The organism is Microbacterium sp. SS28 (genome assembly GCF_022761035.1).
GTDB lineage: Bacteria > Actinomycetota > Actinomycetes > Actinomycetales > Microbacteriaceae > Microbacterium.
The window spans coordinates 1-113,345 of sequence record NZ_JAKWJP010000002.1; the positions used below are offsets into that span (position 1 = coordinate 1).

General features: G+C 70.9%; 103 protein-coding genes, 2 tRNA genes and 1 riboswitch (1 of these 106 running past the window's edge). Of the genes, 59 read left to right on the forward strand and 46 right to left on the reverse strand.

Translation table 11 applies throughout. From position 1 onward, the window contains the following. Positions 1–217 precede the first annotated feature (217 nt). The 3 genes from MJ607_RS05300 (at position 218) to MJ607_RS05310 (ending at position 5,047) form a co-directional block, all read left to right on the forward strand. The gene (locus MJ607_RS05300; protein ID WP_243074537.1) at positions 218–1,225 is read left to right on the forward strand and encodes a zinc-binding dehydrogenase; all 1,008 of its coding nucleotides are present in this window, start codon (positions 218–220) and stop codon (positions 1,223–1,225) included. 100 nt (positions 1,226–1,325) lie between these two features. After that, positions 1,326–2,885: a carboxyl transferase domain-containing protein gene (locus tag MJ607_RS05305; RefSeq protein ID WP_243074538.1), complete on the forward strand. Its 1,560-nt coding sequence runs from the start codon at positions 1,326–1,328 to the stop codon at positions 2,883–2,885. Positions 2,886–3,037: 152 nt separating this feature from the next. After that, the gene (locus MJ607_RS05310; RefSeq protein ID WP_243074539.1) at positions 3,038–5,047 is read left to right on the forward strand and encodes an acetyl-CoA carboxylase biotin carboxylase subunit; all 2,010 of its coding nucleotides are present in this window, start codon (positions 3,038–3,040) and stop codon (positions 5,045–5,047) included. A gap of 7 nt (positions 5,048–5,054) precedes the next feature. Here the strand turns inward: MJ607_RS05310 and MJ607_RS05315 are convergent, their stop codons facing one another. Further along, on the reverse strand, positions 5,055–5,225 hold the full coding sequence (locus MJ607_RS05315; RefSeq protein ID WP_243074540.1) for a hypothetical protein: 171 nt from the start codon (positions 5,223–5,225) through the stop codon (positions 5,055–5,057). 233 nt (positions 5,226–5,458) lie between these two features. Between MJ607_RS05315 and MJ607_RS05320 the strand changes: the two genes are divergently transcribed. Continuing rightward, on the forward strand, positions 5,459–6,292 hold the full coding sequence (locus MJ607_RS05320; protein ID WP_243074541.1) for a DNA-formamidopyrimidine glycosylase family protein: 834 nt from the start codon (positions 5,459–5,461) through the stop codon (positions 6,290–6,292). 309 nt (positions 6,293–6,601) lie between these two features. On the opposite strand, the gene MJ607_RS05325 is transcribed toward MJ607_RS05320, so the two are convergent. The 3 genes from MJ607_RS05325 to MJ607_RS05335 form a co-directional block, all read right to left on the reverse strand. Beyond that, entirely contained in the window at positions 6,602–7,183 is a 582-nt protein-coding gene (locus MJ607_RS05325) for a carboxymuconolactone decarboxylase family protein (RefSeq protein WP_243074542.1), read from the reverse strand. A 115-nt stretch (positions 7,184–7,298) separates the two neighbouring features. Continuing rightward, positions 7,299–8,816, reverse strand: coding sequence for an MDR family MFS transporter (locus MJ607_RS05330; RefSeq protein WP_243074543.1), 1,518 nt, complete (start codon positions 8,814–8,816; stop codon positions 7,299–7,301). Between the two features lie 165 nt (positions 8,817–8,981). After that, entirely contained in the window at positions 8,982–9,188 is a 207-nt protein-coding gene (locus tag MJ607_RS05335; RefSeq protein WP_243074544.1) for a hypothetical protein, read from the reverse strand. A 54-nt stretch (positions 9,189–9,242) separates the two neighbouring features. On the opposite strand from MJ607_RS05335, the gene MJ607_RS05340 reads away from it, so the two are divergent. Then, positions 9,243–11,204: an ABC transporter ATP-binding protein gene (locus MJ607_RS05340; protein ID WP_243075262.1), complete on the forward strand. Its 1,962-nt coding sequence runs from the start codon at positions 9,243–9,245 to the stop codon at positions 11,202–11,204. A gap of 161 nt (positions 11,205–11,365) precedes the next feature. Here the strand turns inward: MJ607_RS05340 and MJ607_RS05345 are convergent, their stop codons facing one another. The 6 genes from MJ607_RS05345 to MJ607_RS05370 are packed head-to-tail and all read right to left on the reverse strand — an operon-like array spanning position 11,366 to position 18,081. Further along, positions 11,366–12,337 (reverse strand): glycosyltransferase family 2 protein, encoded by a 972-nt coding sequence (locus MJ607_RS05345; RefSeq protein ID WP_243074545.1) that lies wholly within the window; start codon positions 12,335–12,337, stop codon positions 11,366–11,368. Continuing rightward, entirely contained in the window at positions 12,334–13,479 is a 1,146-nt protein-coding gene (locus MJ607_RS05350; protein WP_243074546.1) for a cysteine desulfurase family protein, read from the reverse strand. Before MJ607_RS05350 ends, MJ607_RS05345 begins: the two co-directional genes overlap by 4 nt. A gap of 8 nt (positions 13,480–13,487) precedes the next feature. Further along, positions 13,488–14,351: a carboxylating nicotinate-nucleotide diphosphorylase gene (gene nadC / locus MJ607_RS05355; RefSeq protein ID WP_243074547.1), complete on the reverse strand. Its 864-nt coding sequence runs from the start codon at positions 14,349–14,351 to the stop codon at positions 13,488–13,490. Continuing rightward, positions 14,351–15,985, reverse strand: coding sequence for an L-aspartate oxidase (nadB, locus tag MJ607_RS05360; protein WP_243074548.1), 1,635 nt, complete (start codon positions 15,983–15,985; stop codon positions 14,351–14,353). Before nadB ends, nadC begins: the two co-directional genes overlap by 1 nt. Next, positions 15,982–17,328: a quinolinate synthase NadA gene (gene nadA / locus MJ607_RS05365; RefSeq protein ID WP_243074549.1), complete on the reverse strand. Its 1,347-nt coding sequence runs from the start codon at positions 17,326–17,328 to the stop codon at positions 15,982–15,984. Before nadA ends, nadB begins: the two co-directional genes overlap by 4 nt. A gap of 12 nt (positions 17,329–17,340) precedes the next feature. Continuing rightward, positions 17,341–18,081 (reverse strand): NUDIX domain-containing protein, encoded by a 741-nt coding sequence (locus MJ607_RS05370; protein ID WP_243074550.1) that lies wholly within the window; start codon positions 18,079–18,081, stop codon positions 17,341–17,343. 124 nt (positions 18,082–18,205) lie between these two features. On the opposite strand from MJ607_RS05370, the gene MJ607_RS05375 reads away from it, so the two are divergent. From MJ607_RS05375 to gcvP, 4 genes are all read left to right on the forward strand, one after another. After that, positions 18,206–19,378: a MarP family serine protease gene (locus MJ607_RS05375; protein WP_243074551.1), complete on the forward strand. Its 1,173-nt coding sequence runs from the start codon at positions 18,206–18,208 to the stop codon at positions 19,376–19,378. Between the two features lie 136 nt (positions 19,379–19,514). Further along, positions 19,515–19,605: riboswitch (glycine riboswitch) on the forward strand. A 145-nt stretch (positions 19,606–19,750) separates the two neighbouring features. After that, a complete protein-coding gene (gene gcvT, locus MJ607_RS05380) occupies positions 19,751–20,869 on the forward strand; it encodes a glycine cleavage system aminomethyltransferase GcvT (RefSeq protein ID WP_243074552.1) in 1,119 nt (372 codons plus the stop codon). Beyond that, entirely contained in the window at positions 20,866–21,246 is a 381-nt protein-coding gene (gene gcvH / locus MJ607_RS05385) for a glycine cleavage system protein GcvH (protein WP_243074553.1), read from the forward strand. The genes gcvT and gcvH overlap by 4 nt, the downstream gene beginning before the upstream one ends. Beyond that, a complete protein-coding gene (gene gcvP, locus MJ607_RS05390; protein WP_243074554.1) occupies positions 21,246–24,140 on the forward strand; it encodes an aminomethyl-transferring glycine dehydrogenase in 2,895 nt (964 codons plus the stop codon). Before gcvH ends, gcvP begins: the two co-directional genes overlap by 1 nt. A 79-nt stretch (positions 24,141–24,219) precedes the next feature. On the opposite strand, the gene MJ607_RS05395 is transcribed toward gcvP, so the two are convergent. Continuing rightward, positions 24,220–25,044: a CPBP family intramembrane glutamic endopeptidase gene (locus MJ607_RS05395; RefSeq protein WP_243074555.1), complete on the reverse strand. Its 825-nt coding sequence runs from the start codon at positions 25,042–25,044 to the stop codon at positions 24,220–24,222. Positions 25,045–25,205: 161 nt separating this feature from the next. On the opposite strand from MJ607_RS05395, the gene MJ607_RS05400 reads away from it, so the two are divergent. The 12 genes from MJ607_RS05400 (at position 25,206) to MJ607_RS05455 (ending at position 37,753) form a co-directional block, all read left to right on the forward strand. Continuing rightward, positions 25,206–26,834, forward strand: coding sequence for an ABC transporter substrate-binding protein (locus MJ607_RS05400; protein ID WP_243074556.1), 1,629 nt, complete (start codon positions 25,206–25,208; stop codon positions 26,832–26,834). Between the two features lie 164 nt (positions 26,835–26,998). Continuing rightward, positions 26,999–27,925, forward strand: a complete 927-nt coding sequence (locus MJ607_RS05405) for an ABC transporter permease (protein ID WP_243074557.1) — start codon at positions 26,999–27,001, stop codon at positions 27,923–27,925. Continuing rightward, positions 27,918–28,868, forward strand: coding sequence for an ABC transporter permease (locus MJ607_RS05410; protein WP_243074558.1), 951 nt, complete (start codon positions 27,918–27,920; stop codon positions 28,866–28,868). The genes MJ607_RS05405 and MJ607_RS05410 overlap by 8 nt, the downstream gene beginning before the upstream one ends. Continuing rightward, positions 28,865–30,532: an ABC transporter ATP-binding protein gene (locus MJ607_RS05415; RefSeq protein ID WP_243074559.1), complete on the forward strand. Its 1,668-nt coding sequence runs from the start codon at positions 28,865–28,867 to the stop codon at positions 30,530–30,532. The genes MJ607_RS05410 and MJ607_RS05415 overlap by 4 nt, the downstream gene beginning before the upstream one ends. Further along, positions 30,529–31,110, forward strand: a complete 582-nt coding sequence (locus MJ607_RS05420) for a PH domain-containing protein (RefSeq protein WP_243074560.1) — start codon at positions 30,529–30,531, stop codon at positions 31,108–31,110. Before MJ607_RS05415 ends, MJ607_RS05420 begins: the two co-directional genes overlap by 4 nt. Before the next feature lie 127 nt (positions 31,111–31,237). Beyond that, positions 31,238–33,148: a translational GTPase TypA gene (typA, locus tag MJ607_RS05425; RefSeq protein ID WP_243074561.1), complete on the forward strand. Its 1,911-nt coding sequence runs from the start codon at positions 31,238–31,240 to the stop codon at positions 33,146–33,148. Positions 33,149–33,285: 137 nt separating this feature from the next. Then, the gene (locus MJ607_RS05430) at positions 33,286–34,071 is read left to right on the forward strand and encodes an AzlC family ABC transporter permease (protein ID WP_374238033.1); all 786 of its coding nucleotides are present in this window, start codon (positions 33,286–33,288) and stop codon (positions 34,069–34,071) included. After that, on the forward strand, positions 34,068–34,382 hold the full coding sequence (locus MJ607_RS05435; RefSeq protein ID WP_243074563.1) for an AzlD domain-containing protein: 315 nt from the start codon (positions 34,068–34,070) through the stop codon (positions 34,380–34,382). The genes MJ607_RS05430 and MJ607_RS05435 overlap by 4 nt, the downstream gene beginning before the upstream one ends. Before the next feature lie 26 nt (positions 34,383–34,408). Then, positions 34,409–34,816, forward strand: coding sequence for a DUF6113 family protein (locus tag MJ607_RS05440; protein WP_243074564.1), 408 nt, complete (start codon positions 34,409–34,411; stop codon positions 34,814–34,816). A 9-nt stretch (positions 34,817–34,825) separates the two neighbouring features. Beyond that, a complete protein-coding gene (fdxA, locus tag MJ607_RS05445; protein ID WP_243074565.1) occupies positions 34,826–35,146 on the forward strand; it encodes a ferredoxin in 321 nt (106 codons plus the stop codon). Between the two features lie 2 nt (positions 35,147–35,148). Beyond that, positions 35,149–36,255, forward strand: a complete 1,107-nt coding sequence (gene dapC, locus MJ607_RS05450; RefSeq protein ID WP_308193804.1) for a succinyldiaminopimelate transaminase — start codon at positions 35,149–35,151, stop codon at positions 36,253–36,255. Positions 36,256–36,457: 202 nt separating this feature from the next. After that, on the forward strand, positions 36,458–37,753 hold the full coding sequence (locus MJ607_RS05455; protein WP_243074566.1) for a citrate synthase: 1,296 nt from the start codon (positions 36,458–36,460) through the stop codon (positions 37,751–37,753). A gap of 28 nt (positions 37,754–37,781) precedes the next feature. Here MJ607_RS05455 and ppk2 read toward each other — a convergent pair whose 3' ends face one another. Beyond that, on the reverse strand, positions 37,782–38,591 hold the full coding sequence (gene ppk2 / locus MJ607_RS05460; protein WP_243074567.1) for a polyphosphate kinase 2: 810 nt from the start codon (positions 38,589–38,591) through the stop codon (positions 37,782–37,784). Positions 38,592–38,704: 113 nt separating this feature from the next. Between ppk2 and MJ607_RS05465 the strand changes: the two genes are divergently transcribed. After that, positions 38,705–40,315, forward strand: a complete 1,611-nt coding sequence (locus tag MJ607_RS05465) for an L-lactate permease (RefSeq protein ID WP_243074568.1) — start codon at positions 38,705–38,707, stop codon at positions 40,313–40,315. A gap of 30 nt (positions 40,316–40,345) precedes the next feature. Here the strand turns inward: MJ607_RS05465 and MJ607_RS05470 are convergent, their stop codons facing one another. After that, positions 40,346–41,023 carry a hypothetical protein gene (locus MJ607_RS05470; RefSeq protein WP_243074569.1) on the reverse strand — a complete coding sequence of 226 codons (678 nt, stop codon included), beginning with the start codon at positions 41,021–41,023 and terminating at the stop codon, positions 40,346–40,348. Positions 41,024–41,106: 83 nt separating this feature from the next. Then, entirely contained in the window at positions 41,107–42,063 is a 957-nt protein-coding gene (gene dapD, locus MJ607_RS05475) for a 2,3,4,5-tetrahydropyridine-2,6-dicarboxylate N-succinyltransferase (protein ID WP_243074570.1), read from the reverse strand. Between the two features lie 64 nt (positions 42,064–42,127). Between dapD and dapE the strand changes: the two genes are divergently transcribed. The 3 genes from dapE to MJ607_RS05490 all read left to right on the forward strand — a co-directional run bounded on the left by dapE (position 42,128) and on the right by MJ607_RS05490 (position 44,676). Continuing rightward, positions 42,128–43,204 (forward strand): succinyl-diaminopimelate desuccinylase, encoded by a 1,077-nt coding sequence (dapE, locus tag MJ607_RS05480; RefSeq protein WP_243074571.1) that lies wholly within the window; start codon positions 42,128–42,130, stop codon positions 43,202–43,204. Beyond that, on the forward strand, positions 43,186–44,424 hold the full coding sequence (locus tag MJ607_RS05485; protein WP_243074572.1) for a hypothetical protein: 1,239 nt from the start codon (positions 43,186–43,188) through the stop codon (positions 44,422–44,424). Before dapE ends, MJ607_RS05485 begins: the two co-directional genes overlap by 19 nt. Positions 44,425–44,502: 78 nt before the next feature. Further along, complete coding sequence (locus MJ607_RS05490) at positions 44,503–44,676, forward strand: DUF3117 domain-containing protein (protein ID WP_108594776.1); 174 nt, start codon at positions 44,503–44,505, stop codon at positions 44,674–44,676. Between the two features lie 87 nt (positions 44,677–44,763). Here the strand turns inward: MJ607_RS05490 and MJ607_RS05495 are convergent, their stop codons facing one another. Beyond that, positions 44,764–45,399: an O-methyltransferase gene (locus MJ607_RS05495; protein WP_243074573.1), complete on the reverse strand. Its 636-nt coding sequence runs from the start codon at positions 45,397–45,399 to the stop codon at positions 44,764–44,766. A 74-nt stretch (positions 45,400–45,473) separates the two neighbouring features. Between MJ607_RS05495 and MJ607_RS05500 the strand changes: the two genes are divergently transcribed. Next, positions 45,474–45,854 carry a Sec-independent protein translocase TatB gene (locus tag MJ607_RS05500; RefSeq protein WP_243074574.1) on the forward strand — a complete coding sequence of 127 codons (381 nt, stop codon included), beginning with the start codon at positions 45,474–45,476 and terminating at the stop codon, positions 45,852–45,854. A gap of 18 nt (positions 45,855–45,872) precedes the next feature. Here the strand turns inward: MJ607_RS05500 and MJ607_RS05505 are convergent, their stop codons facing one another. The 3 genes from MJ607_RS05505 to MJ607_RS05515 are packed head-to-tail and all read right to left on the reverse strand — an operon-like array spanning position 45,873 to position 48,840. Next, positions 45,873–47,015, reverse strand: a complete 1,143-nt coding sequence (locus MJ607_RS05505; RefSeq protein ID WP_243074575.1) for an Mrp/NBP35 family ATP-binding protein — start codon at positions 47,013–47,015, stop codon at positions 45,873–45,875. Continuing rightward, positions 47,012–47,548: a DUF1003 domain-containing protein gene (locus MJ607_RS05510; RefSeq protein ID WP_243074576.1), complete on the reverse strand. Its 537-nt coding sequence runs from the start codon at positions 47,546–47,548 to the stop codon at positions 47,012–47,014. Before MJ607_RS05510 ends, MJ607_RS05505 begins: the two co-directional genes overlap by 4 nt. Further along, on the reverse strand, positions 47,548–48,840 hold the full coding sequence (locus MJ607_RS05515; RefSeq protein WP_243074577.1) for a magnesium transporter MgtE N-terminal domain-containing protein: 1,293 nt from the start codon (positions 48,838–48,840) through the stop codon (positions 47,548–47,550). The genes MJ607_RS05510 and MJ607_RS05515 overlap by 1 nt, the downstream gene beginning before the upstream one ends. A 39-nt stretch (positions 48,841–48,879) precedes the next feature. Here MJ607_RS05515 and MJ607_RS05520 point away from each other — a divergent pair, with 39 nt between their 5' ends. Together MJ607_RS05520 and MJ607_RS05525 are read left to right on the forward strand one after the other, a co-directional pair. Next, entirely contained in the window at positions 48,880–49,539 is a 660-nt protein-coding gene (locus tag MJ607_RS05520; RefSeq protein ID WP_243074578.1) for a general stress protein, read from the forward strand. Then, positions 49,536–50,207 (forward strand): alpha/beta family hydrolase, encoded by a 672-nt coding sequence (locus MJ607_RS05525; protein WP_243074579.1) that lies wholly within the window; start codon positions 49,536–49,538, stop codon positions 50,205–50,207. Before MJ607_RS05520 ends, MJ607_RS05525 begins: the two co-directional genes overlap by 4 nt. A gap of 9 nt (positions 50,208–50,216) precedes the next feature. Here the strand turns inward: MJ607_RS05525 and MJ607_RS05530 are convergent, their stop codons facing one another. Next, positions 50,217–51,653 (reverse strand): aminopeptidase P family protein, encoded by a 1,437-nt coding sequence (locus MJ607_RS05530; RefSeq protein WP_243074580.1) that lies wholly within the window; start codon positions 51,651–51,653, stop codon positions 50,217–50,219. A 52-nt stretch (positions 51,654–51,705) separates the two neighbouring features. Next, positions 51,706–52,725: an endonuclease/exonuclease/phosphatase family protein gene (locus MJ607_RS05535; RefSeq protein ID WP_243074581.1), complete on the reverse strand. Its 1,020-nt coding sequence runs from the start codon at positions 52,723–52,725 to the stop codon at positions 51,706–51,708. A gap of 73 nt (positions 52,726–52,798) precedes the next feature. On the opposite strand from MJ607_RS05535, the gene MJ607_RS05540 reads away from it, so the two are divergent. After that, the gene (locus MJ607_RS05540) at positions 52,799–53,668 is read left to right on the forward strand and encodes a PHP domain-containing protein (RefSeq protein ID WP_243074582.1); all 870 of its coding nucleotides are present in this window, start codon (positions 52,799–52,801) and stop codon (positions 53,666–53,668) included. A gap of 7 nt (positions 53,669–53,675) precedes the next feature. Here the strand turns inward: MJ607_RS05540 and MJ607_RS05545 are convergent, their stop codons facing one another. Both MJ607_RS05545 and MJ607_RS05550 read right to left on the reverse strand, forming a co-directional pair. Continuing rightward, positions 53,676–54,095 carry a PLDc N-terminal domain-containing protein gene (locus MJ607_RS05545; protein WP_243074583.1) on the reverse strand — a complete coding sequence of 140 codons (420 nt, stop codon included), beginning with the start codon at positions 54,093–54,095 and terminating at the stop codon, positions 53,676–53,678. 101 nt (positions 54,096–54,196) lie between these two features. After that, a complete protein-coding gene (locus MJ607_RS05550) occupies positions 54,197–55,696 on the reverse strand; it encodes a DEAD/DEAH box helicase (RefSeq protein ID WP_243074584.1) in 1,500 nt (499 codons plus the stop codon). A 238-nt stretch (positions 55,697–55,934) separates the two neighbouring features. On the opposite strand from MJ607_RS05550, the gene MJ607_RS05555 reads away from it, so the two are divergent. After that, positions 55,935–56,651: a ferritin-like fold-containing protein gene (locus MJ607_RS05555; protein ID WP_243074585.1), complete on the forward strand. Its 717-nt coding sequence runs from the start codon at positions 55,935–55,937 to the stop codon at positions 56,649–56,651. An 84-nt stretch (positions 56,652–56,735) separates the two neighbouring features. Here MJ607_RS05555 and MJ607_RS05560 read toward each other — a convergent pair whose 3' ends face one another. Together MJ607_RS05560 and MJ607_RS05565 are read right to left on the reverse strand one after the other, a co-directional pair. Further along, positions 56,736–57,023, reverse strand: coding sequence for a hypothetical protein (locus MJ607_RS05560; RefSeq protein WP_243074586.1), 288 nt, complete (start codon positions 57,021–57,023; stop codon positions 56,736–56,738). Positions 57,024–57,029: 6 nt separating this feature from the next. Next, positions 57,030–57,254 (reverse strand): DUF3107 domain-containing protein, encoded by a 225-nt coding sequence (locus tag MJ607_RS05565; RefSeq protein WP_243074587.1) that lies wholly within the window; start codon positions 57,252–57,254, stop codon positions 57,030–57,032. 167 nt (positions 57,255–57,421) lie between these two features. Between MJ607_RS05565 and MJ607_RS05570 the strand changes: the two genes are divergently transcribed. Both MJ607_RS05570 and MJ607_RS05575 read left to right on the forward strand, forming a co-directional pair. Continuing rightward, positions 57,422–60,700 carry a UrvD/REP family ATP-dependent DNA helicase gene (locus MJ607_RS05570; protein ID WP_243074588.1) on the forward strand — a complete coding sequence of 1,093 codons (3,279 nt, stop codon included), beginning with the start codon at positions 57,422–57,424 and terminating at the stop codon, positions 60,698–60,700. A 92-nt stretch (positions 60,701–60,792) separates the two neighbouring features. After that, positions 60,793–64,191 (forward strand): ATP-dependent DNA helicase, encoded by a 3,399-nt coding sequence (locus tag MJ607_RS05575; protein ID WP_243075264.1) that lies wholly within the window; start codon positions 60,793–60,795, stop codon positions 64,189–64,191. Here MJ607_RS05575 and MJ607_RS05580 read toward each other — a convergent pair. Then, the gene (locus MJ607_RS05580) at positions 64,095–65,393 is read right to left on the reverse strand and encodes a phosphotransferase (RefSeq protein ID WP_243074589.1); all 1,299 of its coding nucleotides are present in this window, start codon (positions 65,391–65,393) and stop codon (positions 64,095–64,097) included. The genes MJ607_RS05575 and MJ607_RS05580 overlap by 97 nt on opposite strands. 110 nt (positions 65,394–65,503) lie before the next feature. Here MJ607_RS05580 and nudC point away from each other — a divergent pair, with 110 nt between their 5' ends. Beyond that, complete coding sequence (gene nudC, locus MJ607_RS05585) at positions 65,504–66,421, forward strand: NAD(+) diphosphatase (RefSeq protein WP_243074590.1); 918 nt, start codon at positions 65,504–65,506, stop codon at positions 66,419–66,421. Then, the gene (locus MJ607_RS05590; RefSeq protein WP_243074591.1) at positions 66,418–68,196 is read left to right on the forward strand and encodes an ATP-dependent helicase; all 1,779 of its coding nucleotides are present in this window, start codon (positions 66,418–66,420) and stop codon (positions 68,194–68,196) included. The genes nudC and MJ607_RS05590 overlap by 4 nt, the downstream gene beginning before the upstream one ends. A 762-nt stretch (positions 68,197–68,958) precedes the next feature. Here the strand turns inward: MJ607_RS05590 and MJ607_RS05595 are convergent. Then, positions 68,959–70,359: a zinc-dependent metalloprotease gene (locus tag MJ607_RS05595; RefSeq protein ID WP_243074592.1), complete on the reverse strand. Its 1,401-nt coding sequence runs from the start codon at positions 70,357–70,359 to the stop codon at positions 68,959–68,961. 135 nt (positions 70,360–70,494) lie between these two features. On the opposite strand from MJ607_RS05595, the gene MJ607_RS05600 reads away from it, so the two are divergent. Both MJ607_RS05600 and MJ607_RS05605 read left to right on the forward strand, forming a co-directional pair. Then, a complete protein-coding gene (locus MJ607_RS05600; protein WP_243074593.1) occupies positions 70,495–71,616 on the forward strand; it encodes a S16 family serine protease in 1,122 nt (373 codons plus the stop codon). 143 nt (positions 71,617–71,759) lie between these two features. After that, positions 71,760–74,666: a UPF0182 family protein gene (locus tag MJ607_RS05605; RefSeq protein ID WP_243074594.1), complete on the forward strand. Its 2,907-nt coding sequence runs from the start codon at positions 71,760–71,762 to the stop codon at positions 74,664–74,666. A gap of 64 nt (positions 74,667–74,730) precedes the next feature. On the opposite strand, the gene MJ607_RS05610 is transcribed toward MJ607_RS05605, so the two are convergent. Genes MJ607_RS05610 through idi form a run of 7 tightly spaced genes read right to left on the reverse strand, consistent with a single transcriptional unit; the run spans position 74,731 to position 80,321 of the window. Further along, complete coding sequence (locus tag MJ607_RS05610) at positions 74,731–75,624, reverse strand: prenyltransferase (protein WP_243074595.1); 894 nt, start codon at positions 75,622–75,624, stop codon at positions 74,731–74,733. Then, complete coding sequence (locus MJ607_RS05615; protein ID WP_243074596.1) at positions 75,621–75,926, reverse strand: lycopene cyclase domain-containing protein; 306 nt, start codon at positions 75,924–75,926, stop codon at positions 75,621–75,623. The genes MJ607_RS05610 and MJ607_RS05615 overlap by 4 nt, the downstream gene beginning before the upstream one ends. Then, a complete protein-coding gene (locus MJ607_RS05620; protein WP_243074597.1) occupies positions 75,923–76,264 on the reverse strand; it encodes a lycopene cyclase domain-containing protein in 342 nt (113 codons plus the stop codon). Before MJ607_RS05620 ends, MJ607_RS05615 begins: the two co-directional genes overlap by 4 nt. Before the next feature lies 1 nt (position 76,265). Next, positions 76,266–77,840, reverse strand: a complete 1,575-nt coding sequence (gene crtI / locus MJ607_RS05625) for a phytoene desaturase family protein (RefSeq protein WP_243074598.1) — start codon at positions 77,838–77,840, stop codon at positions 76,266–76,268. Then, the gene (locus MJ607_RS05630; protein WP_243074599.1) at positions 77,837–78,709 is read right to left on the reverse strand and encodes a squalene/phytoene synthase family protein; all 873 of its coding nucleotides are present in this window, start codon (positions 78,707–78,709) and stop codon (positions 77,837–77,839) included. Before MJ607_RS05630 ends, crtI begins: the two co-directional genes overlap by 4 nt. Beyond that, positions 78,706–79,767 (reverse strand): polyprenyl synthetase family protein, encoded by a 1,062-nt coding sequence (locus MJ607_RS05635; protein WP_243074600.1) that lies wholly within the window; start codon positions 79,765–79,767, stop codon positions 78,706–78,708. The genes MJ607_RS05630 and MJ607_RS05635 overlap by 4 nt, the downstream gene beginning before the upstream one ends. Then, the gene (gene idi / locus MJ607_RS05640; RefSeq protein WP_243074601.1) at positions 79,764–80,321 is read right to left on the reverse strand and encodes an isopentenyl-diphosphate Delta-isomerase; all 558 of its coding nucleotides are present in this window, start codon (positions 80,319–80,321) and stop codon (positions 79,764–79,766) included. Before idi ends, MJ607_RS05635 begins: the two co-directional genes overlap by 4 nt. Positions 80,322–80,400: 79 nt before the next feature. Between idi and MJ607_RS05645 the strand changes: the two genes are divergently transcribed. Further along, positions 80,401–80,871, forward strand: a complete 471-nt coding sequence (locus tag MJ607_RS05645; RefSeq protein WP_243074602.1) for a MarR family winged helix-turn-helix transcriptional regulator — start codon at positions 80,401–80,403, stop codon at positions 80,869–80,871. Between the two features lie 90 nt (positions 80,872–80,961). Here the strand turns inward: MJ607_RS05645 and MJ607_RS05650 are convergent. Beyond that, a tRNA-Met gene (locus MJ607_RS05650) sits at positions 80,962–81,035 on the reverse strand. A gap of 93 nt (positions 81,036–81,128) precedes the next feature. Between MJ607_RS05650 and MJ607_RS05655 the strand changes: the two genes are divergently transcribed. Together MJ607_RS05655 and MJ607_RS05660 are read left to right on the forward strand one after the other, a co-directional pair. After that, on the forward strand, positions 81,129–81,662 hold the full coding sequence (locus MJ607_RS05655; protein WP_243074603.1) for a DUF6328 family protein: 534 nt from the start codon (positions 81,129–81,131) through the stop codon (positions 81,660–81,662). After that, positions 81,659–82,462 (forward strand): carbon-nitrogen hydrolase family protein, encoded by an 804-nt coding sequence (locus tag MJ607_RS05660; protein WP_243074604.1) that lies wholly within the window; start codon positions 81,659–81,661, stop codon positions 82,460–82,462. Before MJ607_RS05655 ends, MJ607_RS05660 begins: the two co-directional genes overlap by 4 nt. A gap of 3 nt (positions 82,463–82,465) precedes the next feature. Here MJ607_RS05660 and MJ607_RS05665 read toward each other — a convergent pair whose 3' ends face one another. Then, positions 82,466–83,668 carry an aminotransferase class I/II-fold pyridoxal phosphate-dependent enzyme gene (locus MJ607_RS05665; protein WP_243074605.1) on the reverse strand — a complete coding sequence of 401 codons (1,203 nt, stop codon included), beginning with the start codon at positions 83,666–83,668 and terminating at the stop codon, positions 82,466–82,468. Between the two features lie 98 nt (positions 83,669–83,766). Between MJ607_RS05665 and MJ607_RS05670 the strand changes: the two genes are divergently transcribed. From MJ607_RS05670 to MJ607_RS05680, 3 genes are read left to right on the forward strand one after another with little or no spacing between them, the layout of a single operon-like run. Continuing rightward, positions 83,767–85,509, forward strand: a complete 1,743-nt coding sequence (locus MJ607_RS05670) for a S1C family serine protease (protein ID WP_243074606.1) — start codon at positions 83,767–83,769, stop codon at positions 85,507–85,509. Between the two features lie 44 nt (positions 85,510–85,553). Beyond that, positions 85,554–86,819, forward strand: a complete 1,266-nt coding sequence (locus MJ607_RS05675) for a CDP-glycerol glycerophosphotransferase family protein (protein ID WP_243074607.1) — start codon at positions 85,554–85,556, stop codon at positions 86,817–86,819. Continuing rightward, positions 86,816–88,270 (forward strand): CDP-glycerol glycerophosphotransferase family protein, encoded by a 1,455-nt coding sequence (locus MJ607_RS05680; protein WP_243074608.1) that lies wholly within the window; start codon positions 86,816–86,818, stop codon positions 88,268–88,270. The genes MJ607_RS05675 and MJ607_RS05680 overlap by 4 nt, the downstream gene beginning before the upstream one ends. 36 nt (positions 88,271–88,306) lie before the next feature. Here MJ607_RS05680 and MJ607_RS05685 read toward each other — a convergent pair whose 3' ends face one another. Beyond that, on the reverse strand, positions 88,307–89,332 hold the full coding sequence (locus tag MJ607_RS05685) for a glycosyltransferase family 2 protein (protein WP_243075265.1): 1,026 nt from the start codon (positions 89,330–89,332) through the stop codon (positions 88,307–88,309). Positions 89,333–89,442: 110 nt separating this feature from the next. On the opposite strand from MJ607_RS05685, the gene MJ607_RS05690 reads away from it, so the two are divergent. Beyond that, complete coding sequence (locus tag MJ607_RS05690) at positions 89,443–90,717, forward strand: CDP-glycerol glycerophosphotransferase family protein (protein ID WP_243074609.1); 1,275 nt, start codon at positions 89,443–89,445, stop codon at positions 90,715–90,717. A 9-nt stretch (positions 90,718–90,726) separates the two neighbouring features. Here the strand turns inward: MJ607_RS05690 and MJ607_RS05695 are convergent, their stop codons facing one another. The 4 genes from MJ607_RS05695 to MJ607_RS05710 form a co-directional block, all read right to left on the reverse strand. After that, positions 90,727–92,097 carry a phosphotransferase gene (locus tag MJ607_RS05695; protein ID WP_243074610.1) on the reverse strand — a complete coding sequence of 457 codons (1,371 nt, stop codon included), beginning with the start codon at positions 92,095–92,097 and terminating at the stop codon, positions 90,727–90,729. A 109-nt stretch (positions 92,098–92,206) separates the two neighbouring features. Beyond that, positions 92,207–92,443 (reverse strand): hypothetical protein, encoded by a 237-nt coding sequence (locus MJ607_RS05700; protein WP_243074611.1) that lies wholly within the window; start codon positions 92,441–92,443, stop codon positions 92,207–92,209. After that, positions 92,443–93,390: a hypothetical protein gene (locus MJ607_RS05705; protein ID WP_243074612.1), complete on the reverse strand. Its 948-nt coding sequence runs from the start codon at positions 93,388–93,390 to the stop codon at positions 92,443–92,445. Before MJ607_RS05705 ends, MJ607_RS05700 begins: the two co-directional genes overlap by 1 nt. A gap of 52 nt (positions 93,391–93,442) precedes the next feature. Further along, complete coding sequence (locus MJ607_RS05710; RefSeq protein WP_243074613.1) at positions 93,443–94,135, reverse strand: NTP transferase domain-containing protein; 693 nt, start codon at positions 94,133–94,135, stop codon at positions 93,443–93,445. 224 nt (positions 94,136–94,359) lie between these two features. On the opposite strand from MJ607_RS05710, the gene MJ607_RS05715 reads away from it, so the two are divergent. The 3 genes from MJ607_RS05715 (at position 94,360) to MJ607_RS05725 (ending at position 97,705) form a co-directional block, all read left to right on the forward strand. Beyond that, positions 94,360–95,820, forward strand: coding sequence for an ABC transporter ATP-binding protein (locus MJ607_RS05715; protein ID WP_243074614.1), 1,461 nt, complete (start codon positions 94,360–94,362; stop codon positions 95,818–95,820). Further along, complete coding sequence (locus tag MJ607_RS05720; protein WP_243074615.1) at positions 95,796–97,364, forward strand: hypothetical protein; 1,569 nt, start codon at positions 95,796–95,798, stop codon at positions 97,362–97,364. Before MJ607_RS05715 ends, MJ607_RS05720 begins: the two co-directional genes overlap by 25 nt. A gap of 74 nt (positions 97,365–97,438) precedes the next feature. Beyond that, positions 97,439–97,705 (forward strand): DUF3039 domain-containing protein, encoded by a 267-nt coding sequence (locus MJ607_RS05725; protein WP_243074616.1) that lies wholly within the window; start codon positions 97,439–97,441, stop codon positions 97,703–97,705. Between the two features lie 17 nt (positions 97,706–97,722). Here MJ607_RS05725 and MJ607_RS05730 read toward each other — a convergent pair whose 3' ends face one another. Beyond that, complete coding sequence (locus MJ607_RS05730; protein ID WP_243074617.1) at positions 97,723–99,051, reverse strand: nicotinate phosphoribosyltransferase; 1,329 nt, start codon at positions 99,049–99,051, stop codon at positions 97,723–97,725. 70 nt (positions 99,052–99,121) lie between these two features. Between MJ607_RS05730 and murI the strand changes: the two genes are divergently transcribed. From murI to MJ607_RS05750, 4 genes are all read left to right on the forward strand, one after another. After that, positions 99,122–99,949 (forward strand): glutamate racemase, encoded by an 828-nt coding sequence (gene murI, locus MJ607_RS05735; RefSeq protein WP_243074618.1) that lies wholly within the window; start codon positions 99,122–99,124, stop codon positions 99,947–99,949. Positions 99,950–100,048: 99 nt separating this feature from the next. Continuing rightward, complete coding sequence (rph, locus tag MJ607_RS05740; protein ID WP_243074619.1) at positions 100,049–100,795, forward strand: ribonuclease PH; 747 nt, start codon at positions 100,049–100,051, stop codon at positions 100,793–100,795. After that, entirely contained in the window at positions 100,792–101,415 is a 624-nt protein-coding gene (gene rdgB, locus MJ607_RS05745) for an RdgB/HAM1 family non-canonical purine NTP pyrophosphatase (protein ID WP_243074620.1), read from the forward strand. The genes rph and rdgB overlap by 4 nt, the downstream gene beginning before the upstream one ends. Before the next feature lie 183 nt (positions 101,416–101,598). Beyond that, positions 101,599–102,513 carry a cation diffusion facilitator family transporter gene (locus tag MJ607_RS05750; RefSeq protein ID WP_243074621.1) on the forward strand — a complete coding sequence of 305 codons (915 nt, stop codon included), beginning with the start codon at positions 101,599–101,601 and terminating at the stop codon, positions 102,511–102,513. A 4-nt stretch (positions 102,514–102,517) separates the two neighbouring features. Here MJ607_RS05750 and MJ607_RS05755 read toward each other — a convergent pair whose 3' ends face one another. Further along, complete coding sequence (locus MJ607_RS05755) at positions 102,518–105,073, reverse strand: ATP-dependent DNA ligase (protein ID WP_243074622.1); 2,556 nt, start codon at positions 105,071–105,073, stop codon at positions 102,518–102,520. Between the two features lie 149 nt (positions 105,074–105,222). Here MJ607_RS05755 and MJ607_RS05760 point away from each other — a divergent pair, with 149 nt between their 5' ends. Further along, entirely contained in the window at positions 105,223–105,954 is a 732-nt protein-coding gene (locus MJ607_RS05760; RefSeq protein ID WP_243074623.1) for a Gmad2 immunoglobulin-like domain-containing protein, read from the forward strand. 69 nt (positions 105,955–106,023) lie between these two features. Further along, positions 106,024–106,926 carry a Ku protein gene (locus MJ607_RS05765; RefSeq protein ID WP_243074624.1) on the forward strand — a complete coding sequence of 301 codons (903 nt, stop codon included), beginning with the start codon at positions 106,024–106,026 and terminating at the stop codon, positions 106,924–106,926. 1 nt (position 106,927) lies between these two features. Here MJ607_RS05765 and MJ607_RS05770 read toward each other — a convergent pair whose 3' ends face one another. From MJ607_RS05770 to MJ607_RS05780, 3 genes are all read right to left on the reverse strand, one after another. After that, entirely contained in the window at positions 106,928–107,707 is a 780-nt protein-coding gene (locus MJ607_RS05770; RefSeq protein WP_243074625.1) for a DedA family protein, read from the reverse strand. A 68-nt stretch (positions 107,708–107,775) separates the two neighbouring features. After that, positions 107,776–107,857, reverse strand: a tRNA-Leu gene (locus MJ607_RS05775). Between the two features lie 67 nt (positions 107,858–107,924). Then, positions 107,925–108,146 carry a PLDc N-terminal domain-containing protein gene (locus MJ607_RS05780; protein WP_243074626.1) on the reverse strand — a complete coding sequence of 74 codons (222 nt, stop codon included), beginning with the start codon at positions 108,144–108,146 and terminating at the stop codon, positions 107,925–107,927. 127 nt (positions 108,147–108,273) lie between these two features. Here MJ607_RS05780 and MJ607_RS05785 point away from each other — a divergent pair, with 127 nt between their 5' ends. Genes MJ607_RS05785 through MJ607_RS05815 form a run of 7 tightly spaced genes read left to right on the forward strand, consistent with a single transcriptional unit; the run spans position 108,274 to position 112,751 of the window. Continuing rightward, positions 108,274–109,425 (forward strand): CpaF family protein, encoded by a 1,152-nt coding sequence (locus MJ607_RS05785; protein WP_243074627.1) that lies wholly within the window; start codon positions 108,274–108,276, stop codon positions 109,423–109,425. After that, on the forward strand, positions 109,422–110,279 hold the full coding sequence (locus MJ607_RS05790) for a type II secretion system F family protein (protein ID WP_243074628.1): 858 nt from the start codon (positions 109,422–109,424) through the stop codon (positions 110,277–110,279). Before MJ607_RS05785 ends, MJ607_RS05790 begins: the two co-directional genes overlap by 4 nt. Further along, the gene (locus MJ607_RS05795; RefSeq protein ID WP_243074629.1) at positions 110,276–111,208 is read left to right on the forward strand and encodes a type II secretion system F family protein; all 933 of its coding nucleotides are present in this window, start codon (positions 110,276–110,278) and stop codon (positions 111,206–111,208) included. Before MJ607_RS05790 ends, MJ607_RS05795 begins: the two co-directional genes overlap by 4 nt. A gap of 23 nt (positions 111,209–111,231) precedes the next feature. Further along, positions 111,232–111,423 carry a hypothetical protein gene (locus MJ607_RS05800; protein ID WP_243074630.1) on the forward strand — a complete coding sequence of 64 codons (192 nt, stop codon included), beginning with the start codon at positions 111,232–111,234 and terminating at the stop codon, positions 111,421–111,423. A 5-nt stretch (positions 111,424–111,428) separates the two neighbouring features. After that, positions 111,429–111,848: a TadE/TadG family type IV pilus assembly protein gene (locus MJ607_RS05805; RefSeq protein ID WP_243074631.1), complete on the forward strand. Its 420-nt coding sequence runs from the start codon at positions 111,429–111,431 to the stop codon at positions 111,846–111,848. Beyond that, positions 111,823–112,323: a TadE family protein gene (locus tag MJ607_RS05810; RefSeq protein ID WP_243074632.1), complete on the forward strand. Its 501-nt coding sequence runs from the start codon at positions 111,823–111,825 to the stop codon at positions 112,321–112,323. The genes MJ607_RS05805 and MJ607_RS05810 overlap by 26 nt, the downstream gene beginning before the upstream one ends. After that, a complete protein-coding gene (locus MJ607_RS05815) occupies positions 112,320–112,751 on the forward strand; it encodes a pilus assembly protein TadG-related protein (protein WP_243074633.1) in 432 nt (143 codons plus the stop codon). The genes MJ607_RS05810 and MJ607_RS05815 overlap by 4 nt, the downstream gene beginning before the upstream one ends. A 7-nt stretch (positions 112,752–112,758) precedes the next feature. Here MJ607_RS05815 and MJ607_RS05820 read toward each other — a convergent pair whose 3' ends face one another. Further along, positions 112,759–113,345 carry the 3' end of an MFS transporter gene (locus MJ607_RS05820; protein ID WP_243074634.1) on the reverse strand. It continues 685 nt past the right edge of the window, so 587 of the gene's 1,272 nt are visible here — the last part of the coding sequence; its start codon lies off the right edge, out of view; its stop codon occupies positions 112,759–112,761.

Consider the following 113,345-nt stretch of genomic DNA (forward strand, 5'->3'; position numbering starts at 1 on the left):
GGCGACCGTCGACGGGTACGCGAACCCGCGCCGCGGATGGGAGCGCCTGTACGTCGACCACGTCCTGCAGGCCGACCAGGGCGCCGACCTCGACTTCCTCGTCGGATCGACCGGATCGAAGGTCTCCCGTGAGTCGCACTGAGTACGGCGTCGCGCGCCGCGCGACGCCGGCGACGGGTCTGCCTGCGCATCTGTCGGCGCGGTCGGGTGTCGGCGGATGAGGGCGCTCGTCATCACGGCGCCCGGTCGAGCCGAGGTGCAGGAGGTTGCGGCACCCACCGCGAGCGCGGGTGAGGTCGTGGTCGACGTGCAGCGCGCCGGGATCTGCGGGACCGACATCGAGTTCTTCACGGGCGAGATGCAGTACCTGCACTCGGGGCACGCGGCCTTCCCGATGCGCATCGGACACGAGTGGATGGGCACCGTTTCCGCCGTCGGCGAGGGCGTCGACGGAGGGTGGCTCGGCACACGCGTCACGGGCGACACCATGCTCGGCTGCGGGCAGTGCCGCCGATGCCTCGCCGGCCGGCAGCACGTGTGCGCGTTCCGCACCGAGCTCGGCATCCGCGGCGGCCGCCCGGGCGCCCTGGCGGAGCAGGTCGCCGTCCCCGCGACGTCGCTGCACCGGCTCCCCGACGCGGTCGATGACGCGGCCGGGGCGATGGTCGAGCCCGGAGGCAATGCGCGCAGAGCTGTCGATGCCGCGGAGCTGTCGCCGGGCGACCGCGTGCTGGTGCTCGGACCCGGCACGATCGGGCTACTGTGCGCGCTGTTCGCGCGCGCCGTGGGCGCCGAGGTGCACCTCGTCGGACGCAGCGCCCGCTCGCTCGCGTTCGGTCGAGAACTCGGATTCTCAGACGGCTGGACCGAGGACGAGCTGCCCGAGCTGCCCTGGGACGCCGTCATCGAGGCCTCGCACGCCCCGCACCTGCCGGCCAAGGCGGCGCATCTCGTCGAGCCGGGCGGACGCGTCGTGTACATCGGGCTCTCGGGCACGCCGAGCCTGCTCGACACGCGAGACCTCGTCCTCGCCGACGTCACGGCGGTCGGCATCCTCTCCGCCTCGCCGGGTCTTGCGGGAGCGATCGATGCGTACGCGAGCGGGTCGGTCGATCCGCGGCCGCTCGTCGCGGCGACCGTCGATCTCGCTCAGCTGCCGGCGATCCTGGCGGGCGAGCGCCCTCCGGGAGCAGGCCCGGGGCCGAAGTTCCACGTCGCGATCTGAGCGCCCTCGACTTTCGGCCGCGATCGGGCTAGTCTCAATCTCGGTTAATAGTCAATAACCGAGATTGCGGCCGCGGCGTGGCGGCGCAGAAGGAGCGGCGATGCCCACGGCGACCTACCGCGACCTCGTGCACGAACTGCGCGCGCGTCGCGCGCAGGCGGCGCTCGGCGGTCCCGAGAAGGCGCGGACGCGGCACACCGAGCGGGGAAAGCTGCTCGCGCGTGATCGCATCGACGCGCTGCTCGACCGTGGGAGCCCGTTCCTCGAGCTCGCTCCGCTCGCAGGCTGGGAGCTGTACGGCGGCGATTGCCCGGCGGGCGGCGTCGTCGCGGGCATCGGGCTCATCCACGGGCGGCACGTCATGGTCGTCGCGAACGACGCGACGGTCAAGGGCGGAACGTACTACCCGATCACGGTCAAGAAGCATCTGCGGGCGCAGGAGGTCGCGGCGGAGAACCGCCTCCCGTGCATCTACCTCGTCGACTCGGGTGGCGCGTTCTTGCCCATGCAGGACGAGGTCTTCCCCGACCGCGACCACTTCGGCCGCATCTTCTACAACCAGGCGCGGATGTCGCGCGACGGCATCCCTCAGATCGCCGCCGTCCTCGGCTCGTCGACGGCGGGTGGCGCGTATGTGCCGGCGATGAGCGATGAGACGGTCATCGTGCGCAACCAGGGCACGATCTTCCTCGGCGGCCCCCCGCTTGTGAAGGCAGCGACGGGAGAGGTCGTGACGGCCGAGGACCTCGGCGGCGGCGTCGTGCACACGCGGGTGTCGGGTGTGACCGACCACCTCGCCGAGAACGACGAGCACGCGCTGCAGATCGTCCGCGACATCGTCGCGACGCTCGCCCCATCGCCCGCGCTCCCGCACCCCGCCGAGGCCGTGGTCGCGCCGGCTCGGGCTCCCGAAGACCTCGTCGACGTCGTCCCGGTCGAGCTCACGACGCCCTACGACGCGCGGGTCATCATCGAGAGCGTCATCGACGACGGCTCGTTCCACGAGTTCAAGCGCGAGTGGGGCGAGACGCTCGTGACGGGGTTCGCGCGACTGCACGGTCACCGCGTGGGCATCCTCGCGAACAACGGCGTTCTCTTCGCCGAGTCGGCGCTCAAGGGAGCGCACTTCATCGAACTGTGCGATCAGCGCGGCATCCCGCTGATCTTCCTGCAGAACATCACGGGCTTCATGGTCGGTCGCGAATACGAGTCGGGCGGCATCGCGAAGCACGGCGCCAAGATGGTCAATGCCGTCGCGTGCGCGTCCGTGCCCAAGCTCACGGTCGTCGTGGGCGGCTCGTTCGGCGCGGGCACGTACTCGATGTGCGGTCGCGCGTACTCGCCGCGGTTCCTGTGGCTGTGGCCCGGCGCACGGGTCTCGGTGATGGGCGGCCCGCAGGCGGCATCCGTCCTCTCGACGGTCCGGCGCGACCAGCTCGAGGCCGCGGGCGGCTCGCTGAGCGCCGACGAGCAGGCGGAGTTCGAGGCCCCCATCCGCGCGCAGTACGACGCGCAGGGCAGCCCGTATTACTCGACGGCCCGCCTGTGGGACGACGGCATCATCGAACCGGGTCAGACCCGCGACGTTCTCGGACTCGCCCTCGACGTGTGCCTGCGGGCACCCTCCGATGCGCCGGGCTACGGCGTCTTCCGCATGTGACGCGATGCACTCTTCTGGATTCTTTCGTCGCGTTCCCTCGGCCGAGCGGTCCCGGAGCGGGAGCGGTGTTGCAAGCGGCGAGGTGCTGATTTGAGGATTCATCGGACGCCGCCCCTCGGCCCGGCCTCCTCGGAAAGAACGGAGATCCCCGCGTGTTCGACAAAGTCCTGATCGCCAATCGCGGCGAGATCGCCTGCCGCATCATCGCGACGCTCCGTCGACTCGGCATCCGCTCGGTCGCCGTCTACAGCGACGCGGATGCCGCGGCCCGTCATGTGCACCTCGCCGACGAGGCCGTGCGCATCGGTCCCGCCCCCGCTGCGCAGAGCTACCTCGACATCGCCGCGATCATCGATGCCGCGCGCCGGACCGGCGCACAGGCCATCCATCCCGGGTACGGGTTTCTCGCCGAGAACGCGGCGTTCGCACGCGCGTGCGCCGATGCGGGGATCGTCTTCATCGGCCCCTCGCCCGACGCGATGGCGACGATGGGCGACAAGATCACGGCCAAGATCGCCGTCGCCGAGCGCGGCGTGCCGACGGTGCCGGGGGTCGCGCGGCCAGGCCTGACCGACGACGACCTCGTCGCGGCATCCGCCGACGTCGGCTACCCCCTGCTCATCAAGCCGTCAGCGGGCGGCGGCGGCAAGGGCATGCACGTCGTCACGGCACCCGATGAGCTCGTGCCGGCCCTCGCTGCGGCGCGTCGAGAGGCCGCCGCGAGCTTCGGGGACGACACGCTGTTCCTCGAGCGGTACGTCCAGAGCCCGCGCCACATCGAGGTGCAGGTGCTCGCGGACGCGCACGGGAACGTCGTGCACCTCGGTGAGCGGGAATGCTCGCTGCAGCGCCGTCACCAGAAGGTCATCGAGGAGGCGCCGTCGCCGCTCCTCGACGCCGCGGCGCGCGAGCGCATCGGCGCCGCCGCATGCGAGACGGCGCGCAGCGTCGCGTACCGCGGCGCGGGCACCGTCGAATTCATCGTTTCGGCCGACCGGCCCGACGAGTTCTTCTTCATGGAGATGAACACGCGCCTGCAGGTCGAGCATCCCGTCACGGAGCAGGTCACCGGCATCGACCTCGTCGAGGCGCAGCTGCGGATCGCGGCGGGGGAGCCGCTCGCGTTCGCGCAGTCCGACGTCCGGCTCGACGGTCACAGCATCGAGGCGCGCGTCTACGCCGAGGATCCGCGCGCCGGCTTCCTCCCGACCGGCGGGCACCTCTCCGAAGTGCGGCATCCGTCGGGCGAAGGCATCCGCGTCGACACGGCGCTCGAGGACGGCCTCGACGTCGTGCTCGACTACGACCCCATGCTCGCGAAGATCATCGCGTGGGGACCCGATCGTGATGAGGCGCGGCGCCGGCTCGTGCGGGCGCTCGACGACACGGCGGTGTTCGGCGTCACGACGAACGTCGAGTTCCTCCGGCTGCTGCTCGAGCTGCCCGCCGTCGCGCGCGGCGACCTCGACACGGGCCTCATCGAGCGCGAGCTCGCGGGCCTTCACTTCACGGATCCGGATGCCGCGGCCTGGGCCGAAGCCGCCCTGCTGCTCGACACCGCCGCGCTCGACGGCGCGGGGCTCCCGGACGATGCCGCGCTCGGCGGGGCCGCGGGCGGGGCTGCAGGACCGTGGAGCCGCCGCGACGGGTGGCGGCTCGGACCCGCGGCGGCGCGGGTCTACCGACTGGAGGACGACGCCGGCGGCGGCGCGACCGCGCGGGTATGGGGTTCACGCGAGGATCTCGAGGTCGCGGTCGATGCGGGGGAGCGGCATCCCGCCCGCGTGCGCCTCGACGACCTCGCCCATGTTTCCGTCGCAGGCTCGTCGCGGTCCTTCGCGGCGCGCGTGACGGCACGCTCCGTCGAGCTCACGCGCGGCGGAGCGACGTTCGCGATGCGGATCGCGGATGCCGCCCACGGCGCGCAGGACGGAGGCGACGAGACCCCGCACCTCGACTCGCCCATGCCGGGCACCGTCGTCATGCTGAGGGTTGCGGATGGCGCTCGCGTCGAGGCGGGTGATCCCGTCGTCGTCGTCGAGGCGATGAAGATGGAGCACGTCGTGCGCTCGACGATCGCCGGGGTCGTCGAACTGCACGTCGGCGTCGGCGATCAGGTATCGCGGGGTCGGACCCTCGCGACCGTCACGCCGGACGCCTGAGAGAGTCTCAGTCCTCGATGACGCTCTGGCGCACGGCGTGACCGTGCGCGCGCAGGAGCTCGATGTGAGCTTCCTCGAGCGCTCGCTTGGCGTCGAGGAACGCCGCGCGAGCGGCATCGAGCCGCTCGTCGAGGTCAGACGTCGTGGCCGTCGTGGAATAGCTGTGAGTCCAGGACATGGTTCATCCTCCGATGCGGATCCGCTCCCCCCGGAGCTCCGACCGCGACGTCGCACGTGACGCCGACGGACGGTGTCGAATTCCGACGATAGGCGACCGTACCCCCTGCGGCCAATCGACCCGTCATGAAAGGCCGATTTGGGCCGGGGGGTTGACTTCACCCCGTTCGATCTGTTTTTCGCGCGGGTTCTCTCTCCGGATGAGTGTCGCAGGTCAGTGGCAGGATGACGGGTATGCCCGAGTCGCCCGAAGTGCAGGCGCTCGCCGAGAACCTCGCGGACCGTCTCGCGGGGCGCGTTCTGGGCGAGGTCGACGTTGTCGAGTTCCGCACCGTCAAGACGCGCACGCGCCCGCCGTCGTCGCTGGCAGACGCCGCCGTGACAGACGTGCGCCGGCTCGGCAAGCACGTCGACGTCGTCTTCGGCGACGACCACCTGCTCGTGTCCCTGGGGCGTCACGGGTGGATGCGATGGGCCGGTGAGCCGCTCGCGGCGACTGCCGACGGCGACTCCGCACCGCCGACTCTCGCGGTGTTCGACTTCGGCGATGGTACGACCCTCGAGGCGACGGATGCCGGCGATTGGGTGAGTCTCGGCCTCTCGGTCGTCGACGACCCCGCCGAGGTGGCCGCGGTCGCCAAGCTCGGCCCCGACCCCGCCGACGCCGACTTCACGCGAGACGAGTTCGATCGCGCCGTGCGCGGTCGGCGCAAGCAGATCAAGGCGATCCTGCAGGAGCAGGAGTCGCTTTCGGGGATCGGCAACGCCTATTCCGACGAGATCCTCCACGCCGCGAAGGTCTCGCCCGTCGCGCATGCCGCGGCGCTCGACACCGACGCCCTCGACCGCGTCTTCGCCTCGACGACCGCGACGGTGCGCGACGCGATCGCGGCCCGTCGCGGCATCCCGCTGCACGAGCTCAAGGCCGCGAAGGTCGCCGCGATGCGCGTGCACGGCAGGGCCGGCCTTTCGTGCCCCGTGTGCGGCGACACGATCCGGGATTTCCGCTTCGGGAGCACGACGGCCGAGTACTGCCCGACCTGCCAGACCGGCGGCGCCGAGCTCTGACGGGGTCGAGCCCTCGTCGCCGCGGCGTGCGGAAGCGTGCGCTCGGCCGCGTCCCTGTCAGGGCCGGTTAGGATCGGGGGATGACGACCTCGAACCTCCCCGCTCCCGCGCTGCAGACGCTCCCGGTCGGCGAGAACCTCCTCCCGGTGCTCGACTCCGACGCCTCGTGCTGCGGTGGCAGCGCCTGCGGCATCGGCTGACGGGCCTATCCAGCCCCGCCTGAAGCGGGTGGGTCGTGTGCTCAGCCGCCTACGGCGTGCTGGCTCGCCGGTGCTGAGCCGCACCCGCGTGCGCGGTGCGCGCGGCTCGTCAGAGGTCGCCGACGGGTGACAGCAGCGCCGCGGCGAGCCGAGGGCTGAGGCCCGGAACGTCTTCGACCGGCACCGCGAGCGCGCGGAGCGCCCTGCTGAAGTGGTTGCGCGCCGCGGCGGCGAGCGTGATGTCGACGATCTGACGGTCGCTGAAGCCGAGGTCGCGCAGCTCCTGCGTGTCTGCGTCGGTCATCGACCCGGGGTCTGTCGAGAGGCGCTCGGCGTAGCGCATGACGGCGACGTCGGCATCGCTGAGGTCGGCATCGGTGTAGTCGCGCGCGGCGCGTTCGAGCTGCGCCTCGTCCATCGCGCCGGCTCTGAGGGCCTTGCGCCCGTGGGCGAGCAGGCAGTGCGGAGACGGGATGGCGCGGGCCGCGCCGAGGGTCGCGAGCTCATAGGTGCGCACACCGATCGAGGGGACGACGGCGCGGATGAGCGCCTCGAACGCCTCGTGGGCCTCGGGGTTGATGGCCATCGCCTGCGTGTGGCTGAAGACGAATCCATCAGTGGACAGGTCGCGTTCGTACATCTCGGCGACGTGACCCTCAGCGCCCTCGAGGGGCGGCGGCACGACGATCATGGTCGGCTCCTTCGGAACGGGCGGGCACCCGCGTCTGCGAGCCAGCATGGCACCGGGATGCGCCGAGGGGCAGGGCCCGCGCTGTGCGGATGCCCTGCCCCTCGGGTGAGCGTGCTCAGTGGCCGATCGGGGCTCCGTGCGGCTGGTCGGCCGGCTTGCGGATGAAGAAGGCGCCGACGAGCAGCGGCAGCGAGACGATCGCGCCGATGAGGAATGCGGCCTGCGCCCCTGCTGCGCCGGCCGCAGCCTCGGAAGCGCCGGCCTGCGCCGACGACGCCTCGACGAGCGACATGACCGCGATCATGAGCGCGATGCCCGCGGCGCCGGCGACCTGCTGAACCGTGCCGACCACCGCCGAGCCGTAGGCGTAGAACTTCGGCTCGAGCGATCCGAGCGAGGCCGTGAAGAGCGGCGTGAACGACATCGCGAGCCCGAGCGACAGGATCGTCTGGACGATCGCGATGGTCCAGATCGTCGTCGTCTCGTCGACCGTCGTGAGGTACCAGAGAGCGCCGCTCGCGATGAAGCTTCCCGGGACGAGCAGGACACGCGTGCCCCAGCGGTCGTAGATGCGGCCGATGAGGGGACCCGTGAAGCCCATGATGAGCGCGCCCGGAAGCGCCACGAGGCCCGTCTGCAGCGCCGTCACGCCCAGGACGCCCTGCAGGTACAGCGGGACGACGGTGAGCACGCCGAAGAAGGCGACGGACAGGAGGCCCATCTGGCCGATCGACAGCGAGAAGTTCGCCGAGCGGAAGACGCGCAGGTCGAGCAGCGCGTCGTCGACCTTCTGCAGCTTCAACTGGCGCCACACGAACAGGCCGAGCGCGATGACGCCTACCGCGAGCGAGGCGTAGAGGGACACCGTCGAGACGGTGTCGGCAGCGGCATCCGTGCCGGAGGATCCGTGCGCAGCGCCGCCGATCTGGCTGAGTCCGAAGACGAGGCCACCGAAGCCGAGCGCCGACAGGATGACCGAGAGGACGTCGATGGGCGCGCGGGTCGTCTCACCGAGGTTGTGGATCCAGCGCGCTCCGATGGCGAGGGCGACGAGGGCGATCGGCAGGACGATGCCGAAGATCCAGCGCCAGCTGAGGGTGTCGAGCAGGAAGCCGGACAGCGTCGGCCCGATCGCGGGGGCGAGCGAGATGACGACGCTGACGCGCCCCATCATGCGGCCGCGGGACTGTGCCGGAACGAGCGTCATGAGCGTCGTCATGAGCAGGGGCATCATGATCGCGGTGCCCGAGGCCTGCACGACGCGCGCGACCACGAGCATGGGGAACCCGGGCGCGAGCAGCGCGATCAGCGTGCCCAGCGAGAACAGACTCATCGCCGCGATGTAGACCTGCCGCGTCGTGAACCGTCGCAGGAGGAAGCCCGTGATCGGGATGACGACGGCCATCGTCAGCATGAAGGCGGTCGTGAGCCACTGCGCCTGAAGCGCCGTGATGCCGAGATCGTCGATGAGGTGCGGGATCGCGACACCCATCGTGGTCTCGTTGAGGATCGCGACGAAGGCGGCTGCCAGAAGCAGCCAGATGACGCGGCTCTCTTCGGGTCGCAAGCCCGTCGACGAGGTGGCGGCGACGCGCACCGAACCCGTGCCGGGAGTCGTCTCGATGGCGGCCATGGTCGTCTCCTCGAGTACAGGGCGGGGTAGGCGACCACCGATGGTGGCGCACTTCCCAAGATAACGGCTGCCTCCGACACGGCATTCCCCGAGGAGCCGATTCGGGATGCCGCGGCCGCCGCGGCATCCCGTGACAGGTGCGGCGCCGTGCGCCGCGGGTCGGGCTCAGACCTCGGTGGACTCCGCGTCGGCCTGCTCGTCCCAGTTCTCGTACCCGATCGAATCCGTGCGCTCGGGCTCGGGCTCGTTCTCCGCGAGGACCGCGGGAGCCGGCTCGATCAGGTCCTCCGTCGGGGTCTGCTGGAGCTCGTCGATGTCCTTGCGCAGCGCGTCCAGATCGGGGCCTGCGGGCTGATCGGGGAGTGAGGTCATGGCGTCACTCTAGCCCCGGTGTCGCCGGCGCGAATTAGGCTGGCGCGCATGGCGATGGGACACGGAGGCGGCGGCGGGGGAATGGGCGGCCCGCCGGCGTTCCGGGGGGTCGACATCGCGGCGCAGAAGCGCATCAACGCGCAGGCGCCCCAGATCTCGGGCCTCGGGGGCCGCGTCGTCGCGCTGTTCCGGCCCTATGTCGGGCGTCTCGCGCTCACAGGGTTCCTCGTCGTCGCGGGCGCCGCGCTGGCGGTCGTGCCGCCGCTGCTCGTGCAGCGCATCTTCGACGACGCGCTCTTCCCCGTCGACGGCGGTCCCCCCGACATCCCGCTGCTCTTCCAGCTCGTCGTGCTCATGATCGCGCTGTTCCTTCTCTCGGCGGCGGTCGGCGTCGTCCAGACGTACCTCACGTCGACGGTCGGCAACCGCGTGACGGGCGACCTGCGCGCGAAGCTGTTCGACCACCTGCAGGCGATGGAGCTCGCATTCTTCACGCGCACCAAGACCGGCGTCATCCAATCCCGCCTGCAGAACGACGTCGGCGCCGTCTCGGGCGTCCTCACCAACACGGTCACGAGCATCCTCGGCAATCTCGTGACCGTCGTCGCCTCGCTCATCGCGATGATCATCATCGACTGGCGCCTCACGATCATCGCCGTCGTCCTCATGCCGTTCCTCGTGATCGTGCAGCGGCGCGTCGGCCAGCTGCGCGCGCGAATCGCGGGCGAGACGCAGGAGTCGCTGTCCGAGCTCTCGGCGATCACGCAGGAGACGCTGAGCGTCTCGGGGATCCTGCTCTCCAAGTCGTTCAACCGGCAGCGCACCGAGTCGGCGCGGTACCAGGGCGAGAACCGCAACCAGGTGCGCCTGCAGGTGCAGCGCGCCATGAGCGGGCAGGGCTTCTTCGCGGTCGTCCAGGTGCTCATGTCGTCGGTTCCCGCGATCATCTACCTCGTCGCCGGCTACCTCATCACGGGCAGCATCGACGACACGATCACCGCGGGCACGATCGTCGCGTTCACGACGGTGCAGGCCCGCCTGCTCATGCCGCTCATGGGTCTCATGCGCGTGACGCTCGACCTGCAGACCTCCGGCGCGGTCTTCGCGCGCATCTTCGAGTACATCGATCTGCAGCCCGCGATCGTCGAGGCGCCCGACGCGATCACCGTCGCGCAGGCGCCCGGCCCGATCGGGCGGGTCGAGTTCCGCGACGTCGTGTTCCGGTATCCGGATGCCGCGCCCGGCGCCCGCCCGACGCTCGACGGCGTCTCGTTCACTGCCGAGCCCGGAGCCCACGTCGCGTTCGTCGGGCCGTCGGGCGCGGGCAAGACGACGGTCCTCTACCTGACGCCGCGCCTCTACGAGGCGTCCGGCGGCTCCGTCCTGTTCGCGGGCGCCGATGTGCGGACCCTGACGCAGGAGTCGATCATCGACAACGTCGGGATCGTGTCGCAGGAGACGTACCTCTTCCACGCGACGATCGCCGAGAACCTGCGCTACGCCAAGCCGGAGGCGACGGATGCCGAGCTCGAGGCCGCGTGCCGCGCGGCCAACATCCACCACGTGATCTCAGGGTTCGAGGACGGCTACGACACCGTCGTCGGCGAGCGCGGCTATCGCCTGTCCGGTGGCGAGAAGCAGCGCATCGCGATCGCTCGCGTGCTGCTCAAGGACCCGCCCGTCCTGCTGCTCGACGAGGCGACGTCGGCTCTCGACACCGTCTCGGAGCGGGTCGTCCAAGAGGCGCTGGATGCAGCGGCCCGCGGCCGCACGACCCTCTCGATCGCCCACAGGCTCTCGACCGTGATCGGCGCCGACGTCATCCACGTCGTCGACGGCGGCCGCATCGTCGAGTCGGGCACTCACGCGTCGCTCCTTGCGGCGGACGGGCTCTACGCCGAACTCGCGGAACAGCAGCTCGCGGCATCCCGAATCCTCGAGACCGAGGCCGCCGATCAGGCCGGCCTCCCGCCCGCGGCGATGCCGGACCGCCGCGCCGACCGCGCACCGCGGTAGCCGCGGTCGGCCCCTCTGCTGCGCGCCCCGTGGAGCCGGACCGGGCGGACCTCAGCGGCACACGGCTTGCCAGAAGAACCGGCATCTCGACGTGGGCTTGAGCGATCCTGTGGCACGTCGCGTCGCGCGAGGAGGCACGACTGCCGGCATCAGGCCGGCAGCTACCAGAGGCGCGCGGTAGCGGCGAGCGAGGCGGGCTCGTCGTCGAGAGTCACCCCCGCGCCGCCGAGCGCCCACACGTCGCGTGTGAAGGCTCCGAGCATGCCGCGGTAGGCGTCATCGGGGTGCTCCTGCCCGATGCGCACGAGAGACGGGAGGTCCATCGCGAGGATGAGCCGCACGCGCTCCTGGACGGCGGCGTGGTGTCCCGCCGACTCGAGCTCGCGGATGCCGCCGGTCATTCCCTCGAGGTAGTCCCGCAGCACGGCGGGCGCCGCCTTGCGCTGCGTGATCGAGGATCCGTCGGCGCGCTCGCGCCAGTGCACGACGACGTCCGGCACGACGTCGAACGACCGCGCCGAGGCGTACATGCGCTGCGCGACGACCTGGTCCTCGTAGAGCTTGTCGACGGGGAACCGCAGGCCCGTGCGCCGCCAGAACTCGAGGCGGCTGACCTTCGACCACGCGACGATGTTGCCCGACGCGGCAGGATGCTCGTCGATCGTCGTCGCGCGACGCTCGGGGTCGGTCGCCGCCGCGACCCACGGCTGCACGACGCCGGGCGTGTAGACGCCGTCCGCGTCGGGTCGCAGCCGCACGTACGCGCCGAGCGCGAAGTCGCTGCCGGTCTCGTCGAGGATTCCCACGAGGCGCTCGAGCGCCCCCGGTGTGAAGACATCGTCGGCATCGAGGAAGCCCAGCAGTGGCGTCTCGACGAGGTCGAGTCCCGTGTTGCGGGCTGCGCCGAGGCCGAGCCGCTGCTCATGGCGCACGACGCGGAAGCGCGGGTCGGCGGCCGCGGCATCCGAGAAGATCCGGCCCGTGGCATCCGTCGAGGCGTCGTCGACGAGGATCGCAGACCAGTCCTGCCGCGTCTGCGCACGCAGCGAGTCGAGCGCGTCGGCCGCGTACTCCTCGACGTCGTAGCCGGGCACGATGACGGTGACCGCGGCGCGGCCTGGAGGAAAGGTCACCCGCCCGAGTGTACGGCGGTGACGGATGCGGCGACCGCGTCCGCGACGCCGCCGAGGCTTTCGCGCAGCTCGTGCGGGAACGTGAAGCGCACGGCGGTCTGCGCGACTTCGGCGGGGACGCCCATCGCGACGAGCACGTGCGAGGGCTCGTCGCTTCCCGCGGCGCACGCCGAGCCGCTCGAGGAGACGACGCCGCGTCGCTCGAGCTCGAGCAGGACCGCTTCGCCGCTCGTCCCCGCGAACGTGAAGCTCGCCGTGCCGGGCAGGCGGTGGACGGGATCTCCCGTGAGCGCCGCGCCGGGGACGAGCGCCAGCACGCGCCTGATGAATGCATCGCAGAGGGCGCCGACCCGCGCAGCGGTCTCGACCCGTTCCGCTTCGGCGAGGTCGAGAGCCGTCGCGAGGGCGACGGCTCCCGCGACATCCTCGGTGCCGCTGCGCCGGCCGCGCTCCTGCCCGCCGCCGTGCAGGAGCGGCTCGACGGGGATCCGGCCGCGGACGCCGAGGGCTCCCGTCCCCTTGGGCGCGCCGAGCTTGTGCCCCGCGATCGATACGGCGTCGAACCCGAGATCGGCCGCCGAGAGCGGCAACCAGCCGGCGGCCTGCACGGCGTCGATATGCAGCGGGATGCCGCGCGCCCGTGTCTCGGCGGCGAGGGCCGCGACATCCTGAACCGTGCCGACCTCGTTGTTGGCGTAGCCGATGCTCACGAGGGCCGTGTCGTCCCGCAGTGCCGCGGCGACGGCAGCGGGTGAGACGCGGCCCTCGGCGTCGACGGGAAGGTGCGTCACCTCGAATCCGTGCACGCGCGTGAGGTAGCCGCCGGACTCGAGGATCGACTCGTGCTCGATGGGTGTCGTGATGAAGTGGCCCGCATCGCGGTGCTGCTGCGCCGCTATCGCGATGCCCTTCACCGCGAGGTTGTTGGCCTCGGTCCCGCCGGACGTGAAGACGACGTCGCCGGCCCGCAGGCCGAGCACGCGCGCGACCCGCCGGCGGGCGTCCGCGAGCGCCTCCGCCGCCGCCTCGCCGACCGTGTGGTGGCTCGAAGGGTTGCCGAACCAGCGCGTGAGGTAGGGGAGCATCGCGTCGAGCACCTCGCGCCGGACCGGGGTCGTCGCCGCATTGTCGAAGTAGCGCATCGACACTCTCAGGCCTCCGCGACCTCGATGCGGACGTCGAGTCCGAGGTCGAGTGCGCGCGCCGAATGCGTGAGCGCGCCGACCGAGATCACGTCCACGCCCGTCTCCGCGATCGCGCGGACGGTCTCGAGGTTCACTCCGCCCGACGCCTCCACCGTCGCGCGCCCTGCGACGGCGGCGACACCGCGACGGAGGTCGTCGAGCGAGAAGTTGTCGAGCATGATCGTGCCGATGCGGGCCGCCAGCACGGGCTCGATCTGCTCGAGGCGGTCGACCTCCACCTCGACATGCGTCGTGTGCGGCAGGCGCGAGATCGCGGCCGTGAGGGCCTCGGTGACGTTCGCGTGCTTCTGGGCGAGCACCGCGAGGTGGTTGTCCTTGGCCATGACGGCGTCCGAAAGCGAGTAGCGGTGGTTGTGCCCGCCGCCGTTCACCACGGCATGCCGCTCGAACGCCCGCAGGCCCGGCGTCGTCTTGCGGGTGTCGGCGATGCGCGCCTTCGTGTGGGCGATCTCGGCGACGTAGCGGCCCGTCAGCGTCGCGATGCCCGACATCCGCTGCGTGAAGTTCAGCCCGATGCGCTCGGCGGTCAGCACCGATCGGGCGGGTCCCGACACCACTGCCAGCACCGCGCCGGGCTCGAACCACTCGCCGTCCTCGACGACGAGCTGCACGTCCACCCGCGGGTCGGTCAGCCGGAACGCGGCGGCGAAGACCTCGCCCCCGCTGAAGACTCCGCCTTCGCGCGCGACGAGGTCGGCCCGGGCGACGGCGTTCTCGGGGATCAGGTACTCGCTCGTGAGGTCGCCCCAGGGTGCGTCCTCGTCGAGGGCGGCGGCGACGACGCGGTCGATCGTGGCACGGGTGAGCATCAGGCGACCTCCGCCGTGAGGGTCGCGACGGGGGTCTCGTGGCGCACGGCGTCGTCGCGGCGGAAATGCGCTCCGACCGACTCGCGGCGCACGAGCGCGGCGCCCACGAGCGCCTCCGCGACGACGAGCAGGTTCTCGTCCTCGAACTCGGCCTCGGTCCGCGGGGAGCGTGCGACAGCCGCCCATGCCGCGAGGACGGATGCCGCGTGCCCCAGGCCCGCGCCGTCGCGGACGAGTCCCGCGTCCTCCCACAGCAGCTGCTGCAGCGCGTCGCGCGAGAACGGCGGGGCGTCGGCCGCCGGAAGGGTGTCGCCCGCCGGCCGGCTCGCGCTTGCGAGCCCGCTCGAGCCGGCGAGCGCGTCGGCGGCGGGCCAGACACCGGATGCGGCATCCGGAACGATCGCATCGCCCGCGCGCGCCCCGAAGACGGCGCCCTCGAGGAGCGAGTTCGACGCCAGCCGGTTGGCGCCGTGCACGCCCGTGCGGGCGACCTCGCCGACGGCGTAGAGGCTCGGCAGCGACGTGCGGCCGAAGAGATCCGTCGTGACGCCGCCCATCAGGTAGTGCGCGGCGGGGGTCACGGGGATCGGCTCGCGCGCCCAGTCGAGACCGCGTTCGCGCACCGCGCGGTCGATCGTCGGGAACCGCCGCGCCAGGAAGGCGGCGGTCTCGTCCGGGGTCGCGCGCAGGTGCGTCGCGTCGAGGAAGACGGGCCGCCCATCCTGCTGCTCCATCTGCCGCGCGATCGCGCGGGCCACGACGTCGCGCGGGGCGAGCTCGCCGTCGGGGTGGGCGTCGAACGCGAAGCGCCGGCCGTGCTCGTCGATGAGGGTCGCGCCCTCGCCGCGCACGGCCTCCGACACCAGGAATGAGTCCGCGCCGCTGCCGGCGGCGTCGGCCTTGCCTTCGAGCACAGTCGGGTGGAACTGGAAGAACTCGAGGTCGGCCACCGCCCCGCCTGCGCGGATCGCGGCGGCGATGCCGTCGCCCGTCGCGACCGGCGGGTTGGTCGTGTGGGCGTAGAGCTCGCCCGCACCGCCCGTCGCGAGCACGACCGCGTCGCTCTCGAGGGTCTCCCGACGGCCGAGCTCGGCGGGGCGGTCGTCGACGAGCAGCTCGACGCCGGTGACGCGTGCGTCGCGCACGACGAGGTCGACGAGGAACGCGTGCTCGATGACGCGCACGTCGCTCACGCGGAGCCGTGCGACGAGCGCCTTCTCGATCGCGGTCCCCGTGGCATCGCCTCCGGAGTGCAGGATGCGCGGATACGAGTGCGCCGCCTCGAGACCCTTGACGAAGGCCCCCTCGGCGTCGCGGTCGAAGGCGACCCCCAGCTCGACGAGCTCTCGGATGCGCGCGGGACCCTCTTCGGCGAGCACGCGCACGGCGACGGGGTCACTGAGGCCCGCGCCAGCCGTGAGGGTGTCGCGGACGTGGTCCTCGATGTGATCGTCGTCGAACATGACGCCCGCGATCCCGCCCTGCGCGTAGCGCGTGTTGGCGTGCTCGAGCACGTCCTTCGTCACGAGCGTGACGCGGCAGCCGTGCTCGACGGCGTGGAGGGCAGTGATGAGCCCCGCGATGCCGCTCCCGACGACGATGACGTCGAGGGCGGGGGTCTGAGCCGTTGTCACGATGCACCGCCGGTGAGGGAGGGGGCGGCCGGCGGCTTCGCGGCGAGCATGCGCTCGAGGGCGATCCGGGCGGGGTCGGCGACATCCGCCGGCACCGTGATGCGGTTGAGGACTTCGCCGTTGACGAGACCCTCGAGCACCCACGCGAGGTAACCGGGGTGGATGCGGTACATCGTCGAGCACGGGCACACGACGGGGTCGAGGCAGAAGATCGTGTGCTGCGGGTTGTCGGCCGCGAGCCGCTGCACGAGGTTGACCTCGGTGCCGATCGCGAAGGTGGTCGGCTCGGTCGCCGACTCGATCGCGCGGCGGATGTAGTCCGTCGAGCCGGACTCGTCGGCCGCGTCGACGACCGCCATGGGGCACTCGGGGTGCACGATGACGCGCACGCCGGGGTGCTCGGCGCGCGCCTTGTCGATCTGGTCGACCGAGAAGCGGCGGTGCACCGAGCAGAAGCCGTGCCACAGGATGACGCGGGCGTCTGCGAGCTCCGACGCGGAGGAGCCGCCGAGGGGCTTGTTCGGGTTCCACATCGGCATCTGCTCGAGCGGGACGCCCATCGCCTTCGCCGTGTTGCGCCCGAGGTGCTGGTCGGGGAAGAACAGGACGCGGCGGCCGCGCTCGAACGCCCACTCGAGCACCGTGCGCGCGTTCGACGAGGTGCAGACGATGCCGCCGTGGCGCCCCACGAAGCCCTTGATGGCTGCGGAGGAGTTCATGTAGGTCACGGGGATGACGGGGACGAGGCCGTCCTCGTCCGCGGCATCCATGTCTCCGTAAACCTCTTCGAGCTGCTCCCAGCACTCCTCGACCTGGTCGATGTCGGCCATGTCGGCCATGGAGCAGCCGGCGGCGAGGTTCGGGAGGATGACGGCCTGCTCGGGCTGCGACAGCAGATCGGCCGTCTCGGCCATGAAGTGCACGCCGCAGAAGACGATCGCCTGGGCCTCGGGGTGCGCCTTCGCGGCGTTCGCGAGCTGGAACGAGTCGCCCACGTAGTCGGCGTGCTCCACGACCTCTTCGCGCTGGTAGAAGTGGCCGAGCACGACGACGCGGTCGCCGAGCGTCGCCTTCGCGGCGCGGATGCGCCCGTCGAGCTCTTCGTCGGACGCGTCGCGGTACTCCTGGGGCAGCTGGCCCTGTCGCGGCGATCCGGTGGGGATGACATCGCCCATCGAGGCACCGGGTCCGTAGCCGGGACGGATGTCGAAGTCCCACGGTCCCGCCGCGAGATCGGTGTTGCAGGTCTCGCCGGTCGAGGCTCCGGCGACGATCGCCTGGATCTCGTGGTCGACCGACGGGTCCAGCGGCCGGGGCTGAAGCGTGAGGTTGACAGCGGGCATGTCCTTCTCGATTCAGTGACGGATCTCGAGCGGACCGCGATCGGTCAGCTCGACATCCTGGTTGTAGCGGTAGAGACGGGCGGGCCGATGGCTGCCCGTCCGGAAGCGGTCGGTGGGAAGCAGGGTGCCGGAGTTCTCGACCTGCCTGCGGAAGTTCGCGGGGTCGAGGCGGCGGCCGAGGATCGACTCGTACACCTCGCGCAGCTCGGCGAGGGTGAACTCGTCGGCGAGCAGGCCGTGTGCGATGCGGCTGTAGCCGACCTTGTTGCGCAGGCGCCACAGCGCGTAGTCGACGATCTCGTTGTGGTCGAATGCAAGACGGGGCAGGGATGCCGCATCGAACCACGCGACGTTCTCGGGAGCGTCCTTCGTGCGGTCGATGAGCTGCGTCGATGCGGCGTCCGGTCGCAGGAGCGCCCAGTAGACGATCGACACGACGCGCGTGGGGGAGCGGTCCGTGGCTCCGAAGGCGTACAGCTGCTCGAGATAGCTCGGCGCGAGTCCGGTCGTCTCTGCGAGGGTGCGGGATGCCGCGGCATCCAGGCTCTCGGCGATGTCGAGCCAGCCGCCGGGGAGCGCCCACAGGCCTTCGTAGGGATCGCGCGTCCGCCGCACGAGCGGCAGCACGAGCGTCGGGGCGTCGCGGTCGGGATCGTGGCGCAGGCTGAAGATGACGGTCGACACGGCGACACGCGTGACGTCGTCCGCGGTGTTCTCCGCGGTCTCAGCTGGGGCGATGGTTGTTCTTGTCATAGTGACTCTAACTTCATCCACCATCTTATAGTCATCTAGACCAGAACAGCAAACGGGAGGTCGACAGGGGCGGCTCAGGGTCGCGACGTAGCCTGACACTTCCGACGCGACGGAAGGAGCGCAGGTGATCGTCGTCGACATCGTCATGGTCGTCGTGCTGATCCTCGCCCTGGTGGCGGGGGTTCAGCGCGGGCTTCTTGCGAGCGCCGGAACGCTCCTCGGCCTCATCGCCGGCGGCATCGCGTCGTACTGGATCGCGCCGATCGTCAACGACGCCTGGCCATGGCAGGAGTGGCGCCCCCTCGTCGTGCTCCTGCTCGTGCTCGTCCTGCTCGGCATCGGCGGAGCCATCGGCGGCGCGATCGGCGCCGCACTCCGCCGGGGGGTCGATCGCACCCCGCTGCGCGCCGTGGACCGGGTGCTCGGAGGCGGCGCGAGCGTGATCGTGGCGGCGCTCGCCCTGTCACTCGCCGGCTCGGCGATCGTCGCAACCGGCGGGCCCGCGCTGGCGCCGGCTGTCGCGTCATCACAGGTGCTGCGCGCGATAGGGCGCATGACGCCGCCGCCCGTCGCCGAAGCGCTCGCGCAGGTGCGTGCGATCGTGCTGGATGACGCCCTCCCGCGGTTCGGCGACCTGCTGGGCGGCGTCGTCGAGCCGGCGCAGCCGCCCGTCGACCTCGCCGATCCCGATCTGGCGCGGGCCGCGGCATCCGTCGTCCGCATCTCAGGCACGGCGTACGCGTGCGGAGTCAGCTCGACGGGAACGGGGTTCGTCATCGCGCCCGACCGCGTCGTGACGAACGCGCACGTCGTGGCGGGCGTGGATGTGCCGGTCGTCGAGGTGCCGGGCGGTGAGGCGCGCGACGGCCGCGTCGTGTACTTCGATCCCGTCGACGACATCGCGGTCATCGCCGTGGACGACCTCGCGGCGGCGCCGCTCGATCTCGGCCCGACCCTCGCCGCGGGGGCCACCGCGGTCGTGCAGGGCTACCCCTACGGCGGGCCGTTCACGCAGACGAACGCCGACGTGCTCTCGACAGGGGCGGTCGGAATGCCGGACATCTACGGGCAGGGCACGGACCCTCGCGAGATCTACTCGCTGCGGGCCGCCGTCCGCCCGGGAAACTCCGGCGGCCCGCTCCTCACCGCGGATGGCGCCGTGGCGGGCATCGTCTTCGCCCGCGGCGAGGACGATGACAACCGCGGCTATGCCATGACGATGGCGGAGCTCTCCCCGGTCGTGGCCGAGGCCCCGTCGCGTGCGAGCGTCGTGTCGACCGGCTCCTGCACGGGCTGAGGGTCGCCGCGCCGAGCTCTCTCGTGCCGACCAGCCATTCCCGTGCCGGGATCGGCCATCGCGAGTCAGGTGCACGGGGAGACGACCGGAACGGCCGCCTCCGGATATGCTTGATGCGCAATTGAAGACAGGCCGCATGACGTGTGCGGGAGAGCTCGGCTTCGCCCGGGCACCGAAGGAGCAAGCCTCCCCGCCAATCTCTCAGGTCCGTGTACCGCAGACGTCCGGCCGCTCTGAAAAACGATCGTCGCGATCGTGCCGAAGGTGAAAGCCGCCCCCTCGAAGGGCGGTGAAGCTCTCAGGCCAATGACAGAGGGGGAGTTCCACGGATGCCGGGTCCCGGCATCCGCCCGTCGACGACCGGGAGAACTCATGCCAGACCCCCGACTCACTCCGCTGCACGACCGCCACGAGGGGCTCGGTGCGTCGTTCACCGACTTCGGCGGCTGGTCGATGCCCGTCCGATACACGTCGGACCTCGCCGAGCACCACGCCGTCCGCACGACGGCCGGCCTCTTCGACATCTCACACATGGCCGAGTTCTTCGTGCGGGGGGAGAGGGCCGACGAGTTCCTCGACTACGCGCTCGCAGGGCGCCTGTCCACGCTCGTCCCCGATCAGGCGAAGTACACGCTTCTCCTCGACGTCGCGGGCGGGATCATCGACGACCTCATCGTGTACAGGGGCGATGGCCAGTTCCTCATCGTCGCGAACGCCGGCAATCGGGATGCCGTTGCGGAGGCGCTCCGGGAGCGCTCGGCCGGTTTCGACATCGAGATCGACGACGCGACCGATCGGATTGCGCTCATCGCGGTGCAGGGCCCCGCGGCGCAGGCGATCGTCGAGGCCACGGAGGGCATCACAGGACTCGATGCACCGCTGGATCAGCTCAGGTACTACCGCATGACGCACGGCGAGTTCGCTCCGGGGGGACGCGACGGCGTGCTGCTGGGGGTCGGCCGAACCGGCTACACGGGCGAGGACGGGTTCGAGCTCTTCCTCGAGGACGTGTCGGCGGCGGGCGCGCTCTGGGACGCCCTGCTCTCGGCAGGCGAGCCGTACGGCCTCGTTCCCGCGGGACTCGCGGCGCGCGACACGCTCCGGCTCGAGGCGGGCATGCCCCTCTACGGCCACGAGCTCTCCCTCGACATGCGTCCCGCTCAGGCGGGGCTCGGCCGCGTCGTCGCCGCCGACAAGGCGGACTTCGTCGGCAAGGACGGTGTCGAGCCGCCCGCGGACGCCCCCGTGCTCGTGGGTCTCGTCGCCGACGGCAAGCGGGCCGGACGCGCGGGCTACCCCGTGCTCTCGGGCGACGACGTCGTGGGCGAGATCACGAGCGGCGCCCTCAGCCCGACCCTGGGACATCCCATCGCCATGGCCTTCGTCTCGCCCTCGGCAAGCGCCCCCGGAACACAACTCACCATCGACGTGCGGGGCACGCGCATTCCTGCGACCGTGACCGCCCTTCCCTTCTACAGGAGGACCAAATGACCGATCTCGACAGCCTCAAGTACACCGCCGAGCACGAGTGGGTCTCGCTCGACGGCGACGTGGCGACCGTCGGCATCACCGACTTCGCCGCAGACAAGCTCGGTGACGTCGTCTTCGTCGAGCTGCCGGCCGCAGGCTCGTCCGTGACCGCGAACGCGGTCGTGGGCGAGATCGAGTCGACGAAGTCGGTCGGCGAGCTCTACGCGCCGCTCACGGGCGAGGTCGTCGAGATCAACGACGCCGTCGTCGACGACCCCTCGCTCGTCAACTCGGACGCCTTCGGTGCCGGCTGGCTCGTCAAGCTCCGCGTCGAGGCGGGCGACGTCGACGGCCTGCTCGACCGCGCGGCCTACGTCGCACTGACCGAAGGCGCGTGATGACAGGCTCCTTCCAGGACCGCCACATCGGAACGGATGCCGCAGCCCAGCGCGTCATGCTCGACGCCCTCGGGTTCGACACCGTCGACGCGCTCGTGAAGACGGCGGTGCCGGCATCCATCCATGTCACTCCGCGCGGCACGACCGACATCCCGCCCGCGGCGACCGAGGCCGAGGCGCTCGCGGAGCTGCGCACGCTCGCCTCGCAGAATCGTCAGGCGCGCCCCATGATCGGGCTCGGCTACTACGACACCTTCACGCCATCGGTCATCGCGCGGAACGTGCTCGAGAACCCCTCCTGGTACACGGCCTACACGCCGTACCAGCCCGAGATCTCGCAGGGGCGCCTCGAGGCGCTCATCAACTTCCAGACGATGGTCACCGACCTCACGGGCCTCACGACGGCGAACGCGTCGATGCTCGACGAGTCGACGGCGGTCGTCGAGGGGATGCTCGTGGCGCGCCGCGCCTCGAAGTCGTCCTCGAACGTGTTCATCGTCGACGCAGACGTCTTCCCGCAGACGCGCGCCCTGCTGCACGCCCGCGCGGAGGCCGTCGGCATCGAGCTCGTCGAGCGCGACCTCGCACGCGGCGAGTCCTTCGTCGACGCGGCGGGCGAGCCCGTCGAGCCGTTCGGCGTGCTCGTGCAGTACCCGGGCGCCTCCGGTCGCGTGTGGGACCCGAGCGGCGTCGTCGACGCGGCGCACGTCGCGGGCGGCCTCGTCGTCGTCGCAGCCGACCTGCTCTCGCTCACCCTTCTGCGCTCGCCCGGCTCGCTCGGTGCGGACGTCGCCGTCGGCACGACGCAGCGCTTCGGGGTGCCCCTCGGGTTCGGCGGCCCGCACGCGGGCTACATGGCGGTGCGCACGGGCCTCGAGCGCCAGCTGCCGGGTCGCCTCGTCGGCGTGTCGGTGGATGCCGCGGGCAAGCCCGCCTACCGCCTCTCGCTGCAGACGCGCGAGCAGCACATCCGCCGCGAGAAGGCGACCTCCAACATCTGCACGGCGCAGGTGCTCCTGGCAGTCATGGCGTCGATGTACGCCGTCTACCACGGGCCCGCGGGGCTCACGGGGATCGCGACCTCTGTCGCCAAGAAGGCCGAGGCCCTCGCCCAGCGCCTGCGCGACCACGACCTGCACCTCATCTCGGACTCGTTCTTCGACACGATCCGAGTCGCGACGCCCGGGCCCTCGGCCCGCATCGTCGAGCGCGCGCGCTCCAAGGGCTATCAGCTGCACCGCGTCGACGACGCGACCGTGGGCGTCTCGGTAGACGAGACGACGACGCAGGGCGATCTCGCCGCCGTCGCGTGGGCGTTCGGCCTGCCCGTCGCCGACGAGCACGACGTGCGCGACCTCCCCTTCGAGGACGCCACGCCGCTCGCGGGCGTCCCCGCCGGGCTGCGGCGCGTCGAGGAGTTCCTCACGCACCCGGTCTTCAACACGCATCGGTCCGAGACGGCGATGATGCGCTACCTCAAGCAGCTCGCCGACCGCGACTACGCGCTCGACCGCGGCATGATCCCGCTCGGCTCGTGCACGATGAAGCTCAACGCCGCGACCGAGATGGCGGCCGTCTCGTGGCCCGAATTCTCACGCGTGCACCCCTTCGCGCCCGAGGCCGACGTGCGCGGCTACCTCGCGATGATCGAGCAGCTCGAGGTCTGGCTCGCCGAGGTCACGGGGTACGACGCGGTGTCGCTCCAGCCGAACGCCGGCTCGCAGGGCGAGCTCGCGGGCCTCCTCGCTATCCGCGGCTACCACCTCGCGAACGGCGACGACGCGCGCACGGTGTGCCTCATCCCGTCCTCCGCGCACGGCACGAACGCGGCATCCGCGGTCCTCGCCGGCATGAAGGTCGTCGTCGTCGCGTGCGACGAGGCCGGCAACGTCGATCTCGACGACCTCCGGGCCAAGATCGCGACGCACGCCGAAGCGCTCTCGGCGCTCATGATCACCTACCCCTCGACGCACGGCGTGTACGAGCACGAGGTGCTCGCCATCACGCAGGCCGTGCACGACGCGGGCGGCCAGGTGTACGTCGACGGGGCGAACCTCAATGCGCTGCTCGGCTTCGCGCGGTTCGGAGACCTCGGCGGAGACGTCTCGCACCTCAACCTCCACAAGACCTTCGCGATCCCGCACGGCGGCGGCGGACCGGGCGTCGGCCCCGTCGCGGCCAAGGCGCACCTCGCTCCGTACCTGCCGGGGCACCCGTTCGCGCAGCGCGCCGACCACGCGGGCGGAGTCTTCGAGGGCGGACCGGTCTCGGCTGCGCCGCACGGCAGCGCCGGCATCCTTCCGATCTCGTGGGCGTATCTGCGCATGATGGGTGCGGAGGGGCTTCGGGATGCCACGGCCGCCGCCGTCCTCGCGGCCAACTACATCGCCGTGAGGCTCAAGGACCACTACCCCGTCCTGTACGCGGGGGAGCGCGGCCTCGTCGCGCACGAGTGCATCCTCGACCTGCGGCCCCTGCGGGACGAGACGGGCATCACCGTCGACGATGTCGCCAAGCGGCTCGTCGACTACGGCTTCCACGCGCCCACGATGTCGTTCCCGGTCGCGGGGACGCTCATGGTCGAGCCGACGGAGTCCGAGGACCTCGTCGAGATCGAGCGCTTCATCGACGCGATGATCGCGATCGCCGAAGAGGCTCGCGCCGTCGCGGCGGGCGAGTGGCCCGCCGACGACAACCCGCTCGTGAACGCCCCGCACACGGCCGAGTCGGTCGTCGCAGGGGAGTGGACCCACCCGTACTCGCGCGAGAAGGCCGTGTACCCCGTGCACGAGCTCGTCCGCACGAAGTACTGGCCGCCGGTCCGCCGCATCGACCAGGCCTACGGCGACCGCAACCTGGTGTGCGCCTGCCCGCCCATCGAGGCCTTCGCGTAGCCGCGCCGGACGAGCAGCGCTGACCGGGGAGGAGCGGATGCCGCCGATGCGGCATCCGCTCCTCCTCTGCGTCAGGGCGTCAAGGCGTCGACGTAGGGGTGGGGGTCGGCGTGGGCGACGGCGGCGCGCCGAACACCCCGGGCCACAGCGCGACGGCGAGGGGATAGCCCACGAACGCGACGACGTCGAGGATTGTGTGCGCGATGACGAGGGGCATGATGCGCCCCCAGCGCTTGTAGCACCAGCCGAATACGACGCCCATGACGAAGTTGCCGACGATCGCTCCGATGCCCTGATAGGCGTGGTACGCGCCGCGCAGCGCCGCCGTCGAGAGGATGATCGCCCACCAGTTCCAGCCGAGCCGGCGCAGCCGGTCGAACAGGTATGCGATGAAGATGACCTCTTCCGTCAGCCCCGCCCTGATCGCGGACAGCACGAGCAGCGGAACCGACCACCACGCGGCATCCAGCGGCGAAGCGACCACTGCGACGGTGATCCCGAGTGCGCGGCCGACGACGTAGAGCGCGAGTCCCGGGATCCCGATCGCGGCGGCGAGAAGGAGGCCGTGGCCGAGGTCGCCGCCGAAGCGCGTGAAGTCCAGTCCGATGCGGCGCAGCGCATTGCTCCCCGGCTCCCACAGCAGGTAGACGACGAGTCCGACCAGCGCCAGGGCGAAGAAGACCGAGAGCAGCTGGTAGACGACATCCCAGAACGCGGCGATGTCGCGCGACGGATTGACCTGGGCCTGCTGATCGCCGAGCGGCACGGGTGCAAGAAGGCGTCGGATGAGAGAGAGCACCGAATACACGGCCGACTGCCCCACCGTGACCGCCAGGACCAGGGCGATCTCCCAGCGGATTCGGGGCCGAACACCAGCGGGCGAGGGGTCGGGAAACAGCGTCATGCCGTCACGTTGCCACACTCAGCGTCATTTGAGTAAAGGGTATGTAACGGTTTTGCCAGCGGTTTGGAGCACTTGGATCAATGTGCCTAGGGTCGATTATCCGCTCCGACGACGCCGCGGCGGCGTGCGAGCGACATCTGAAACTCTTCAACGGAGGAACTGTGAAGCGCAACAAGATCGCCCTTACGGGCCTGGTGCTGCTGGGTGCCAGCGGGCTCGTGCTCGCCGGCTGCTCGAACAGCGGAGGCACGGAAGCGACGGAAGAGCCCTCGGGCGCAAGCACCGCGATCATCACGGCGGACGGCACGGAGCCGGAGAACCCGCTCCTCCCCGCCGGCACCAATGAGGTCGGCGGCGGCAAGATCCTCGACTCGATCTTCGCCGGGCTCGTTTACTACGACGGCGAAGGCAAGGCCGTCAACGACATGGCAGAAGAGATCACGGTCGACGACGAGGACACCCTCACTGTCAAGCTGAAGGAGGGTCAGACCTTCAGCGACGGCGAAGAGGTCACGGCCGACAACTTCACCGAGGCCTGGAACTTCGGCGCGCAGCTCTCCAACGCGCAGCAGAACCAGTCGTGGTTCTCTGACATCGTGGGCTTCAGCGCCGACGCCGATTCCGAGCTCACGGGTCTCGAGGTCGTGGACGACTACACGTTCACCATCAACCTCAGCTCGCCCGTCGCGGCCGACTTCGCGCTGCGTCTCGGCTACTCGGCGTACTACCCGCTCCCCGACGTCGCGTTCGACGACATCGAGGCCTTCGGCGAATCGCCCATCGGCAACGGCCCCTACAAGCTCGCGTCCGAGGACGCGTGGCAGCACGACGTCCAGATCGACCTCGTCAAGAACGAGGACTACGCGGGTGGACGCCAGGCGCAGAACGGCGGCGTGACGTTCGTCTTCTACGCGACGCAGGATGCCGCGTACGCCGACCTGCTCGGCGGCAACCTCGACGTCCTCGAGGGTGTCCCGCCGGTGGCGCTGCCCACATTCGAGTCCGACCTCGGTGACCGCGCGGTCAACCAGGCCGCCGCGATCTTCCAGTCGTTCACGATCGCGCAGAACCTCCCGCACTTCTCGGGCGAAGAGGGCAAGCTGCGTCGTCAGGCGATCTCGCACGCGATCAACCGCCCGGAGATCACCGAGACGATCTTCAGCGGCACGCGCACGCCGGCCTCCGACTTCACGTCGCCGGTCATCGACGGCTGGTCGGACTCGGTCGAGGGCGCGGACGTCCTCGAGTTCGACGCCGACAAGGCGAAGGAACTGTGGGCCGAGGCCGACGCCATCTCGCCGTGGAGCGGTTCCTTCCAGATCGCGTACAACTCGGACGGCGGCCACCAGCCGTGGGTCGACGCTGTGTCGAACTCGATCAAGAACACGCTCGGAATCGACGCGTCGGGTGCTCCCTACGTCGACTTCGCGTCGCTGCGTCAGCAGGTCAACGACCGCACGATCCAGACCGCGTTCCGCACCGGTTGGCAGGCCGACTACCCGGGTCTGTACAACTTCCTCGCGCCGATCTACGCGACGGGCGCAGGCTCGAACGACGGCGACTACTCGAACCCCGACTTCGACGCGCTGCTGGCAGAAGGCGCTTCGGCCGACAGCCTCGAGGCCGCGAACGAGAAGTACGTGGCCGCGCAGGAGATCCTGTTCCAGGACCTCCCCGCGATCCCGCTGTGGTACTCGAACGTCACGGGCGGCTACGGCGAGTCCGTCGACAACGTCGTGTTCGGCTGGAACTCGGTTCCGCTGTACTACCAGATCACCAAGAGCGAATAAGCTCGGCTTGATCGCACCCGCGAGGCGGTGACGATTCGTCACCGCCTCGCGGTATGCCACCAGGGCGTCGCGATGCGTGACCCACGCATCAGGCGCCCATAACTGATGTCGCAGCCTCCTGTAACCACCGGGGGAGCGGCATCCCTCAGCCGGAGGGAGAACGGATGTACGCCTACATCCTCAAACGCCTGCTGCAGGTGATCCCCGTGTTCTTCGGGGCCACTCTGCTCATCTACTTCATGGTCTTCTCAATGCCGGGAGACCCGATCGCCGCCCTCTTCGGCGACAAGCCGCCGAGCCCTCAGCTTCTCGCCGAGCTCCGCGCGCAGTACCACCTCGACGACCCGTTCATCGTCCAGTACTTCTACTACATGGTGGGCATCTTCCAGGGCAACATGGGGGTGACCTACTCCGGTCAGCAGGTGACCGACGTCCTGGCCCGCACGCTTCCCGTCACGGCCCGCCTCGCGATCATGGCGATCGCGATCGAGTTCACCCTCGCGATCGTGATCGGCACCATCTCGGCACTCCGCAAGGGCAAGCTCTTCGACAACGTGTCACTCGTGATCTCGCTCATCTTCGTGGCGATCCCGATCTTCGTCATGTGCTTCGTGGCGCAGTACTTCCTGGCGATCCAGTGGGGTCTGTTCAAACCCACCGTCGGGGCCCAGAACGACTGGAACGATCTCTGGCTTCCCGCGCTCGTCCTCGGCGTGAGCCTCTACGCGACGAGCATGCGCCTCATGCGCGGCTCGGTCATCGACACGCTCAACCAGGACTGGGTGCGCACGGCGTACAGCAAGGGCCTCTCGCGCACGCGCGTCGTGCCCGTGCACACGCTGCGCAACTCCCTCATCCCGGTCATCACGAACAGCGCGACGAACTTCGGCGTGCTGCTCGTCGGTGCGACCGTCACCGAGGCCATCTTCAACGTGCCCGGCGTCGGCAACACGCTCTTCCGCGCGACGCAGGCGCACGAAGGCCCGACGATCGTCTCGTTCGTGACCGTCTTCGTCATCATCTACGTCCTGGTCAACCTCGCGGTCGACCTCTTGTACGGACTGCTCGACCCGAGGATCCGCTATGTCTGATCAGCCGCGCTCCGCCGACCACTTCGTCGCACCCATCAAGGAAGCCACGCTCACGGTCGATGCCGTCAAGGTCTCGGGCGCCAAGCCCCGCAGCCTCTGGTCCGAGGCCTGGCACGACCTCCGCAAGCGCCCGACCTTCTGGATCGCGCTGCTCATGGTCTTCATCGTCCTGCTCATGGCGGTCTGGCCGACGCTGTTCACGCAGACGCCGCCCAACGACGAGTGCTTCCTCGCCAACAGCAACGGCGGACCTGCGCCAGGGCATCCGCTCGGCTTCACATTCCAGGGCTGCGACATCTGGGCGCGCATCGTGTGGGGCGCCCGCACGTCGCTGACCGTCGGCATCCTCGCGACGATCATCGGCTCGACGCTCGGCCTCATCATGGGCGCCTTCGCAGGGTTCTACGGCGGCTGGCTCGACGGCCTGCTCTCGCGCGTCGGCGACATCTTCTTCGCGATCCCCTACATCCTCGCGGCGGTCGTCGTGATGACGGTCTTCTCGCAGTACCGCACCCCGCTGACCCTCGCGTTCGCGATCGGCGGGTTCGCATGGGCCTCGACGGCGCGCGTCGTGCGCGCCGAGGTGCTCCGCGTGCGGCAGTCCGACTTCGTGACGGCGTCACGGGCGCTCGGTCTGACGCGCTTCCAGACGCTGCTGTCGCACGTCGTCCCCAACTCGATCGCTCCGCTCATCGTCATTTCGACGCTGGCCCTCGCGGGTGCGATCGTCGCAGAGGCGACGCTCACCTTCCTCGGTGTCGGACTCGGCAGCAGCGTCATGTCGTGGGGCAACGACATCAGCCAGGCGCAGGCCTCGCTGCGTGTCGCCCCCATGGCCCTCATCTATCCGTCGATCGCGCTCACTCTCACGGTTCTCGCGTTCATCGTGCTGGGCGAGCTCATCCGAGATGCCCTCGACCCGAGAGCGAGGGCCCGCCGATGAGCGCCACCGTCTCCACGCCCCTCGTCAGCGTCCGCGATCTGAAGATCGCGTTCGAGTCGCAGTCCGGTTCGCGAGAAATCATCCATGGGATCGACTTCGACATCTACCCCGGCGAGACGATCGCGATCGTCGGCGAGTCCGGTTCCGGCAAGTCGACGACCGCCTCCGCGATCATCGGCCTCCTGCCCGGAACCGGCCACGTCACGAACGGGACGATCACGCTCGACGGCCGCGACCTCACGGCGCTGACGTCGCGTCAGATGGAGTCGGTCCGCGGTCGCGAGATCGGCTACGTCCCGCAGGACCCGATGTCGAACCTCAACCCGGTGTGGAGCATCGGCTTCCAGGTCAAGGAGACCGTTCGCGCGAACGGCATGGCCACGAGCAAGAAGGACGTCGAGGCTCGCGCCATCGAGGTGCTCAAGCAGGCCGGCCTCGCCGATGCCGAGAAGCGGATGAACCAGTATCCGCACCAATTCTCGGGCGGCATGCGTCAGCGCGCGCTCATCAGCATCGGCCTCGCCGCCGACCCTCAGCTGCTCATCGCCGACGAGCCGACGTCGGCTCTCGACGTCACGGTGCAGCGCGTCATCCTCGACCACATGGCGAAGCTCACGAAGGAGAAGGGCACCTCGGTGCTCCTCATCACGCACGACCTCGGCCTGGCTGCCGAGCGTGCGGAGCGCATCATCGTCATGAAGGACGGCGAGATCGTCGAGGCGGGCCCGAGCCGGCTCATCCTCGAGAACCCGATCCACCCGTACACGCGCCGTCTCGTCGCGGCCGCCCCGAGCATCGCGTCCCAGCGCATCCAGGCCGTCGTCGAGGATCGCGGGATCGTGACATCCGACGACCTCGCCGATGTGCCCCCGACGCTCCGCGTCCGCGATCTCACCAAGGACTACACCATCCGTCTCGGTGGATTCCGCAGCGAGCCCTTCCGCGCCGTCGACAACGTGTCGTTCGACGTGCACAAGGGCAAGACGCTCGCGATCGTCGGCGAGTCCGGATCGGGCAAGTCGACCATCGCGAAGATGGTGCTCAAGCTCGAGGACCAGACCTCCGGCACGATCGAGATCGACGGCCGCGACACGGCGAAGCTCTCCAAGCGCGAGACGTTCCAGATGCGCAGCCGCATGCAGCCGGTCTTCCAGGATCCGTACGGCTCCCTCGACCCGCTCCGCAACATCGCGAACACGATCGCCGAGCCGCTCGCCATCCACAAGGTGGGCGACCGGGCGTCGCGGCGCGAGCGTGTGAGCGAGCTGCTCGACCAGGTCGCGCTGCCGCAGGAGATCGCGACCCGCTATGCGAACGAGCTCTCGGGTGGCCAGCGTCAGCGCGTCGCGATCGCGCGTGCCCTCGCGCTCAAGCCCGACATCGTCGTGCTCGACGAGGCGGTGTCGGCGCTCGACGTGCTCGTCCAGGACCAGATCCTGAAGCTCCTCGCGGATCTCCAGGGCGAACTCGACCTCACGTACCTCTTCATCACGCACGACCTCGCCGTCGTGCGCGTCGTGGCGGACGAGGTCGTGGTCATGGAGCGCGGCAAGCTCGTCGAGAAGGGCACGGTCGACGAGATCTTCAGCAACCCGACCGAGACCTACACGCAGCGACTCCTCGACGCGATCCCCGGAGCCTCGATTCCGCTCGGCGGCCGATGAGTCAGACGCCCCACGGCGGCGGCGCGCGGATCCATCGCGCCGTCTCGGCGACGATCGGCATGATCGTGTCCGCCGCCGTGGCGGTGTTCCTCCTCGTCGACGCCTTCTGGCGCGGCGGATTCGTCCAGGGCATGCTGCTTACGCCGTGGGTGCTCCTGGCGGTGTGGGCCGTGTACGTGTTCGCCTACGCGCCGCACGTGCGGACGGATGCCACAGGCCTCCGCCTGCACAACGTGCTGCGGATCGCCGACATCCCGTGGGGCCGGGTCGCGGCGATCGCGCTGCGCTGGCAGGTCGAGGTGACCCTCACCGACGGGCGCGTTCTCAAGGCGTTCGGAGGCCCGACGCAGGGACGGCCGCGCAAGCCACGACGGGAGACGCCGGAGTCTGATGCTCCCGCTGTGCCGTCCGCGGTCCGCGACATCGCCTTCATCCAGGAGGAGTGGGAGCGGGCGCAGGAGCGCGGAACGGGCGATGCCCCCGTGCGGATCCGTCCCGATGTGCCCGCGCTGGTCGCCCTCTTCGCGATCCTCACGTGGACGCTCACGAGCCTCCTGATCGTCTCGCCCTGGGCCTGATCCGGGCGGCGGCTCTCCGCCGGGCGAGCGCCTGGCGGACAATGCCCAGGCAGTCCCGGTAAAGTGGGAGGGCCGGACCCTGCACAGGGGCCGATGCCCCACAACTCCCACCGCAAGGATTACCCTCATGGCGCGCGCCCTCCGTCCGGACCTCCGAAACGTCGCGATCGTCGCGCACGTCGACCACGGCAAGACGACGCTCGTCGACGCCATGCTCCGCCAGACCGGCTCGTTCGGTTCGCACGAGCACATGGAAGAGCGCGCGATGGACTCGAACGACCTCGAGCGTGAGAAGGGCATCACGATCCTCGCCAAGAACACGGCGATCACGTACAACGGCGTCCACAGCGATGTCCCGGTGACGATCAATGTCATCGACACCCCCGGTCACGCCGACTTCGGCGGCGAGGTCGAGCGTGGCCTGTCGATGGTCGACGGCGTCGTGCTGCTCGTCGACGCGAGCGAGGGCCCCCTCCCGCAGACGCGCTTCGTCCTGCGGAAGGCGCTCGAGGCGAAGCTTCCCGTCATCCTCCTGGTCAACAAGACCGACCGCCCCGACGCGCGCATCGCCGAGGTCGAGGAGGAGGCGCACGACCTCCTTCTGGGTCTCGCTTCCGACCTCGTCGACGACGTCCCCGACCTCGACGTCGACGCTCTGCTCGACGTGCCCGTCGTGTATGCGAGCGGACGCGCAGGCGCGGCATCCCAGAACCGTCCCGCCAACGGCGAGCTCCCCGACAACGAGGATCTCGAGCCCCTGTTCGAGGCGATCCTCAAGCACGTCCCCGCGCCGGAGTACGACGACGAGGCGCCGCTGCAGGCCTGGGTCACGAACCTCGACTCCTCGCCCTTCCTCGGCCGCCTCGCGCTGCTGCGCGTCTTCAACGGCACGCTCAAGAAGGGGCAGACGGTCGCCTGGGTGCGTCACGACGGCACCACGAGCAACGCGCGCATCACCGAGCTTCTCAAGACCCGCGCGCTCGAGCGCTACCCCGCCGAGAGCGCAGGGCCCGGCGACATCGTCGCCATCGCGGGCTTCGACGACATCACGATCGGCGAGACGATCGCCGACCCCGAGGACGTGCGACCGCTGCCGCAGATCCACGTCGACGACCCCGCGATCTCGATGACCATCGGCACCAACACCTCGCCGCTCGTCGGCAAGGTCAAGGGCCACAAGCTCACGGCGCGCATGGTCAAGGACCGCCTCGACCGCGAGCTCGTCGGCAACGTCTCGCTCAAGGTCGTCGACATCGGCCGCCCCGACGCGTGGGAAGTGCAGGGCCGCGGCGAACTCGCTCTCGCGATCCTCGTCGAGAACATGCGACGCGAGGGCTTCGAGCTCACGGTCGGCAAGCCGCAGGTCGTCACGAAGCGGGTCGACGGCAAGGTGCACGAGCCGTTCGAGCACCTCACGATCGACGCGCCGGAGGAGTACCTCGGTGCGATCACGCAGCTCATGGCGACCCGCAAGGGGCGCATGGACAACATGACCAACCACGGCACCGGCTGGGTGCGCATGGAGTTCGTCGTCCCCTCGCGCGGCCTCATCGGCTTCCGCACCGAGTTCCTGACCACGACGCGCGGCACGGGCATCGCCAACGCGATCTCGCACGGCTACGAGCCGTGGGCGGGGCACATCGTGACGCGCCAGAACGGCTCGATCGTCGCCGACCGCTCGGGCGTCGTCACCCCCTTCGCAATCATCGCGCTGCAAGAGCGCATGTCGTTCTTCGTGCAGCCGACGCAGGAGGTCTACGAGGGCATGGTGATCGGCGAGAACTCGCGCGCCGACGACATGGACGTGAACATCACGAAGGAGAAGAAGCTCACCAACATGCGCTCTTCGACCTCCGACACGTTCGAGTCGATGACGCCTCCGCGCCAGCTCTCGCTCGAGGAGAGCCTCGAGTTCGCGCGCGACGACGAATGCGTCGAGGTCACGCCCGAGATGGTCCGCATCCGCAAGGTCAACCTCGACGCCACCGAGCGCGCCCGCGCCACGTCGCGGCTCAAGCGCCAGGACGCCGGTGCCTGACGCGCTGATCCAGCGCCACAGCGCATGAATGACGGCGGGATGCTGCATCCCGCCGTCATTCGCGCTTTCCGGGCCGGCTCCGCCGATCATGGCGGACAGACGGCCACGGATGGCAGGGCGGCCCGCATGCCCGCGCGATGCCGGTCGGTAGGCTCGAGCGGGTGAGCCTGACGCCCCACTTCGACGACGCCCACGCGTCCGGCGAGGGGCGCAGGGCGGGACGCCAGGGCCTCGGGGTGGCGCTCGCGACGAGCGCGTACGGCATCTCGTTCGGGGCTCTCGCGGTGGCCGCCGGTCTCGACGTCTGGCAGACGTGCGTCCTGAGCCTCCTGATGTTCACGGGCGGCTCGCAGTTCGCCTTCGTCGGCGTCATCGGCGCGGGCGGCCTCGCGGCGGCACCCGCCGCCATCGCCTCGGCGGCGCTCCTCGGCGTACGCAACGCCGCCTACGGCATGCGCATGTCGCCCGTCATCGGCGGCGGCTTCTGGAAGCGCGCCGCCGCGTCGCAGTTCACGATCGACGAGTCGACCGCCGTCTCGCTCGCGCAGAGCACGCTTCACGCGCGCCTCGTCGGCTTCTGGGTCACCGGCCTCGCGATCTACGTCGGCTGGAACATCTCGACGCTCGCGGGAGCGCTGCTCGGCGACGTCCTGGGCGATCCGAAAGCGTGGGGATTGGATGCCGCCGCCGCCGCCGCCTTCCTCGCACTGCTCTGGCCGCGCCTGCGCCGCCGGCAGGCCATCGTCGTCGGCATCGCGTCGGCCGTCGTCGCGACGGTCCTCACGCCCGCCCTCATCCCGGGCGTGCCCGTGCTCATCGCGGCCGTCGTCGCGATCGTCGTCGGGTGGTTCAACTGGCTGGGCAGCGACGCGGTCGCTCCCGCCGAGCCCGCCGACGTCGCCGAGCGGGAGGGGCTGCCGTGACGCTGTGGACGGCGATCCTGGTCGCGTCGATCATCTGCGTCGCGTGGAAGACGCTCGGCTACCTCATCCCTCCGAAGGTGCTCGAGGCGCCCCGACCCGCGCGCATCGCGGATCTGCTGACGGTGTCGCTTCTCGCGGCGCTGGTCGCGGTGCAGACGCTCGGGGTGGGCCAGGCGATCGTCGTCGATGCCCGAGTTCCCGCCGTGATCGTCGCGGCAGGCCTCCTGATGCTGCGGGCGCCGTTCCTCGTCGTCGTGGCTGCGGCAGCCCTCGTCGCGGCGCTGCTGAGGCTGTGGGGCTGGGCAGCCTGACCGGCGGCCGCCGGTAGAGTCGACGGGTGCGCTCCTCGGTACTGACTCGGATCACGACGTGGATCGTCGCCTTCCTGGTGGGCGCCGTCTACGGCCTCGCCGGCACGATCGCGCACACCTTCGCGCTCGGCTGGTTCCCGCTCGGGCTCATCCTCGCGATCATCGGCAGCGCCGCGATGCTCGTCGCCGTGCGCATGCTCACAGCGGATCGCTGGGCGGCTCTTGCGACAGGGCTGGGCATGATGGCCTCGACGCTCGTCTTCTCCGGCCGCGGGCCCGGCGGCTCCGTCATCGTCGCGCAGGCACCCGAGGGGCAGTTCGACGCCGGCGTCGTCTGGACGATCGCCGTACCCCTGCTGGTGGCCCTCGTCGTCGCCTGGCCGGACCTCTCGAAGCTCCGTCCGCCGAACTCGACCCCCGCACGAGAGAACTAGACTGGCACCGTGACGTATGTGATCGCCCTCCCGTGCGTGGATGTCAAAGACCGCGCCTGCATTGACGAGTGCCCGGTCGACTGCATCTACGAGGGCGACCGGTCGCTCTACATCCACCCCGACGAGTGCGTCGACTGCGGCGCCTGCGAGCCGGTGTGCCCCGTCGAGGCGATCTACTACGAGGACGACCTGCCCGAAGAGTGGCAGGACTACTACAAGGCCAACGTCGAGTTCTTCGACGACATCGGCTCGCCCGGCGGCGCGGCCAAGGTCGGCGTGATCCACAAGGACCACCCCGTCATCGCCGAACTCCCCCCGCAGGAACACTGATCGTGGGGGTCGCCGACCTCGCCGACTACCCCTGGGACGCCGTCGCACCCTACGCGGCGCGCGCGAAGGCCCACCCCGGCGGACTCGTCGATCTCTCGATCGGCTCACCCGTCGACGCGACGCCCGCTGTCATCGCCGAGGCGATCTCGCGCGCGACCGACGCGCACGCGTATCCGCAGACCGTGGGCACCCCCGCGCTGCGCGAGGCCGTCGCGGACTGGTATGCGCGCCGTCGCGGAGTGCCGGGGCTGACGCCCGATCACGTGCTTCCGACGATCGGCTCGAAGGAGCTCGTCGCGCTGCTGCCGCTCCTGCTGGGTCTCGGTCCCGGCGACGTCGTCGTGCACCCGCGAGCCGCGTACCCGACGTACGAGGTCGGTGCGCGACTCGTCGGCGCCACGCCGCTCGCCTCGGACGATCCGGGGGAGTGGCCCGCCGATACCCGTCTCGTCTGGATCAACTCGCCGGGCAACCCCGACGGACGCGTTCAGGATGCCGCCGACCTGCGCATCGCCGTCGCGCGTGCGCGCGAGCTGGGCGCCGTCCTCGCGTCCGACGAGTGCTACGCCGAGCTCGGCTGGGAGTCGCCGTGGGATGCGCAGCCGATCCCGTCCGCGCTCGATCCGCGCGTCGTGGGCGACGATCTCTCGGGCGTGCTGTCGGTGTACTCGCTCAGCAAGCAGTCCAACCTCGCGGGTTACCGGGCCGCCTTCATGGCCGGCGATCCCGCGCTCATCGCACGGCTGCTGACTCCCCGCAAGCATCTCGGGCTCATGCTGCCCGCCCCTGTGCAGGCCGCCATGGTCGCTGCCCTCACCGACGACGCCCACGTCGCTGAGCAGAAGGAGCGGTATCGCGCGCGACGCGACATCCTCAAGCCGGCCGTCGAGGCCGCGGGGCTCCGCATCGACCGCAGCGAAGCCGGTCTGTATCTGTGGGCGACCGAGGACCGCGACGCGTGGGAGAGCATGGGCCGCCTCGCCGACCTCGGCATCCTCGCGGGACCCGGGCACTTCTACGGGGAGCATTTCACGCGGCACATCCGGCTCTCGCTCACGGCGAGTGACGAGCGGGTCACCGCCGCGGCCGAACGACTCAGCGCACGCTGACGCATCAGCACGCCGCATCCGTCGTATTCCTCCATTGGATGCCGCGATCCTTTGGCGGTGTCAGAGCTAGGACTCGGCGGCTACTAGGCTGTAACGCGCGTGGCGACGGCATCTGTCCCCGCACTTGAAGGCTCTCGAGGGCATCATCAGCCCGACTGGAGCCGAGAATCCCGGGATCGAACCGCTATCGCGAGGAGGCGCCGTGACGGACGCGAACACGCAGCAGAAGGCCACACTGACCATCGGGGATCGCACCGCCGAGTTCCCCCTGCTGCGCGGGACCGACGGCACTCCGACCGTCGACATCTCGACGTTCACGCGCCAGACGGGCCACACGACCCTCGACTACGGATTCGTCAACACGTCGGCGACGAAGTCCGCCATCACTTACATCGACGGCGACCAGGGCATCCTGCGCTACCGCGGCTACCCGATCGAGCAGCTCGCGAAGAACAGCACCTACCTCGAGGTCGCCTGGCTGCTCATCTACGGCGAGCTGCCCACGGCCGACGAGCTGGCCGCCTTCGACGACCGCATCCGTCACCACACGCTCCTGCACGAGGATCTCAAGCGGTTCTTCTCGGGCCTCCCGTCATCGGCACACCCCATGTCGGTGCTCTCGTCCGCCACGGCGGCGCTCTCGACCTACTACGAGCACTCGTCCGATCCGTCGAACCCCGAGCACGTCGAGCTCACGACGATCCGCATGCTCGCGAAGCTCCCGGTCATCGCGGCGTACGCGCACAAGAAGAGCATCGGCCAGGCGTTCCTGTACCCCGACAACTCGCTGAGCTTCGTCGACAACTTCCTCAAGCTCAACTTCGGCGTGCTGAGCGAGGTCTACGAGATCAACCCCGTGATGTCGCGCGCACTCGAGCGGCTCCTCATCCTTCACGAGGACCACGAGCAGAACGCGTCGACCTCGACCGTGCGGCTCGTCGGCTCGACCGGCGCGAACCAGTTCTCGTCGATCTCGGCCGGGATCAACGCCCTCTACGGCCCGCTGCACGGTGGAGCGAACGAGGCGGTCCTCGAGATGCTCGGCCGCATCCACGAGTCGGGCGAGTCCGTCCAGCGCTTCGTCGAGCGGGTCAAGAACAAGGAGGACGGGGTCAAGCTCATGGGCTTCGGCCACCGGGTCTACAAGAACTACGACCCGCGTGCGCGCCTCGTCAAGGAATCCGCCGACGAGGTGCTGCGCGAGCTCGGCGTCCACGACCCGCTGCTCGACCTCGCTCAGGAGCTCGAGCAGGTCGCCCTCGAGGACGACTACTTCCGCGAGCGCCGTCTGTACCCGAACGTCGACTTCTACACGGGCGTCATCTACAAGGCGATGGGCTTCCCCACGCGCATGTTCACGGTGCTGTTCGCGATCGGCCGGCTGCCCGGCTGGCTCGCGCAGTGGCGCGAGGCAGTGAGCGACCCGCAGACCAAGATCGGCCGTCCGCAGCAGCTCTACATCGGCGCTCCCCAGCGCGACTACCCCGGCGCCGTCTGACCGGAACCACGAGCCCGCCTCCCGCGCGTCAGGGGGCGACCTCGCGCAGGCGCTCCGCGGCGTAGTCGGGCACGTAGTTCTCGAGGTTGCGCGGCGGACGCTCGTAGCCCTTCGAGGGGGGCCGTGACGGGATCTCGACCTCGGGACGCTTGACGATCTCGTACGGGATGCGCGAGAGCAGGTGCGCGATCATGTTGATCCGGCTGCGTCGCTTGTCGATCGACGGCACTTCGAACCAGGGCGCCTCGGGGATGTCGGTGTGGACGAACATCGTGTCCTTCGCGCGGGAGTAGTCCTCCCACCGCGTGATCGACAGCACATCGTTGGGGCTGAGCTTCCAGCGCCGCATGGGGTCCTCGCTGCGTGAGCGGAACCGGGCCTCCTGCTCCTGCGGAGAGACGCTGAACCAGTACTTGAGGAGCACGACCCCGTCCTCGACCAGCATCCGCTCGAAGATCGGCGCCTGGTGCAGGAAGCGGTGGTACTCGACGTTCGTGCAATAGCCCATGACGTGCTCGACGCCCGCCCGGTTGTACCAGGAGCGGTCCATGAGCACGATCTCGCCCGCGGCCGGCAGGTGCGGGACATAGCGCTGGAAGTACCACTGCGTCCGCTCCCGCTCGGTGGGAGCGGGGAGGGCGACGACCCGCGTGACGCGGGGATTGAGGAATTCCGAGACGCGCTTGATCGTCGAGCCCTTGCCCGCGGCATCCCGGCCCTCGAAGATCACGACCACTCGCGCACCCGCGCTCTGCACCCACGCCTGCATGTCGACGAGCTGGGCCTGGAGGCGCCGCAGCTCCTTCTCGTAGAACTTCTTGGGCAGCTCTGGACTCATGTGACCTCCCTGGTCACCCCGAGCATAGGGTCCCTCTCGCGCCACGGCGAAGGCACTCGCTAGGGTGTGCCGTGTCGACTCGCCTCGGGCGGTCGCGGATCGGAGATGCGACGATGTGGACTCAGCCGGCCGATCCGATGGGGGTGCTGTGGCTGTCGGCGCTCGTCGCCGTCATCCCGATCGCCCTGTTCCTCGTGCTGCTGGTCGTCTTCAAGCTGTCCGGCATCGTCGCGGCGCTCATCTCGGTCGCCGCGGAGATCGTCGTGGCCCTCTGGGCGTTCGGGATGCCGGCGACGGCGATCGCCGGGGCGGGGTTCTATGGCTTCCTCAATGCGCTGTGGCCCATCTCGTACATCATCGTGATGGCGGTCTGGCTGTACCGCCTCGCCGTCGCGAGCGGGCATTTCGCCGTCATCCAGGATTCGATCGGCTCCGTCACGGCCGACCAGCGCATCCAGGTGCTGCTCATCGCGTTCGGATTCGGCGCCTTCCTCGAGGGGGCGGCGGGATTCGGGGTGCCGATCGCGATCTGTGCCGCGCTCCTCGTGCAGCTCGGCTTCCGTCCCGTCAAGGCGGCGATGATCTGCCTCGTCGCGAACGTCGCTGCCGGCGCGTACGGCGCGATCGGCATCCCGGTCATCGTCGGCGCGCAGGTCGGCGGAGTCGACGTCCAGGACCTCTCGCGCACGCTCGTGCTGCTCCTGCAGCCGCTCACGTTCCTCGTGCCGTTCCTGCTCGTCATGATCCTGGACGGCTGGCGGGGCCTGCGTGAGACGTGGCTCGCGGCGCTCACGGTGAGCGTCGCCTTCAGCGCCGTGCAGGGCGGCGCGCTGTGGTTCCTCGGCCCCGAGCTCGCCGATCTCGGCGCGGGCATCGCCGCGATGGGCGCCGTCGTGCTGCTCGGCCTCGTCTGGAAGCCGAAGCGGATCTTCCGCGAGGGCGGCGGCGAGCCGCCCGTCCTTCCGCGCCACACCGTGCGCGAGATCGCGACGGCATGGAGCCCGTTCTACATCCTGACGGGGTTCATCCTCATCTGGTCGCTCCCGTGGTTCAAGGACCTCTTCGCGCCGGAGGGGCCGCTCGCGTGGGCGGTGTTCACCTTCTCGATCCCAGGGCTCACCGACGCCGTCGAGACCGCGGAGGGCGTCGCCGTGACGCAGACGTGGGCGTTCACGCCCCTCAACGCGACCGGCACAGCGATCCTCCTCGCCGCGATCGTGGCCTCGCTCTCGATGCCCAAGCTCACGACGCGGCAGGTGTGGTCGGAGCTGCGCGAGACCGTGCGCGACCTGTGGCGTGCGATCGCGCTCATCGCGCTGATCCTGATCCTCGCGAACATCGCGAACTACTCGGGCGGGTCGGCCGTCATCGGCTCGGCCCTCGCCGCGGTGGGGCCGATCTTCCCGCTCGTCGCGCCCATCATCGGCTGGTTCGGCGTCTTCATCACGGGATCGGTCGTCAACAACAACACCCTGTTCGCGCAGCTGCAGGTGACGACGGCGAAGCACATCGGCGTCCCGCCGACACTGCTCATCGCCGCCAACACGGCGGGCGGCGCGACGGGCAAGGTCATCTCCCCGCAGTCCATCGCGATCGCGGCGGGCGCCGTCGGGCTCTCGGGACGGGAGTCCGAGATCCTGCGGGCGGCGATCTGGTACAGCCTCGGGATGCTGGCCTTCATCTGCGTCTGGACCTACGGACTCTCGACGCTGCTTCCCGCGTGAGGCGCCCGTCCCGCAGGGCCGGAGAAGGGGTCAGTCCGCGTCCTCACGCTGCGCGGCATCCGCGTACGTCTTCCACACCTCGCCGAAGAACAGCGTGCCGAAGCGCGCCATCGCCGCGGCGCCGCCCGGCCCCGTCGTGCGGAAGGTCGTGAGCTGCTTCGCGAAGTCGAGGGGGAGGATGCGCAGGATGCCGGCACCCCGCACGCGCGGATCGTCGACGGCGAGATGCCCGGACTCGGCGCCCGCGTCTCCCGGCGGGACGTGACCGTCCAGGAGCTGCACGAACAGCGTCGTGGTGTCCTCCCAGATGTCGAAGCCCGGATCGTCATGGACCTCCTTGACACCCATGACCGTGACCGGCTCCGCGCTGTCGGGGCTCAGCCAGAGCCGGTACAGCATCCGGCGGTCCTTGGACCCGTCGCCCGTTCCCGTGAAGAGGTTCACCCAGCCCTGGTCCACCGGCACGCGACCGCCGAGCGCGTCAGCCTCGACGTAGCCGGACGCAGTCCCGGCGTGGGTCGGGTCGGCCGCGAAGACGTCGATGTCGGCGGCTTCGACCGTCAGCTCGAACATGAACTTCTCGTCGCCGTCGCGGGCCTCGTCGTATGCCAGGCGCGGGTCCGCGGCATCCAGAGTCACGAAGCCCTTCATCTGCTCCGTGAAGCGCACCGAGGTCGGCTCGGTGCGGGTCGGTTCATCGGCGGGCATGGCGTCTCCTTCGATCGCGGCACCGCGTGCGCGGCCGGCGAGGCTCATCATGGCACGCGCCGACCCGCGAGGGAACGCGCGACTCAGGCGTGCAGCGCCTCGTTGAGCGTCACGCCGACGCCCGCGCGGCGCACCGCCTCGATCGCCCCCGTGAGGGAGTTGCGGCGGAAGAGGATGCCGTTCCGTCCGGAGAGCTCGCCGCCCTTGACCGTGGGCCGCGAGCCGTCGCCGCGCGGAGGCTCGTCGACGAGGACGATCTTCGAACCCGCCGTGACGTAGAGACCCGCCTCGACGACGCAGTCGTCGCCGAGCGAGATGCCGACGCCCGCGTTGGCGCCCAGGAGCGTGCGCGCGCCGATCGACACGCGGTGCGCTCCACCGCCCGAGAGCGTGCCCATGATGGAGGCGCCGCCGCCGATGTCGCTGCCGTCGCCCACGACGACGCCCTGGGAGATGCGGCCCTCGACCATCGAGGTGCCGAGGGTGCCCGCGTTGAAGTTGACGAAGCCCTCGTGCATGACCGTCGTGCCGGGGGAGAGGTAGGCGCCCAGTCGGACGCGCGAGGCGTCGGCGATGCGCACACCCGGGGGCGTGACGTAGTCGAGCAGACGCGGGAACTTGTCGAGCCCCTGCACCTGGATGCCGTCGCGCTGGAGGAAGGGCCGCAGGCGCGTCAGGTCGTCGGGGTGGATGGGGCCTGCGCTCGTCCAGGCGACGTTCGGCAGGTGCGCGAAGATGCCCGTGAGGTCGACCTCGTTGGGCGCGACGATCCGGTGCGAGAGCGCGTGGAGGCGCAGGTAGGCGTCCGACGTCGAGGCCGGTGCGGCGTCGAGGTCGATCTCGAGAGCGACGACGTCGACCGTCACGGCGCGGCGCGGGTCGGGCACGGCGAGGTGCTCGAGCTGCGCGGGCGGGATCGCGGGATCGAAGCCGAGGGGGATGCGTCCTGCTGCGGGTTCGGGGAACCATGTGTCCAGGACCGTCCCGTCGGCCGCCGCCGTCGCGAGTCCGACACCCCACACCCACCGCTCATCGCTCATCCTCCAACGGTAGCGCGCCCGTCGGCCGGGCTCGTGCGAGAGAGCCCGTCGGTAGACTCGGGGGATGCCTGCGCTCGATCTGTCCGCGTCGTCCGTCGACCTCACCCGGACCATCTGCGACATCCCGAGCGTGTCGGGCGACGAGACGACCCTCGCCGACGCGATCGAGGACGCCCTGCGGGACCTTCCGCACCTCGAGCTGTACCGGGACGGCGACACGATCGTCGCCCGCACGAACCTCGGCCACGACCAGCGCGTCGTGATCGCCGGCCACATCGACACGGTGCCGATCAACGACAACGTGCCGACGCGTGACGTCGACGTCGACGGACGGGCCCACATCTGGGGCCGCGGAACCGTCGACATGAAGGCGGGGGTCGCAGTGCAGCTCAAGCTCGCCGCCGAGCTCGCCGACCCTCGCGTCGACATCACGTGGATGTGGTACGACCATGAAGAGGTCGACGCCGATCTGAACGGCCTCACGCGTCTCTCCGGGACGCGGCCCGACCTCTTCGCGGGCGACTTCGCGATCCTCGGGGAGCCGTCCGACGGCGCGGTCGAAGGCGGCTGCAACGGCAACCTGCGGGCGATCGTGCGCACCCACGGCGTGCGCTCCCACAGCGCGCGTGCCTGGATCGGCGAGAACGCGATCCACAAGGCCGCGCCGATCCTCACCCGCCTCGCGGAGTACCGGCCACGAGAAGTGCCCGTCGAGGGTCTCGTCTATCGCGAAGGCCTCAACGCCGTCCGCATCGGCGGGGGAGTCGCGGGCAACGTCATCCCGGACCTGTGCGAAGTCGAGGTGAACTACCGCTTCGCGCCGAGCCGCTCGCCCGAGGAGGCGACGCGGCACGTGCGCGATGTGTTCGCCGGGTTCGACGTCGAGGTCGTCGACATCGCCGCGGGTGCGCGTCCCGGCCTCGACGCCCCGCTCGCGCAGGAATTCGTCGCGGCCGTCGGTGCGGCGCCGCGCCCCAAATACGGGTGGACGGATGTCGCGCGCTTCTCCGCGCTGGGCGTGCCCGCGGTCAACTACGGCCCTGGCGACCCGCATCTGGCCCACCACGACGAGGAGCGCGTCCCGGTCGATCAGATCCTGGATGTCGAGCGCGGTCTGCGGGCGTGGCTGACGGCCTCCTGACGCCCGACGCCCGGCTGACGCTCTGGAAGCGGGCCGCGGGTCTTCCGGTCGCGGTGCGGATCGGCATCCTCTATGTCCTCGCGCGGCTCGTCACGACGGCCTTCTTCGCGATGGCCGCCGAGCTCGCGCCGTTCGGCTCGCGCTTCGGCGCGGATGCGACGCCCTCCGCCTTCGCGGCGGGCTGGGATGCCTGGTGGTACTGGTTCGTCGCCGGCTACGGGTATCCGACGGTCCTGCCGCTCACCGACGGAGGCGAGGTCGCCGAGAACGCGTGGGCCTTCATGCCCCTTTACGCATATGTCGCAGCCGGCGTCGGCACGGTGGTCGGCTCGTGGATCGCCGGCGCCGTGCTGGTGTCGCTCGTCGCGGGGTACCTGTCGTGCCTCGTGCTCTACCGGATGATGCGGATGCGCGGGGATGTCGCGATGGCGACCTGGGCCGTCGTCTTCTTCGCCGCGGCGCCGCTCGCGCCGCTCTTCCAGATCGGCTACGCCGAAGCGCTGTTCCTGCTGTGGCTCTTCCTCGCCATCTGGAGCGTCATGCGGCGCCAGTACGCGTGGCTGTACCTGCTCATCCCGCTCATGGGCTTCACGAGGCCCGGCGTCCTGGCCTTCGCGCTGTTCCTGGGGCTCCACGGCATCCTGCGCTGGTCGACCCGACGTCGCGACCCGCTGCCCGGGCGCGACGTCGTGAATATCGTTCTCCTCGGGGCGCTCGCCGCCGTCGTCGGCTTCGCCTGGCAGGTGATCGCGACGGTCGCGACGGGGGATGCCGGCGCCTACCTGTCCACCGAGCTCGCGTGGCGGCGCAACTGGATCGCCGACCCGCCCGAGGGCTTCGTCCCCTTCGAGGGCTTCCTGCTGGGCGCGCGGTTCTGGGCCGGTCAGTGGGGGATCCCGGAGGCTGCGGCGTACGTGGGGCTCGGCATCCTCGTGATCGGAGTCGCCGCGCTGCTGCTCTTCGAGCCGCACGTGAAGCGCCTCGGCGCCGACATAAGACTGTGGTCGGCGAGCTACCTCCTCTATCTGCTCGCGGTCTTCTTCCCCCAGTCCAGCATCTTCCGGCTGCTCGTCCCGATCTCGCCGCTGTGGGGGGCCGCTGCGGCGCCGCGCTCGACGCCGTGGCGCGTCGGCGTGCTCGTGGCGTGCCTGCTCGGGCAATGGTGGTGGATCTACACGATGTATGCCCTTGCGGGTACGGCATTGTGGACCATCCCCTGAGATGGGCGAGGTCGGCGGATTCGCGTCGGAGGTGCGGGATAGACTTGGACGCCAGACCTACGACGAAAGGGAGCCGCAATGGCAGCCATGAAGCCGAGAACCGGAGACGGGCCGATGGAGGCCGTAAAGGAGGGTCGTCTCATCATCGTTCGTGTTCCGCTCGAGGGTGGAGGACGCCTCGTCGTCTCGGTGAACGACGCTGAGGCCAAGGAGCTCTATGACGTGCTCAGCGGGGTCGTCAACCCCGCCTGACGCGTCTCGAACGTGCAACGGCCGGTCCTCGGACCGGCCGTTTGCGTTTCCCTGGGGCCCACTCGCACAGGGAGGACGATGGCGGACTCAGTCGCTCGCGACCGTCGTGAGCTGCAGCAGTCCCTCGCCGACGATCGACAGTGCGCCGATGACGGCGGGCGAGGCCTGCGTCTCCTGGATGAGCGAGCGGTACGCCGCCGTGACGGGATCGCGTCGCACGGGGTCGGCGACGGCACCGCCGCCGAGCACGCGAGGGACGAGGACCGTCCCGCCGGCGCGGACGAGCCGCAGCCCGTGCTCGACGTACTCGATGACCCCGTCCGGGTCTGCGTCGACGAGCACGATGTCGTACGAGGCCTCGTTCATGCGCGGCAGGACATCCGATGCGCGACCCGTGATGAATCGCGCACGCGCGGCCGGCACGCGGGCCTCGGTGAAGGACTGACGCGCTGCCGCGAGGTGCTCGGGCTCGCTGTCGATCGTCGTCAGCGTCGCGCGCGGCGCACCGCGCAGCAGCCAGAGGCCGGAGACGCCGGCACCCGTGCCGATCTCGACGATGTTGAGCGACTGCGACGCGGCGGCGAGAACGGCGCACTGGGCGCCCACTGCCGCGCTCACGGGAGCCGCGCCGAGCTCGAGCGCGTGGGCCCGGGCGCGCGCGATGTGCTCGGGTTCCACGATCGCCTCGTTCGCGAAGCGGTGGTTCGCGTCCTGCTCGCTCATTCGCATTCCTCCGCGGTCAGCCTACGCGGCGCCGGTGGAACGGCAGCGTCGGCACGCGGCGGTAGCCTGGGAGGGTGTTCTTCGGGGTGACGATGGAAAAGATCCTGGTGATCGCCGTCATCGCGGCACTCATCGTGGGTCCCGAGCGTCTGCCCCGCTACGCCGAGTCTCTCGCGCACTGGACGACTCGTGCCAGGGACTACCTGCGCACGGCCCGGTCGCGCGTCAAAGAGGAGATGGGCGACGACTTCTCGGACGTCGACTGGCGCACGCTCGACCCGCGCCAGTACGACCCGCGACGCATCATCCGCGAGGCGCTCCTCGATGACGCGCCAGTCCCCACCGTCCGTGCCGCCGCGGCGGGAGCGGCTATCGCGTCGACCGCCTCCGAGCCCCTCCGGCCCGCCGTCTTCCGCCCCGGCGAGACGCCCCCGTTCGACTCCGAGTCGACCTGACGGCTTCCCCGGTCGAGCTCAGCGCAGACTGAGCGGCAGTGAGCGTCCCGCGAGCCCGCGCGGCTGCACCGCGAGGTTCGCGGCCAGATCGGCGATCGCGGCGGCCGCTGAGTCCTCCGGGTGTGCGACGACGACCGGGATGCCGGCATCCGCGTCCGCCCGCAGCGCGGGACTCAGGGGAATCGACGCGAGGAGCGGCACGGGGGTGCCGGAGTCCGAGAGCGCGTCTGCGACGGCCATCCCCCCGCCCGAGCCGAAGATGTCGACCGTCGTGCCGTCGGGGAGCGTGAACGCGGCCATGTTCTCCACGACGCCGGCGACCCGCTGTCCCGTCTGGCGCGCGACGATCCCGCTGCGGATCGCGACGTCGGATGCCGCAGCCTGCGGCGTCGTGACGACGAGGACCTCGGCGTGGGGGAGCAGCTGTCCCACCGAGATCGCGACGTCGCCGGTGCCGGGCGGCATGTCCAGCAGCAGGATGTCGAGGTCGCCGAAGAACACGTCGGTGAGGAACTGCTGCACCGTGCGGTGCAGCATGGGCCCGCGCCACGCGACAGCCGATCCTTCTTCGCCCTCGCGCAGGAACATGCCGATCGACACGACCTTCACGTCGTACGCGATGGGCGGCACGATGAGCGCGTCGATGCGAGTCGGCCGCTGCGTGCGACCCTCGGCGTCGACGAGGCCGAGCAGGCCCGGGATCGAGAACCCGTGCACGTCGGCGTCGATGAGTCCGACGCTCAGCCCCCGCGCCGCGAGCGCGACCGCGAGGTTCGCCGTCAGGGTCGACTTGCCGACGCCGCCCTTGCCGCTCGTCACGGCGATGACGCGCGTGAGCGACTCCGGTCCGAACGGCATGGCGCGCGCGGCACGTCCGTCGCGCAGCAGCTCGGTCAGCTCACGGCGCTCGTCGGGGGTCATGACGCCGAGGGCGAGTTCGACGTGGGCGATGCCGTCGACGGAGGCCGCGGCATCCGTCACGTCCCTCGCGATGCGGTCGGCGGCAGGGCATCCGACGATCGTGAGCGCGATGCCGACCGACGCGACGTCGCCGTCGACCGTGATGTCGCGGAGCATGCCGAGCTCGGACAGCGGCCGGCGCAGTTCGGGATCGACGACGGCTCCGACGGCGGAGCGGACGGCCGCTGCGGCGTCGCTCATCGGCGCTCGGGCTCGACGGGCTGTTCGGCGTGGCCGCGCAGGTCGAGCTGCTCGAGCAGCGTCTTGAGCTCGGCCCGCAGGACGTCGCGGGTCACGACGTCGTCCGAGAAGTCGGTGACGGCCATCCGGAGCGCGACGACCTCGCGGGCGAGGTACTCGGTGTCGGCGAGGTTGCGCTCGGCACGCTGCCGGTCCTGCTCGATCTGCACGCGGTCGCGGTCGTCCTGGCGGTTCTGCGCGAGAAGGATGAGCGGTGCGGCATACGACGCCTGCAGCGAGAGGATGAGCGTCAGCAGCGTGAAGTTCGAGGCGCGCGGGTCGAACTGCCACTGCACGGGCGCGAACGTGTTCCACGCGAGCCACACGACGACGAAGATCGTCATGCCGATGAGGAAGCCCGACGTGCCCATGCCGCGCGCGAATGCCTCGCTGAAGCGGCCGAAGCGGTCGCTCGACTGCTGCGGGGGGCGCTGGAGCATGCCCGAGCGACCGCGAGGAGCGTCGAGCGACGGCGTGCGGGTCGTGCGTGCCATCAGCGCCTCCTAGGGATGCTCGCGGTCGTGGTGGGAACGGGTTCGACAGGTGCCTCGTCGGCGTCGTGAGATCGCCAGTCCTCGGGCAGGAGGTAGTCGAGCACGTCGTCGACGCTGACCGCGCCGACGAGGCGGTGCGCCTGGTCGACGACTGGCAGCGAGACGAGGTTGTAGCTCGCGAGGAGGCGCGCGACCTCAGCTGCGGAGGCGCCGGCGGGGACGGGGTCGAGCGTGTCGTCGATGATCGCGCCGAGCCGCTCGTGCGGCGGATAGCGCAGCATCCGCTGGAAGTGCACGGTGCCCAGGAGCCGTCCGGTGGGCGTCTCGTAGGGCGGGAGCGTCACGAAGACGGCGGCGGCGAGTGCCGGATGCAGTTCGTGACGGCGGATGAGCGCGAGCGCCTCGGCGACCGTCGCATCGGCCGACAGGACGATCGGCTCGGGCGTCATGAGCCCGCCCGCCGTGTCGGGGCCGTACTTGAGGAGCGCGCGGACGTCCTCGGCCTCTTCGGGCTCCATGAGGTCGAGAAGCTCTTCGAGACGTGCCTCGGGAAGCTGGGCGAGGACGTCGGCCGCGTCGTCGGGCTCCATCGCGTCGAGGATGTCGGCGGCGCGCTCGTCGCCGAGCGCCTCGAGGATGTGCACCTGGTCCTCTTCGGGCATCTCTTCGAGTGCGTCAGCGAGGCGGTCGTCGGGGAGTTCCTCGGCGACCTCGATGAGGCGGTCGTCGGGAAGATCGAGGAGCGTGTTGGCCAGGTCGGCGGGCTTGAGCTCGGAGTACGTCGCGACGAGCTGCTCGGCGGACTGCGACTCGCCGGGAACCTGGTTCTCGCGCACCTCGTTCCACTCCGCGAACGTCGTGGGCCCCTTCGCGAACGGCGAGCCGCTCGTCTTGGGCCGCCGCAGGAACAGCTGCCCGACATCCCACTCGCCGAGGCGGTTGCGCTCGATCGCGACGTCCTCGATGACGGCGACCCCTGACCCGTCCTTGAGGTAGACCTTGCGGCCGAGCATCTCGACCATGACCCGCACCTCGCCGCCTCGCTGCTGGAAGCGGCGCACGTTGATGAGGCCCGTCGTGATGACCTGGCCGGTCGCGATCGAGGTCACGCGTCCGATCGACACGAACACGTGGCGACGACCCGGGATCTCGACGATGAGGCCGATGACGCGCGGCGGATCGTCCTTGCGATAGATCACGACGACGTCCCGGACCTTGCCGAGACGGTCGCCGGCGGGGTCGAAGACCGAGCACCCGGAGAGGCGCGCGACGAATACCCTCTGCTGGCTCACCCGTCCAGCGTAGACCCGCATGCATGGGAGGATGAGGAGGTGAGCATGATGGGTGGGCGGTCCGCGCAGGCAGCCGGCGAGGTCGGTCAGACCGTCGCATCCTTCCCCACGTATGAAGCCGCGCAGAAGGCGGTATCGACGCTCATCGCGAGCGAGGTCCCGGCGCGCGACATCGCGATCGTGGGCTACGGCCTGCGATCGATCGAACGCGTCACGGGACGCCTCGGCTATGCCGGCGCCGCCCGCACGGGTGCCATCAACGGCGTGCTGCTGGGTCTGCTGTTCTCGGCGATCCTCGTGCTCGGCACGCCGTCCGTGCCGATCCAGGCGTTCGTCGGCGTCGTGTTCGTCGGCGTCGCGATCGGCATGCTCATGAGCATCGTGGCGTACTCGCTCGTGCGGCGCCGCCGCGACTTCGCCTCCGTCATGCAGGTCGCCGCCGACCACTACGACGTCACGGTGACGGCGTCGAGCATCCACCGCGCGCGGGAGCTCATCGGCTCGGGGACGGTGGCGCCTCCTGCCGCGAGCCCCGCTCCGGGACCTGCTCCCTCTCCTGCTCCCGCGCCTCAGCCGGCTCCTCAGCCGGACGAGCCGCCTCGATACGGCGAACGCGTCGTCCCGCCCGCGGAGGCGCCGTCGTCCGACGAGCCGGCGGGCGAACCTGCGGCCGACGCGGGGGACTCCACGCGATCGTGAGCGACTCCGACGCGCGCATCCCGGTCAGGCTTCCCGCAGGCGAGACAACGGTGTCGGGCGTCTGGGAGCAGCCCGACGACGCGTGGGCCGTCCTCGCGCTCGCCCACGGCGCAGGCACCGCGCACGCGCACCCGTTCCTGGTCGGATTCGCGGACGCCCTGCGGACGCACGGGATCGCGACGCTGCGGTTCAACTTCCCCTACTCCGAGGCAGGACGACGGATGCCGGGTCCTGCCGCGCACGCCGTCACGGCGTGGTCGGCGGTGCAGGCGTGGGTCGCCGAGCGCTCCGCCCTGCCGCTGTGGGCGGCAGGCAAGTCGTACGGCGGTCGTATGGCCTCGATGGCCGCTGCGGAAGGCGCCATCACGCCCGCGGGGCTCGTCTACCTCGGCTATCCGCTGCATCCGCCGGGGGAGCCCGCGAAGGCGCGCGTCGCGCACCTGCCCGACATCCCGCAGCCCCAGCTGTTCGTCGAGGGCACGAACGACCCGTTCGTCGATCCGCACGCGCAGCTGGAGGAGGCTGTGGCCTCGTGCCGGGATGCGACGCTCACGTGGATCGACGGCGGCGGGCACTCGTTCGAGGTCAAGGGCCGCAAGCGCCCCGCCGACGAGATCGGCGCGGAGCTCGCGCCGATCGTCGTCGAATGGATGCGCTCGCAGCGCTGACACCCGCCGTCAGCTGATGCCGACCCGCAGCATCCACTCCTCGATCTCGTCCGCCGTGCGGGGGATGCCGCCGGAGAGGTTCTCGACGCCGTCCTCGGTCACGACGACGTCGTCTTCGATGCGCACGCCGATGCCGCGGTACTCCTCGGGGACGGTGAGGTCGTCGATCTGGAAGTACAGCCCCGGCTCGATCGTGAAGACCATCCCGGGCTCGAGGACGCCGTCGTAGTACATCTCGCGCCGCGCCTGCGCGCAGTCGTGCACGTCGATGCCGAGGTGGTGGCTCGTGCCGTGCACCATGTAACGGCGGTGGTGCCCGCCGTGCTCTGCGTCGAGCGCCTCTTCGGCCGTGACAGGCAGCAGCCCCCATTCCGCGACGCGCGCCGCAATGACCTTCATCGCGGCCTCGTGCACGGAGCGGAAGGTCACGCCGGGCCGCGCGACGGCGAAGCCCGCGTCGGCGGCTTCGCGCACGGTCTCGTAGACCTTGCGCTGCACGTCCGTGAAGCGCCCGCTCACAGGCAGGGTGCGCGTGATGTCGGCCGTGTAGAGGCTGTCGACCTCGACGCCCGCGTCGATGAGGATGAGGTCTCCGGGCACGACGGCGCCGTCGTTGCGCGTCCAGTGCAGGTAGCACGCGTGCGGACCGGAGGCGGCGATCGTGTCGTAGCCGACGGTGTTGCCGTCGCTGCGGGCCCGCTGGTGGAAGACGCCCTCGACGATTCGCTCACCACGCGAATGCGCGATGACGCGGGGCAGCTCGCGGATGACGTCGTCGAAGCCCCGGGCGGTCACGTCGACCGCGAGCCGCAGCTGCGCGAGCTCGAACGAGTCCTTGACCAGACGCAGCTCCGACACGAAGCGCGTGAGGTCCTCGTCCTCACCCACGACGAGGTCGTCGTCGCCCGCCGCGAAGTCGTCGATGTGCGCCGTGTCGAGGCCGAGCTCGCCGGCGACGCCGCCGAGCGCGGGGCGCGGGCCGATCCAGAACTCGCCGATCGAGGCGTCGGCGTAGAACTCGCTCGTCGTGCGGTCCGCCCGCTCGCGGAAGTAGAGAGTCGCATCGTGCCCGCCGTCGGCGAGCGGCTCGAAGACGAGCACCGAGTCCGGCTCCGAGTCGGCCTCCCAGCCTGTCAGGTGCGCGAACGCCGAGTGCGCGCGGAACGGGTAGTCGGTGTCGTTGCTGCGCTGCTTGAGCGACCCCGCGGGCACGACGAGGCGCTTGCCCGGGAACGCCGCCGAGACCTTCTCACGGCGTGCCGCGGCGAACGGCGCCTGAGCGCGCAGGGGAGGGGCGAGCTCGGGCCGCTCCGCCCAGCCCGTCGAGATCGTCTCGAGGAAGCCGCCGCCGTACGGCTGACGACGGTTGGTGGATGTCGACGGACGCGCGGGCGCGTCGGCGGCGGTGTCGGTCGCGATCGTGTCGCTGTCGCCTGAAGTGCTCATCCGTCAAGTCTCCCACGCACTCGCGGGGCCGCAACCGGACTCGCAGCGGCTCTCAGCCGACGGGCTCGAGCTGCACGATGAGGGGTCGATGATCGCTGCCGGACCCGTCGAGCGAGCGCAGCACGATCGACCCCGTCGGGCGCCAGTTCTCGGACGCCAGGACATGGTCGATCGGCGCGCCGAGCAGACCCGGCATGTCGGTCGACCACGTGCCGACCGAGCCGTTGCCCGTCTCCGAGGCGGCATCGTGGCAGTGCCCGAGCGTGCCGCCGTCCAGGCCGAGCCGGCCCATGTGGTCGATCGTCGCGTTGAAGTCGCCGGCCATGATGACGTTCTCGTCGCCGCACTGGTCCGCGAGCCACTGCAGATCCTCGCGCCAGTGCTGCATGTAGCTGCGCCGCGGCGCGACGGCGTGCGCCGCGACGACGATGGGTCCGTCGCCGTCGACGGGCATCGCGACGGCGCTCGGCACCGTCGAGGTGTTCGTTGTGCCCTCGACCGACGACTCGATGACGGCGTAGTCGCCGAGCTCGGGGGCGATGAGGAGCGTCGTGGAACGCGCGTCCCAGCCGTCCTCGCCGAACTCGGCGTGGTGCGCCCACATGGGGTGACCGAGCTCGCGCATCGCGATCGCGACCTGCTCGCCCGTCTCGATCGTGGTCTCGGGGAGCGTCACGATGTCGGCGTCCATCGCGACCGCGATCTGCGCGACGGACTGAGCGGATGTCGCATCCCCCGCGGTGTTCCACGTCATGACGCGCACGGAGTCCGCGCCCTTCTCGGGGAGCGTGTCGGTGCCGAGGCCCCGCGAGACGACGATGACGCCGTTCGCCACAGTCGCGATGACCGCGATGCCGGCGAGCGAGAGCGCGAGCGCGCGGAGCGGCCGGATGAGCGCGAGCAGGAGGAGGACGGCGGCGGCGGCCGCGAAACCACCGAGGACCAGTATCCGGAACGCGATGATCTGGGCGATCGGATAGATGTCCGCGACACGGAAGAAGGAGGGCCAGGTCAGCACCGCAGCGACGATTGCGGAGAGCACGGTGACCAGGATCCCGAGCAGTCGCAGCACGTCGGCGACTCTATGTCAGCACCCTGGGAGGAGCCTGCCCGCAGCCCCGGCGCGGCGGCGCTACGCTCGAAGGATGTCAGGGGATCGGCGCTTCGAGGGGCCGAGCGACCTGCACCTTCACTCCGTCCATTCCGACGGCACGGAATCGGCCGCCGACGTCATGGCGGCGGCGCATGTCCGAGGCCTGAGGACCGTCGCGCTGACCGACCACGACACGACCTCCGGGTGGACCGAGGCGGCCGAAGCCGCGACATCCCTCGGCATGACTCTGCTGCCGGGGATGGAGTTCTCGGCCCACGGCGAGGGACGCTCCGTGCACCTGCTCGCCTACCTCTTCGATCCCGACGACCGGGGCCTGCGCACCGAGATGGAGCGCATCCGCGAGGACCGCGTGGGACGCGCCGAGCGCATCGTGCGCCGCATCGGCCGCGACTACGCGCTGGAGTGGGAGGACGTCGTCGAGCAGACGGGCGACGGCGCCACGGTGGGGCGTCCGCACATCGCCGACGCGCTCGTGGCCCGCGGCATCGTCGCGACGCGCGGCGCCGCCTTCGACACGATCCTGCATCCGCGGGCCGGGTACTACGAGGGCCACTACGCCCCCGACATCGCGAAGGCCGTCTCGCTCGTGGCCGCCGCCGGCGGCGTGCCGATCGTCGCGCACCCCACGACGGCCGGGCGCGCGCGCATGATGCCGGTCCCACTCCTCGAGCGGCTCATCTCACTCGGTCTCGCAGGCTTCGAGCTCGAGCACCGCGAGAACACGGCCGAGGGCAAGCGCGTGCTCTATCGTCTCGCCGAGCGCCACGACCTCATCGTGACGGGCTCGAGCGACTATCACGGCCTCGGCAAGCCCAACATCCCGGGCGAGAACACGACGAGCGACGACATGGTCGCGCGCATCATCGCCCTCGGGACCGGAAGCAGCCCCGTCTACGCGTGACGCGCGATCAGCTGATCGCCTTCGCCTTGATCGCCTTGTACTCGGCCTCGGAGATCGAGCCGGCGTCGAGCAGCGCCTTGGCGCGGACGATCTCCTCCGAGGGGCTCGTGCCCGAACCCGCGACGGACTTGATGTACGCGTCCTGCGCCGCGCGGACCTTCGCCGCCTCGGTTGCGGACCGCTTGCTCATGCTCGCACCGCGGGCGATGAGGTAGATCAGCGCCGTCAAGAACGGGACGAAGACCAGGAAGATGATCCACAGCGCCTTGAGCCAGCCGTTGAGGCCGCTGTCCTGGAAGATGTCGCGGATGATCGCGAAGAGGACCAGGAGGTACGCCACGAACACGAACAGCGCGAAGAACCACCAGACGAAGTCCCATACCGAGAGCGCCGCACTGGTGTTCTCGACAGTTTCCAGGATTCGCATGCGTGCCTCTTTCGCCGGGAGCGGCGCGGATGCCGCTGGGCACACACTAGCGCCCCCGACGACGTCAGCTCAGGCGACCGCCCGAATGGGGTGAACCGCGCTCAGGCGCCCACGGTGGGTGCGCTGGGACGGCGACGCCGGCGTCGGCGCGCCGCTGCCGGCTTGCCGTCGTGGTGCTCCTTGCCCTGCCCGTCGTGCGTGCCAGCCCCTTCCGCCCCGCGATCCGCCGAGCCGTCGAGATCCGTCGTCGCGGCATCCCGCGGCGCATCCGCCTCGAACGTCGAGCCGACCCGGTCGCCGCCCGATCCGCGCGAGCGACGGCGGCGACGGCGCGTCGTGCCCTCGTCGGTGCCTTCGGCCGCGACCTCCGCGGCGCGGGCAGGCTGCTGCGTGCGGATCGTCTGCGTCTTGGGGGCCGTCGCGATGCGCCCCTTCGTCCCCGCGGGGATGCCGAGGTCCGCGAACAGGTGGGGGCTCGAGGAGTAGGTCTCGACGGGGTCGGGCTGGCCGAACTCGAGGGCGCGGTTGATGAGCGCCCACTTGTGCAGGTCGTCCCAGTCGACGAACGTCACGGCGATCCCGGTCTTGCCCGCGCGGCCCGTGCGGCCCGCACGGTGCAGGTAGGTCTTCTCGTCGTCGGGGATCGTGTGGTTGATGACGTGCGTCACGTCGTCGACGTCGATGCCGCGCGCCGCGACGTCGGTCGCGATGAGGACGTCCTTCTTGCCGGCCTTGAATCCGGCCATCGAGCGCTCGCGCGACTCCTGGCTCATGTCCCCGTGCACGGCGCCCGCGTTGAACCCGCGGTCGTTGAGCTCGTCGACGAGCTTCTGCGCGGCGCGCTTCGTGCGTGTGAACACGACGGTCTTGCCGCGGCCCTCGGCCTGCAGGATGCGCGCGATGACCTCGTCCTTGTCGAGCGCGTGCGCGCGGTAGACGAGGTGCTGGATGTTCGCCTGCGTCAGACCCTCGTCGGGATCGGTCGCGCGGATGTGGATGGGGTTCGACATGAAGCGACGCGCGAGGGCCACGATGGGTCCGGGCATCGTCGCGGAGAAGAGCTGCGTGTGGCGGATCGCCGGCACCTTCTGGAAGATCTTCTCGATGTCGGGCAGGAAGCCGAGATCGAGCATCTTGTCGGCCTCGTCGAGGACGACCTCGGTCGCGTTCGAAAGGTCGAGAAGGCGCTGGTTGTTCAGGTCGATCAGGCGGCCCGGGGTGCCGACGACGATCTGCGCGCCGGCCTTCAGCTGCTCGATCTGGCCCTCGTACGCTTTGCCGCCGTAGATCGCCACGACGCTCGTGGAGCGTCCGGAGGTCAGCATGTCGATGTCTTCGTATACCTGGACGCACAGCTCACGGGTCGGGACCACGATGAGCGCCTTGACGCCGTGCTCCGGGTTCAGTCCGAGACGCTGCACGACGGGGATGCCGAACCCGAAGGTCTTGCCCGTTCCCGTCTTGGCCTGCCCGATGATGTCCTGCCCCGGGAGCCCGAGGGGGATCGTCTGCTCCTGGATGGGGAACGCGTCCACGATGCCGCGTCCAGCGAGGACATCGACGATGTCCTGGTCTACGCCGAGATCGGCGAAGGTCGTCACGATGAGAGCCTGTCCGGCGGCGAGATGACCGCCTGAGAGAGAAAAAGGATCCACGCCCTTCACTCAGCCGCAGGCGCGGGGCCCCCGATCCGTCGCCGGGGACCCGACAAGACTAGCGGAGGCACGTCGGGGCGCTCGTAACGACGACGTCCGAGGGATGCTCCGCGCGCCGCTCCAGTCGTCGAGGCGCACAACGCGCAACCGCGCCCACGCGGGCCCGGGGCCTAGGCTGTACTCCGTGTTCGACTGGTTGCTGCGCGGTCCGCGTCGGGAGTCCCGCTCGCTGCGACTGCGCTCGCGAGACGAGCCGAGCACGACGACCCGCGTCGACTTCGAAGAGCTCGCGCCCGAGATCGACACGTTCCTCGGGCAGGCGGCCTACCTGCAGCTCGGCTTCTTCGAGACGCTGAGCGAGCTCATCGCGATGACGCCCGAGCTCGAGAAGAAGGCCGCGCTCTCGCGTGCGGCCGGAGCGGCGCTGACCAAGCACGAAGAGCTCGTCGGACTCATCAGCGACCGCGGCGACGATCCGACGACGCTCATGCTGCCCTTCCGCGAGCCGCTCGACGCCTTCCGGCGCGCGACGCACGGCGTGCGCCCGCAGGAGACGATGCTCTCGGTGCACATCACAGCCGGCATGCTCGACGACTTCTACCTCGCCCTCTCGACGAGCTACGGCGAGACGGGCCGCCGCGTCGCGCGCACCCTGCGCGCCGACGACGACCGTCAGGCGATCGTCGAGATCCTCGCCGAGACGATCGCGAGCGACGAGGAGTGGAAGTCGCTGCTCGCGATGTGGGGTCGCCGTCTCGTCGGCGACACGCTTCTCATCGCGCGTGCGGCGCTGCGACCGACGACGCTGCGCATCGCGGACGAGGAGAAGGTCGAGCCCGTTTTCACCGAGCTGATGGCCGCGCACTCGCGCCGCATGGACGCCATGGGGCTCGCGGCTTAAAGACCGTCGCAGGCCGCCGAGCGGGCAACCATGCGCCGCGGAATCCCGCCGCGCGGCATCCTGCTCTCGTGTCCGGGTGTCGAGTCAGACGAGGCGCAGACGCGCGCGCTCGCGGGCGTCGCTCGCGATGCGCCGGCGAGCGAGGAGCGCCACGACGGGCCACGCGATCCACGACACGACGAACGGCGAGGCCCACAGCCAGAAGCTGTCAAGCCCCACGCCCGCCCAGGTCAGGATGAGCCAGCAGAGTCCTGCGACGAACGCGCCGATGATCGGCGCGAGCGCCGCGCCGCGCGTCTCGCGCCCGCGGGCGAGCACGTGCACGGCGAGTCCGATCGACGCGCCGACGATCAGGGCGATCAGGATCTGCACGGCGCGTCAGGCGACGAAGCCGACGCGGCGCGACTCTTCGCTGCCGAGCTCGATGTAGGCCAGTCCCGCAGTCGGGACGATGTAGGAGTTGCCCTTGGCGTCCGCGAGCGTCAGGTGCGTCGCGCCGCCGTCGAGCGCTGTCGCGACGGCCTTCTTCACGGCGTCCGCCGGCTCGTTGGTCTCGAAGCTGAGCTCGCGGCCGGTGTTCGCGATGCCGATGCGGATCTCCACGTGACTGCCTTTCTGCCGCCGTGCGACCCGGATCCCCGGGCGCATGGCAACTCTATGACACTCCTCCGCACCGCCGGCGCCGCATGGCGCACGCTCTGGGCGAACGACGGTGCGACACCGCGGAAGGGCGTCAGGGAGGTGTCGGCGGGTCGCGCTACGGTGCTGGAGTGAGCCCCGACACCGTCCTCGACCCCGCTCAGCTCCGCGTCGTCGGACTGCCGGTCGAGGCATCGGGCACCGTCGTCGGAGCGCCCGGAACGGGCAAGACGGCGACGCTCGCCGCGCGCGTGGCGGCCCTGCTCGCGAGTGGTGCGCTGAGCCCCGACGAGATCCTCGTGCTGACGCCGACGCGGCAGACGGCGACGGCGCTGCGCGATCGGCTCGCGGCGGATCTCGACGTCGCGACTCCTGGACCGCTCGCGCGGTCGGTCGCCTCCTTCGCCTTCGGACTCGTACGCGCCGCGGCGGTCGCCGAGAGCGCCGCGCCGCCCCAGCTGCTCACGGCGGGCGATCAGGACCGCATCGTGGCCGAGATGCTCGCGGGCGACGCGGACGACGCCGCCGTCGGTCGCGACCGCTGGCCCGCTGCGCTCGGCCCCGCGCTGCGCGCCTCGCGGCAGTTCCGCGCCGAGCTCCGCGCGCTGTCGGCCGAGTGCAGCGAGAGGGCGATCGCCCCGGAGGCCCTCGCGGGGGCGGGCGAGGCCTACGACCGTCCCGCATGGACGGCGGCGGCATCCTTCCTCCGCGAGTACCGGGACGTGCTCGGCTCGATGCGCTCGGCGCACCGCGACCCCGCCGAGCTCGTCCACGAGGCCGCGGGGCTGCTCGCGGGCGCCGCACGCGGCGACAAGGGCGAACAGCGTCTGGGCGCCGCCGCCGACCTGCGCGTCGTACTGCTGGACGACGCGCAGGAGCTCACGCCCGGGGGAGTGGGACTCGTGCGCGCCTTCCGTGCGCGCGGAGTCGCCGTGATGGCCTTCGGCGACCCCGACATCGGCTCGGGGGCCTTCCGCGGAGCGAGCGCGTCGCTCTTCCGCGAGCTCGGCGACCTGCTCGGCGAGACGTGGGTGCTCGACACGCCGCATCGCGCGACGGCGTCCCTCACGCGGCTCGCCCGCACCGTCACGGAGTCGATCGGGGCCGGCGGCACCATCGTGCACCGACGTCCTCCCGGGCCTCCCGTCGAGGACGACGGCTCGGTCGTGTGCCACGTGACGCCTTCGCCGTTCGAGGAGATCGACCGCATCGCGCGCATCGTCCGGGAATGGCACGTCCTGCACGGCATGCCGTGGGGCCGCATCGCGGTGATCGCGCACGACACGCGACAGGTCGCCGACCTGGAGGTCGAGCTCGCCGCGCGCGAGGTCCCGACGCGCGCGGGCGCGCTCTCGCGACCCCTCGGCGGCGAGAGCGTCGTGCGCGAGATCTCCGAGTTCGTGGCGCTCGGCATGGCGCCGGCCGCCGAGAGGTCGTACGAAGAGCTCACGGCCGCCCTCCTGTCGCCGTTCGGGGGGCTGGATGCCGTGAGCCTCCGCCGCCTGAGGGCTCGGCTGCGCCACGCGGCCCTCCGCGAGGCGCAGGAACCCGGAGCGGGCCCGGCACGCGTCGCTCGCGAGCTCGTGTGCGAGGCCATGGCGCACCCCGCGGGGCTCGCGCTGCTCGACACTCCCGAGGCCCGCGCCGCAGAGCGCGTCGCCGCGACACTCGCCCGCGTGCACGACGCGGCCGCGCGCGGCGACAACGCCCACGAGCTGCTGTGGACCGTGTGGGATCGCTCGCGCGACATCTCGGGTCGCCGGCTGTCGGCCGCCTGGAGCGACGTGGCGTCCGCGCCCGGCGTCTTCGCTGCGGAAGCCAACCGGGCGCTCGACGCGCTCGTCGCGCTCTTCGACGCCGCCAAGCGGTTCACCGAGCGCTCACCCCGCGAGAACCCCGCCGTCTTCCTCCGCCGCATCCTCGACAGCGCCGTCCCGGAAGACATCCTCACGGCGCCCGACCGCGCCGAGGCCGTGTCGATCCTGACGCCCGCCTCGGCCCTCGGCGCCGAGTTCGACGGCGTCGTGATCGCAGGACTGCAGGACGGCGTCTGGCCGAATCTGCGGCCGCGCGGCGGCACGCTCGACGCGTGGCGGCTCGCGGACGACGTCGCGGCGTGGCGGGCGGGACTGCCCGCCCCCGCCGCCCCGGCAGCACTCGATCGCCGCCGGGACGCCCTCCACGACGAGCTGCGCCTGTTCGTGCGCGCCGTCTCCCGCGCGCGGCTGCGGCTCGCCGTCACGGCGGTCGACGACGACTCGCTCGGACCGAGCCCGCTGCTGACCTTCCTCCCCGCGCCCGATGAGGCCGCCGCCGAACGGGCCGAGGCGCAGCATCCGCTCACGCTCCGCGGACTCGTCGCGCAGCACCGCCGGACGCTCACGACGTCGCCCTCCGCGGTCGCGCGACGACACTCCGCCGAACAGATCGCCGTCCTCGCGCGGGAGGGCGTCGCGGGGGCGGCTCCGCGCGACTGGTTCGGGGTCGCGGCAGCGTCCTCGACCGGCCCCCTGCGCGATCCGCTGCGGGCGCCGGTGCCGGTGTCGCCGTCGAAGCTCAAGACGTTCTCGGACTGCGGGCTCGATTGGGCCATCCGCGCGCTCGGCGGTGACACGCGGTCCTGGTCGGCAGGGGCCGGCACGATCCTGCATGCCGCGATGGAGGAGGTGCCCTCGGGCGACCTCGACCAGATCGTCGCGATCGTCGACGACCGCTGGGGCGAGCTCGACTTCGAGGCGGACTGGATCTCGCGCAAGGAGAGGGCCTGGGCAGACGTCCTCGCGGGGCGGCTGCACCGCTACCTGCACATGTTCCACGCCGAGTCGGGCCGGACGATCGGCGCCGAGGCCCGCTTCCGCCTCGCCGTCGGGATGGATGCCGCGCCCGGCGAGACGCCGCCCGTGCGCGTCGCCGGCGATTCGCCGGAGCGCGAAGGGCGCTGGGCCATGCTCAGCGGTTCGATCGACCGCGTCGAGGCCTACCCGCCGGGGCGCGGCGAGGGGCTCGCCACCGACGATGCTCCGCCCGACCGCGAGCGCGTCCTCATCGTGGACCTCAAGACGGGTCGCTCCGAGGCGCGCGTGAGCGACGACAAGGTGGCCGACGACCCGCAGCTCGCGGCATATCAGCTCGCCTTCCTCGAGGGCCTCGTCCCGGGCGCCGAGGGCGCCGCCAATGCGGGAGCACGCCTGATCGTGCTCTCACGCACGACCCAGAAGGAGCCCGACTACCGCCTCGCGCGGCAGCTGCCCATGGACGACACTTCACGCTCCGCCTTCCTCGAGCAGATCGCGACAGCTGCGCGGGCGATGGCCTCCGACCGGTTCGCGGCGCCCATCGACGCCCACTGCGCGACGGCCCGCTTCGGCGTCTGCGCCCTGCACACGGTCAAGGCGGTGTCCGCTTCGTGAGCATCCTCGCCCCCGAAGACGTCACGACCGACGTCTGGTCCGGGCCCCTCGCGATCCCCGCGGCGTCGATCGCGATCGCGCTCGGCCTCCCGATGCCCACGCCCGAGCAGACGGCGGTCATCGAAGCGCCGCCCGCGCCCGCCATCGTCATCGCCGGCGCGGGAAGCGGCAAGACCGAGACGATGGCCGGACGCGTCGTGTGGCTCGTCGCGAACGGGCATGTGCGGGCAGAAGAGGTGCTCGGCCTCACCTTCACGCGCAAAGCGGCCGGTGAGCTCGCCGAGCGCATCCAGCGCCGGCTCACGACGATCGGCGAGTACGAGCAGCGCGGGCTGCTGCCGCACGTGCAAGCTCTCGTGACGCGCGGCGATCTCGCGGCGTTCTGGGAGGCGCACGCGCACTCCTCTCCGCGTGACCGTCAGACCGCGCTGGGCGCGCTCCTGGACGGGCTCGCCGTCGAGTTCGGCGCCGCGCCGGCCGGTGGATCCACCGCGGCCGACGCACTCCTGCGCCGCGCCCGCGTCGCGACGTACAACTCGTTCGCGGACGGGATCGTCCGCGATCACGGAGCCCGCATCGGCCGCGATCCCGACTCCGCACTGCTGAGCCAGTCCGGCTCGTGGCTCCTCGCGCGCCGCGTCGTCATCGGCTCGCCTGACGAGCGGCTCGCGCAGCGCGAGGAGGCGTTCTCGACCGTCGTCGATGCCGTGCACCGCCTCGCGGGCGAAGTGCTCGACAACCGTGTCGACCTCCCCGAACTCGTCGCCTATGGCGACCGGTGGGCCGCGCGACTCGCCGACGTCAGCTGCCGTCTCAAGAAGGACCAGACCCTCGTCGACTCGGCGCGGCGGAGCCTGAGCGGGCTCTCCGTGCTCGCGGGACTCATCGCCGACTATGCGGAGCGCAAGCGCGCGGACGACACGCTCGACTTCGCTGACCAGGTCGCCGGGGCGCTCCAGATCGTCGAGGCTGCACCGGATGTCGCGGCCGAGATCCGCGACCAGTTTCGCGTCGTCCTGCTGGACGAGTACCAGGACACGTCCGTCATCCAGACCGATCTCCTCGCCGCGATCTTCCACGACACGCCCGTCATGGCTGTCGGCGACCCGCACCAGTCGATCTACGGCTGGCGCGGAGCATCCGCCGACAACCTCTCGGCCTTCCCTGCGGCGTTCGCGCGCACCACGGACGCGCGGCACCACAGCCTCATGATCAGCTGGCGCAACGACCTCGGCGTCCTCACGGCGGCCAACGCGGTCCTCGCGGGCAGCGATCGGCAGACGGTCGCCGTCGACCCGCTCGCACCGCGCCCCGGCGCCGCAGCAGGGCGCGTCGGGCATCGCTTCGACCCGAGCGTCGACGACGAGGCGCACGAGGTCGGGCGGTGGTTCGCCGCGGTCCGCGCCGAGCACGAGGCGGAGCAGGACCGGATGGCGCTCGAACGCGCCGCCGCGGGGCTCGCGGTCGAGCGGCGCGCGCACTCCGGCGCGATCCTGTTCCGCACGAAGCGGCACATGCAGCTCTTCTCCGACGCGCTGAACGCGGCGGGCGTGCCCAATCGCATCCTCGGCCTCGGCGGTCTCCTGTCGGCTCCCGAGGTGGTCGACGTCGTCTCGGCGCTGCGGGTCGTCCACGATCCGTCGCAGGGATCGGCACTGCTGCGGATCCTCTCCGGTCCGCGCTTCGCGATCGGCGTGCAGGATCTCGCGGCGCTCCAAGGCCTCGCCGAGACCCTCGCCCGCCGCGACGCGACGCTCACGAAGTTCGACGACGAGCTCGCGCAGCGCATCAGGGGCTCCGCGGGTGCCGACGAGCAGTCGTCGATCGTCGACGCTCTCGAATTCGTCCGCCGCGCGTCGGCCGACCACGGACTGCTCTCGGACATCACCGCCGACGGGCGCGCCCGCCTGCGCGACGCGGGTGAGCTGTTCCATCGGCTGCGCGGCTCGGTCGGGCAGCCGATCCCCGACCTCATCCGCATGATCGAGCTCGAGCTGCGCCTCGACATCGAGCTCGCGGCGAACGAGACGCGCGGGCCCGCGCGCATCGCGTCCTCGCGGCTGCGATCGTTCCTCGACGAAGTGCGCGCGTTCCTGCTCGCCGACGACCGGGGGTCGATCGCGAGCCTGCTCGCGTGGCTCGATCACGCTGAGGAGACCGACGAGCTCATGCCGCGACCCGAGCCGCCCGAGCCCGGCGTCGTGCAGCTGCTGACGATCCATGGCTCGAAGGGCCTGGAATGGGATGCCGTCGCCGTCGTCCGTCTCGTCGAGGGCGAGCTGCCGAAGGCGCCGCGCACCGTCGCGGGATGGCTCGGCTTCGGCGTGCTGCCGTACGCACTGCGCGGCGATCGTGCCGCGCTGCCCCGCCTCGAGTGGGATCCCGCCGACGACGACGTCGACCTGCCTGCCGCGATCGAGGCCTTCCGCGAGGCCGACCGCGAGCACCAGGAGCGCGAGGAGCGCCGTCTCGCCTACGTCGCCGTGACGCGGGCCCGCGCGGACCTGCTGCTGACGGGCTCGCACTGGGCCGGTCAGCAGGCGCCGCGGCGCCCGAGCCGCTATCTGCAGGAGATGCTCTCGGCGCTCGGTCGTGACGAGATCGACGCGTCGGATCCCGGCGACAATCCCTATCTCGAGAAGGGCGGCCGGGTGCTCAGCTGGCCCCTCGATCCGCTCGGCGAGCGTCGGCCCGCCGTCGAGCGCGCCGCTCAGGAGGTCGCATCGGCCGCGTCGGGCGAGCCCGAACCCGACGACGTGCTCGGCCCGCTGCTCGCCGAGGCGGAGCGTCGCCGGCGGGGCGAGGTGCCGCAGGCGCCGGCCCGCATCGGCGCATCGCGCTTCAAGGACTTCGTCGGCGACTTCGGTGCGACGGTCCGCTCGATCGCGCGGCCGCTTCCCGAGCGGCCGTACGGTCAGACGCTGCGCGGAACGCTCTTCCACGCGTGGGTCGAGCAGCGCTCGGGGCTCGCGGGACGCGGCGCATCGCTCGACGACGCGCTGTGGGAGATCGACGACGAGACGAGCGAGACCGAGGTGTCGATCGAGGAGGAGCAGGCGCTCGCGCGGCTCCGTGCCACGTTCGAGGCGTCCGAGTGGGGGCCGTTGCAGCCGATCGAGGTCGAGACCGAGATCGACATCTCGCTTCCGGGCGCGGAGCAGCTGGGGCGGGTCGTGTGCAAGCTCGACGCCGTGTACCGCCGCGGCGACCGGATCGAGATCGTGGACTGGAAGACGGGCCGCCCGCCGGCGTCAGCCGCCGAGCGGGAGGAGCGGATGTTCCAGCTCGCCCTGTACCGCCTCGCGTATCACAAGCGGCACGGGGTGCCCCTCGACGAGATCGACGTCGCGCTCTACTACGTCGGCGACGATCTCGTGATCCGCTCGGACCGCGTCTACTCCGAGGACGAGCTCGTCCAGCGTTGGAACGCGGCCCGCGAAGCGCGATCCGCCTCCCGCTCCTCGTCGACGTCCGCCGTGCGCGGCGCCTGATCCTCGAGCTCCGCGAGATCGAGCGGCGCCGTCGAGGTGTCGTCGAAGAGGGCGGCGCCGGGTGCGTCGACCTCGGCGGACTCCTCGGTCCCCTCGTGATCGGCTGCGGCCTCGTCGGCGGGTGCGCCTGCGGCATCCTGCGTCGTGATCCACAGCGAGAGCTCTTCGGGGTCGTACGCGTCGGTCTGCATCGACGTGTCGACGCTCGTCGGCGACGGCTCCGGCACGCGTCCCAGCAATGCGATCGCATCCTCGACGTCGAGGTCGCCGGGCGGCACGAGCTCGTCGCCGCGCACGCTCTCGACGAGCGCGTCCAGCAGCCCGACGGCGTCCGAGACGATGTCGTCGCGACCCACCTCGACGCCGTGGACGAGCCACTTCGCGAACTCGAGCTCGGCGTACAGTCGGGCGCGCTCGCGCACGAGGGCGTCCGGCGCGCGACTCACGTGTCCGGAGTAGGCGCGGTACACGTCGGCGGCGGCCGTGGGAGCCGAGGCGAGCCACTGCAGGTCGGTCGCGGGGTCGCCCACCTGCAGCCCGTGCCACTCGAGCAGTCCCGTGACGTGCGGTGCCGACTCGATGTCTTCGAAGAGGAAGGATGCCGCGCCGGCGCCGCCCAGCACGACGGCCGACTCGAAGCGCCACAGCACGTCGGCCTCGACGGCCCGCGTCCAGCGGTCGAGGAGGGCCTCGGGTGCCTGGTGCGTCGCACGGACGCGGTCGATGAGCCGGCGCACGTCGTCGCGGATCTGGCTCGGCGTGCGCACGGGCAGGCCCTCGGTCCGCACGATCGACAGCGGAAGCGTGTGCAGCGCCGCGAGCGCCTCGCCGACGGAGGTCGCGGCCCCGCGTCCGGGCGGCAGGTGCGCGGCGTCGACGCGATATCCGGGCAGGAAGTCGACGACGACGACGCGGGCGTCGCCGAGCCCCGCTTCGCCGAGCAGTTCGGGGGCGCGGAACGGCAGAAGGCCCCGCACACCCGGGGTCAGGGCGCGCAGCGCCCGCACTTCGGCGGCGAGCTCGGTCGCGGCATCCGGGTCCGCCGGCGCGCGCACGACGACGCGGCGTCCGTCGTCCAATTCGGCGACGGCGGAGTCGAAGCGCCCCGCGGCGCCCTCGGTCAGGGCGCCGGCCCCGACGACGCCGACCCGGGGCAGAGCCGACGTCACGGACGCGGCTAGAGTGAGGGGAGAGCGTGCCATGTGCCCAGGGTAGGTCGGCCGTCGCCGCCCATCCTGACGCCACGCCCGGGTGCGCTGAGCCCGCCGGCCCGCCGGTGTCCTACCGCCGCCGACCACCAGAGAGGTGCTGGATGACCACGCCCGGACGCACTCGCCCCGCTCTGTCCGCACCGGGCCTCGACCGTGCCGCGGAGGAGCGCTCCGCCGACGGCCTGATCGAGCGTCTGCGAGCGGATGCCGCGACCCGCGTGCTCGTCCTGCACGGGGATGCCGCGCCGCTCGCAGCCACCGACCGTCCTGCGTTGCATTTCGCTGCACCCGGCGATGTGCCGGCATCGGCAGAGTGGGCCTTCCTCGGACGCGATGCCGATGGCGTCGCCGTCCTCTCCGCGACCTTCGGGGCCGACGCATCCGCCCCGTTCTCGGCGCCCGGCCGCTGGGCGGGCCTCCGCGCCGTGGGCGGCGATCTGTCCAGGGACGAGGCGGGCCTCTTCGTCGAGGCGCTGAGCCTCGGCCGGTGGCTCCTGGAAGCGCCGTTCTGCCCCGCATGCGGCGCACGGACAGAACTGCGCGGCGCGGGCTGGTCACGTCACTGCCCGGACTGCGGTCGAGAGCACTTCCCGCGCACGGATCCCGCCGTCATCGTCGCCGTGACGAGCGCGCAGGACCCCGATCTGCTGCTGCTCGGGTCGAACGCGGCGTGGGGCGCGGACAGGTACTCATGCTTCGCCGGCTTCGCCGAGGCGGGGGAGTCGCTCGAGGCCGCGGTCGTGCGGGAAGTGCGCGAGGAGTCGGGCGTCGAGGTCGCCTCGCTGCAGTACCGCGGCTCGCAGGCGTGGCCCTACCCCCGTTCGCTCATGCTCGGATTCTTCGCGACGGCGCTCGAAGACGCCGCGGCGCGCCCCGACCTCGACGAGATCGCGGCGGTCCGGTGGTTCACGCGCGACGAGATCGGCGCCGGCCTCGCGGGCGAGGGCGACGTACTTCTGCCCGGGCCGGCCTCCATCGCGCACCGCCTCATCTCGGACTGGCACGCGGGGGCGGAATGACGGACCGGGCGCTCGAGGGGCTCGACGAGCAGCAGCGTGAGGCGGCGACGACGCTGCGCGGACCTGTCGTGGTGCTCGCTGGCGCGGGCACCGGGAAGACGCGCGTCATCACGCGTCGCATCGCGCACGGCATCGACACCGGCGCATACTCGCCCGGGCGCGTCATGGCCGTCACCTTCACGGCGAAGGCCGCGGGCGAGATGCGCTCGCGCCTGCGCGGACTCGGCATCGAGGGCGTCTCGGCGCGCACGTTCCACGCGGCGGCCCTCGCCCAGCTCAACTACTTCTGGCCCACCCTCGCGGGCGACACGATGCCCGGCATCATCGACAACAAGGTGCGCATGCTCGCGCACGCGGCCGACGGAATCGGCATCGATCCGGATGTCGCGACGCTCCGCGACGTCGCGAGCGGCATCGAGTGGCGCAAGGTGACGCTGCGCAGCATCGACGCCTACACCGCGTCACGCCCAGAGGGCGTCGGACGCCTCGAGGCGAGCCGCGTCGCCGAGCTGCACCGCGCGTACGAGAAGCTCAAGGACGAGCGTCGCCAGCTCGACTTCGAGGACGTCCTGCTCGCGTGCGCGGGCATGCTCGAGGCCGAGCCCCAGGTCTCGCGCGCCGTCCGGGAGCAGTACCGCCACTTCACGGTCGATGAGTTCCAGGATGTCTCGCCGCTGCAGCACCGGCTGCTCGGTCTGTGGCTCGGCGATCGGCGCGACCTCTGCGTCGTCGGCGATGCGAGTCAGACGGTGTACTCCTTCGCGGGCGCCGACGCGCGCTACCTCCTCGAGTTCGCGCAGCACCACGAGGGCGCCAAAGTCGTCAGACTCGAGAAGAACCATCGATCGGATGCCCCGATCCTGGGTGTCGCTAACGCCCTCATGCGCGACCGCCCCGGCGCGCTCGTACTGTCGGCAGCGCGCGCGCCGCGCCCGGATGCACCCGCCCGTGAGGGTCTCCCGACGGTCACGGGGTACAACGACGACGAGGCCGAGGCACGCGGCGTCGCGGCCAGGATCCGCGTGCAGCTCGATGCGGGAACCGATCCTCGGCGCGTCGCGATCCTCTACCGCGCGCATGCGCAGTCGGCCGAGTTCGTCCGGGCGCTCGCAGATGCCGGCATCGCTTCGTCGGTGCTCGGCGGCAAGCGGTTCTTCGACATCCCGGAGGTCCGTCAGGCGCTCATGGCGCTGCGTGGAGCCTCGGTCGCGCCGCTCGAGAGCGGGTTCCTCGGCGCGGTGCGCGACGTGCTGCGCTCGCTCGGGCTCACGGAGGAGCCGCCTCAGGCCGGCGGCGCGCTGCGGGATGCGTGGGAGGCCCGCGCGGCGATCCTGCGCCTCGCCGAGGAGGCGCCGCAGGGCACGAGCCTGCGCGCGTTCACCGACGACCTGCTGGCGCGGGCCAAGTCGCACGACGAGCCGTCGCTGCGCACCGTGACGCTCGCAACGCTGCATGCGGCCAAGGGACTCGAATGGGACCACGTCCACCTCGTCGGGCTCGCCGAAGGGCTGCTTCCGATCGGCTATGCGACGACATTCGAGCAGGTCGACGAGGAGCGCCGGCTCGCGTACGTCGGCATCACGCGGGCCGCGCGTACGCTGTCGCTCTCGTGGTCACCGGGATCTCGTGGACGCGCGCCGTCGCGATTCCTCCGAGAGATCGGCAGCGACATGCTACGTGCGGGCGATGCGTCCGCGTCGTCCGCGCCCCGGTCTCGGCGCGCACCGTCAGCGAATGCGCAATCCGGCGCCCGGGGTGGCGCGCCGCGTCCGTGAGCATGTGGGCGGCCGCCAGCCCGCCCTCCCACGCCGCAGCCGCCGACACGTGGGGCGCGCGGCGGCCCAGCAGCTGCGAGGCGAGCTGAGGCCACGCGTCGTCGGCGTCGCGCCGATGGGCTGCGACGCACGCGAGACACGGCGTGAGCCCGGGACGCACGAAGGGCCCGATCTCGACGCTCGTGCCGCTGAAGACGACCGGCAGGTGCGGGATGTCGCGCCCGAGCAGCAGCGCCGCGCTGCGGGGATCGACGACATGGTGCGCCACGAGGATGACGGGGGTGTCCCCCGTGGCTTCGGTCCTGCTCCACGGCTCACGGGCGGAGGCGAACCCCGCCGCCTCGAGGGCATCGCGGAGGTGCCCGACGAGCGCCGAATCGTCGCGCTCGGCCGTGAGCATCAGGACGCAGGAGGGCGGCGCGGGGCGTTCGGTCGCGAGCGCACGCGAGAGGCGTCGGACGAAGACACCCACGGCGCCGTCCGGCGCGCCCACCGCGCTGCCGACCGCTTCGAGGCCCGCGGGCGGGATCCCGCGCTCGAGTTCGCGCACGAGCCGCTCCTGCCACGGCTCCGAGACGTCGACGATCGCGACGGGCTCCAGACCGAACTGCAGGGTCGTGGCATCCCGCCACAGCGGAGGGTGAGCGGGGTCGAGGCGCAGCATCCCCCGATCATCTCGGCGTGTGCGCGACCGGAACGCTCCTCCACAGGATGTGCACCGGCGTACGTGCCGGCCCGCACCCTGGGGAGGAGAGGACAGGATCAGACGGGGCGCTCGTCCTCGGGGTCGGTGGGACCGTCCTCGGCGGGACCGTCCTCGGAACCGCCCTCGGGGGCGTCGCCGGTCTTCCCGGACAGGAGCGCCTCGAGGGCGTCGTCGAACGCGTCGCGCGCGGGCTCTTCGCCGCGGGCACGGGCCTGCAGCCGCGCGACGAGCGCGGCGGGGTCGTCGATGTCCTCGGACGTCGGCATGAGGTCGGGGTAGTCCCACAGGGCGTCGCGCGCGGCGGGGCCGACGGCATCCGTCACGGCACGCCACATCGCGGCGGCCTCGCGCATGCGGCGCGGCCGCAGCTCGAGACCCACGAGCGAGCCGAGCGCCTGCTCGGCGGGGCCGCCGACGGCGCGGCGCCGGCGCACGGCCTCACCGATGCGCTCGGCCGAAGGCAGCCGGCTCGTGGCATCCGTCGTCACGACGTCGACCCAGCCCTCGATCGTCGCGAGCAGGTTCTCGAGCTTCGTGAGCGCCTGCGTCTGCGCCTCGGAGCGCGCCGGCAGCAGCGCGCCGCTCTCGAGCGCGCGGCGGAGCTCCTCGGGCTCGGACGGGTTGAAGCGCGACGCGAGGTCCTCGAGGGCCTCGGTGTCGACGTGCGTGCCGCGCGCGAATTCGGTCACCTGCGTGATGACGTGCAGCCGCAGCCACCGCGCGTGGCGGAAGAGCCGGGCGTGCGCGAGCTCGCGCGTCGCGATGTAGAGGCCGAGCTGGTCGTCCGGGATCTCGAGATCGCGACCGAAGTCCGCGAAGTTCTGGGGGAGGATCGCGGCCTCGCCGTCCGGCATGACGGGGATTCCCACGTCGCCGCCACTGACGACCTCGAGTGAGAGCCGGCCGACGACGTGTCCGAGCTGTGTCGCGAACAGCGAGCCGCCGACCGTGCGCATGAGACGGCCCGCGCCCTGGATGAGCCCCTGCATGTCGTCGGGCGCCTGATCGCTCAGCGCCGATGTGAGGGCGTCGGCGATGCTCGTCGCGACGGGCTCGGCGAGCTCCTGCCATACCGGGAGGGTCGCCTCGACCCATGCGCCGCGGGTGAGCACCTGCGGAGGCTGGGCGAGCTCCGAGATCGTCGTCGCCTCGCTCAGCCACAGCGCCGCGAGGGCGAACGCCTGATCGAAGTCGGTGCGCTGGCCCGCGGTCACCCCCAGGCCGTCCTGGTTGGCGAGGTGCAGGGCCTGCCGCTGGGCGAGGTCCCACTGGATCTCACCGCCGCCGGCGAACGCGCCCTGGAGCTGCTGCATGAGCGTCTGCATCGTGGCGGGATCGATGCCCATGCCCGTCAGCCGCGAGAGCTGCTCGGGATCGATGCCCTCGGCACCGGCTCCGAACAGCTGCCTGATGAGTTCCTGGAACTCCTCTTCCGGGCTGCGATCGTCCTCTGGCACTTCAGCCGCCTTTCAGCCGGTTCATGACCTCGCGTTCTACGCTAGTGGCACGCATCCTCGCACTCCCCGCCCGGAACACCTCTCGCTGTACGCCGGTCGCGAACGACTGACGAGTTCCCCCGAGAAAGGCCTGCCGTGGCGCTGTTCGACGAGAACGTGACGATCGCGCCCGCCCCGCGGCGGCGCATGACCAGGTCCGCCCTGATCGGCGTGTGGGCGCTCGCGATCGCCATGGTGATCCTGCTCGTGCTGACCTTCCTGCCGACGGCCTACGTCATCCAGCGTCCCGGTCCCGTCTACAACACGCTCGGCACCGCGACCTCGGCCGATGGAGAGGAAGTGCCGCTCATCGCGGTTGAGGGTGCCGAGACGTACCCCACCGACGGCGCGCTCGACCTGCTGACCGTGCAGGTCGTCGGCAACCGCGAGCGCACGCCGTCGTGGCCCGAGCTCGCGACCGCGTGGTTCGACCCGACGCGCGCCGTCCTCCCGATCGACGCGATCTTCCCCCAGGGGCAGACCACCGAAGATCGCGAGAAGGAGAGCAGCGCGCTCATGGTCGATTCCCAGAAAGAGGCGACGGCGGCCGCGCTCACCGAGCTCGGCTACGACGTCGTCTCGCAGATCTCGGTGCACTCGCTCATGGACGGCTCCGCAGCGACCGGCGTCCTTCAGGAGGGCGATGTGCTCCTCGAGGCCGACGGCGAGGTGCTCACGAGCGCCGATCAGCTGCGCGAGATCGTCAACGCCGGCGGCGGCGCGGCCGTCGAACTGAAGATCGAGCGCGACGGTGCGGAGCAGACTGTCGAGGTCACGCCTGCCGAGTCGACCGTCGACGGCGAGACCGTGTGGCTGCTCGGCATCCGTCTCCTGAGCGATTTCGAGTTCCCCATCGACGTCACGATCCAGATCGACAATGTCGGCGGGCCTTCCGCCGGCATGATGTTCGCGCTGGGGATCATCGACACCCTGACGCCCGGCAACCTCAACGGCGGCGAGAACGTCGCGGGCACCGGGACCATCGCGTCGGACGGCACGGTCGGCCCCATCGGCGGCATCCGCCAGAAGATGTGGGGCGCGGTCGGCGCAGGCGCGGACTGGTTCCTGGCTCCCGCGTCGAACTGCGACGAGGTCGTCGGTCACGTCCCGGACGGCCTCCGGGTCTTCTCGGTCGAGGATCTGGACGACTCGCTCGCGGCCCTCGAGGCGATCCGCGAGGACGGCGACCTCGACGCGCTCCCGACCTGTGGTTCCTGAGTAGGCGGCGCAGCCGCCGTATCGAAGGGTACGTCCTGACACCGCCGACCAGCTCACCGACGCCGCCTGGGCCCAGACAACTCTGAGGGTTCGCCCAGCGCGGACGCGGCGTCACCCCTGAGCGGCGCACCTAGGATGAGACGGTGACCACGACGTCTGCGCCGAGCCCGGCCACACCCTCCCGCACCCGCCGCGTTCTGGCAATATCGTTCGCGATCATCGCCGCCCTCGTGGTGGCCTTCTTCATCTTCGCGAACCTGTTCGCCGATTGGCTCTGGTTCGAGCAGCTGGGATTCCAGTCCGTACTCGTGACCCAGTGGGTCGCGAGGATCGTCATGTTCGCGGTCGGATTCTTCGGCATGGCGGTTCCCGTCTGGCTCTCGATCCAGCTGGCGTACCGCCTGCGCCCCGTGTACGCGCGGCTGAGCTCGCAGCTGGACCGCTACCAGGAGGTCGTCGAGCCGCTCCGTCGCCTCGCGATGTGGGGCATCCCGATCTTCTTCGGCTTCTTCGCCGGCTTCGCCGCATCGGCCCAGTGGGAGACCACGTGGCTGTGGCTGAACGGCGTCGCGACCTCCACGAAAGACCCGCAGTTCGGCCTCGACACGGGCTTCTACCTGTTCGCGATGCCCTTCTACAGCACGCTCCTCGGATTCGTGTCGGCTGTCCTGCTGGTCTGCCTGCTCGTGACGGCGCTCGTGTCGTATCTGTACGGCTCGGTCCGTGTGGGCCAGCGCGAGCTGCGCATCTCGAAGTCCGCGCGCATCCAGGTTGCCGTGCTGGCGGGCGTCTATCTGCTCGTGCAGGCGGCGAGCCTGTGGCTCGACCGCTACAAGACGCTCATCGAGCCGGGTGACCGCATCGTCGGTCCGGGTTACGTCGGCACGCACGCCGTGATCCCCGGGCTCACGATCCTCTCGATCGTCGCGATCCTCGTGGGCGTGCTGTTCTTCGTCACCGCGATCATCGGCCGCTGGCGCTACCCCCTCATCGCGACGGGCCTGCTCCTGGTCTCGTCGATCGTGCTCGGCATCGCCTACCCGTGGGTGCTCAACACGTTCCAGGTGCGCCCCAACCAGTTCGCCCTGGAAGAGCCGTACTACCAGCGCGGGATCGACATGACCCAGGATGCGTACGGCATCGACGGCCTCGACAAGAGCGACTACACCGCGACGACGGACGCCGAGCCCGGCCAGCTGCGCGCCGATGCCGCCACGACGGCGCAGATCCGCATCATGGATCCCGCGATCATCAGCCCGACCGTCAAGCAGCTCGAGCAGTTCCGCTCGTACTACCAGTTCGCCGACCCGCTCGATGTCGACCGCTACGACATCGACGGCGTCTCGCAGGACACTGTCGTCTCGGTGCGCGAGCTCGACGTGAGTCAGCTCGGCAACGCGGCATCCTGGCAGAACACGACCCTCGTCTACACGCACGGCTACGGCCTCGTCGCCGCCAAGGGCAACGACCGCACGACCGACGGCAACCCCGTCTTCATCGAGCGCGGCATCCCCGCCACCGGCGTCCTGACGACGCAGGAGAAGTTCGAGCCGCGCGTCTACTTCGGCGAGGACTCGCCGATCTACTCGATCGTCGGCGCGCCCAAGACGACGGCGCCGATCGAGCTGGACTACCCCGAGGGCGAGGACGGCGCGACCGAGACCAAGACGACCTTCGAGGGCGACGGCGGACCGAGTGTCGGCAATGTCTTCAACCGGCTCATCTACGCGCTCAAGTTCCAGTCCGAGCAGATCCTGTTCTCGGACTACGTCAACGAGGATTCGCAGATCCTCTACGACCGCAATCCGCTCGAGCGCGTGCAGAAGGTCGCGCCCTACCTCGAGCTCGACAAGGACCCGTACCCGAGCATCGTGGACGGCCGCATCGTCTGGATCGTGGACGGCTACACGACGAGCGACAGCTACCCGTACTCGACGATCGTGAGCCTCTCGCAGGCGATCGCCGACGCGAACAACGAGGCGCCCCGCGTCGCGCTGGACAACATCAACTACATCCGCAACTCGGTCAAGGCCACGGTCGACGCGTACGACGGCTCGGTGAAGCTGTACGCGTGGGACGAAGAGGACCCGATCCTGCAGGCATGGCAGAAGGTCTACCCCACGACGCTCAAGCCGATCTCCGAGATGTCGGGCGACCTCATGAGCCACGTCCGCTACCCGACCGACCTCTTCAAGGCGCAGCGCGCGATGCTCGGCGTCTACCACGTCAACGACGCGCAGTCCTTCTACCAGCGCGACAACGCATGGAAGACGCCGGACGACCCGCAGAACCCCAACTTCCTGCAGCCGCCGTACTACCTGACGATGCAGATGCCGGGGCAGGAGGTGCCGTCGTACTCGATGTTCACGAGCTTCATCCCGGCGGGTGAGAACACCCGGAACGTGCTCATGGGCTATCTCGCGGTCGACTCCAACGCGGGCGGCACAGACGGCGTGAAGGCCGACGACTACGGCAAGCTCCGGATGCTGGTGATCAACGCCGACACGAGTGTCCCCGGTCCCGGCCAGGTGCAGAACACGTTCGACGCGGATCCGCAGGTGTCGGCGTTCATCAACATCCTGAGACAGGGCCAGTCGGACGTCCTCAACGGCAACCTCCTGACGCTCCCCGTCGGCGGCGGACTGCTCTACGTGCAGCCGGTCTTCGTCCAGTCGTCGGGTGCCACGAAGCTCCCGACGCTGCAGAAGGTGCTCGTCTCGTTCGGCAACAAGGTCGCCTTCGAGGACACGCTCAACGAGGCCCTCGATGCCCTCTTCGGCGGAGACTCGGGAGCGGACGCCGGAGACGGTGACGTGACGCCGACTCCGGGGCCGACCGAGCCGACGCCCGCACCGACCGAGCCGACGCCTTCGCCGTCGACCGAGCCGACGCCTCCCGCCGACGAGTACGAGGCCGCGCTCCAGGACGCGCAGAAGGCCATGCTCGATCGCGAGGCGGCCCTCCAGGCCGGAGACTGGGCGGCCTACGGCGAGGCCGACGCGCGTCTCACGGCGGCGGTCGAGAAGCTCATCGAGCTCGGCGGCTCCTGAGCGGTCCGCGCTGATCTCCTGAGGGATCCACGAAGCTGAGGCCGGGCGCGCGATGCGCCCGGCCTCAGCTCGTGAGGAGCCAGTACCAGATCAGCAGGAGCGTGACGCCGAAACCCGTGATCTGGTTGAGCCACAGGAAGCGATCCCACCCGCGCGTCGCGGCATCCGCCGTCCCGTCCGTGATGCTGCGGAACGGCCAGACCGTCGCGAGGTACGGCAGGGCGAGGGCGGCCGCGAGAGGTCCGGGCCATGCCGTCGCGAGCATGACGAGTCCCGCGGCGGCGTAGCACGCCAGTGCGAACCGGACGGTCCATCGTGCGCCGCGCGCCGTCGCGATCGACGCGATGCCGGCCTCGCGGTCGGCCACGACATCCTGCACCGCTCCGAACGCGTGCGAGGCGACGCCCCACAGCGCGAAGGCGAGGATGACAGCGCCGAGCTGCCACGTCCACGTCGCGCCTGCGAGCACGAGGCCGTACACGGCGGGGGAGAAGAAGTGGATGCTGCTCGTGATCGAGTCGGCGAACGGGCGCTCCTTCAGCCGCAGCGGGGGTGCGCTGTAGAAGACGACGAAGAAGAGGCTCGCGGCCAGGACGATCCACGACGAGGGCGAGCCTGCGAGCAAGAGGAACACGACGAAGGGAGCGCACGACAGTCCCGCCGCCCAGAGAGTGATGCGATGCAGACGCCGGTCCAGGACCGCGCCGTGCGCGCCGCCCTTGCGCGGATTGCGCAGGTCGGACTCGTAGTCGAAGACGTCGTTGATGCCGTACATCGCGAGGTTGTACGGGATGAGGAAGAACAGCGTGCCGATCACGAGCACGAGATCGATCTGCCGCGTCGTCAGGAGGTAGGCCGCGGCGAACGGGTAGGCGGTGTTGATCCAGCTCACGGGGCGCGACGACACGAACAGGGTGCGTGCGACGGCGCCCGCGCGCAGCGGCTCGGCGGCGGTCATGCGGTTCTCCGGGGGCTCAGCAGGGTGAAGACGGCCGGCACGAGGAACGCGGCGCACACGGGGTACGAGAAGTCCTCGAGCGGGGCGAGGCCGATCCGCAGGCCGCTGATGTGCTCGTCCGGATACGTGAACAGGCCCGCCGCGATCATGAGGTTGTCGAAGACCGCCGTGAGGACCACGAGCACGAGCGCCGCGACCGCGGAGGCCGCCATCCTGCGGCCGAACCGCGGCCGCCCGAGCGTCGCGAGGGTCACGGCGAGGGTCGCGACGGCGAACGGGATGATGAGCAGCGCGTACGTCATGGCGCCTGCTCCTTCGCCGCTTCCGCGCGCCGTTCAGCGATCCGGAGCGCCCCTGCCCACGTGACGAGGCCGAGGTAGCAGAGGAACGCGAGGAACACGGGCTCCTCGAGGGGCAGGTGCGGCGCGAGGTCGATGCCGAGCAGCAGGGGGCTCGTGCCTTTGACGAAGACGCCTGCAGCGATGCCGACGGCATCCCACACGAGGAAGAAGGCCGTGCCGAGCGCGACAGCCCCCGCCGTGCGACCCGGGGCGACGGGGAACGCGAGCCTGAGGCGCACGTCGAGCACGGCGATGCCGGCGAACGAGATGAGGATCGCGAGCAGATACAGTCCCGGCACGTCAGACCCGCGCCACGACCGGCTCGGCGAGCGGTCCCGGGGAGCGGTCGCCGCGCAGGCGCTTGACGACGAGCTCGGCCGAGATGAGACACATCGGCAGGCCGATCCCCGGCAGCGCAGAGCCGCCCGCGTACATGAGGCTGTCGACGCGCGACGAGACGTTCCGAGGTCGGAAGACGGCGCTCTGGGTCAGCGTGTGCGCGAGACCGAGCGCGTTGCCGCGCCACGAGTTCAGATCCGCCGCGAAGTCGCCGGGGGCGATCGTGCGGCGCAGGACGATGCGTTCCGCGAGATCCGGGATGCCGCACCACTGCGAGATCTGCGCGATGACTGCGTCCGCCGCCTTCTCGATGCGCGCGTCGCCGTCTCCGTCCTCGCCGCCGCGGCCGAGCAGCGGGTCGGCCGGGACGGGGACGAGGACGAAGATGTTCTCGTGCCCCGCGGGCGCGACCGTGTCATCCGTCGCACTGGGCTTGCAGATGTAGAGCGATGCGGGATCGGGGATGCCGCTGTCCCGCCCGAAGATGCGCTCGAAGTTCTCGCGCCAGTCGCGCGTGAACAGGAGCGTGTGGTGCGAGAGCTCGGGCAGCTCTCCCTCGACGCCCAGCAGCAGGAGGAGCGCCCCGGGGCTCGGGGTGCGCTTATCCCACCACTGCTCCGGATAGGTCTGCAGCTCGGGCGGCAGGAGGCGCGTCTCGGTGTGGTGCAGATCCGCGGTGGAGACGACGAGGTCCGCCTCGATCGTGCGACCGTCCGCCAGGCGGATGCCGGTGGCGACAGCATCCTCTGTCTGGATCTGGGCGACCGCCGTGCCGGTCTCGATGACGACGCCCTGTGCACGGGCGAGACGCTCGACCGCGCGGATGATCTCGACGAAACCGCCCCGCGGGTAGAGGACACCCTCGTCGAGGTCGAGGTGGCTCATGAGGTGGTACAGGCTCGGCACGCCATACGGCGAACCGCCCAGGAAGACCGCGGGGTAGCCGAGGATCTGACGCAGTCGCAGATCCTCGAACCGCCGCTCCACGTGCGACGCGAGGGTGCGGGTCAGCAGCGGTGCGAGACGCGGCAGGCGGCGCAGCAGCTCGGGATCGCGCAAGCCTGCGGTCGACTCGTACGAGTCGTACAGGAAGCGCGAGATCGACAGCTCGTACGCGTCAGCCGCCGAGTCCAGGTAGGCGTCGAGTCGCTTCCCCGCGCCGGGCTCGACGGACTCGAAGAGGCTCGTCGCGGCATCCCGACCCGATACGACGTCGAGGGGGGATGCCTCTCCCTCGGTGTAGATGCGGTAGGCGGGCGTGAGCGGGACGAGGTCGAGCTCGTCGGCCGCCGTCGTGCCCAGCAGCCGGAAGAAGTGGTCGAAGACCTCGGGCATGAGGTACCAGCTCGGACCCGTGTCGAAGCGGAATCCTTCCGACTCCCACGAGCCTGCGCGGCCACCGACCTCGTCTCGAGCCTCGACGAGGGTGACGTCCCACCCCTCGGAACCGAGGAGCGCGGCTGATGCGAGGCCCGCGATGCCGCCGCCGACGACGACGGCGCGACCGGGTTCGCGAGGACTGCGCGTGCGACTCATGCGCGCACGCCCCGGGGAGCGAAGCCGAGCCACGCGCGTGCGGCAAGAGCCGCCTTGACCGGGTTCGGCACGCGCACCCGTGTGCGCGACGGCGTCGCGCGGCGGAGCCGGCGGGCGAGGGCCTCGAAGAGGTCGTGCGCCGCGGTGACAGCACGCCGGCAGTCGGCGGGGAGGAGGGGGATGACCGCCGCCGCGCACGCGAGGTCGGCGTCGATGCGCGCGAGGACCTCGGCACGCGAAGAGGCGCCCAGGTAGTCGCGGCCGAGCGCGCTCGCGTCGTGGTCGAGGTCTCGCAGGAAGTTGACGTCCTGGAAGGCCGCGCCGAGCCGCCGCGCACCCTCGACGAGCACCGGTTCGGGCTGCCGCGGAGTCGACGCACCGGCGTTGACGAACGCCTGCAGGCACATGAGCCCGATGACCTCGGCGGATCCGTACACGTATGCGTCGTGCGACGCGAGATCGTGGCTCGAGGTTTCGATGTCGGTCCGCATCGAGGCGAAGAAGGGCCCGATCAAGTCGGCTCCGATGCCGCACTCTCGCGCCGTGCGGGCGAAGGCGTGCACGACGAGGTTCGCGCTGAAGCCGCGTCGGATCGCCGTGAGCGTCTCGACCTCGAGTTCGTCGAGCACGTCACGCTCGGCGCTGTGGTCGAGGCCCGCCGCCTCCGCAGGGCCGTCGACGATCTCGTCCGCGATCCGGGCGAGCGCATACACGTTGCGCACGTGCGGGCGGACTCGGGGTCCGAGCATCCGCGACGCGAGACCGAACGAAGTGGAGTAGGCGGCTATGACGGAGGCCGCGACATCCTGGGCCGTCCGGTCGTAGAGCTCGAGACCTGTCGCGCCGCCTGCAGACCGCGTGTCGTTCACGGCACACGCTCCGAGACGGCCTGTGCGAGCTCGTCGACGAGCGACCGGGCAGCGGTGGGAAGAGCGGGGTCGGCGGCCGCGCTGCGGGCCTCCTCGAGCGCCTCGTCGATGAGCGTCAGGAGCCGCGCGCGGGCGCCGCTCTCGTCGAGGGCGCGCTGGGCGGCGCGGACCGCGATGGGCCCCGTGTGCGCGACGGCGAGGGCGTCGCTCACGTGCGTCCACGAGTCGGAATCCCGCGCGAGACCGATGAGCGGCGTGCGCTTGGCCTCGCGGAGATCGCCGCCGGGCTCGCGGCCGGCCTGCGCCGTCGAGCCGAATGCGCCGATCAGGTCGTCGACGAGCTGGAACGCGAGGCCGAGACGGCCGCCCGCCCGCCGCAACGCGGTGAGGACCGACTCGGGAGCGTCGGCGAGCACCGCGCCTGCGCACAGCGGTGCCGTGAAGGAGTAGACCGCCGTCTTGTCGTGCGCCGCCGCGAGCAGCGCATCGGGGTCGGCGAGGTCGTTCGCGACGGCATGCTCGACGTCGGCGAGCTCACCCGCGGCCGAGACGAAGACGGCGTCGTCGATGAGTGCGAGGAGAGCTTCGCGCTGCGCGGGCCGGACGTCGGCGAGGGCGACGAGCCGGCACGCCTCGTGCAGGAGCAGATCCCCCGCGAGGATCGCGGCGGCATCGCCGAGGAGCGCCTCGCCCGCGGCATCCGCCCCCTGCTCCCGGGCGCGCAGACGGAACTCGCCCGCGACGTTCGGGATGCCGCGGCGCATCGTGTCGTGGTCGATGACGTCGTCGTGCACGACGAAGGCGGTGTGGAGCAGCTCGAATGCCGCGGCCACGGGATAGAGACCCGGCTGCGCCGTGGGCGTGCCGCCGCACGCCTCGAAGGTCGCCGCCACGAGGAGCGGACGGAGCCGCTTGCCACCGGATGCCGCGCGCGCGATCGCGTCGCCGAGCGTCGTGAAGGAGCCGCCCAGCTGGAGCGCCCGCGCGCGGATGCGCTCGACGGCCTGATCGATCGCGCCGTCGATCGCCGCGGAGGGGGCCGGCGCGAGCTCGATCACGATGCTTGTCGACGTTCGGCCGCCGACGTCCGGTCGAAGAGGTGGAGCTGCTGAGCCTGGAGCACGAGCCACGGGCTGAACGCCCACGGCGTCGCCTCGAGCGAGGCAGCGAGGTCATCCGGGTCGACCCACTTCGCGTCGACGACCTCACGCGGGTTGAGGACGGGCTCATCGTGCGTGAGCGCCGTGTAGACGGGGCACAGCTCGTGCTCGACGATGCCGTTGACGTCGACGGCGCGGTAGCGGAAGAGGGGGAGCGCGAGCTCGATGTCGGTGAGCGTGATGCCGAGCTCGTAGTCGGCGCGGCGGCGGACCGCCGAGAGGACGGGCTCAGCGGGGCGAGGGTGGCCGCAGAACGAGTTGCTCCACACTCCGGGCCACGTGGTCTTGCCGAGTGCGCGGCGTGTCACGAGCACGTGACCGTCCGCATTGACGACGTGGCACGAGAATGCCAGATGGAGCGCCGTCTCGGTTCCGTGCACGCTGCTCTTGAGCGCCGTGCCGATCTCTCGGCCGTCGTCGTCCAGGAGGACGACATGATCGGTATCGGTCAACGTGAATCCTCCCTTTTTCGCTAGCCTATCTAGCGAACTGGTGTGCCCGATGATACAACGGGTGGAGAGGAGTGTCCACATGTCGCAACGCTGGGAACCTCAGACCCCGCGGGATTTCGCCGTCATGGACGTCCTGCGCGCCATCCGGGCTCTCGGGGACGCCATGGACCGCATGCACAGCGGCATGAAGGGCGACATGGACATGAACGCCACGGACATAGCCGCTCTCCGCATGCTGATCATGCGGGAGCAGCGCGGCCAGGCCGTCAGTCCACACGACCTCGCGGATCATCTGCGCATCTCGACCGCCTCCACGACGAAGCTCCTCGATCGACTGACGCTGTCGGGGCATCTCGAGCGCCGCCCGCATCCGCACGACCGGCGTGCGCGGATCGTCGTGCTGACCGACGCGTCGCGCTCGGAGTTCTATCAGCACTTCGGCGAGCGGCTGCGGGCGATGCGCGGCGTCACCGAGCAGTTCGGCGACGACGAACTCACGGTAATCACGCGATTCATGCTCGAGCTGAGCGCGGCGCTCGACCCCGAGTGAACACCCGCGGGTTCGAGAGAAACGCAAGGAAAGTCCCGGTCAAAGTGGAAAAGAGGAAGGCCCCGCTTTCGCGGGGCCTTCCTCTTTTTGTTGCGGGGACAGGATTTGAACCTGCGACCTCTGGGTTATGAGCCCAGCGAGCTACCGAACTGCTCCACCCCGCGGCACAAGAAGTAAAACTAGCACGGATTTCGGGCGGTGTCGAAACGAGGCGGGTCCGCTTGCCCGGTCTGCGCGGCCCGGGCGATCATGAACCCATGACATCCGCGCGCGACCCCGACTCCCGCGACGTCTCACACCCGCACGATCCGAACGGCGACGGGAGGGACGAGAGCCCTGCCGAGCGGGCCGACCGCAACTGGATCGAGGTCCTTCAAGAGCTGCGCGTGCTGCAGACCGGCAGCCAGATCCTCACGGGCTTCCTCCTGGCTCTCGCCTTCCAGCCGGCGTTCGCGGATCTGAACGACGGTCAGCGCACGTTCTACCTCGTCCTCATCGTGCTCTCGGCGCTGAGCGCGATCTGCGCACTGGCGCCGGTCGCCCTCCACCGTGTGGTCTTCCGGCAGCGGATGAAGCCCGATGTCGTCGCCTACGGGCACGCCGCGCTCATCACAGCTCTCGTGACCGTCGCGGTGCTCGTGGTCGGCGTCGTGGCGTTCGTCTTCGATATCGTCGTGAGCGACGGCGCCGCCGTCGTCGTCGCGATCACGCTGGGGCTCGTCATCGTCGTCCTGTGGGTTGTGACACCCGTCGCGATGCGATTGAAGCGCAGAGAGGACGACCCGCAGTGAGCGCCCTTCCCCTCGCCGTCGCGCAGTTCGCGCCCACCGCGGACGCTGCCGCGAACCTCGCCCTCATCGAGGAGCTCGTCACGACGGCATCCCGTCGGGGGGCGCGCGTCGTCGTGCTCCCCGAGTACTCGAGCTGCTTCATCGATCCGTTCGACGAGTCACTCGCCGCTCACGCGCAGCCGCTCGACGGGCCTTTCACGGAGGCACTGACGCGTCTCGCGTCCGCGCACGGCGTCGTGGTCGTCGCGGGCATGCTCGAGCAGGCTGACGACCCGCGGCGCGTGCGCAACACGGTCGTCGCCGTCGACGCGGCGGGCATCGTCGCGAAGTACCGCAAGCTGCATCTCTACGACGCGTTCGGGCAGCGGGAGTCCGACTGGGTCGAGCCGGGCGAGCTCGACGCTCCCGAGACCTTCGACGTCGATGGACTCCGATTCGGCCTCATGACGTGTTACGACGTGCGCTTCCCGGAGGTCGCACGACTGCTGGTCGACGCGGGGGCCGACGTCCTCCTGGTGCCGGCCGAGTGGGTGCGCGGACCGCTCAAGGAGCATCAGTGGCGCACGCTGCTCGAAGCGCGGGCCATCGAGAACACGGTGTTCGTCGCGGCCGCCGATCATCCGCCCCCGCTCGGGGTCGGGCACTCGATGATCATCGACCCGCAGGGCGTCGTGGTCGCGGCCGTCGGCACGGCGACGGGCATCGCACTCGCGGAACTCGACCCGGAGTCCATTCACCGCGTGCGCCGCGTCAATCCCGCGCTCGCCCTGCGCAGGTTCCGGGTCGTCGCGAAGGACTGAGAGTCAGCCCGCGAGAGTCGCGAGACGGGATGCCGCGTCCTCGAGCACCTCGACGCGCTTGCACGCCGCGAACCGGACGAGCGTCGCGTAGCGCGACCTGGACTCCGGGCGCACGAAGGCCGTAAGCGGGATCGCGACGACGCCCGCCCGGTGGGGGAGGGCGCGGCAGAACTCCGCTCCCTCCGTCGCGCCGAGGGGCGCGGCATCCGCCACCGTGAAGTACGACCCCGCCGGCTGGGAGACCGCGAACCCCGCGGCGACCAGGCCCTCCCCGAGCACGTCGCGCTTCCCCCGGAGGGTCGCCGCGATTCCTGTGAAGTAGTCGTCGGGAAGACGCAGACCCGTCGCCGTCGCAGGCTGGAAGGGCGCGCCGTTCACATAGGTGAGCCACTGCTTGACGGCGAGGACCGCGTCGATGAGCTCCGCGGGCCCCGTCGCCCAGCCGATCTTCCAGCCCGTCGTCGAGAAAGTCTTGCCGCCCGACGAGATGGACACGGTGCGCTCCGCCGCTCCCGGCAGCGTCGCGATGGGGGTGTGCGGTGCGTCGAAGACGAGGTGCTCGTACACCTCGTCGGTGACGATCACAGCGTCGTGGCGGTGTGCGAGCGCGACGATCGTCTCGCGCACGTCGGCCGAGAAGACGGCTCCCGTCGGATTGTGCGGATCGTTGACGAGGATGATGCGCGTGCGATCGCTCACGGCGGCGCGCAGCTCGTCGAGGTCGGGCTGGAAGTCGGGCCAGCGCAGCGGGACCGTCACGAGACGGGCTCCCGCCAGCGCCACGACGGCGGCGTACGAGTCGTAGAAGGGCTCGAAGACGACGATCTCGTCGTCAGGTCCGTCGATGAGTGCGAGGAGAGTCGCCGTGAGCGCCTCGGTCGCTCCCGCCGTCACGAGGACCTCGCGGCCGGGATCCAGGTCGAGACGGTAGAACCGGCGCTGGTGCTCGGCGACGGCGTCGAGCAGGTCCGGGATGCCGCGCCCCGGCGGGTACTGGTTGACCCCGCGTGCGATCGCCTCACGTGCCGCCTCGAGCACCTCCGCAGGGCCGTCCTCGTCGGGGAAGCCCTGGCCGAGATTGATCGCGCCCGTCTGCGCCGCGAGGGCGCTCATCTCGGCGAAGATGGTGGGGCGGACCACTCCGTCCGCGCCGATGAGGCCGGCGCCCTGAGCGGTGCGCCGCCAGGCGCCCGGAACGTCTCGCATCCGACTCACGCTACTCGCATAGACGAGTCCCAACGCGGCCATAAGAAACGCACAGAAACCGTCGGCAGAGTGAGATCGTCAGCCAAGAAGGAGCAGCCATGAGCGACAACACGGACGATCGTCCCGCAGTCCCTGCCGACGGGAACGACGTTCCCCAGACCTCGCCCGCGCCCGCTGCGCCGACGTCGTCCGATCAGCCGGCCCCCGTCCAGCCGCAGGCGCCCGTCGCGCCGCAGGCACCTGTCGCGCCGGCCGCGGCCCAGCCCGTGGCGCCGCAGCCGCCGGCGCAGGCCGCTCAGCCTCCCATCCCGCCGCAGCCTCCCGTGCAGCCGCAGGCGCCGGTCGCCCCCGCCGGATGGCAGGCGCCGGCCGGCCAGGCGCGCCCCGCCGGCGCATACCCCGGCCACCCCCAGCAGCCGTACGGATCCCCCCAGCAGCCCGTCTACGGCGGCCAGCCCGCCCAGCCCGGCTACGCCGGCCAGCCCGCATACACGGGCCAGCCGCCCTACGGAGCCCCCGCGCAGGGTCAGCCCTACGCGTCGTCGTTCGGCGCCGCCGCTGGTCAGACCCAGCCGACCGCTCCGCTCGCTGGTCCGCCCATGACGGGCTCCGTCCCCACGGGCACCGCGCCCGCGCCCAAGAAGAAGTCCGGTGCCGGCAAGGTCGTCGGCCTCGTCGTCGCCGCGGCGATCGTCGGCGGCGCGGCGGGCCTCGGCGGTGCCGTCGCGGGCATCGATCTCTTCGGCGAGACGCGGGACCGCCCGGCAGCGGGTCCGCAGACCGTCGTCGTGAACGACACCGAGTCCGTGAGCCAGACCAACGCGATCGCGGCCAAGGTCGTGCCGACCGTCGTCACGATCTCGTCGTCGAGCGGCTCGAGCGGCGGCACCGGCTCGGGCGTCATCCTGACGGAGGACGGCTACGTCGTGACCAACACGCACGTCGTGACCCTCGACGGCTCGGCGTCCGACCCGACGCTGCGCGTCACGACGTCCGACGGACACGTGTACGACGCCGAGGTCGTGGGCCTCGACCCCACCTACGACCTCGCGGTGATCAAGCTCGTGGACGCGTCGGACCTGCCGACGATGGACTTCGCGGATTCGTCGAAGCTCAATGTCGGCGACATGACGGTCGCCGTCGGCGCGCCGCTCGGCCTGTCGAACACCGTCACGACGGGCATCGTGAGCGCCCTCAACCGCTCGATCCAGATCGCGTCGTCGGCCGCCCCCGAGACGCAGGACGACAACGAGGGCGAAACCCCCGAGGACAACGGCGACCAGGGGCCGTTCTACTTCGACTTCGGCCAGGGCGACCAGAACCGCTCGCAGGCCACGGAGTCGATCTCGATCGCGGTCGTCCAGACCGACGCCGCCATCAACCCTGGCAACTCGGGCGGTGCGCTCGTCGACAGTGAGGGCAATCTCATCGGCATCAACGTCGCGATCGCGACGGCGGGGTCGGCGGGCCAGTCCGGCTCGATCGGCGTCGGGTTCTCGATCCCGTCCGACATCGTCAAGCGCATCACGGATGAGCTGATCGCGGACGGCGAGGCGACTCACGGGCTCCTCGGCGCGAACGTGCTGCCGGCCGCGTCGATCGAGGGATCTACGACGACGGGCGCCTACATCAAGGAAGCCGTCGCCGGCGGCCCGGCCGCTGCGGCGGGCCTCCAGGAGGGCGATGTCGTCGTCGAGTTCAACGGCGTGCCCGTCACCGACGCGACCGACCTCACGGCGCAGGTGCGTGCCGCGGCAGGCGGCAGCGAGGCGACGCTCACGTACGTGCGCGGCGACGTCGAGCACACCGTCGACGTGACTCTCGGAACCCTCGGCGCGTAGCCCCCGGATCCGGTCAGGACGCCACCCCGCGATAGGCTCGCGGGGTGGCGTCCTTCTCGTTCGGCGCGGGCAACGCGGCGAAGCTGGCCCGCCTTCCGTTGTATGCCGCAGGGCGCCTCGCGACCCTCGTCGTGCCCCGTACGAGCGACGAATGGGTCTTCGGCTGCGCCGTCGGAATCGCCGACGGCGCGCTCGCGCTGTGGGACGTCGCACGTGCGCATGGCCACCCCGCGGTGTGGCTGGTCGAGAACGACCGACAGGCCCGGGATGCCGCTGCCCGCGGCATCCCGTCGATTCCCAAGCACTCGCTCCGGGGCTTCTGGCGCACGGCGCGTGCACGTGTCGTCGTCGTCACGCACGGCTTCGGCGATGCGAACCGCTACGCCGTGACGGGCGCCTTCGTCGTGCAGCTGTGGCACGGCATCCCGCTCAAGCGCATCGGCCTGGATTCGCCCGAGACGCTGCGTCCGCCCGCGGCACTCGGCCGCGGCATCCTGTCGCTGATCGCGCGCCGCATCCTGCGCATCGCGTACCGGCGGGCCGCGCAGCGCATCGGAGTGCTCCCCGCCGCTTCGCACGCGGTGCGCGGCCGGCTCGAGTCGGCCTTCGCCCTGCCCGACGCGCGGGTGCCCGTCACGGGCGAGCCCCGCGTCGACGTGCTCTCGCGCGCGAGCCCCGCCGAGCGCCGCGCCGCCGCGCGCCAACGGCTCGACGCGGCCGCGGGCCCGCTCGATGCTTCGGCGCGGATCGTTCTGTACGCGCCGACGTGGCGGGACGGCGAGCCCGATCCGGCGGTGCCGTCCGCGGACGAGTGGCGCGGCATCGTCGAGGTCCTGCAGCGCCACGACGCCGTCCTGCTCGTGCGCTCGCACCCGCTGGGAGCGGGGGAGTACCGCCCGCCCGCGCCGACGGAGCGCGTGCGCTCGCTCGGCAGCGACCTCGTCGCCGACGTGACTCCGCTCCTGCCGGGGCTCGACGCGCTCGTCACGGACTACTCGTCCCTCGTGTTCGACTCGGCGCTCGTCCCGCTTCCCGTCGTGTTCCTCGCCCCCGACGTCGAGGCCTACCGTCGCCGTCGCGGCTTCTACGGCACGTATGCCGATGTCGCGGGCGATGAGGCCGTCTCGGATTGGACGGGCGCCGCGGCGCGCCTCGACGCGATCTTCGGCGACGAGGCGGCACGGGATCGCGCTCTCGCACGCGCACGGAAGCTCGACCAGCGGGTGCACGCGCACCGAGACGGCCGCAACACCGAGCGGGTGTACCGTGCGATCCTGGCTGGTCTGGAACCCAAGGAAGGAAACGGATGACCGACGCGCGCTTCGCGAGCGACCCCGGCGCTGCGCTGATCCTCTCGGGCGAGGGCCCGCGGCCCGCCTCGATCGAACTCGTCGGCGCACGCGCCCGCGCGCGGGCCTCGATCACTGGGCGTGGCAAGACGTGGCGCGCCGTGCTCGCTCTGCGTGCGGCGCGCTGGGGCGGCCCCGAGCTTCCGCTGCCCGTGGGCGACTACGCCCTCGTCATCGAGACGGCAGCCGATGCTCCGCCGATCGCGCCGCCCGCGCCGCTTCCCCTCGTGCAGCTCGGCACGGTCCGAGCGTCTCTCGAGGCCGGCGTCGTGCGCATCGGCCCGCCCATCGACCCTGCCTACGACTCGGGAGAGGGGCAGGCGGCCCTCGAGCGCCGCTACGCGACGCGTCCCGACGGTCTCGAGAACGCCGTCTTCTTCGAGAGTTTCTACGGCCGAAACGCGAGCTGCAACCCGCTCGCGATCGATCGCGAGCTCGCCGCCCGTGCGCCCGGTGTGACCCGCTACTGGAGCGTCGTCGACCTCTCGGTGCGCGTCCCCGAGGGTGCCATCGCCGTCGTCGAGGGCAGTCCCGAATGGTGGCGCGCCCGCGGATCGGCGCGCCTGCTCGTCGTGAACGACTGGCTGCGTCGCCGCTTCGAGCGCCGGCGGGGACAGTTCGTCCTGCAGACGTGGCACGGCACGCCCCTCAAGCGGCTCGCGCTGCATCGACCCGGCTTCGATCCGCGCCGCATGGCGGCCGTCGTGCGCGAATCGCGGCGCTGGAACGTCCTCCTCGCGCAGAACCCGTATGCGGGCCGCATCCTCGCGAAGGCCTACGCCTTCCTCACGCGACCGGTCTGGGTCGAGGGGTATCCGCGCAACGACGTGCTCACGACGGGCGACGGAGGCGAGACCCGCCGGGCACTCGGCATCCGTCCTGACGATCGCGTTCTGCTGTACGCGCCGACGTGGCGCGACGATCGCGACGAGATCGTGGACTTCGTCGACCCGGCCGCACTGGCCTCTGCAACGGGCGCCGTCGTGCTCGTGCGGGGGCACTCGCGGACGCTTCTGCAGGGCCGGGATGCCGCGGGCCCGCGCGTCATCGACGTCACGGGGTTCCCCGACACGTCGCTGCTGCTCCTCGCGGCAGACGCCCTCGTGACGGACTACTCGTCGGTCATGTTCGACTTCAGCGTCACGGGCAAGCCGATGTACTTCCTCGTGCCCGACATGGAGCACTACAGCACGGATCTGCGCGGCTTCTACTTCGACCTCGTGGCGCACGCGCCGGGGCCGCTCGTCCGGTCGCACGACGAGCTCGTCGCGGAAGTGCTCGACGGCGACCCCGCCCGCTTCGCGGAGAAGTACGCGATCTGGCGCGAGCGCTTCAATGCGCGCGACGACGGGCGCGCGGCCGAGCGCGTCGTCGACCGCATCCTGGATCAGGGTTTCGTCGAACGGGCCTGAGCCGCCGGCTCCGCGAATCGCGCACGCCCCCAGGGGTCAGGGCAGCGGCGTGTTGCGGTCGCCGAGCCGCGACGTGTCGACGGTGTCGTGCGCGCCGCGCGCGACACCCGCGAGGAACCCCGCACCCCACATGAGGTGCATCGTGGGCAGGACTGCGGCCGTCCACAGCTTGTCGCGCCAGCCCTTCCCGCCGCCCGGGCCGATCGCCCACACGACGACGAGGGCGATGTAGGCGAGCACGGGCAGATGGACGACGGATGCCGCGACCGACCACCATCCCGTGAGGAGGCCGGTGAGCTGGAGCAGTCCGACGACGATGCTGAGCCCGATCGCGACGACGAGGGCCGGGGGAGCGAAGAACCGGAGCGAGTTGCCGCGGCCGAAGCGCCGGACGAGCTCGCCGCGCCAACGACCCGTCGCGTGGAACTGGCGTGCGAGGCGCGCCCAGCTCTCACGTGGCCAGTAGGTCACCGACAGTGAGGGGTCGAACCACACTCGATAGCCGGCGCGCCGGATGCGGAGGTTGAGCTCCCAGTCCTCTCCGCGTCGGATCGACTCGTCGAAGAGGCCGACCTCCTCGAGCACGGCGCGCCGCATGACGCCGAGGTAGGCGGATTCCGCCTCGCCCTCCTGCGTCCCCCCGTGATACGCCCCTCCGCCGAGGCCCACGGGCGAGTTGTAGGCGCGGGCGACCGCCCGCTGGAAGGGTGTGCGGCCGTCGGCGCGCATGACGCCGCCGACGTTGCCCGCCCGCACACGGCTGAGCGTCGCGAGCGCCTGGCGCGTGTAGCCGTCCCGCAGCTCGGAGTGCGCGTCGACCCGCACGACGGTGGGGTACCGGCCGGCGCGGATCGCGATGTTCAGGCCGACCGGGATGTCGGCGGCGGGATTGTCGACGAGGACGATCCGGTCGTCTTCCGCGGCGAGCTCGCGGGCGACCTCGTTCGTGCCGTCCGTCGAGGGCCCCAGGGCGAGGATGAGCTCGGCGGGGCCGTCGACCTCCTGTGAGAGCACCGTCTCGACGGCGCGGCGCAGGTAGCCGCGCTCGTTGAGCACGGGCATGACGAAGCTCACGCCCGCGTCGTCCGGGACGACGGGCGCGTCCTTGCGCCCGGGCTCTGACGACTGCACCCGTCGATCATGGCATGCGGGGCCGCCGGTAGGCTGAAGGCGTGGGACTGGTAACGGATGCACGCAACGCGACAGCCCTTCTTCGCAAGGCTCTCGCGAGCCGCACAGCGGTGCAGGACGTCAGGCGGACGCTCGCGGTTCGGCCGGAGCATCCACTTCACCACTACCAGGTGGCGGTCTACTTCGCCGACGGCGCGGTCAACATGTACCAGATGCGGCAGTGGTACAAGCCGCTCGCGGAGCTCTCCAAGCGCTGGCCCGTCGTGATCCTGAGCCGCTCCGCGACCGGGGCGCAGGCGCTCGTGGCCGAGGACGCGCCGCCCGTCGCGTTCGTGCCGACCATCCGCGATCTCGAGCGGTTCATCGCGAAGCAGGACATTCGCATCGTGCTGTACGTCAACCAGAACACGCGCAACTTCCAGATGTTCCGGTACGGCCGTCGGTGGCATGTGTTCATCAACCACGGCGAGTCCGACAAGATGTACATGACCACGAACCAGTTCAAGGCATACGACTACGCGTTCATCGCGGGCGATGCCGCGCGGGAGCGCCTCTCGCGGGTGCTGTGGGACTACGACCTCGACAAGCGGACCATCGCGATCGGCCGGCCCCAGGCCGACCACTACTCGGGCGCCCTGCCGTACACGCCCGATGACCGCACCGTCGTGCTCTACGCGCCGACGTGGGAGGGCGACCGCCCTTCGGCGCACTACGGATCGATCGTGTCGCACGGCGAAGCGCTCGTGAAGGCGCTCCTCGCGACGGGGCGCCACCGCGTCGTCTACCGCCCGCATCCGCGCTCAGGCGTCGTGAACGCCGAGTACGGCGCCGCGAACCGGCGGATCATCGCGGCTCTCGCCGCCGCGAATCGGGCGGACACCGGCGCCGAGCACGTCTTCGACGACGGTCCCGACCTCGGCTGGCAGCTCGCGGCGGCCGATGTCGCGATCGTCGACATCTCGGCGATGGTCTACGACCGCCTCGCCGCGGGCAGGCCGCTGCTCATCACGCGGCCGGCCGATCCTGCCGCGATCGTCGACACGCACGGCTACCTCTCCGCGTGCGAGTGGCTGGATGCCGGGGCGGCATCGGCCGTCGTGGACGAGACGGAGCGCGTTCTGAGCGACCCGGAGGCCGTCGGGCGTCTCGGGGTGTGGGTCGAGCGCTACTTCGGCGACGCGACCCCCGGCGCGTCGACGCGGCGCTTCCATTCGGCCATCGCACACCTCATGGCCGAATGGGACGTGTGGCACGCGGGCGCCGTCGACGAAGAGCTCGAGGACGAATCCGAGGACGAGGCCGAGCTCGACGACTGAGCGCGCTGGTCAGCCGACGGGCGCGGGCCGCTCGACGAGGCGGGCGATGGCCCGCAGGGGAATCGTGACCCACGTGGGCCGGTTGCGAGACTCGTAGATCGCCTCGTAGACGGCCTTGTCGAGCTCGAGTGCGCTGAGCAGAGCCTCCTGCGCGACGGGGTCGACGCCCGCGACGGCGGCGTAGCCCTCCACGTACGCCGAGCGCGCTCCGCGCACCCACTCCCGCACGGTGGCGGGGGAGCGGTCGGGATGATCGAGGCGGATGGACCCCGCGACGTAGTCGAACGACCGCAGCATCCCGGCGACATCGCGCAGCGGCAGATCCGCGCGCGTCCGCTCGGACATCGGGCGCAGCGGCTCGCCCTCGAAGTCCAGGAGCACCCAGCCGCGCTTCGGGTCGTGCAGCACCTGTCCGAGGTGGAAGTCGCCGTGGATGCGCTGCAGACTCGGCCACTCCGCCGCGAGGGCGCGCGCGTAGACGGCGTCGATCGCCTCGCGGCGCTCGGCGATGGCAGGCACCTCGGCGATCGCGATCGCGAGTCGGCGCTGCCATGTCCGCGAGGTCGCCTCGAAGTCCTCCCGATGCGCGGCGTGCGTCGGGAAGAGCGAGGCGAGAGCGACGTGCACGTCCGCCGTCGCCGCGCCCAGCGCCGCCGCGGGAGCAGTGAAGTCGTCGCCCGCCGCCGCGGCGCGCAGCGCGACGCGCCAGGCGTCCTCGACGCCCGGCAGGAACTCGGCCGCGAACGCGAGCGATCCGCGGAACGTCCCCTGCGCCGTGGCCGTGTCGGGCCACTGGCCCTCGACCGAGCCGATCGTCGGCGGCACGTGCGACGAGCCGGCACGCGCGAGCGCGGTCGAGAGCTCGATGTCGGGGTTCAGCCCGGGATGCAGCTGCCGGAACACCTTGCAGATGATGGGCGTCTCGCCCTCCTCCGCGGCGAAGATGAGCGATGTGTTGGACTGCTCGCCGGCGAGGACGGATGCCGCGCCCCCCGCCCGGCGCGCGCCGGGACGGCTCGGTTGACCGATCACGGTCGTCCCCGGACCTGTCGCTGTGCCGCCTTCGACGATGAGCCGCAGGAGGGCGCTCGAGTACGCGGGGTCGAACGGTCCGTCGATGAAGGTCGTCCCGGGTTCGGGGCTGCCGATGATGTGGTCGGGGTGGGCCTCGACCGTCGCCGTCGAGCGGGAGACGACGGGGATCTGGTACAGGACGGCGGGGAGCGCGCCCTCGTCGGCGATCAGGAACGTCCGAACCGTCGCGTCCTGCGCCGGCAGGTCCCACCACGACACGAGGCGCAGGCTCGGGAGTCTCCCTTTGCCGGCGTACCACCGCTGACGTGGCATCCAGGCGGCCAGGCAGGCGAGAGTGCTGTCCATAGAGCGAGACTATTGCGCCGCGCGTTTCCGCACAGGAGATCGCCGCAAAGGCGGGTCAGGATGCCGCAGGCGAGCGCCGCGTGGAGCCCGAACTCCCGGCGAGAGAGCCTCAGGCGGCGTCCCCGTCGGGCTCGTCGCCCTCGGCCTCGTCGGCGGGCGTCTTCTCCGCCTCCGCGGCAGTGAGCGGGACGAAGACCGTCGACGTGCCGAAGAGACTTCCGAGACCGGCGGCGTCCGCCGGGGCGGCATCCCGCAGCTTCTCGGCCTCATTGAGCTGGTCGGCGGGCTCGGACGGAAGTCCCGCCCACTCCTCGTTGTCTTCGGCGCGCTGCGCGAACAGTCCCATCAGTCGTCTCCCAGATCCTCCGGATCGAGCAGCTCGGGTGCCGGCTCGATCGCCTCACGGCGGCGCGGCGCCAAGCGGCGGCCCGCCGATCCCGCGGCCTGCACGCCGCGCGTCACGCCTCCGACGACCGCTCCGCCCGCTCGCCGGAAGCCGCGGCCTGCGGCATACTCGAGGCGCGTCGCGCCCGGCCGCGGCTCGAGCTCGGCGGGGAGTTCGGCAGCAGGAATGCCGAACGCGCGTCGCGCGCTCACGAGCACGCGACGGCCGAGGATGTTGTTGCCGGCGCCGCCGAACGCCGCGCCGATCCCGAAGGGCAGGGCCTTGCCGATCCAGGACGCTCCGCCGCGCACCGCGAAGTGGCGCACGAAGACGCTCTTGAGCTGATCGACGAGGGGGCCGACGGCGGCGCGCGGGATGGTCTTGGTGACAAGCTCGCCCCAGTACTTGTCGCGCGACGCGCCCTTGCCGCTCGCCTGGCCCGCGAGCTGAGCGACGAGGTCGACGCCCTCCTTGCCGAGCATGAGGGTCAGGACGAGCGCCCGCGCACGATCCGGGTTCTCGATCGGGATGCCGTGCACCTCGGAGACGGACTGCGCGAACAGCGCCGTCGCCTCGAGGAAGCCGAGCGTCTCGACGCCGCTCAGGGCGAGCGTCACGCCGGTGCCGATGCCGGGCACGACGGCGGTCGCGCCGACCGCTGCGCCGCCCGTTGTGACCGCCGCGAGATACCGGCGCTCGAGGATGCGGACGATCTCGGTCGTCGACGCGGACGGATGCCGGAGCCGGATGCTGCGCAGATGCGCGAGCACGACGGGTCGCTGGATCGCGAGCACGCGGTCGAGCGCGCGCACGGAACGCGGATGCTCGTCGGAGCCCACGGGAGGAAGTCCCCCCACCCACGGCGCGCCGTCGGGAAGGGAGTGGATGCTGTGCACCTTGTCGGCCATCAGGCCGATCCTACGAGCACGCGCCGAGAGGACGCGGGGGATTGACTCAGGGTCAGACGAACAGGTTCGCCCGCTCGAGGTCTTCCGCGAAGTCCACCTCGACGGCGTAGAGGTCGGAGATGTCGAGCGGCTGCAGACGCAGTCCGTCCTCGGCGATCGCGAGCTCGAGACCGCGCTCGAAGTAATCCTGGTCGTCGACGCGCGTCAGCTGGCGCATGAACGCCTTCTTGTCGGCGCTCGAGATGTAGTTGATGCCGACGGCCTCGCCGATCCCGCCGACGACGGTCTTCGAGAGCTCCTTGATGCAGCCGTCAGGAGCGGTCGTGTACTTCACCTCTTCGTCGCTGACCTTCGAGGTGTTGACGGTTACGAAGGACTGGTCGCGCTCGATGAGGGCGATGGCACGGCCGAGGACGCGCGGGTCGAAGACGACGTCGCCGTTCATCCAGAGAACGCCGCCGCGGCCCGTCGCGCCGAGGGCGCGCAGCAGGCTCTTGGACGTGTTCGTCTGGTCGTAGCGGTCGTTGTAGACGTAGTCGACCTCGGGGAACGCCTCGACGATCGTCTCGGCCTTGTAGCCGACGACCGTCGTGATGCGGGCGGAGGAGCCGAAGGCGGCACGGATGTTGTCGTGCTGCTGCTTCATGATGCTGCGGCCGTCGTTGAGTTCGGTGAGCGGCTTCGGCAGGCTGCGGCCGAGTCGCGAGCCCATGCCGGCTGCGAGGATCACGGTCTGAAGTGTCAAGATCTGCTCCTGGAGTGCGGGATTCCACGGTTGATTAACCGAATCGACACTCCGTCGTGCCTGCTACATGGTAGCGAAGGGTGCTGGGAGGGTGCATAATGCCGACACGCCGTTGCCGGATCGTGACATAACGTTCCGTTGCGCCGTCCGGGCGCCGCGCGGACTCGAGCCGTGGGATTCGGGCGCCCACTTGATACGTTGGATCGGTGACAGCCTCTCTACCGGTGCCACAGGACGCCTTCCGGGACGACCCGGACGGGGTCGCCGACGAGACCACTGACGCGCCCGTTCTTCCCCTGACGCCGAAGCGGCAGCCGCGCGCCCCGCGGCAGAAGGCGCGGACCACCAAGCCCCGCCGCCCCGCTCAGCCGAGGGTCGCGCCCGATCCTGGTCCGCCGCCGCCGCTTCCTCCGGATCTCGCAGCCGCTCCGGCTCCGTCGTACCCGGACGACCTCGTGATCCCGCCCAAGCCTCCGCTTCCCCCGGCGCCCGCGCGGGAGCAGCCTGCTGCGCCGGTCGAGGACGTGCTGCCGGATGCCGCTCCCGCGGCCCCGGCCCTGATCGACCTCGTTCCCGTTCCCGAGCCGGTCGTCGCTGAGCCGGAGCCGGAACCTGTCGTCGCCGAGCCGGAGCGCATCGTCGTCGAGCTCGAGCCTGAAGCGGTCATCGCCGAAGCGGAGCCGGAAGCCGCTCCGGCTGTGCCGGAGCAGGTCGTGGAGACCGAGCCCGAGCCCGTCGTCGTCGCGGAGCCGGAACCGGATCCCGAGATCTCGTCCGAGATCGAGCCCGAGTCGGACGTTGCTGCCGCCGTCGCCGCCGTCGCGGCGGCCTCGGGCGATGTCCTGGTCGCCGAGTCTCCCGTCGCACCCGAGGACGCCGACCCGTTCGCGGCATCCGTCGTCCTCGACGAAGAGCTCGCGGCGGCACCCGCCGCCCTCGCGCTCCGCGGCGTGAGCAAGCGGTTCGGCGACACGCGCGCCGTCGACGGCATCGACCTCACGATCCCGGCGGGCACCTTCTACGGCCTCGTCGGCCCGAACGGCGCCGGCAAGACGACGACGCTCTCGCTCATCGCGGGCCTTCTGCGCCCCGACAAGGGCTCGATCACGGTCGCCGGCGTGGACGCGGCATCCGATCCGACCCGCGCGAAGCGCCTCATGGGCGTCCTTCCCGATCGCCTGCGCACGTTCGACCGCCTCACGGGCCGACAGCTGCTCTACTACTACGGCGTGCTGCGCGGTCTCCCGTCCTCGACCGTCGAGAGCCGCATCGCGGACCTCGCGCGCGCTTTCGACCTGACCGATGCCCTCGGCCGGACGGTGTCGGACTACTCGGCGGGAATGACCAAGAAGGTCATGCTCGCGGGCGCCCTCATCCATTCGCCGCGGCTGCTCGTGCTGGACGAGCCGTTCGAGGCGGTGGACCCCGTCTCGAGCGCCGTGATCCTCGACATCCTGTCGGCCTACGTCGCGCACGGCGGCACCGTCATCCTGTCGAGCCACGGCATGGATCTCGTGGAGCGGGTCTGCACGCGCGTCGCCGTCATGGTGTCGGGGCAGGTGCTCGCCGAGGGAACGGTCGATGACGTCCGCGGCGAGCTGACCCTCGAGCAGCGCTTCGTCGAACTCGCCGGAGGTCTCGGCGACGTGGAGGGCCTCGAGTGGCTGCACACGTTCTCCGACTGAGGCTCTCGCTGCTGATCGGAACACTGCGCGGCGACGGGCGTCAGACGGCCCGCGTCGTCGTGGGGCTCGTGATCCTCGCGGCGGCGACCGCCGCGGGATGCTGGGCGCTGCTGACGCTGAGGGACGCGTCGGATGCGGCGATGATCGCCGTCACCGTGCTCGGCGGGTCGGCCGTGACGCTCGGCTTCGTGCTCGCACCCCTCATCGGCGGTGTGAGCGATCCTCTCGACCCGCGCCGCTTCGCCGTCTTCGGCCTGCCGCCGATGCGGCTCGCGGGAGTGCTGGGCCTCGTGGGCTTCGTGAGCGTCCCCATCTTCGTGCTCGCCGCGCTCTGCGCCTGTGCGGCCGTCGTCTGGGCCGCCCACGGCGTCGCGGGGGCGGCCGCGGCACTGGGCGCCGTCCTCCAGGTCGCGACCTGCGTCCTGCTCGCCCGCGTCTTCATGGCGATCACGTCCATGTTCCTCACCGAGCGCCGCTCCCGCGAGCTGTCGGGGCTGTTCGCGCTGACGATCCTCGTCGTCGTCGTGCCGGTGTGCGTCTTCCTCGCATCGCTCGAGTGGGAGGGCGTCGTCCCCACGCAGCTGACCGAGGCGGTCCGCCTGCTCGCGCTGTCGCCGCTCGGCGCCTCCGCCGCGTTCCCCGGCCTCCTCGCTCTCGGGGCTCCCGAAGCCGCGCAGTCGCTCGTCGTGGCGCTTGCGACGGTCGTCGTCCTCGGCGCACTGTGGGTGTGGATCGTGCACCGCATTCTCACGACGACGGAGCGGCCGGTCTCGACGCGCGAGCGCGGAGGCCTCGGGTGGTTCGCCGTCGCCCCCGGCACGCCGGGCGGTGCGATCGCGGCGCGCAGCCTCCTGTACTGGTCCCGCGACCGCCGCTATCTCGCGAACCTCGTCGTGATCCCCATCGCGGCGGCACTCGTGACCGTCCCGCTGCTCATCGCGGGCGTGCCGCCATCGGTCGTGGCGCTCGTCCCCGTCCCGCTCGCCGCGCTCTTCCTCGGCTGGCTCCCGCACAACGACCTCGCCTACGACTCAACCGCCGTCTGGATGCACTTCGCGAGCGGCGTCCGAGGCTCGTCCGACCGGATCGGGCGTCTCGTGCCGATCCTCCTCATCGGCATCCCCAGCCTCGCGATCGCGATCCCGTTCGCGATCTCGCTGCACGGCCGGTGGGCGATCCTCCCCGCGATGATCGGCGTATGCGCGTCGCTCTTCCTCACGGGGCTCGGGCTCTCGAGCATCTCCTCGGTCGCCTGGCCCTATGCCGTCAGCCGACCGGGCGAGAGCGCCTTCCAGCAGCCGCAGCGCACAGGGTCGGGCAGTGCGATCGCCCAGGGCGTCGTCATGCTCGGCGCGCTCGTGCTGAGCGTTCCGGCACTGTGGTGGGCGTGGACGGCGCTCACCGTCGACATCGAGGCCGCCTCCATGGCGCTCTGGGGCGGGACCGGCGTGGGACTCGCCGTCCTGCTGTTCGGAATCGGGATCGGCGCCGCCGTCTTCCGCCGGCGCGGGAGCCGCATCATGGAGTTCGCCGAGTCCACGTGACGGCGGGATCGGGATGCCGCGGCATCCCGTACCGACCGCCCCCGGGTCTCTCGCCGCGGCTACAATTGCGGACTATGAGCACCCCCGTCGAAGGCCCCGATCAAGCGGGCATCGCGACCCTCGACCGCGAGCTCGAAGAGCTCATCCGCGAAGAGTCCATCGAACCGGGTGACCATGAGCGCTTCTCTCACTACGTGAAGAAGGACAAGATCCTCGAGTCCGCGATCACGGGCAAGCCCGTGCGCGCGCTGTGCGGCAAGAAGTGGACGCCGGGCCGCGATCCCGAGAAGTTCCCCGTCTGCCCGACGTGCAAAGAGATCTACGAGTCGCTGCGCACCTGAGCCGCGCCCTCGCGGGCTCACGCCTCGACGTAGACCGTCGGAATGGCCGGGTCCGAACGGCTGAGGGCGAGCGCCCGCACCGGGAGCTCCTCGCGCACGAGCGCGTGGTGGTCGCGGGCGGCCAGAACGCCGGCAGGCCCCTCGAACGCCGTGTCGATCTCGCCGTCGACGACGAGCGGCACGTGCAGCGCACGGGCGTCGGGATGCCGCGCCGCCGACTCGACCTCTTCGAATCCGTCGGAGATCGCGATGAGCTCGCTCGTCGCGGTACCGCGGTCGAGGGTCCGGAAGGCGGCCTTGCGCCCGCCCTTCGAGGCTTTGTCGGTCGACGCCTTCGCGACGGCGATCCACGCTCCGTCGCCCGACTGCCGCGCCGTGAGCTTGTAGACCATCCCCGCCGTCGGCGTGCCCGATCCCGTGACGACCGAGGTGCCGACGCCGTAGGAGTCGACGGGCGATGCAGCGAGGGCCGCGATCGCGTACTCGTCGAGGTCGCTCGTGACGGTGATCCTCGTGCCCGTCGCGCCGAGCTCGTCGAGCTGGGCGCGCACCTGCGCCGCGACGGTCGGCAGGTCGCCGGAGTCGATGCGGACGCCGCCGAGCTCCGTGCCCGCGACGCGGATCGCCGTCTCGACGCCCCGACGGATGTCGTACGTGTCGACGAGCAGCGTCGTGCCCGTGCCGAGCGTCGCGATCTGGGCGCGGAAGGCCGACTCCTCGCTGTCATGGAGAAGCGTCCACGCGTGCGCGGCGGTTCCCATCGTCGGGATGCCCCAGTACCTGCCTGCCTCGAGATTGGACGTCGCTCCGAAGCCCGCGATGAAGGCGGCGCGGGCGGCCGCCACGGCGGATCGCTCGCCCGCGCGACGCGAGCCCATCTCGGCGAGGGGCCGGTCGCCGGCCGCGATGCTCATCCGCGCCGCGGCCGTCGCGACCGCGGAGTCGTGATTGAGCACGCTCAGCGCGAGCGTCTCGAGGATGACGGCCTCGGCGAAGGTGCCCTCGACCGTGAGGATGGGCGAGCCCGGGAAGTACAGCTCGCCTTCGCGGTAGCCGCGCATCGAGCCCGCGAACCGGTAGCCCTCGAGATAGCGCAGGGTGGCGGCATCCACGATCCGCTCGTCCCGCAGGAACCGCAGCTCGTCGTCGCCGAACCGGAAGTTCCGCAGCAGCGCAAGCAGTCGCCCCGTGCCCGCGACGACGCCGAAGCGGCGTCCGCCGGGGAGCCTGCGCCCGAACAGCTCGAAGACGCAGCGGCGCTGTGCCGTGCCGTCTCTCAGAGCGGCGTCGAGCATCGTGAGCTCGTAGCGGTCGGTGTGCAGGGCGATGCTCTCCGCGGCCGTCATCCGGTCAGCCTAGCCACCCGACGGCCCGCGCAGGCCGGGCCGTGCGGAACGCGGACTAGGCTGGACGATCGTGAACGACGCGCCCATCGGCATCTTCGACTCCGGGGTCGGCGGTCTCACGGTCGCCCGCGCGATCTCGGCGCAGCTGCCCCGCGAGTCGATGCTCTACATCGGAGACACGGCGCATTCGCCCTACGGGCCGAAGCCCATCGCGGATGTCCGTCGGTACGCCCTCGAAGTGCTCGACACCCTCGTCGATCAGGGCGTCAAGATGCTCGTGATCGCCTGCAACACGGCGTCGGCGGCGATGCTCCGCGACGCGCGCGAGCGCTACGACATCCCCGTCGTCGAGGTCATCGGACCGGCCGTCCGCACCGCCATGTCGACGAGCCGCAGCGGTCGGATCGGCGTCATCGGCACGGCCGGCACGATCGGCTCGCGCGCCTACCAGGACATGCTCGAGGTCAACGAGCGCCTCACGGTCTTCGCGCAGGCGTGCCCGCGCTTCGTCGAGTTCGTCGAAGCCGGCGTCACGGATTCCGCCGAAGTGCTCGCGGTCGCCGAGGAGTACCTCGCGCCGCTGCGGCACGCGGCAGTCGACACTCTCGTGCTCGGGTGCACGCACTACCCGTTCCTCGAGGGTGCGATCAGCTACGTCATGGGACCGGACGTCTCACTCGTCTCGAGCGACACCGAGACGGCGAAGGACGTCTACCGCCAGCTCGTCTCGCGCGATCTGCTCGCGGGTCCGGATGCCGCTCCCGCGCACGTCTACGAGGCGACGGGCGACTCGGCCGACGAGTTCCTGCGCCTCGCCCACCGCCTGATGGGCCGCGAGGTCGCCGCTGTGCGCCTCGTCCAGACAGGCGCCATAGACCTTCCCTCGGCCCGCGGCTGAGGCATCCGTTGTCCCGCCTTCCCTACGTGTCCCACTCTCTGTCGTTCGAAGCACCCGGCAACGACCGAAATCGGGACACGCCCCGTCGAGAGGAATCGCATGACCACTGAGATCGTCCGCGCCGATGGGCGCACCGTCGACCAGCTCCGCCCCATCACGATCGAGCGGGGGTGGAGCAGCCAGGCCGAGGGTTCGGCGCTCATCTCGTTCGGCAACACCAAGGTGCTGTGCACTGCCTCGTTCACGAACGGCGTGCCGCGCTGGCTCACGGGCAAGGGCAAGGGCTGGATCACCGCGGAGTACGCGATGCTCCCGCGCGCGACGAACGACCGCAACGACCGCGAGTCGGTCAAGGGCCGCATCGGCGGGCGCACCCACGAGATCTCGCGCCTCATCGGTCGCGCGCTGCGCTCCGTCGTCGACACGAAGGCCCTCGGCGAGAACACGATAGTCATCGACTGCGACGTGCTGCAGGCCGACGGCGGAACGCGGACCGCGGCCATCACAGGCGCCTACGTGGCGCTCGCCGACGCGATCGAATGGGCGCGCGGCAAGCGGTTCGTCGGACAGAAGTCGCAGGTGCTCATCGACTCCGTCGCCGCAGTGTCGGTCGGGATCATCGACGGCGAGCCCATGCTCGACCTCGCCTACGTCGAGGACGTCCGCGCCGAAACCGACATGAACGTCGTCGTGACGGGCCGCGGCCTGTTCGTCGAAGTGCAGGGCACAGCGGAGGGCGCGCCCTTCGACAAGCGCGAGCTGGATGCGCTGCTCGAGCTCGGAGTCAACGGCTGCGCCGACCTGCGCGACCTCCAGTCGGCTGCCCTCGCGGAGTCCAGCCTTTGAGCGAGACGGTCGGCGGCGCCTCGCCGCGCCGGATCGTCCTCGCGACGCACAATCCGCACAAGGTCGAGGAGTTCCAGGCGATCGTCGCGGCGACGCGTCCCGATTTCGAGGTCGTCGGCTACGACGGCCCCGAACCCGTCGAGGACGGCACGACCTTCGCGGAAAACGCCCTCATCAAGGCGAGGGCGGCTGCGGCGCACACGGGCCTCCCGGCTCTCGCTGACGATTCCGGCATCTGCGTCGATGTCCTGGGCGGGGCTCCGGGAGCATTCTCTGCGTATTGGGCGGGGCATGCGAAGGATGCCGCGGCCAACCTGACCCTGCTGCTCGACCAGCTGTCCGACATCCGCGATCCGCATCGCTCGGCGCAGTTCGTCTCGACCATCGCGCTCGTGGATCCGTCGGGCGTCGAGCACGTCGTCGAAGGCGTGTGGCCGGGGCGCCTCGCGATGGCGGCGTCCGGCGCCGGCGGCTTCGGGTACGACCCGATCTTCGTTCCGGACGATCAGCCCACCGGCGTCCAGCGCTCCGTAGGGGAGTGGACCGCGGAGGAGAAGAACGCGGCATCCCATCGCGCTCGCGCCTTCCACGCGCTCGCGCCCCTCCTCGCCGCGCTCTGACGTCTTCCCGTGCTGGCGGCACGGCGATCCCCAGCTCGTCGCGATCGCCTGCATTGCGTGGTCTTGGCGGCTCGCGGCGACCGGCATCGCGCTGCTCCTCCCGGCCTGAGGCTGAGAATCGAACTCATTCCCGACATCGCCGATAGGCGACGCAGGGCGGGGGAGCAGTCCTACCCTGGAGCCATGCACGACCACGCACCCGCACCCGGGGGGATCAGAGGATCGGCCGCACGGCGGCTGCTCGCGATCTCGCTCGCCATCACGGCGATCGTCATGCTCGTGCAGATCGTGGGATCGGCGCTGTCGGGATCGCTCGCGCTGCTCGCCGACGCCGTGCACATGTTCACGGATGCCGCGGCCCTCGTCATCGCACTGATCGCGAGCGTCGTGGCGGCCCGCCCCGCCGACGATCGGCGCACCTTCGGCTACCAGCGGGCCGAGGTGCTCGGGGCTCTCGTCAACGGTGTGATCCTCATCGTCCTGTCGGTCTGGATCGCCGTCGAAGCCGTGCAGCGGCTGGTCGCTCCCGGCGACGTCGAGGTCGCGGGCGGCCTCATGCTCCTCGTCGCAGTCGTGGGTCTCGGCGCGAACGCCGTCGCACTGTGGCTGCTGAGCGCGGCGCAGCGCACGAGCATCAACGTCCGCGGCGCCTACCTCGAAGTGCTCGGCGACCTGCTGGGCTCGGCCGCCGTCATCGTCGCGGCGATCGTCGTGATCACGACGGGCTGGGTCCAGGCCGACGCCGTCGCATCCCTTCTCATCGCGGCGATGATCGTCCCCCGGGCCGTCGGATTGCTCCGCGAGGTCTTCTCCGTGCTGAGCGAGTCCTCGCCCAAGGGCGTGCACGTCCAGGAGATCCGCGACCACATCCTCAGCACCCCCGGGGTCGTCGACGTGCACGACGTGCACGTCTGGCAGCTCACGCGGGGAGCACCCGTGTTCTCGGCGCATGTCGTCGTCGACGCCGCGGCGCTGGAAGGCCAGTCGGGACGCATCCTCGAGGACCTGCAGGGATGCCTCGCCCGCCACTTCGACGTCGAGCACTCCACCTTCCAGCTCGAGGGCGCAGGGCACATCGAGCACGACGCCCACCGCTGAGAGGTCAGCTCTCCCTCGTGACCTCGTCGGGGGACTTGTCGGGCCGCAGCCCACGCCACCGTGAATGCCGGAGGATGCCGGTCGGCGTGAACTCCCCGAACTCGACCTCGCCGACGAGTTCGGGCCGCACCCACTGCACGCCGCGCGCGTCGAGGGCGGGCACCCCGACGAGCGCACTCGTGCTCGTGTGCAGCGGATCGAGCGTCGCCATGAGCGTCCGCAGGGTCGTGTCGCTGAACCCGGTTCCGACCCGTCCCGCGTACTCAAGACCGTCGGGCCCAGGGATTCCGACGAGCAGCGAGCCGAAGGTCGAGGACCGCTCGCCCTGCCCCGGCCGGATCCCGGCGATCACGACCTCCTGAGTGCGGGTCAGCTTGACCTTGAGTGAGAAGTCCGACCGGATGCCCCGCCGATACGCCGCCCGCGGGTTCTTCACCACGATCCCCTCGAGGTCGAACCGGCGACTCGCCTCGAGCGCGGCATCCACATCGTCGAAGACCGGCGGCACGACGATCGAGGGGATCGTCTCCGCGGCGAGCTGCTCGAGGATGCGACGGCGATCGCTCAGGGGGAGTCCCGTGACGTCGCGCCCGCGCGCGACGAGCACGTCGAAGAGGTAGTAGCGGACGGGCGTGCGCTTGGCCTCGCGGGCGATGTCGCCGCTGCGCACGAGGTTCATGCGGGTCTGGAGGAGCGCGAAACTCGGCCGGCCGCCGTCGAGGGCGACGAGCTCGCCGTCCACGATGCAGCGCTCGTCGCCGAATCCCGGCCCGCCTTCAGTGATCTCGGGGTACTTGTGGGTCGACTCGTTGCCGCTGCGGGCCCACAGGCGCAGCGCGCTCCCGTCCCAGACGCCGAGCGCGCGGATGCCGTCCCACTTCGCCTCCGCCCACGCCGGGTCACCCCACTGCCGGGCATCGGATCGTGCGCGATCGACGGATGCCGTCACCGAGAGCATCGGCTTGAGGTCGGCGGCCGACGGCGGCCACTCGGCAGGCGGCACCGAGGCGACCAGATCGTCGATCGACCGCTCTTCGGCGACCTCACGGTCAGGGGTGGGAGGGGTGGTGGATGCCGCGGCCGGCCGCCGGCCGCCCCGACGCGGTTCATCGGCCTGTCGCGAGGGCTCGACGGGGGTGCCGTCGGGCTGCACCCTGCCCGAGGCATCCGTCTTCATCCGGTGCAGGAGCCAGTTCGACTTCTCACCCTCGCCCTCTGTGCGGATCAGCGCCAGACGGACGCGGCCCAGGGGACCGCCCGGCCGTCCCTCGGCGGTGAGGATGATCTCGTCGTCGCGCCACTTCTCGAGTTCGTAGCGGCCGTCGTCCCAGATCGTGACGCTGCCCCCGCCGTACTCGCCCATGGGGATCGTGCCCTCGAACGAGGCGTATTCCATGGGGTGGTCCTCGGTCTGGATCGCGAGATTGTTGCGCGTGTACGAGTGCGGCACCCCGCGCGGCACGGCCCAGCTGACGAGCACGCCGTCCCGCTCGAGCCGGAAGTCCCAGTGCAGCGCCGTCGCGTGGTGCTCCTGGATGACGAAGGTCGGCAGCTCGTCCGACGCGCGGACGGCGGCCGCCGGGTTCGAGGGCACGGGCTCCGGCGTGCGGTCGGCGGAGCGCATCGAGATGTACGTTCGCAGCGGTCCGTCGTCTGCCTCGCGCCCGCCGGCGTGGAAGCCGAGCGGCGACAGCGGGTCGCCGATCGCCTCGACGCGCTCGAGCACCTCGTCGAAGAGCAGATGCCGCATACCCGGGTCGTCGAGCTCGTCCCATGTCCGCGGCACGGCGACCGTCGGATGCGGGCGCCCGCGCAGCGAGTAGGGGGCGATGGTCGTCTTCGAGCCGCTGTTCTGGCTCCAGTCGATGAGCACCCGCCCGCCGCGGATCGCCTTCTTCATGCTGCTCACGACGAGCTCGGGGTGATCGGCTTCGATCGCGCGGGCGAGCTCGTGGGCGAGGGCTGAGGCGTTCTCGCTGGACTGGCCCGGCGGCAGCGCCGCATAGAGCTGGATGGCCTTGCTCCCGCTCGTGACGGGATAGGGATCGAGACCCATATGACCCAGGATGTCGCGGGCCCACCGGGCGACCTCCGCGCACTCCGGCAGTCCCACGCCCGGGCCGGGGTCGAGGTCCAGCACGAGACGATCGGCGTCGCCTCGGTCGCCTGCAGGGGTGAAGCGCCACTGCGGCACGTGCAGCTCGAGGCTCGCGACCTGCGCGAGGTACACGATCGTGGGGACGTCGCCCGCGAGGGGGTAGTCCTTGGGCCCGCCCGAGTGCGGGATCGGAAGTCGCCTGACCCAGTCCGGCGCCCCGCGTTCGAGGTCCTTCGCGAAGAAGGCCTGCCCCGGATCCTCGGCCGTGCCGACGCCGTCGGGCCAGCGCTTGCGCGTCACGGGCCGCCCGATGACGTGCGGGATCATCGTGGAGGCGATCCGCGTGTAGTAGTCGATGACCTCGGCTTTGGTCGTCCCGGTCTCGGGATAGAGGACCTTGGCGAGGTTCGACAGGCGCAGCCGGCGCCCGTCGATCCGAACCAGCTGCTCATCCCCGGGCATGGCACCCATCCTGCCGCCTCGCGCCCCGGCGGGTGGCGAGATGCCTTTCCGAGCCTCCCGGCCGGGTGTAGATTCCGCACCAGGCGAAGAGGTGCACCATGTTCGCTCGAAGGACGCTCGGATCAGCCGTTCTCTTGGGACTCCTGGCGTTGACCGCGTGTGCGGCCGACCCCTCGAGCGCGCCCTCGGGCAGCCCATCCGACACACCGTCCGAAGCCGCGAGCCCCTCCCCTTCCGGTTCGGCCTCCGGCTCCAGGGCGACGGCCGCCATCACGATCGACACCCCTGCCGAGGGCACGACGCTCTCCGTCCCCTTCGCCGCGAGCGGCACGGCCGACGTCTTCGAGGCCGCCCTCACGATCGATGCCGTCGACGAGTCCGGCATGACCGCATGCGTGCGCCATCTCATGGCCACGAGTGGCAGCGGAACCCGCGGCACGTGGGAGGGGACACTCGCATTCCCGCCCGAGGAGGATCCCCTGCGCGTGACCTTCCGCGCGTACACGATGAGCCCCGAGGACGGCTCGATGGCGAATCTCGTCGAGTTCCCCGTGACCATCTCGCCCGAGCGGCCGATGATCATCATGACCTCGCCGCGGTGCGGCGACCGCTACGACGCCGGGGGACTCGTCATGCTCACGGGCACAGCCGCCCTGTTCGAGGCGGCCTTCACCGTCGAGCTCCGCGACGCCGCCGAGCACGTCATCCTCACGGTGCCTATCACGGCCGCGGAGTGCTGCGTCGAGTCGCAGTTCTCCGCGCAGCTGACGCTGCCGAGCGATATGTTGCCCGGGTTCTACGACGTCGCGGCCTACAGCATCGGAGCGAAGGACGGCAGCGTCGAGAACGAGTTCATCGTGCAGATCGAGGTGCGCGGGTAGCACCGCACGACATCATCCCGTCGCGCGAAGGCCTAGCAGTGACGGGTGTGACCGGTGTGTACTGGTGTGATGAGAGCGATCTGGAAGGGCGCCCTGACCTTCGGCCTCGTCAACGTGCCGGTCAAGGTATATGCCGCGACCGAGGACCATGACGTCTCGCTGCACCAGGTGCACAACAAGGACGGCGGGCGCATCCGCTATCAGCGAATCTGCGAGATCGACGGCGAGGTCGTCGCCTTCCAGGACATCGACAAGGCCTACGACGACGGCGAGAAGACGGTGGTCCTCACGAAGGAGGACCTCTCTTCGCTCCCATCGGAGCGGAGCCGCGAGATCGACGTCGTCGAGTTCGTGCCGAGCGATCAGGTGGATCCGCTGACCTTCGACCGCGCCTACTACCTCGAGCCGGACTCCGCTTCGCCCAAGGCCTACGTCCTGCTGCGCAAGACGCTCGAGCAGACCGAACGCACGGCGATCGTCCGCTTCTCGCTGCGGCAGAAGACGCGCCTCGCGGCGTTGCGCGTGCGGGGCGACGTGCTCGTCCTTCAGACGCTGCTGTGGTCCGACGAGGTGCGCGAAGCCGCGTTCCCGGCGCTGGACGAGACGGTGCGGATCTCGGCGAAGGAGCTCGAGCTCTCGGCATCCCTCGTCGACAGCTTCGCGAGTGATTTCGCCCCCGGCGACTTCGCCGACGAATATCAGGCCGAGCTGCGCACGCTCATCGAGGCGAAGCTCGAGAAGGGCGACGCGCTGGACACGTCCGAGACCTTCGGCGAGCAGGAGGAGGCTGCGGGCGGCGAGGTCATCGACCTCATGGAGGCCCTGCGCGCCTCCGTCGAGCGGTCGCGCGCTGCGCGCGGCGAGTCGACCGCTGCGAAGAAGTCGACGGATGCCGCGCCCAAGGCTGCGGCCAAGGCCACGCCTGCCGCGTCCAAGCCCGCCGCCAAGAAGAAGGCCTCGAAGGCCTCGTGAGCTAGGCCTTCGGGGTCGGCGGCGTGCCGCCCTCGTGGCTGTGGCCGTGCTCCGGGCCACGCTTGAACACCTCGGGGTCGAGGACGAGGGCACGCGCCTCCTCGGCATCCACTTCGCCTTCGCCCGCGGCCGCCTCCTGCTTCGCCTTCGCGCGCTCGCGGAGGTAGTGCCAGATCGTGACCGCAGCGGTCAGGACGACCACGCCGAGAAGGATGACGTCGATGTACTCCGTCACGAAGTCGGCGACCCACTGGATGTACCCGATGCCGTAGCCGAGCCAGACGAGGCCGAAGCCCCACAGCAGCGCCCCGATGGCGTTGTAGAGCGTGTAGCGACGCCACGGCATGTGGCCGACTCCCGCCGCGACGGGCGCGAAGGTGCGGACGATCGGCACGAAGCGGGCCATGATGACCGTGAGCCCGCCGTAGCGCTCGAAGAACATGTTCGTGCGCTCGACGTTCTTCCGGCTGAAGACCCCGGACTCCTTGCGTTCGAACACGGCGGGTCCGCCCTTGTGCCCGATGAAGTAGCCCACCTCGCCGCCGATGAATGCCGCGAATGCGATGAGCAGGGCGACGAGCCAGATGTTGGTGCCGAACACGTCGCTCGTCTTGGTGAGCAGCCCGGAGATGACCAGGAGTGTGTCACCGGGGAGCAGGAACCCGACCAGCAGTCCGGTCTCGGCGAAGACGATGAAGCACACCACGAGCAGTGCCCACGGACCGGCCGCAGCGATGATCGTGTTCGGATCGAGCCAGGGGATGAGAGCGATGTGCTGCACAGCGGGGGTCCCGTCGGTCGGAGCGGTCGGCGGTCAGATCGTGAGATGCGGGTGCGACGAAGTCACCGTGCGGAAGGTGGGACTTGAACCCACACGCCCGAAGGCACAGGAACCTAAATCCTGCGTGTCTGCCAATTCCACCACTCCCGCGAGTGGGTTCAGTCTACTGAGCGAACTGTGCGCGGGCTGAGGGGGACAACCCCCAAGAGCGAGGGGGTCAGCGATCCTCGTGCCGGATTCCGAAGACGAAATACGCGGCGGGTCCGAGCCAGTTGATGAAGAGCGCCGGGATCCACGCGGGCTTCGGTCCGCGCACCTGCTCGGCCGGCCGGTGGGCGAGGTCCCACGCGGCGAGGAAGGCGAAGGCGACCTGGAGGATCCCGAGGACGACCGCGCCGATCTTCTCGGGTGCGGTGAGCTCGCGCTGGGAGTGGGTCATGATCGTCCTTCCGCCTTTCCGACCATCGTGTCATCCGCGGGCCCTCGGCACCATCACGCGCGCTTCTCGTGGTGAGCGCTGTGGATAACTTCCGGATGCCGCCCACGGGACTTGCGAGGATGCTCCGGTGCCACCCCTCGCTGCTCCCGCCCCGGCCGTCGCGGTCGCCGAGCGCGTGCGCGAGCGGCTGCGGGCCGAGCGCTCGGACCCGGCCCGCGACCCGGAGTTCGCGGCGCAGGTCGCACGCGCCGAGGTGCGCCGGCACAACGACTTCGCCCTCGCTCGCGGACTGACGCCCGTCGACGACGAGGCAGCGTGCGTGCGTGAGGTGCTCGCCGCCGTCGCCGGATACGGACCCCTGCAGCCCTATCTCGACGACCCGACGATCGAAGAGGTGTGGATCAACGCGCCCGACCGCGTGTTCGCGGCTCGACAGGGCGTGTCCGAGCGCCTCCCCTTGACTCTCACCGACGGTCAGGTGCGAGACCTCGTCGAGCGGATGCTGCACGCGACCGGTCGCCGGGTCGACCTGTCGCAGCCGTTCGTCGACGCGTCGCTTCCCGACGGCAGCCGACTTCACGTCGTGATCCCGGACATCACGCGGCGCCACTGGTCGGTCAACATCCGCAAGTTCCTGCCCGCGTTCCGCGATCTCGACCGGCTCATCCGCGCCGGCTCGATCTCGCCCGAGGGCGCTGCGCTGCTCAGGGACGCGATGTCCGAGGGCCGCAGCATCCTGGTCTCCGGAGCTACGCACGCCGGCAAGACGACCCTTCTGAGCGCCCTCATCGCCGCCGCGCCCGCGCACCACCGCATCGTGACCGTCGAGGAGACCTTCGAACTCGCCGCCGACGCCGCCGACCTCGTCGCGCTGCAGGGCCGGCAGCCGAGTCTCGAAGGCACGGGCGAGGTGAGCCTGCGACGCCTCGTCAAGGAAGCGCTGCGCATGCGTCCCGACCGCCTCATCGTGGGCGAGGTGCGCGATGCCGAGGCGCTCGACCTCGTCCTGGCGCTCAACACGGGCATCCCCGGCGCGGCGACGATCCACGCCAACTCGGCGCGCGAGGCGCTCGACAAGCTGTGCGCCCTGCCGCTGCTCGCGGGCCGCAACATCGACGCGGGTTTCGTGCAGCCGGCGGTGGCGGCATCCGTCCACCTCGTCGTGCACTGCGAGCGCACCGCCTCGGGCCGCCGGCACGTCGCCGAGATAGTGGAGCCGACCGGGATCGGTCCGCTCGGCATCGAAGCCCGCACCGTGTATCGCGGAGCCGTCTCGTGACGATCTTCTGGGGCGCCGTGCTCGCTGCCGGGATACTCCTCGCGATCTCGCCCTGGGTGTGGCCCCTCCGTCCCGAGCGCACGCCGACACGGACCTCCAGCGCCCTCGCCCGCCTGCTCGAGGAGGCCGGGATGTCGCACGTCGCCCCCGTGCTCGTGCTCGGCGCCGCAGCCGGTGCGGGTCTCGTCGCGGCGGCCGTCGCGTGGCTCGTCGCGCCGGTTCCGGTGCTGGCTCTCATCGCGGCCGTCGCGGGTGCGGGAGCACCCATCCTCTGGCTGCGGGCGCGGCGCAGCCGGCTCGTGCGCACGCGCCGTGCTCTGTGGCCCGATGTCTGCGATCTGCTCATCGCCTCGGTGCGCGCCGGGATGTCGCTGCCCGACTCGGTCGCGGGGCTCGCCGATTCGGCACCCGCGCCGCTGCGCCCGGCTTTCGCGGGGTTCGCGCGCGACCTCGCGGCATCCGGTCACTTCGACTCGAGCGCGCAGCGGCTGAAGACGATGCTGGGCGACTCGGTCGCGGATCGCATCGTCGAGACCCTCCGCATGGCCCGTCAGGTCGGCGGCACCGAGCTCACACCCGTGCTGCGCGCACTCGCCGTCTCGGTGCGCGCCGACGCGTCGCTGCGGGCCGAGGTCGAGGCCCGGCAGTCCTGGATCCGCGGCGCCGCCGTGCTCGGCGTCGCCGCGCCGTGGGTCGTCCTCGCGCTGCTCGCGATGCGCCCCGAGGGCGCCGCGGCCTATGCGAGCCCCGAGGGGATCGCGCTCATCGTCGGGGGCGCCGCCGTCTCGTTCGTGGCGTACGGCATCATGCTGCGGCTCGGCCGTCTCCCCGAACCGCGGAGGTGGTTCGGATGATCCCGCTCTTCGTGAACGACGCCGCCCTCGCCGTGGTGCTCGGCGGCGCGTTCGGGCTCGGCATCTGCCTCCTGCTCTCGCGCGCGCCGCGCTGGGGAGCCGCGACCCTCTCGCGCCGCATCGCGCCCTACCTGCGCGACATCTCGGATCCGCGCGGCCTCGCGCCTCTGCTCCCGACGCGCACCGCCGACCCCCGCACGCTGTGGCGTGCCGCATCCGAGAGCGCGGGACGCTCGATGGGCGGTGCGCTCACTGTGGAGCGGCGCCTGCGGCAGGCGGGCAGGCAGACGGATGCCGCTTCCTTCCGGGCGCGTCAGCTCGGCTGGGCCGTGGTCGGCGTGGCAGCGGGCGGGGCGGCGGTCGTCGCGCTCGTGCTCGTCGGACGCGGGTCGGGGGCGCTCGTGCTGCTCCCGCCGATCGCGGGCTTCGCTGCGGCTGCCCTGTACGACCTGGCGCTCACACGGGCCGCGGCGGCGCGCGTCACGCGCATCGAGGAGGAGCTGCCGACGGTGCTCGAATTCCTCGCGCTCTGTCTCTCGGCGGGCGAGGGCATCCTCGATTCGCTGCGCCGGGTCTCGGATGTCGGCGCCGGCGAGCTGACCGGGGAGCTGCGCACCGTCGTGCTCGCCGTGGGCACGGGCTCGTCGCTGTCGGAGTCGCTCCTGCGGCTCTCGGCGCGCCTCGACGTCGCGGCGCTCTCGCGCGCCATCGACCAGCTCGTCGCGGCGATCGACCGCGGCGCGCCGCTCGCGCACGTTCTCCACGCGCAGGCGCTCGACGCGCGCGAGGACGCCAAGCGCCGCCTCATCGAGCGGGCCGGACGCAAGGAGATCTACATGCTCGTACCGCTCGTCTTCCTCATCCTCCCCTTGAGCGTCCTGTTCGCGGTGTTCCCGGGGATCTTCATGCTTCGACTCGGTATCGGCTGACCTCGGGTTCCAAAGGAGAGACCATGATCCGCACCCTCACGCACCGGCTGCACGCCGGGCTCTTCCGCACGATCGACGACGAGCGGGGTGATGTCCCTGGATGGGTTCTCATCACGCTCATGACGGCGGGGCTCGTCGTGCTGATCTGGGCTCTCGCCGGTCCCGCGCTCGCGGGGCTCTTCGAGCAGGCCATCGAGCGCGTCTCCGGCTTCTGATCCGCATGTCTCGTGCCGTCGGTCTTCGCGAGCGGCTGCGCGCCGCCGCCCAGGACGATCGCGGCGCGAGCCCCGTCGAGTTCGTGCTCGTCGGCACGCTCCTCACGGTCCTGACCCTCGGCGTGCTGCAGCTCGGACTCGCGATCTACGTGCGCAACGTCCTCCACGACGCCGCGGTCGAGGGCGCTTACCACGCGGCCCTCGCCGACACCACGCTCGAGGACGGCACACGCCGCGCGCGCGAGATCGTCTCGCGGACGGTGGGCTCCGAGTACGCCGCCGATGTGAGCGCGACGCAGCGCGACGGATTCGGGCACCCGGTCGTCGAGCTCACGGTGCGGTCGCCGTTTCCGCTCGTGGGGCTGCTGGGCGTGCCCCGCATGCTGGAGGTGACCGCGCATGCGCCGCTCGAATCCTTCGACTGAGCGGGCCCTCGGTGTCGACCCGCGCGATCGGGTCGAGCAGGATGATCCCGAGCGCGGCGCAGCCGTGCTGGAGTTCATCCTCGTGGGACTCGTCCTGCTGGTGCCGCTCGTGTACCTCGTCGTGACGCTCGGCATCCTGCAGGAGCAGGCGCTCGGTGCGGAGGCCGGGGCGCGCCACATCGCCCGGGCCGTCTCCACCGCCTCCGGACCCGACGACGCCCGCGCGCGCGCCGACCGCGTGATGGCCGCCGTCGCCGACGAGTACGGCATGGATGGGGCATCCGTCGATCTCGCGCTCGAATGCGTGCCGCGAGGTGCGGAGTGTCCCGAGGCCGGAGCGACGATCGTCGTGACCCTCCGCGCGCAGGCGCGGCTCCCGCTCGTCCCTTCGATCCTCGGACTGGGAGACATCGCCGTCATTCCGGTCGAGGCCTCATCGGCTCAGAAGGTGTCGCGCTTCTGGGGTGCGGGATGAAACGGCTCCGGGCGGTCCTCGCGCGACGTGACGACGAGGGCAGCGTCCTCATCCTGACGCTCGGATACGCGATCCTCGCGATCGCGACGGTGCTCGTCTGCGTCGACGCGACGAGCCTCTATCTCGCGCAGAAGCGACTCGACGGCCTCGCCGACGCCGCGGCGCTCGCGGGCGCCGACGGCTTCACGCTCACGACGACAGGCGCCGAGCCTCGCGCTGAGCTCGACTCGGAGGGTGTGCGCGCGCAGGCTCAGGCCATCGTCACGCAGATCGGCGGCGGCGCCGTCCTCGTCTCGGCCGGCACACCCGACGGGGTGTCGGCGCGCGCGACCGTCGCCGGGACGTGGCATCCGCCCGTCATGACGATCTTCGTGCCCGACGGCCTCGCGCTCCAGGCGACCGCCACGAGCCGCACGGCCCTGCGCTGACCGCGGTTCAGCCGCGCTGATGCGGCACGAATCGGGGCACGTACACGGCGAAGAGCACCGCGCCGATCAGCCCCAGCCCTCCTACGACGCCGGTCGCGAGTGCGAGGGACGATGCCGCCGCGATGCCTGACACGAGGAGCGGCGACACGGCCCCGCCCGCGTCGGTGAGCGTGCGCCACGAGCCGAGGAACGGCGCGGGGTCGGCGCGGGGGGCGACATCCGCTCCGAGCGTCAGCAGGATGCCGCTCGAAAGGCCGTTGCCGACGCCGAGCACGGCCGCGAACATCGCGAACCACATCGCCGCGGAGTCGAGGTCGTGGGTGAACGCGAGAGCGATGAAGCCCAGGCCCATCAGCAGCATCGCAGGCAGCGCGGCCCACAGTCGCCCGAAACGATCCATGACCTGCCCGCTCGCGTAGAACAGGGCGAAGTCGATCGCTCCCGAGATGCCGACGACGAGTGCGATCGTCTGGGCATCGAGGCCTATCGAGACGCCCCACAGCGGCAGCACGACCTGCCGCGCCGACCGGAGAGCCGAGAGCGACGCCGCGGCGAGCCCGAGCCGTGACAGCACGCGGCGGAACTGCCACATCG

Excerpts from the sequence above, each read along its gene's own strand:
- MJ607_RS05530 (WP_243074580.1), bottom strand. The coding sequence starts at position 51,653 with ATGAGCACTTCAGGCGACAGCGACACGATCGCGACCGACACCGCCGCC.
- MJ607_RS05705 (WP_243074612.1), bottom strand. The coding sequence starts at position 93,390 with ATGGCCGACAAGGTGCACAGCATCCACTCCCTTCCCGACGGCGCGCCG.
- MJ607_RS05470 (WP_243074569.1), bottom strand. The coding sequence starts at position 41,023 with ATGCCCGCCGATGAACCGACCCGCACCGAGCCGACCTCGGTGCGCTTC.
- MJ607_RS05305 (WP_243074538.1), top strand. The coding sequence starts at position 1,326 with ATGCCCACGGCGACCTACCGCGACCTCGTGCACGAACTGCGCGCGCGT.
- ppk2 (WP_243074567.1), bottom strand. The coding sequence starts at position 38,591 with ATGAGTCCAGAGCTGCCCAAGAAGTTCTACGAGAAGGAGCTGCGGCGC.
- nudC (WP_243074590.1), top strand. The coding sequence starts at position 65,504 with ATGACCACGCCCGGACGCACTCGCCCCGCTCTGTCCGCACCGGGCCTC.
- MJ607_RS05815 (WP_243074633.1), top strand. The coding sequence starts at position 112,320 with ATGAAACGGCTCCGGGCGGTCCTCGCGCGACGTGACGACGAGGGCAGC.
- MJ607_RS05810 (WP_243074632.1), top strand. The coding sequence starts at position 111,823 with ATGCGCCGCTCGAATCCTTCGACTGAGCGGGCCCTCGGTGTCGACCCG.
- MJ607_RS05545 (WP_243074583.1), bottom strand. The coding sequence starts at position 54,095 with ATGCGAATCCTGGAAACTGTCGAGAACACCAGTGCGGCGCTCTCGGTA.
- MJ607_RS05315 (WP_243074540.1), bottom strand. The coding sequence starts at position 5,225 with ATGTCCTGGACTCACAGCTATTCCACGACGGCCACGACGTCTGACCTC.
- MJ607_RS05325 (WP_243074542.1), bottom strand. The coding sequence starts at position 7,183 with ATGATCGTCGTGCCGCCGCCCCTCGAGGGCGCTGAGGGTCACGTCGCC.
- MJ607_RS05505 (WP_243074575.1), bottom strand. The coding sequence starts at position 47,015 with ATGAGCGACGCCGCAGCGGCCGTCCGCTCCGCCGTCGGAGCCGTCGTC.
- MJ607_RS05645 (WP_243074602.1), top strand. The coding sequence starts at position 80,401 with ATGTCGCAACGCTGGGAACCTCAGACCCCGCGGGATTTCGCCGTCATG.
- MJ607_RS05495 (WP_243074573.1), bottom strand. The coding sequence starts at position 45,399 with ATGAGCGAGCAGGACGCGAACCACCGCTTCGCGAACGAGGCGATCGTG.
- MJ607_RS05795 (WP_243074629.1), top strand. The coding sequence starts at position 110,276 with ATGATCCCGCTCTTCGTGAACGACGCCGCCCTCGCCGTGGTGCTCGGC.
- MJ607_RS05685 (WP_243075265.1), bottom strand. The coding sequence starts at position 89,332 with ATGCCCGTGCTCAACGAGCGCGGCTACCTGCGCCGCGCCGTCGAGACG.
- MJ607_RS05670 (WP_243074606.1), top strand. The coding sequence starts at position 83,767 with ATGAGCGACAACACGGACGATCGTCCCGCAGTCCCTGCCGACGGGAAC.
- MJ607_RS05725 (WP_243074616.1), top strand. The coding sequence starts at position 97,439 with ATGAGCACCCCCGTCGAAGGCCCCGATCAAGCGGGCATCGCGACCCTC.
- MJ607_RS05405 (WP_243074557.1), top strand. The coding sequence starts at position 26,999 with ATGTACGCCTACATCCTCAAACGCCTGCTGCAGGTGATCCCCGTGTTC.
- rph (WP_243074619.1), top strand. The coding sequence starts at position 100,049 with ATGACCACTGAGATCGTCCGCGCCGATGGGCGCACCGTCGACCAGCTC.
- gcvT (WP_243074552.1), top strand. The coding sequence starts at position 19,751 with ATGCCAGACCCCCGACTCACTCCGCTGCACGACCGCCACGAGGGGCTC.
- crtI (WP_243074598.1), bottom strand. The coding sequence starts at position 77,840 with ATGAGTCGCACGCGCAGTCCTCGCGAACCCGGTCGCGCCGTCGTCGTC.
- MJ607_RS05395 (WP_243074555.1), bottom strand. The coding sequence starts at position 25,044 with ATGACGCTGTTTCCCGACCCCTCGCCCGCTGGTGTTCGGCCCCGAATC.
- MJ607_RS05330 (WP_243074543.1), bottom strand. The coding sequence starts at position 8,816 with ATGGCCGCCATCGAGACGACTCCCGGCACGGGTTCGGTGCGCGTCGCC.
- MJ607_RS05780 (WP_243074626.1), bottom strand. The coding sequence starts at position 108,146 with ATGACCCACTCCCAGCGCGAGCTCACCGCACCCGAGAAGATCGGCGCG.
- MJ607_RS05700 (WP_243074611.1), bottom strand. The coding sequence starts at position 92,443 with ATGGGACTGTTCGCGCAGCGCGCCGAAGACAACGAGGAGTGGGCGGGA.
- MJ607_RS05730 (WP_243074617.1), bottom strand. The coding sequence starts at position 99,051 with ATGACGGCCGCGGAGAGCATCGCCCTGCACACCGACCGCTACGAGCTC.
- dapD (WP_243074570.1), bottom strand. The coding sequence starts at position 42,063 with ATGAGCGATGAGCGGTGGGTGTGGGGTGTCGGACTCGCGACGGCGGCG.
- MJ607_RS05320 (WP_243074541.1), top strand. The coding sequence starts at position 5,459 with ATGCCCGAGTCGCCCGAAGTGCAGGCGCTCGCCGAGAACCTCGCGGAC.
- gcvP (WP_243074554.1), top strand. The coding sequence starts at position 21,246 with ATGACAGGCTCCTTCCAGGACCGCCACATCGGAACGGATGCCGCAGCC.
- MJ607_RS05350 (WP_243074546.1), bottom strand. The coding sequence starts at position 13,479 with ATGCGCTACTTCGACAATGCGGCGACGACCCCGGTCCGGCGCGAGGTG.
- MJ607_RS05805 (WP_243074631.1), top strand. The coding sequence starts at position 111,429 with ATGTCTCGTGCCGTCGGTCTTCGCGAGCGGCTGCGCGCCGCCGCCCAG.
- MJ607_RS05510 (WP_243074576.1), bottom strand. The coding sequence starts at position 47,548 with ATGGCACGCACGACCCGCACGCCGTCGCTCGACGCTCCTCGCGGTCGC.
- dapE (WP_243074571.1), top strand. The coding sequence starts at position 42,128 with ATGCCTGCGCTCGATCTGTCCGCGTCGTCCGTCGACCTCACCCGGACC.
- nadC (WP_243074547.1), bottom strand. The coding sequence starts at position 14,351 with ATGCTCACCCGTGCCACGATCGACCGCGTCGTCGCCGCCGCCCTCGAC.
- MJ607_RS05575 (WP_243075264.1), top strand. The coding sequence starts at position 60,793 with ATGCCCACGCCCGAGCAGACGGCGGTCATCGAAGCGCCGCCCGCGCCC.
- MJ607_RS05610 (WP_243074595.1), bottom strand. The coding sequence starts at position 75,624 with ATGACCGCCGCCGAGCCGCTGCGCGCGGGCGCCGTCGCACGCACCCTG.
- MJ607_RS05340 (WP_243075262.1), top strand. The coding sequence starts at position 9,243 with ATGGGACACGGAGGCGGCGGCGGGGGAATGGGCGGCCCGCCGGCGTTC.
- MJ607_RS05680 (WP_243074608.1), top strand. The coding sequence starts at position 86,816 with ATGACCGACGCGCGCTTCGCGAGCGACCCCGGCGCTGCGCTGATCCTC.
- typA (WP_243074561.1), top strand. The coding sequence starts at position 31,238 with ATGGCGCGCGCCCTCCGTCCGGACCTCCGAAACGTCGCGATCGTCGCG.
- MJ607_RS05465 (WP_243074568.1), top strand. The coding sequence starts at position 38,705 with ATGTGGACTCAGCCGGCCGATCCGATGGGGGTGCTGTGGCTGTCGGCG.
- nadA (WP_243074549.1), bottom strand. The coding sequence starts at position 17,328 with ATGCCCGCTGTCAACCTCACGCTTCAGCCCCGGCCGCTGGACCCGTCG.
- gcvH (WP_243074553.1), top strand. The coding sequence starts at position 20,866 with ATGACCGATCTCGACAGCCTCAAGTACACCGCCGAGCACGAGTGGGTC.
- MJ607_RS05415 (WP_243074559.1), top strand. The coding sequence starts at position 28,865 with ATGAGCGCCACCGTCTCCACGCCCCTCGTCAGCGTCCGCGATCTGAAG.
- MJ607_RS05490 (WP_108594776.1), top strand. The coding sequence starts at position 44,503 with ATGGCAGCCATGAAGCCGAGAACCGGAGACGGGCCGATGGAGGCCGTA.
- MJ607_RS05800 (WP_243074630.1), top strand. The coding sequence starts at position 111,232 with ATGATCCGCACCCTCACGCACCGGCTGCACGCCGGGCTCTTCCGCACG.
- MJ607_RS05615 (WP_243074596.1), bottom strand. The coding sequence starts at position 75,926 with ATGACGTACGCGCTGCTCATCATCCCGTTCGCCGTCGCGACCCTCGCC.
- MJ607_RS05750 (WP_243074621.1), top strand. The coding sequence starts at position 101,599 with ATGCACGACCACGCACCCGCACCCGGGGGGATCAGAGGATCGGCCGCA.
- MJ607_RS05580 (WP_243074589.1), bottom strand. The coding sequence starts at position 65,393 with ATGGCACGCTCTCCCCTCACTCTAGCCGCGTCCGTGACGTCGGCTCTG.
- MJ607_RS05755 (WP_243074622.1), bottom strand. The coding sequence starts at position 105,073 with ATGCCCGGGGATGAGCAGCTGGTTCGGATCGACGGGCGCCGGCTGCGC.
- MJ607_RS05370 (WP_243074550.1), bottom strand. The coding sequence starts at position 18,081 with ATGACAAGAACAACCATCGCCCCAGCTGAGACCGCGGAGAACACCGCG.
- MJ607_RS05665 (WP_243074605.1), bottom strand. The coding sequence starts at position 83,668 with ATGCGAGACGTTCCGGGCGCCTGGCGGCGCACCGCTCAGGGCGCCGGC.
- MJ607_RS05420 (WP_243074560.1), top strand. The coding sequence starts at position 30,529 with ATGAGTCAGACGCCCCACGGCGGCGGCGCGCGGATCCATCGCGCCGTC.
- MJ607_RS05590 (WP_243074591.1), top strand. The coding sequence starts at position 66,418 with ATGACGGACCGGGCGCTCGAGGGGCTCGACGAGCAGCAGCGTGAGGCG.
- MJ607_RS05300 (WP_243074537.1), top strand. The coding sequence starts at position 218 with ATGAGGGCGCTCGTCATCACGGCGCCCGGTCGAGCCGAGGTGCAGGAG.
- MJ607_RS05540 (WP_243074582.1), top strand. The coding sequence starts at position 52,799 with ATGTCAGGGGATCGGCGCTTCGAGGGGCCGAGCGACCTGCACCTTCAC.
- MJ607_RS05430 (WP_374238033.1), top strand. The coding sequence starts at position 33,286 with ATGCCGGTCGGTAGGCTCGAGCGGGTGAGCCTGACGCCCCACTTCGAC.
- MJ607_RS05335 (WP_243074544.1), bottom strand. The coding sequence starts at position 9,188 with ATGACCTCACTCCCCGATCAGCCCGCAGGCCCCGATCTGGACGCGCTG.
- MJ607_RS05410 (WP_243074558.1), top strand. The coding sequence starts at position 27,918 with ATGTCTGATCAGCCGCGCTCCGCCGACCACTTCGTCGCACCCATCAAG.
- MJ607_RS05695 (WP_243074610.1), bottom strand. The coding sequence starts at position 92,097 with ATGGACAGCACTCTCGCCTGCCTGGCCGCCTGGATGCCACGTCAGCGG.
- MJ607_RS05765 (WP_243074624.1), top strand. The coding sequence starts at position 106,024 with ATGAGAGCGATCTGGAAGGGCGCCCTGACCTTCGGCCTCGTCAACGTG.
- MJ607_RS05655 (WP_243074603.1), top strand. The coding sequence starts at position 81,129 with ATGACATCCGCGCGCGACCCCGACTCCCGCGACGTCTCACACCCGCAC.